This window comes from Asaia sp. W19 (assembly GCF_003994335.1).
Classification (GTDB): domain Bacteria; phylum Pseudomonadota; class Alphaproteobacteria; order Acetobacterales; family Acetobacteraceae; genus Asaia.
This window is the reverse complement of sequence record NZ_PNQZ01000043.1, coordinates 1-115,343: the sequence shown is the minus strand read 5'-3', so window position 1 is coordinate 115,343 and position 115,343 is coordinate 1. Positions and strand designations below refer to the sequence as shown.

96 protein-coding genes and 1 pseudogene (1 of these 97 running past the window's edge) are annotated in these 115,343 nt (G+C 60.8%); 59 read left to right on the top strand and 38 right to left on the bottom strand.

Going from position 1 to position 115,343, the window contains the following annotated elements; genetic code table 11:
* Positions 1–53, top strand: the end of a protein-coding gene (locus C0V97_RS08785; RefSeq protein WP_127102240.1) for a response regulator transcription factor. The gene continues 667 nt to the left of window position 1, outside the view; 53 of the gene's 720 nt are visible here — the last part of the coding sequence; the start codon falls outside the window, past its left edge; its stop codon occupies positions 51–53.
* A gap of 207 nt (positions 54–260) precedes the next feature.
* On the opposite strand, the gene C0V97_RS08780 is transcribed toward C0V97_RS08785, so the two are convergent.
* Positions 261–1,064: an exodeoxyribonuclease III gene (locus C0V97_RS08780; protein WP_127102239.1), complete on the bottom strand. Its 804-nt coding sequence runs from the start codon at positions 1,062–1,064 to the stop codon at positions 261–263.
* A 78-nt stretch (positions 1,065–1,142) separates the two neighbouring features.
* Between C0V97_RS08780 and C0V97_RS08775 the strand changes: the two genes are divergently transcribed.
* The 4 genes from C0V97_RS08775 (at position 1,143) to C0V97_RS08760 (ending at position 5,694) form a co-directional block, all read left to right on the top strand.
* Complete coding sequence (locus C0V97_RS08775; RefSeq protein ID WP_127102238.1) at positions 1,143–2,132, top strand: dipeptidase; 990 nt, start codon at positions 1,143–1,145, stop codon at positions 2,130–2,132.
* A 306-nt stretch (positions 2,133–2,438) separates the two neighbouring features.
* Positions 2,439–4,325 (top strand): excinuclease ABC subunit UvrC, encoded by a 1,887-nt coding sequence (uvrC, locus tag C0V97_RS08770; protein WP_199751749.1) that lies wholly within the window; start codon positions 2,439–2,441, stop codon positions 4,323–4,325.
* A gap of 99 nt (positions 4,326–4,424) precedes the next feature.
* A complete protein-coding gene (gene pgsA / locus C0V97_RS08765) occupies positions 4,425–5,030 on the top strand; it encodes a CDP-diacylglycerol--glycerol-3-phosphate 3-phosphatidyltransferase (RefSeq protein ID WP_127102236.1) in 606 nt (201 codons plus the stop codon).
* Between the two features lie 121 nt (positions 5,031–5,151).
* The gene (locus tag C0V97_RS08760; RefSeq protein ID WP_233582063.1) at positions 5,152–5,694 is read left to right on the top strand and encodes a hypothetical protein; all 543 of its coding nucleotides are present in this window, start codon (positions 5,152–5,154) and stop codon (positions 5,692–5,694) included.
* Positions 5,695–5,816: 122 nt separating this feature from the next.
* Here the strand turns inward: C0V97_RS08760 and C0V97_RS08755 are convergent, their stop codons facing one another.
* On the bottom strand, positions 5,817–6,674 hold the full coding sequence (locus C0V97_RS08755; RefSeq protein WP_127102234.1) for a DMT family transporter: 858 nt from the start codon (positions 6,672–6,674) through the stop codon (positions 5,817–5,819).
* A 147-nt stretch (positions 6,675–6,821) separates the two neighbouring features.
* Between C0V97_RS08755 and C0V97_RS08750 the strand changes: the two genes are divergently transcribed.
* Entirely contained in the window at positions 6,822–8,219 is a 1,398-nt protein-coding gene (locus C0V97_RS08750) for a PLP-dependent aminotransferase family protein (RefSeq protein WP_233582062.1), read from the top strand.
* A gap of 19 nt (positions 8,220–8,238) precedes the next feature.
* On the opposite strand, the gene lexA is transcribed toward C0V97_RS08750, so the two are convergent.
* On the bottom strand, positions 8,239–8,964 hold the full coding sequence (lexA, locus tag C0V97_RS08745) for a transcriptional repressor LexA (RefSeq protein WP_127102232.1): 726 nt from the start codon (positions 8,962–8,964) through the stop codon (positions 8,239–8,241).
* 234 nt (positions 8,965–9,198) lie between these two features.
* On the opposite strand from lexA, the gene rpmG reads away from it, so the two are divergent.
* Positions 9,199–9,366, top strand: coding sequence for a 50S ribosomal protein L33 (gene rpmG, locus C0V97_RS08740; RefSeq protein ID WP_023977387.1), 168 nt, complete (start codon positions 9,199–9,201; stop codon positions 9,364–9,366).
* Between the two features lie 329 nt (positions 9,367–9,695).
* Here the strand turns inward: rpmG and C0V97_RS08735 are convergent, their stop codons facing one another.
* Both C0V97_RS08735 and eno read right to left on the bottom strand, forming a co-directional pair.
* Positions 9,696–10,025: a septum formation initiator family protein gene (locus tag C0V97_RS08735; protein ID WP_127102231.1), complete on the bottom strand. Its 330-nt coding sequence runs from the start codon at positions 10,023–10,025 to the stop codon at positions 9,696–9,698.
* 112 nt (positions 10,026–10,137) lie between these two features.
* Positions 10,138–11,418: a phosphopyruvate hydratase gene (eno, locus tag C0V97_RS08730; RefSeq protein ID WP_127102230.1), complete on the bottom strand. Its 1,281-nt coding sequence runs from the start codon at positions 11,416–11,418 to the stop codon at positions 10,138–10,140.
* A gap of 99 nt (positions 11,419–11,517) precedes the next feature.
* Here eno and C0V97_RS08725 point away from each other — a divergent pair, with 99 nt between their 5' ends.
* Positions 11,518–12,006, top strand: coding sequence for a DUF3429 domain-containing protein (locus C0V97_RS08725; protein WP_127102229.1), 489 nt, complete (start codon positions 11,518–11,520; stop codon positions 12,004–12,006).
* Here the strand turns inward: C0V97_RS08725 and C0V97_RS08720 are convergent.
* The 5 genes from C0V97_RS08720 to tpiA all read right to left on the bottom strand — a co-directional run bounded on the left by C0V97_RS08720 (position 11,994) and on the right by tpiA (position 16,139).
* Positions 11,994–12,467, bottom strand: coding sequence for an OsmC family protein (locus C0V97_RS08720; RefSeq protein ID WP_127102228.1), 474 nt, complete (start codon positions 12,465–12,467; stop codon positions 11,994–11,996). The two genes, C0V97_RS08725 and C0V97_RS08720, sit on opposite strands and share 13 nt — an antisense overlap.
* Positions 12,457–13,284, bottom strand: a complete 828-nt coding sequence (gene kdsA / locus C0V97_RS08715) for a 3-deoxy-8-phosphooctulonate synthase (protein WP_127102227.1) — start codon at positions 13,282–13,284, stop codon at positions 12,457–12,459. Before kdsA ends, C0V97_RS08720 begins: the two co-directional genes overlap by 11 nt.
* Positions 13,281–14,912, bottom strand: a complete 1,632-nt coding sequence (locus C0V97_RS08710; protein WP_127102226.1) for a CTP synthase — start codon at positions 14,910–14,912, stop codon at positions 13,281–13,283. Before C0V97_RS08710 ends, kdsA begins: the two co-directional genes overlap by 4 nt.
* Positions 14,913–15,004: 92 nt before the next feature.
* The gene (gene secG, locus C0V97_RS08705; protein WP_127102225.1) at positions 15,005–15,355 is read right to left on the bottom strand and encodes a preprotein translocase subunit SecG; all 351 of its coding nucleotides are present in this window, start codon (positions 15,353–15,355) and stop codon (positions 15,005–15,007) included.
* Between the two features lie 34 nt (positions 15,356–15,389).
* Positions 15,390–16,139 carry a triose-phosphate isomerase gene (gene tpiA / locus C0V97_RS08700; RefSeq protein WP_127102224.1) on the bottom strand — a complete coding sequence of 250 codons (750 nt, stop codon included), beginning with the start codon at positions 16,137–16,139 and terminating at the stop codon, positions 15,390–15,392.
* A gap of 228 nt (positions 16,140–16,367) precedes the next feature.
* Between tpiA and C0V97_RS08695 the strand changes: the two genes are divergently transcribed.
* The 16 genes from C0V97_RS08695 to recQ all read left to right on the top strand — a co-directional run bounded on the left by C0V97_RS08695 (position 16,368) and on the right by recQ (position 35,760).
* Positions 16,368–18,287 (top strand): peptidylprolyl isomerase, encoded by a 1,920-nt coding sequence (locus C0V97_RS08695; protein WP_127102223.1) that lies wholly within the window; start codon positions 16,368–16,370, stop codon positions 18,285–18,287.
* Complete coding sequence (locus C0V97_RS08690) at positions 18,284–19,768, top strand: anthranilate synthase component I family protein (protein WP_127102222.1); 1,485 nt, start codon at positions 18,284–18,286, stop codon at positions 19,766–19,768. The genes C0V97_RS08695 and C0V97_RS08690 overlap by 4 nt, the downstream gene beginning before the upstream one ends.
* A gap of 58 nt (positions 19,769–19,826) precedes the next feature.
* On the top strand, positions 19,827–20,423 hold the full coding sequence (locus C0V97_RS08685) for an aminodeoxychorismate/anthranilate synthase component II (protein WP_127102221.1): 597 nt from the start codon (positions 19,827–19,829) through the stop codon (positions 20,421–20,423).
* Complete coding sequence (gene trpD, locus C0V97_RS08680) at positions 20,424–21,542, top strand: anthranilate phosphoribosyltransferase (RefSeq protein WP_233582061.1); 1,119 nt, start codon at positions 20,424–20,426, stop codon at positions 21,540–21,542.
* Positions 21,539–22,450, top strand: coding sequence for an indole-3-glycerol phosphate synthase TrpC (trpC, locus tag C0V97_RS08675; RefSeq protein WP_127102220.1), 912 nt, complete (start codon positions 21,539–21,541; stop codon positions 22,448–22,450). The genes trpD and trpC overlap by 4 nt, the downstream gene beginning before the upstream one ends.
* Before the next feature lie 104 nt (positions 22,451–22,554).
* The gene (pdhA, locus tag C0V97_RS08670; protein ID WP_127102219.1) at positions 22,555–23,577 is read left to right on the top strand and encodes a pyruvate dehydrogenase (acetyl-transferring) E1 component subunit alpha; all 1,023 of its coding nucleotides are present in this window, start codon (positions 22,555–22,557) and stop codon (positions 23,575–23,577) included.
* A gap of 3 nt (positions 23,578–23,580) precedes the next feature.
* Positions 23,581–24,927 carry a pyruvate dehydrogenase complex E1 component subunit beta gene (locus C0V97_RS08665; protein WP_127102218.1) on the top strand — a complete coding sequence of 449 codons (1,347 nt, stop codon included), beginning with the start codon at positions 23,581–23,583 and terminating at the stop codon, positions 24,925–24,927.
* 12 nt (positions 24,928–24,939) lie between these two features.
* A complete protein-coding gene (locus tag C0V97_RS08660) occupies positions 24,940–26,190 on the top strand; it encodes a pyruvate dehydrogenase complex dihydrolipoamide acetyltransferase (RefSeq protein WP_127102217.1) in 1,251 nt (416 codons plus the stop codon).
* A 3-nt stretch (positions 26,191–26,193) separates the two neighbouring features.
* On the top strand, positions 26,194–27,597 hold the full coding sequence (lpdA, locus tag C0V97_RS08655; protein ID WP_127102216.1) for a dihydrolipoyl dehydrogenase: 1,404 nt from the start codon (positions 26,194–26,196) through the stop codon (positions 27,595–27,597).
* An 8-nt stretch (positions 27,598–27,605) separates the two neighbouring features.
* The gene (lipA, locus tag C0V97_RS08650) at positions 27,606–28,589 is read left to right on the top strand and encodes a lipoyl synthase (RefSeq protein ID WP_370265262.1); all 984 of its coding nucleotides are present in this window, start codon (positions 27,606–27,608) and stop codon (positions 28,587–28,589) included.
* Positions 28,589–29,050 carry a type II toxin-antitoxin system RatA family toxin gene (locus C0V97_RS08645; RefSeq protein ID WP_127102214.1) on the top strand — a complete coding sequence of 154 codons (462 nt, stop codon included), beginning with the start codon at positions 28,589–28,591 and terminating at the stop codon, positions 29,048–29,050. Before lipA ends, C0V97_RS08645 begins: the two co-directional genes overlap by 1 nt.
* 130 nt (positions 29,051–29,180) lie before the next feature.
* Positions 29,181–29,495, top strand: coding sequence for a hypothetical protein (locus C0V97_RS08640; protein ID WP_127102213.1), 315 nt, complete (start codon positions 29,181–29,183; stop codon positions 29,493–29,495).
* Positions 29,496–29,901: 406 nt separating this feature from the next.
* Positions 29,902–31,638: a thiol reductant ABC exporter subunit CydD gene (gene cydD, locus C0V97_RS08635; protein WP_127102212.1), complete on the top strand. Its 1,737-nt coding sequence runs from the start codon at positions 29,902–29,904 to the stop codon at positions 31,636–31,638.
* On the top strand, positions 31,635–33,329 hold the full coding sequence (gene cydC, locus C0V97_RS08630; protein WP_233582060.1) for a thiol reductant ABC exporter subunit CydC: 1,695 nt from the start codon (positions 31,635–31,637) through the stop codon (positions 33,327–33,329). Before cydD ends, cydC begins: the two co-directional genes overlap by 4 nt.
* A 148-nt stretch (positions 33,330–33,477) precedes the next feature.
* Complete coding sequence (locus tag C0V97_RS08625) at positions 33,478–33,876, top strand: OmpA family protein (RefSeq protein ID WP_158625387.1); 399 nt, start codon at positions 33,478–33,480, stop codon at positions 33,874–33,876.
* Positions 33,877–33,933: 57 nt separating this feature from the next.
* Positions 33,934–35,760 (top strand): DNA helicase RecQ, encoded by a 1,827-nt coding sequence (recQ, locus tag C0V97_RS08620; protein ID WP_127102285.1) that lies wholly within the window; start codon positions 33,934–33,936, stop codon positions 35,758–35,760.
* Between the two features lie 101 nt (positions 35,761–35,861).
* Here recQ and C0V97_RS08615 read toward each other — a convergent pair whose 3' ends face one another.
* Complete coding sequence (locus tag C0V97_RS08615) at positions 35,862–36,344, bottom strand: copper chaperone PCu(A)C (protein ID WP_158625386.1); 483 nt, start codon at positions 36,342–36,344, stop codon at positions 35,862–35,864.
* 74 nt (positions 36,345–36,418) lie between these two features.
* Here C0V97_RS08615 and nrdR point away from each other — a divergent pair, with 74 nt between their 5' ends.
* The 3 genes from nrdR to thiL are packed head-to-tail and all read left to right on the top strand — an operon-like array spanning position 36,419 to position 38,371.
* Complete coding sequence (gene nrdR / locus C0V97_RS08610; protein ID WP_127102209.1) at positions 36,419–36,925, top strand: transcriptional regulator NrdR; 507 nt, start codon at positions 36,419–36,421, stop codon at positions 36,923–36,925.
* Complete coding sequence (gene nusB, locus C0V97_RS08605) at positions 36,922–37,425, top strand: transcription antitermination factor NusB (protein WP_127102208.1); 504 nt, start codon at positions 36,922–36,924, stop codon at positions 37,423–37,425. The genes nrdR and nusB overlap by 4 nt, the downstream gene beginning before the upstream one ends.
* 1 nt (position 37,426) lies before the next feature.
* Complete coding sequence (thiL, locus tag C0V97_RS08600; RefSeq protein WP_127102207.1) at positions 37,427–38,371, top strand: thiamine-phosphate kinase; 945 nt, start codon at positions 37,427–37,429, stop codon at positions 38,369–38,371.
* A gap of 162 nt (positions 38,372–38,533) precedes the next feature.
* Here thiL and C0V97_RS08595 read toward each other — a convergent pair whose 3' ends face one another.
* Positions 38,534–39,760 (bottom strand): GNAT family N-acetyltransferase, encoded by a 1,227-nt coding sequence (locus C0V97_RS08595; RefSeq protein WP_233582059.1) that lies wholly within the window; start codon positions 39,758–39,760, stop codon positions 38,534–38,536.
* Between the two features lie 142 nt (positions 39,761–39,902).
* Between C0V97_RS08595 and C0V97_RS08590 the strand changes: the two genes are divergently transcribed.
* The 4 genes from C0V97_RS08590 to C0V97_RS08575 all read left to right on the top strand — a co-directional run bounded on the left by C0V97_RS08590 (position 39,903) and on the right by C0V97_RS08575 (position 45,026).
* The gene (locus tag C0V97_RS08590) at positions 39,903–40,709 is read left to right on the top strand and encodes an SDR family oxidoreductase (RefSeq protein ID WP_127102206.1); all 807 of its coding nucleotides are present in this window, start codon (positions 39,903–39,905) and stop codon (positions 40,707–40,709) included.
* Between the two features lie 124 nt (positions 40,710–40,833).
* Positions 40,834–41,808: a glucokinase gene (glk, locus tag C0V97_RS08585; RefSeq protein WP_127102205.1), complete on the top strand. Its 975-nt coding sequence runs from the start codon at positions 40,834–40,836 to the stop codon at positions 41,806–41,808.
* A gap of 308 nt (positions 41,809–42,116) precedes the next feature.
* Positions 42,117–43,463, top strand: a complete 1,347-nt coding sequence (locus C0V97_RS08580) for a dicarboxylate/amino acid:cation symporter (RefSeq protein ID WP_127102204.1) — start codon at positions 42,117–42,119, stop codon at positions 43,461–43,463.
* A gap of 18 nt (positions 43,464–43,481) precedes the next feature.
* Positions 43,482–45,026: an alginate export family protein gene (locus C0V97_RS08575; protein ID WP_127102203.1), complete on the top strand. Its 1,545-nt coding sequence runs from the start codon at positions 43,482–43,484 to the stop codon at positions 45,024–45,026.
* Positions 45,027–45,200: 174 nt separating this feature from the next.
* On the opposite strand, the gene C0V97_RS08570 is transcribed toward C0V97_RS08575, so the two are convergent.
* Genes C0V97_RS08570 through C0V97_RS08560 form a run of 3 tightly spaced genes read right to left on the bottom strand, consistent with a single transcriptional unit; the run spans position 45,201 to position 47,573 of the window.
* Complete coding sequence (locus C0V97_RS08570) at positions 45,201–45,602, bottom strand: DUF934 domain-containing protein (RefSeq protein ID WP_127102202.1); 402 nt, start codon at positions 45,600–45,602, stop codon at positions 45,201–45,203.
* Positions 45,589–47,259 (bottom strand): nitrite/sulfite reductase, encoded by a 1,671-nt coding sequence (locus C0V97_RS08565; protein ID WP_127102201.1) that lies wholly within the window; start codon positions 47,257–47,259, stop codon positions 45,589–45,591. Before C0V97_RS08565 ends, C0V97_RS08570 begins: the two co-directional genes overlap by 14 nt.
* Entirely contained in the window at positions 47,256–47,573 is a 318-nt protein-coding gene (locus tag C0V97_RS08560; RefSeq protein ID WP_127102200.1) for a DUF2849 domain-containing protein, read from the bottom strand. The genes C0V97_RS08565 and C0V97_RS08560 overlap by 4 nt, the downstream gene beginning before the upstream one ends.
* 210 nt (positions 47,574–47,783) lie before the next feature.
* On the opposite strand from C0V97_RS08560, the gene C0V97_RS08555 reads away from it, so the two are divergent.
* Entirely contained in the window at positions 47,784–48,278 is a 495-nt protein-coding gene (locus tag C0V97_RS08555) for a flavin reductase (protein WP_127102199.1), read from the top strand.
* Between the two features lie 42 nt (positions 48,279–48,320).
* On the opposite strand, the gene mtnK is transcribed toward C0V97_RS08555, so the two are convergent.
* The 7 genes from mtnK to C0V97_RS08520 all read right to left on the bottom strand — a co-directional run bounded on the left by mtnK (position 48,321) and on the right by C0V97_RS08520 (position 56,178).
* Positions 48,321–49,514: an S-methyl-5-thioribose kinase gene (mtnK, locus tag C0V97_RS08550; protein WP_127102198.1), complete on the bottom strand. Its 1,194-nt coding sequence runs from the start codon at positions 49,512–49,514 to the stop codon at positions 48,321–48,323.
* Positions 49,511–50,215: a hypothetical protein gene (locus C0V97_RS08545; protein WP_127102197.1), complete on the bottom strand. Its 705-nt coding sequence runs from the start codon at positions 50,213–50,215 to the stop codon at positions 49,511–49,513. Before C0V97_RS08545 ends, mtnK begins: the two co-directional genes overlap by 4 nt.
* Complete coding sequence (locus tag C0V97_RS08540; protein WP_127102196.1) at positions 50,212–51,192, bottom strand: aldo/keto reductase; 981 nt, start codon at positions 51,190–51,192, stop codon at positions 50,212–50,214. The genes C0V97_RS08545 and C0V97_RS08540 overlap by 4 nt, the downstream gene beginning before the upstream one ends.
* Positions 51,193–51,271: 79 nt before the next feature.
* On the bottom strand, positions 51,272–52,138 hold the full coding sequence (locus C0V97_RS08535; protein WP_233582058.1) for an endonuclease/exonuclease/phosphatase family protein: 867 nt from the start codon (positions 52,136–52,138) through the stop codon (positions 51,272–51,274).
* On the bottom strand, positions 52,122–52,796 hold the full coding sequence (locus C0V97_RS08530; RefSeq protein WP_127102195.1) for a carbonic anhydrase: 675 nt from the start codon (positions 52,794–52,796) through the stop codon (positions 52,122–52,124). Before C0V97_RS08530 ends, C0V97_RS08535 begins: the two co-directional genes overlap by 17 nt.
* Positions 52,797–52,929: 133 nt before the next feature.
* Entirely contained in the window at positions 52,930–55,581 is a 2,652-nt protein-coding gene (alaS, locus tag C0V97_RS08525) for an alanine--tRNA ligase (RefSeq protein WP_127102194.1), read from the bottom strand.
* 90 nt (positions 55,582–55,671) lie between these two features.
* Complete coding sequence (locus tag C0V97_RS08520; protein WP_233582057.1) at positions 55,672–56,178, bottom strand: GtrA family protein; 507 nt, start codon at positions 56,176–56,178, stop codon at positions 55,672–55,674.
* Positions 56,179–56,385: 207 nt separating this feature from the next.
* On the opposite strand from C0V97_RS08520, the gene C0V97_RS18910 reads away from it, so the two are divergent.
* Together C0V97_RS18910 and C0V97_RS08515 are read left to right on the top strand one after the other, a co-directional pair.
* Complete coding sequence (locus tag C0V97_RS18910; protein ID WP_336984994.1) at positions 56,386–56,616, top strand: SDR family NAD(P)-dependent oxidoreductase; 231 nt, start codon at positions 56,386–56,388, stop codon at positions 56,614–56,616.
* Positions 56,579–57,055 carry an SDR family oxidoreductase gene (locus C0V97_RS08515; RefSeq protein ID WP_336984995.1) on the top strand — a complete coding sequence of 159 codons (477 nt, stop codon included), beginning with the start codon at positions 56,579–56,581 and terminating at the stop codon, positions 57,053–57,055. Before C0V97_RS18910 ends, C0V97_RS08515 begins: the two co-directional genes overlap by 38 nt.
* Here the strand turns inward: C0V97_RS08515 and pnuC are convergent.
* The 3 genes from pnuC to C0V97_RS08500 are packed head-to-tail and all read right to left on the bottom strand — an operon-like array spanning position 57,044 to position 61,223.
* Positions 57,044–57,607 carry a nicotinamide riboside transporter PnuC gene (gene pnuC, locus C0V97_RS08510; protein WP_127102193.1) on the bottom strand — a complete coding sequence of 188 codons (564 nt, stop codon included), beginning with the start codon at positions 57,605–57,607 and terminating at the stop codon, positions 57,044–57,046. The two genes, C0V97_RS08515 and pnuC, sit on opposite strands and share 12 nt — an antisense overlap.
* Complete coding sequence (locus C0V97_RS08505; protein WP_127102192.1) at positions 57,607–58,833, bottom strand: phosphotransferase enzyme family protein; 1,227 nt, start codon at positions 58,831–58,833, stop codon at positions 57,607–57,609. Before C0V97_RS08505 ends, pnuC begins: the two co-directional genes overlap by 1 nt.
* Positions 58,833–61,223 (bottom strand): TonB-dependent receptor, encoded by a 2,391-nt coding sequence (locus C0V97_RS08500; protein WP_127102191.1) that lies wholly within the window; start codon positions 61,221–61,223, stop codon positions 58,833–58,835. Before C0V97_RS08500 ends, C0V97_RS08505 begins: the two co-directional genes overlap by 1 nt.
* A gap of 379 nt (positions 61,224–61,602) precedes the next feature.
* On the opposite strand from C0V97_RS08500, the gene C0V97_RS08495 reads away from it, so the two are divergent.
* Positions 61,603–62,124: a hypothetical protein gene (locus tag C0V97_RS08495; protein ID WP_127102190.1), complete on the top strand. Its 522-nt coding sequence runs from the start codon at positions 61,603–61,605 to the stop codon at positions 62,122–62,124.
* 39 nt (positions 62,125–62,163) lie between these two features.
* Here C0V97_RS08495 and C0V97_RS08490 read toward each other — a convergent pair whose 3' ends face one another.
* From C0V97_RS08490 to C0V97_RS08480, 3 genes are all read right to left on the bottom strand, one after another.
* Complete coding sequence (locus tag C0V97_RS08490) at positions 62,164–63,333, bottom strand: arabinose transporter (RefSeq protein WP_127102189.1); 1,170 nt, start codon at positions 63,331–63,333, stop codon at positions 62,164–62,166.
* A 152-nt stretch (positions 63,334–63,485) separates the two neighbouring features.
* Entirely contained in the window at positions 63,486–64,868 is a 1,383-nt protein-coding gene (locus C0V97_RS08485) for an amidase (protein WP_127102188.1), read from the bottom strand.
* A 51-nt stretch (positions 64,869–64,919) separates the two neighbouring features.
* Entirely contained in the window at positions 64,920–65,723 is an 804-nt protein-coding gene (locus C0V97_RS08480; protein WP_127102187.1) for an NAD kinase, read from the bottom strand.
* A gap of 225 nt (positions 65,724–65,948) precedes the next feature.
* Here C0V97_RS08480 and moaB point away from each other — a divergent pair.
* A pseudogene (gene moaB / locus C0V97_RS08475) lies at positions 65,949–66,490 on the top strand (molybdenum cofactor biosynthesis protein B).
* Positions 66,491–66,514: 24 nt separating this feature from the next.
* Here the strand turns inward: moaB and C0V97_RS08470 are convergent.
* The gene (locus tag C0V97_RS08470; RefSeq protein ID WP_127102186.1) at positions 66,515–70,252 is read right to left on the bottom strand and encodes a glycoside hydrolase family 99-like domain-containing protein; all 3,738 of its coding nucleotides are present in this window, start codon (positions 70,250–70,252) and stop codon (positions 66,515–66,517) included.
* Positions 70,253–70,709: 457 nt separating this feature from the next.
* On the opposite strand from C0V97_RS08470, the gene C0V97_RS08465 reads away from it, so the two are divergent.
* The 8 genes from C0V97_RS08465 to C0V97_RS08430 all read left to right on the top strand — a co-directional run bounded on the left by C0V97_RS08465 (position 70,710) and on the right by C0V97_RS08430 (position 80,361).
* Positions 70,710–71,939, top strand: a complete 1,230-nt coding sequence (locus C0V97_RS08465; RefSeq protein WP_199751757.1) for a homoserine O-acetyltransferase — start codon at positions 70,710–70,712, stop codon at positions 71,937–71,939.
* Complete coding sequence (gene metW / locus C0V97_RS08460; RefSeq protein ID WP_127102185.1) at positions 71,929–72,528, top strand: methionine biosynthesis protein MetW; 600 nt, start codon at positions 71,929–71,931, stop codon at positions 72,526–72,528. The genes C0V97_RS08465 and metW overlap by 11 nt, the downstream gene beginning before the upstream one ends.
* Positions 72,529–72,675: 147 nt before the next feature.
* Entirely contained in the window at positions 72,676–73,284 is a 609-nt protein-coding gene (locus C0V97_RS08455) for a nitroreductase family protein (RefSeq protein ID WP_127102184.1), read from the top strand.
* 265 nt (positions 73,285–73,549) lie between these two features.
* Complete coding sequence (locus C0V97_RS08450; protein ID WP_127102183.1) at positions 73,550–74,887, top strand: DEAD/DEAH box helicase; 1,338 nt, start codon at positions 73,550–73,552, stop codon at positions 74,885–74,887.
* Between the two features lie 427 nt (positions 74,888–75,314).
* On the top strand, positions 75,315–76,517 hold the full coding sequence (locus C0V97_RS08445) for an acetate/propionate family kinase (RefSeq protein WP_127102182.1): 1,203 nt from the start codon (positions 75,315–75,317) through the stop codon (positions 76,515–76,517).
* Positions 76,514–78,886 carry a phosphoketolase gene (locus C0V97_RS08440; RefSeq protein ID WP_127102181.1) on the top strand — a complete coding sequence of 791 codons (2,373 nt, stop codon included), beginning with the start codon at positions 76,514–76,516 and terminating at the stop codon, positions 78,884–78,886. Before C0V97_RS08445 ends, C0V97_RS08440 begins: the two co-directional genes overlap by 4 nt.
* Positions 78,886–79,698, top strand: a complete 813-nt coding sequence (locus C0V97_RS08435; protein WP_127102180.1) for a Cof-type HAD-IIB family hydrolase — start codon at positions 78,886–78,888, stop codon at positions 79,696–79,698. The genes C0V97_RS08440 and C0V97_RS08435 overlap by 1 nt, the downstream gene beginning before the upstream one ends.
* 27 nt (positions 79,699–79,725) lie before the next feature.
* On the top strand, positions 79,726–80,361 hold the full coding sequence (locus C0V97_RS08430) for a glutathione binding-like protein (RefSeq protein ID WP_127102179.1): 636 nt from the start codon (positions 79,726–79,728) through the stop codon (positions 80,359–80,361).
* Positions 80,362–80,446: 85 nt separating this feature from the next.
* On the opposite strand, the gene C0V97_RS08425 is transcribed toward C0V97_RS08430, so the two are convergent.
* The 6 genes from C0V97_RS08425 to C0V97_RS08400 all read right to left on the bottom strand — a co-directional run bounded on the left by C0V97_RS08425 (position 80,447) and on the right by C0V97_RS08400 (position 88,989).
* Positions 80,447–81,220 (bottom strand): SDR family NAD(P)-dependent oxidoreductase, encoded by a 774-nt coding sequence (locus C0V97_RS08425; RefSeq protein WP_127102178.1) that lies wholly within the window; start codon positions 81,218–81,220, stop codon positions 80,447–80,449.
* A gap of 17 nt (positions 81,221–81,237) precedes the next feature.
* A complete protein-coding gene (locus C0V97_RS08420; protein WP_127102177.1) occupies positions 81,238–82,341 on the bottom strand; it encodes an ABC transporter ATP-binding protein in 1,104 nt (367 codons plus the stop codon).
* 39 nt (positions 82,342–82,380) lie between these two features.
* On the bottom strand, positions 82,381–83,211 hold the full coding sequence (locus tag C0V97_RS08415) for a carbohydrate ABC transporter permease (RefSeq protein ID WP_370265283.1): 831 nt from the start codon (positions 83,209–83,211) through the stop codon (positions 82,381–82,383).
* Position 83,212: 1 nt separating this feature from the next.
* Entirely contained in the window at positions 83,213–84,106 is an 894-nt protein-coding gene (locus tag C0V97_RS08410) for a carbohydrate ABC transporter permease (RefSeq protein ID WP_127102175.1), read from the bottom strand.
* Positions 84,107–84,239: 133 nt separating this feature from the next.
* On the bottom strand, positions 84,240–85,877 hold the full coding sequence (locus C0V97_RS08405; RefSeq protein ID WP_127102174.1) for an FGGY-family carbohydrate kinase: 1,638 nt from the start codon (positions 85,875–85,877) through the stop codon (positions 84,240–84,242).
* A 163-nt stretch (positions 85,878–86,040) separates the two neighbouring features.
* Entirely contained in the window at positions 86,041–88,989 is a 2,949-nt protein-coding gene (locus C0V97_RS08400; protein ID WP_127102173.1) for a TonB-dependent receptor domain-containing protein, read from the bottom strand.
* A gap of 300 nt (positions 88,990–89,289) precedes the next feature.
* Here C0V97_RS08400 and edd point away from each other — a divergent pair, with 300 nt between their 5' ends.
* The 8 genes from edd (at position 89,290) to C0V97_RS08360 (ending at position 99,499) form a co-directional block, all read left to right on the top strand.
* A complete protein-coding gene (gene edd, locus C0V97_RS08395; protein ID WP_233582056.1) occupies positions 89,290–91,278 on the top strand; it encodes a phosphogluconate dehydratase in 1,989 nt (662 codons plus the stop codon).
* Positions 91,178–91,774, top strand: coding sequence for a bifunctional 4-hydroxy-2-oxoglutarate aldolase/2-dehydro-3-deoxy-phosphogluconate aldolase (gene eda / locus C0V97_RS08390; protein WP_233582055.1), 597 nt, complete (start codon positions 91,178–91,180; stop codon positions 91,772–91,774). The genes edd and eda overlap by 101 nt, the downstream gene beginning before the upstream one ends.
* A gap of 156 nt (positions 91,775–91,930) precedes the next feature.
* Complete coding sequence (locus C0V97_RS08385) at positions 91,931–93,490, top strand: MFS transporter (protein WP_127102171.1); 1,560 nt, start codon at positions 91,931–91,933, stop codon at positions 93,488–93,490.
* A 3-nt stretch (positions 93,491–93,493) separates the two neighbouring features.
* Complete coding sequence (locus tag C0V97_RS08380) at positions 93,494–94,588, top strand: HlyD family secretion protein (RefSeq protein WP_127102170.1); 1,095 nt, start codon at positions 93,494–93,496, stop codon at positions 94,586–94,588.
* Positions 94,585–96,054 carry an efflux transporter outer membrane subunit gene (locus tag C0V97_RS08375; protein ID WP_127102169.1) on the top strand — a complete coding sequence of 490 codons (1,470 nt, stop codon included), beginning with the start codon at positions 94,585–94,587 and terminating at the stop codon, positions 96,052–96,054. Before C0V97_RS08380 ends, C0V97_RS08375 begins: the two co-directional genes overlap by 4 nt.
* Before the next feature lie 339 nt (positions 96,055–96,393).
* Positions 96,394–96,927 carry a metal-dependent hydrolase gene (locus C0V97_RS08370; protein WP_127102168.1) on the top strand — a complete coding sequence of 178 codons (534 nt, stop codon included), beginning with the start codon at positions 96,394–96,396 and terminating at the stop codon, positions 96,925–96,927.
* Between the two features lie 179 nt (positions 96,928–97,106).
* Positions 97,107–98,687, top strand: coding sequence for a bifunctional phosphoribosylaminoimidazolecarboxamide formyltransferase/IMP cyclohydrolase (gene purH / locus C0V97_RS08365; protein WP_127102167.1), 1,581 nt, complete (start codon positions 97,107–97,109; stop codon positions 98,685–98,687).
* 56 nt (positions 98,688–98,743) lie between these two features.
* Positions 98,744–99,499 carry a hypothetical protein gene (locus tag C0V97_RS08360; protein WP_127102166.1) on the top strand — a complete coding sequence of 252 codons (756 nt, stop codon included), beginning with the start codon at positions 98,744–98,746 and terminating at the stop codon, positions 99,497–99,499.
* An 81-nt stretch (positions 99,500–99,580) separates the two neighbouring features.
* Here the strand turns inward: C0V97_RS08360 and C0V97_RS08355 are convergent, their stop codons facing one another.
* Positions 99,581–100,837, bottom strand: coding sequence for an AGE family epimerase/isomerase (locus C0V97_RS08355; RefSeq protein WP_127102165.1), 1,257 nt, complete (start codon positions 100,835–100,837; stop codon positions 99,581–99,583).
* A gap of 217 nt (positions 100,838–101,054) precedes the next feature.
* On the opposite strand from C0V97_RS08355, the gene C0V97_RS08350 reads away from it, so the two are divergent.
* Positions 101,055–102,542, top strand: a complete 1,488-nt coding sequence (locus C0V97_RS08350; protein ID WP_158625385.1) for a glycosyltransferase family 2 protein — start codon at positions 101,055–101,057, stop codon at positions 102,540–102,542.
* A gap of 239 nt (positions 102,543–102,781) precedes the next feature.
* The gene (clpB, locus tag C0V97_RS08345) at positions 102,782–105,385 is read left to right on the top strand and encodes an ATP-dependent chaperone ClpB (RefSeq protein WP_127102163.1); all 2,604 of its coding nucleotides are present in this window, start codon (positions 102,782–102,784) and stop codon (positions 105,383–105,385) included.
* Positions 105,386–105,528: 143 nt separating this feature from the next.
* Here the strand turns inward: clpB and C0V97_RS08340 are convergent, their stop codons facing one another.
* Positions 105,529–106,512, bottom strand: coding sequence for an SDR family oxidoreductase (locus C0V97_RS08340; protein ID WP_199751755.1), 984 nt, complete (start codon positions 106,510–106,512; stop codon positions 105,529–105,531).
* A 376-nt stretch (positions 106,513–106,888) separates the two neighbouring features.
* Here C0V97_RS08340 and gyrB point away from each other — a divergent pair, with 376 nt between their 5' ends.
* Both gyrB and C0V97_RS08330 read left to right on the top strand, forming a co-directional pair.
* On the top strand, positions 106,889–109,342 hold the full coding sequence (gene gyrB / locus C0V97_RS08335) for a DNA topoisomerase (ATP-hydrolyzing) subunit B (RefSeq protein WP_127102162.1): 2,454 nt from the start codon (positions 106,889–106,891) through the stop codon (positions 109,340–109,342).
* A complete protein-coding gene (locus C0V97_RS08330; RefSeq protein WP_158625384.1) occupies positions 109,332–110,186 on the top strand; it encodes a DUF3108 domain-containing protein in 855 nt (284 codons plus the stop codon). The genes gyrB and C0V97_RS08330 overlap by 11 nt, the downstream gene beginning before the upstream one ends.
* Positions 110,187–110,238: 52 nt before the next feature.
* On the opposite strand, the gene C0V97_RS08325 is transcribed toward C0V97_RS08330, so the two are convergent.
* Positions 110,239–110,913: an HAD family hydrolase gene (locus C0V97_RS08325; protein WP_127102160.1), complete on the bottom strand. Its 675-nt coding sequence runs from the start codon at positions 110,911–110,913 to the stop codon at positions 110,239–110,241.
* Between the two features lie 105 nt (positions 110,914–111,018).
* Here C0V97_RS08325 and glmU point away from each other — a divergent pair, with 105 nt between their 5' ends.
* Genes glmU through thiO form a run of 3 tightly spaced genes read left to right on the top strand, consistent with a single transcriptional unit; the run spans position 111,019 to position 115,212 of the window.
* Positions 111,019–112,386, top strand: coding sequence for a bifunctional UDP-N-acetylglucosamine diphosphorylase/glucosamine-1-phosphate N-acetyltransferase GlmU (gene glmU / locus C0V97_RS08320; RefSeq protein WP_127102159.1), 1,368 nt, complete (start codon positions 111,019–111,021; stop codon positions 112,384–112,386).
* On the top strand, positions 112,386–114,209 hold the full coding sequence (glmS, locus tag C0V97_RS08315; RefSeq protein WP_127102158.1) for a glutamine--fructose-6-phosphate transaminase (isomerizing): 1,824 nt from the start codon (positions 112,386–112,388) through the stop codon (positions 114,207–114,209). The genes glmU and glmS overlap by 1 nt, the downstream gene beginning before the upstream one ends.
* 31 nt (positions 114,210–114,240) lie before the next feature.
* Positions 114,241–115,212 carry a glycine oxidase ThiO gene (gene thiO, locus C0V97_RS08310; RefSeq protein WP_127102157.1) on the top strand — a complete coding sequence of 324 codons (972 nt, stop codon included), beginning with the start codon at positions 114,241–114,243 and terminating at the stop codon, positions 115,210–115,212.
* Positions 115,213–115,343 lie beyond the last annotated feature (131 nt).

Genomic DNA, 115,343 nt, shown 5'->3' with positions numbered 1-115,343 from the left:
AAGGGGGCGGTTATCGCCTTAACCCGGAAGGTAGCGACGCCCTCATGGGCTAAAGACAGGTCATCGACCTCGCCGCCGCCGTCACGGAATGTGCGATGAGGCGGGGTCGTATGCGTTTTGCCCGAACTGGGGGGCGCACGGCTTTTTCGTGCCAGCCGAAGGCTCATGCCTTCGGTGCATTCTAGACGGCCCGAGGGCAGTGCGTTTTTCCCGGCATCGCGCCGTCTCCCTCTGACGGGGACAGGCGACATCCCGCGCTTTCAGTTGAGATCGAGATCGAGATCGACGACGACGGGAACATGGTCCGAAGGGCTGTCCCAGTCACGAACATCCCTGAGAACCTGGATGCCGCGCAGCGCAGGCTGAAGGTCCGCGGTCAGCCAGACATGATCGAGGCGGCGGCCGCGATTGGACAGCTTCCAGTCACGGTTGCGATAGGACCACCAAGTGTAGAGCTTCTCTTGGGGAGGGACAATCAGACGCATGGCGTCGATGAATCCTGTCTCCTGCCAGGCAATGAGCCGTTCGATTTCCGGTGGTGTGTGGCTGACCACCGTCGCAAGCTGCTTGTGGCTCCACACATCGTGTTCGAGCGGCGCAATATTCAGATCGCCCACCACGATCGAGCGCAACGGCGGCTCCTTGCGGAACCACGACGTTACCTCGTCGAGGAAGTCCAGCTTATGGGCGAACTTATCATTCACCGCCGGGTCCGCGATATCTCCGCCGGCAGGGACGTAGAAGTCATGGACAATGACGGGCCCCGTGCTGGTCTGCAACACGACGCCTGCATGACGTGTGTCGCTCTTACCGCACCAATCCGGCGTCGCCTCGAGGGGCCTGACTGGATGCTTCGAGAGAATGGCGACCCCGTTATAACCCTTCATGCCCAGAAAATGCTGATGGGCGTAGCCCAGCGCCCGCAGGGCATCGGCCGGGAACAGCGCGTCAGGCACCTTCGTCTCCTGCAGACAGATGACATCCGGGTGATGCGCCTCACTCAGGCGCGCCAGGAGAGGCAGCCTGAGGCGCAGAGAGTTGATATTCCACGTTATCAGCCGCATGGGCGCCACCCTTCAGACATTGCGCGAAAGGCAGGAATGCCTCTTGCCCCGGCGCTGCATTAAACCATTTAGAGCAGTATGACATCCGACATTCACACCGAGCTCCTCACTCTCGACTCCCATATCGATATCCCCTGGCCCGATCGGGGCGATTTCGCCACCGGCTCCCCCCTGCGCCAGGTGGATCTGCCCAAGCTGCGTGAAGGGGGGCTCAAGGCCGTTTGCCTAGCCGCATATATTCCCCAGACGCGCCGTGACAATGCCTCACGGGAGGCGGCCTGGGAGCGCGTCCAGGCGATGCTTGGCGTGATCAATGGGCTTCAGGATGACCGGGTCGCTGTCTGCCGCCGCGTTGAGGCTGTGCGTGGTGCCGTCGCCGAAGGGAAGGTGGCCGTCATACCGGCGGTCGAGAACGCTCACGCACTTGGCGGCGATCTCACCCGTGTCGACCGGCTTGCCGCTCTGGGCGTGCGTTACATGACGCTGACTCATAACGGTCACAACGACCTCGCTGATGCGGCCATTCCTCTCGCGGCTCTCGGTGACGAAACGACGCTCCATGGGGGCCTTTCGGCACTCGGGCGACAGGTAGTCGCCCGCATGAACGCGCACGGAATACTCGTTGATGTCTCTCACGCGGCGAAATCGACCATGATGCAGGCGGCGGAGCATTCGACGCATCCGATCGTGGCCAGCCACTCCTGCGCGCGGGCTCTCTGCGATCATCCCAGGAATCTCGACGACGAGCAGCTTCTGCGTCTGCGCGACAGCGGGGGGGTCATCCAGATCACCGCCATGTCTTCCTTTCTCAAGCCAAGCGCGGAAGGGCGGGCCTCAGTACGCGACCTCGCGCGACATGTGCGCTATGTGGCAGAGCGCATTGGCATCGTGCATGTCGGGGTTTCGTCCGATTTCGACGGAGGGGGCCAGATCGAGGGCTGGGCGAACGCGGCCGAGAGTATGCGTGTCACCGAGGCACTTCTGGCCGTAGGCTTTAGCGAGACCGAGCTGCGCGCCATCTGGGGAGGCAATTTTCTGCGCGTTTTGCAGCAGGCCGAGCCTGGGTGAAAGAAACTTCGAACAAAACAAGATCGTTCTCACCGCTGTGACATGAAATTTGTCCACTTTTCTGCCTGATCCGGGATTGACTCGCTGCAATTCCAAGGTCTTGGCGATGTTTCTTCCCAGTGGATTGGCAAAATTGTTTGAAATCAACATGTTATCTGTGAGTGCACAAAATTTAGGCAAAGCGTCGCAAAGCGCGCCAAACCGCGCCCGTCATCAATTTGTCACGCGATCCCCCACAGACTTATCCACATGTTCCGTGGATGAAGTTCGGGAGAGACACACGACCCGGGGGCGGATGTGAACACGGTGGTACAGCACGGAAAGGAGCAGTCAGGACCAGACGCTTCCCCCTCCATCAAGGAAGGGCCGGAGGCGATCCGCGAGGCGCTCAAGACCATCCCGTTTTCTCCCGGTGTCTATCGGATGCTGGGTGCCAAGGGGGAGGTGCTCTATGTCGGCAAGGCCCTGAGCCTGAAGAAGCGCGTCTCTTCCTATCTGCGTCTAAACCAGTTGCCCGAGCGGTTGCGGCGGATGGTAGGGCTGACCCACTCGATGGAGATCGTCACGACGCGAACGGAGGCGGAAGCGCTTCTGCTCGAGGCGAACTACATCAAGAAGATGAAGCCGCGCTTCAATATCCTGTTGCGTGATGACAAATCCTATCCCTGGATCATGCTCACAGAGGGTCATGATTTCCCTCAGATCACCAAACAGCGTGGTCGTCCGATCAAGGATGCCACCTATTGGGGCCCATTCGCCTCGGCCTGGGCGGTCAACCAGACGCTCAATCTGATTCAGCGCAGCTTCCTGCTGCGCTCATGCAGCGATTCCGTTCTGAACACGCGCACACGGCCCTGCCTGTTGTTCCAGATCCGGCGTTGCTCGGCGCCTTGCGTGGATCGCGTAACGCCCGCGCAATATGCCGAGCTCGTTGACGAGACCAAGCAATTCCTCTCGGGCAAGAGCCAGGATGTGTACAAGACCCTTGTCGAGGAGATGGAAAAAGCGTCTGAGGCGCTCGAATTCGAGCGTGCTGCGGCGATACGCGACCGTATACGCGGCTTTTCCAGTATGCAGGAATCAGGGATCATCAACCCGGCATCGATTGGGGACGCCGATATCATCGCGCTCTGGCAGCAAGCCGGGAAGACCTGCATCCAGGTCTTCTTCATTCGCAACAGCCGCAATAACGGCAATCGCGCCTTTTTCCCGGAGCATGCCGAGGATGACGGTGCAGGCGATATCCTCGCGGCTTTCCTGCTACAATTTTACGACGACAAGCCGCCGCCGCCCCAGATCCTGCTCAATAGCGATCCGGCCGAGCTCGATCTCGTCTCTGAGGCCTTGAGCCTCAAGCGTGGCAGGAAAGTGGAGCTGCTCCAGCCGCAGAGAGGTGAACGCAAGGATGTGGTGCGCCATGCCGAGACGAACGCGCGCGAGGCTCTGGAGCGGCGTCTGGCGGAGAGCGCCGGGGTGAGTAAGTTGCTGGATGGCGTCTGCTCGGTCTTTGGACTTGATACGCCGCCGCAGCGCATCGAGACCTACGACAACTCGCACATCATGGGACAACACGCCTATGGCGTAATGGTGGTGGCCGGGCCGGAGGGCTTTACCAAGCGGGCCTATCGCAAATTCGCCATCAAGGGGCCGGTCACACCGGGCGATGATTTCGGCATGATGCGTGAGGTCATGGAGCGTCGCTTCGGCAAACGTGATCCGGAGGCACCGGATGAACGCCCGCAGGATTGGCCCGACCTGTTGCTGATCGATGGCGGGTTGGGGCAGTTCAACGCTGTGCGTGCGGTCCTTGAAGAGCTCAACGTGCGGGATATTCCGATCGTCGCGATCGCGAAGGGGCCGGACCGTGACGCGGGGCGCGAGTGGTTCTTCCAGGAGGGCAAGACGCCCTTCCAGCTTCCGCCCAATGACCCTGTCCTCTATTACCTGCAGAGATTGCGGGACGAGGCGCATCGCTTTGCGATCACGACCCATCGTGCGGGGCGCAGCAAGGCGATCAAGACGTCTGAGCTCGACAGCGTCCCGGGTATCGGGGCAGTGCGTAAGCGTGCGTTGCTGACTCGTTTCGGTTCGGTCAGGGGCGTTCGCGGGGCCAGTATCGAGGAGCTCGCTTCTGTGTCGGGGATCAATTCCGAAATCGCCCGCACGATTCATGCATTTTTTCATCCGCAATGAGGTCACAGAAGCTATGAAGGAGGGGCGACACCGTCCTATCATGACGCACGCCTCCTTTCCGTGCATCGGCGCCTCCACCGGCGGCTTCAGGAACGATTCATGCTGACAGATCTGCCCAATATCCTGACCCTGCTCCGCATTGCGTCGATTCCTGTGCTGATCGCGCTGATCGCCTTTGCAAGCCCGCTGACGGATGGCATCGCCTGTCTGCTCTATATCGCGGCCTGCATCACCGACTATCTGGATGGCATGCTGGCGCGGCGCTGGAAGCAGGGATCCGAGCTCGGACGCATGATGGACCCGATCGCCGACAAGCTGCTAGTCGGGGCGTTGCTGCTCGCGCTGGCCGGTTATGGACGTCTGGTCGACGGAGCACTCTTCGCTGCCATCGTCATTCTCGTGCGCGAGATCATGGTCAGCGGTCTACGTGAATTCATGGCGAGCCAGCGGGCTACGCTGCCATCCACGCGTCTTGCGAAGTGGAAGACCGGTATTCAGATGGTGGCAATCGGTTTCCTGCTTGCCGGAGATTCCATGCCCCGCCTGATCGGACTTGGAGATTTTTCCTGCACGACGCTTGGCGCGTTCCTTCTCTGGTTCTCGGTCATTCCAACGGTGCTGAGCGGTTGGGGCTATCTGGTAACCGGGCTGTCGCGCATGATGAGCGCGCATAGAAATGGGTCATCTGCAAAGGTGAGCCACTAGTATTACGCGCGATACATGTTCTGTATCTGGCGCTGAGTGCGGCTAGCGACTAAGAGAGTCCATCAGACATCCCTTGGAGTAGATGATGAGAAAGGCCGCTCTTTTAGCGATTCCGGTTTTCTTGAGCGGTTGTTCAGGCCTTGGCAAGTCGATCTCGGACACGGCTACCCTTCCTGGGGCCAATCCGAACCTGCCCGAAGGGTCTTCCGAAAACATGGAAAAGGTAAAGGGGCATGCCTATCTGGCAATGCCGCTCCTGCCTGAATCCGGCAATATCTGGCCCGGTGCCCCTCAGCCTCTGCCCACATTGCGCGATGTCGAGGCATCTCCGAACGGGCTGCGCGACGCACTTTCAGATACCCACAGCTATTTCGGCTCGATGGTCAAGGATCACGGGGTGGATGCAACGCTGAGCCCTCAGCTCGATGACGGCAAGTCGCTTGCGATCGGCGAACATGACGCCGTGCTTCATGGCGTGCACACCGGCGAGCGTCCGTCTCTCTCGTCGTCTGTTGAAGATAATGCCCATAAATATATCTCGCCGTCGCGCAGCGGAACGATCGTCATTCCAAATGGTGACGGTACCAGCACCTTGATCGCGCCGGATGGTACGGTGCGTGTGACCAAGGACAAACCTGCCGGGGACAAACCTGCCGGACACTGAGCGGTCGGGAGAGCAGGTTCCCCCCTGGTGGTTGAAGCCGTCTTCGGGGGGCGGCTCCTTCAACGACCCCGCTCTTGTTCCTGCCGCGTGGGCAGGGCGATGAGCGTGGCACCGCAATATCCTCACGCTGTGCGTCGAGCGCCAAAGACACATCCCAGAACGATCAGACTGACCCCAACGAGGAGGGGAGGAATACGCTCCCCAAGAATGAGCGCCGAGAGGGCCAGCCCACCGAAAGGCTGCAGTAATTGCAACTGGCCGATCCGGGCAATCCCGCCTTGTGCCAGTCCATGATACCAGAACACGAAGCCCAGCATCATGCTGAACAGGGCAACATAGGCCAGCGCCCCCCACGCGGAATGAGGAATCTCTCCCCAGGCACGGGGATGGGTACAGAGTGCGAGAATGCCCATGGGCACGAGGGCCAGGAGGAGCGCCCAGGAAATGACCTGCCAGCCCCCAAGGCTGCGTGAGAGCGCCGCTCCCTCCGCATAGCCCAGCCCGCAGACGAGGATCGCGGCGAGCATCAGGCCATCGCCGAGTAGAGAGCCGCCATGGGTCTGTGTCAGCGCATAGCCTGTCACAGCCCCGGCCCCGGCAAGCGAGAGGAGCCAGAACGCCAGTGAAGGCCGCTCCCCTTTGCGCAGCACGGCAAACAAGGCCGTACTCAAGGGAAGAAGACCGGTCCACATTGCGGAACGCACGGCATCGATATGCTGAAGGGCGCAGGCCGAAAGCAGCGGATAGCCGACGACGACCCCGAGAGCGACGCTGAGTAGTGGTATGACCGCATCCCTACCGGGGCGAGGCTGCCTCAGGGCGAGTAAAAGCGCGAGCCCGAGCAGAGCGGCAATGACCGCACGCGCTGCTGTCAGGAACAGGGGAGGGAAGCCAGCCTCCGCGAGCCTCGTAGCGGGCAGAGAGCCGCTGAATATCGCGATACCGATCAACCCACTCACCGTGCCGCTACCCTGTTTCATGAAACCTCCAGATCATTGCGAAGATCATGGAGAGGTGGCCGCATGCAGACCATGGACAGTTCCGTACGGTTTGACCAAACTGCTTGGCAGACAGAGCCATACAGTTGCGAAATCGATATGAGAAAATCAGGGGTTACGGCGCACATCGTGGATACCCTGCGCCGCCGCATTACAACGGGCACTCTGACGCGTGGAGAGAAACTTCCGTCGATCCGAGGTCTTGCCGCGCGGAACAGCGTTTCACCGTCCACCATCGTCGAGGTTTATGAGCGTTTGGGCGCTGAGGGGCTGATCACCGCCCGCCCGGGTTCCGGCTATTATGTACGGGAAACGGCATTGCAGGACAGGCCGTGCAGCCCTCGCCGTTATCATGCCATGGACCCGTTCTGGGTGTCGCGCCAGGCTTTGGAGGCCGATCCGGCGATCATGCAACCAGGCTGCGGCTGGTTGCCCGAAGCCTGGATGCCCAATGCAGCCTTGAGTCAGGCGCTGAGAAGCATTGCGAAGGAAGTTGGTCCTGTAATGACCGGTTACGGACCCGCCATGGGGGACCAGGCTCTGCGCGAGGTATTATCGCGGCGCTGGGCCGAGATGCAGTTCTTCGTGCCATCAGAACAGATCCTGCTGACAGGCTCCGGCACACAGGCGGTCGATCTCGTATGCAGGGTGATGCTCAAGCCCGGCGATTGCGTGATCGTCGATGATCCCTGCTACTTCAATTTCCGGGCTCTTCTGGATGTCCATCGTGTCAGGGTCGTTGGTGTGCCCTATGGGGCGGAGGGGCCGGATATCGTTGTCCTCGGTCAAATCCTGGAGCAGCATAGCCCGAGGCTCTATCTGACCAACTCGGCCATACAGAACCCTACCGGGGGGAGCCTGAGCCTGAACGCCGCACACCGGATCCTGACGCTGGCTCAAAATCATCCTCTGACCATCGTGGAAGACGATATCTTCAGCGACTTCGCGCCTCAGGGGACGGCCAGTCTAGGCTCACTTGATGGCCTGTCCCGGGTGATCCGTGTCGGGTCGTTTTCAAAGACACTTTCTGCCTCATTGCGCTGCGGCTATATCGCCGCAAAGCCGGAAATCATTGAGGCGCTCGGAGATTTGCAGATTGCGACCGGTTTTTCCGGGGTAAGTCCCGTCGCTGCCAGTGTGGTGCGCCACGTTCTGACCGGGGGGGCCTATCGCCGCCATCTAGACACCCTTTTCGGCCGCTTGGCCAGGGCGAGGCGAGAATGTGCCAATCGCCTGGCAGCGATCGGTATTGTGCCCGAAATCTTGCCACGCGGGGGCTTCACACTCTGGTGTCGTTTGCCAGAAGGGAGAGATGCGTCTGCTCTGGCCCGGCTTGCGCTGGAGGAGGGCATCGTTCTCGCCCCAGGAGCCGTATTCAGTGTCTCCGGTTCAGCGACGACGTATATGCGTTTCAATGTCACGCAGATGGCTGATCCCGAGATATTCCTGAGGCTGGGAGCCCTTATGGCCTGTCTGTCACCGGGCTCTTCCGGAGCCTCCGTGGCGGAGAGAGGGAGCCCGGAGTGATGGCAGGCGCGACGAGACGTCAGGTATACTGACGGTAGAGTCCGATCAGGACACCCTGAATGCTGACCCGGTTTTGCGGAAAGATCTGCGTTTCATAAGCCGGGTTGGCCGGTTCAAGCGCAATCGACTTGCCCTTCTGGCGCAAGCGTTTGAGCGTTACCTCCTGCCCATCAACGAGGGCCACGACGATCTGACCGTTCTCTGCCGTTTCAGCCTGTCGGATGATCACCGTATCCCCGTCGAGAATACCTGCCTCGATCATCGAATCACCGGAAACGTGAAGCGCATAATGGCGGCCATTACCAAGCTGGGCTGCCGGGATGTCGATCTGTTCCCCCTGGTCCCTGAAAGCTTCGATGGGCAGGCCCGCAGCGATGCGACCGAAAAGCGGCACGCCTACGACGGAAGTGGCCGTGGTCTCGACTGAGGCGGGAAAGGCGCGGTCGCGACTATGGGCGAGGCGCGGAAAGCTACCCGTGGCTCCGGATTGGGGCTCAGTCAGCGCCTGGGGTGGGGGGACAACAGTATCCATGACCGGAAGGCGCACGATTTCGAGCGCCCGCGCACGATGATGGTGCCGCCGCAGAAAACCGCGCTCTTCGAGAGCAGAGATGAGGCGATGGATGCCGGATTTGGAGCGGAGTTCAAGCGCTTCCTTCATTTCGTCGAAAGAGGGGGAAAAACCAGTCCGCTTGAGATAGCCATCTATATAAAGCAGGAGTTGGTGTTGCTTGCGTGTGAGCATGGGTCCCTCTCTCCTGAGCGTATGCCATAGGGTACGTCACCCGCCCGGAATTTATATGTTCTTCTTAAGTTCTTGCTTCGATCCCTTCAAGATTTTTTCCCCGGAACATCAAAATTAATCCACTGTTCTGGCGGAAACACTTGACCTGCGCGCGTAATCCACGCATTTAGGCCCCAGCTTGAAAACGCTGCCGTTCATGTCGCGCGCAGCGACAGATCAGTTTGCGAGGACCCCATGGCCAAGACCAACGTCATCCAGATCCGTCTCGTTTCGACCGCGGATACCGGATATTTCTACGTCACCAAGAAGAACGCCCGCTCTGCGACCGGCAAGATGGAAGTGCGCAAGTACGACCCCGTCGTTCGCAAGCATGTCGCGTTCCGCGAAGCCAAGATCAAGTAAGATCCGCTTTCGCTGACGGTGCATTTGAGGCGGCTCTTCGGAGCCGCCTTTTTTGTGCCTGGACGGCTCGGAAGGACGCTCCCAGCGCTCGGTGGAAAATCGTTCAGCTCAGGCTAGAGCCCGAGTGTGCGGTGAACTTGGTGTAAGTGCCGAGCTGGTATTCGCCTCAGGCCTCATGCGCGTGTTGTGACGGATGATCAGGCGATCTGGACCATTCGCGGGGGGAAGGGGCGGAGGAGGGGGGGCCACCTAACCTTGCGGCACCCGGTGAGCCGAAGCGCTCAGTTTCGGATGGCTCGGGGGCGGTCTCGGTAACGGTGAACCGCAGCTCAGTAAAGCTTCTCGTGCGGGCCGTAAGGGATGACCGTATCGCCATTTCGCGCGAGGTTAAGCATGGCGCGCGAGCGTTCGTCCAGCATATCAGCGTCGAGCGCACGCTCATTCAGGCTGCCGATGCGACGCTTCCAGACCGCTTGCTCGTCATTAGCGTCTTTCTGAGCCTGAAGGGCCTGATCCATAAACTTCAGCTGCTGGTGATACGCCTTGAGTCCGTGATCACCCTGAAGGGCATTCCACCCGAAATAGGCCGTCAGCCCGAGAAACAGGGCAGGGGGAACGACGGCACGCACGACGCGTCGGATAGCACGAACGATCTGCACGGGAACTCCAGGATGGCAAGCGGGCCGGTGGAACTGATCCTAGCCCCAGCCAGGCACCGCTTACAATCGCGCATTTGAGAAAGGGAGCGAAAAACGCCCCCCTTGCGTCAAATCAGGCGCGCGGCAGGATGGAGCGGCCTGCGTAACGTGCTGCGGTAGCCAGCTCGTTTTCGATCCGGATGAGCTGGTTGTACTTCGCTGTACGATCGGAGCGCGAGAGCGAGCCGGTCTTGATCTGACCGCAATTCGTGGCCACTGCCAGATCGGCAATGATCGAATCTTCGGTCTCACCCGAGCGGTGGCTCATAACGCATTTATAGCCGGCGCGATGCGCGGTTTCCATGGCGCGGAGCGTTTCGGTTAGCGTGCCGATCTGGTTGACCTTCACCAGAAGTGCGTTCGCGGTGTTGCTCTCGATGCCACGCACCAGACGCTCGGTATTGGTCACGAACAGATCGTCACCGACGAGCTGCAGCTTGTGGCCAAGCTTGGCGGTCAGTTCGGCCCAGCCTTCCCAGTCATCTTCTGCCAGACCGTCTTCGATCGACACGATCGGATAACGGGCGGCGAGATCGGCCAGATAGTCGATCATGCCCGAGGAATCGAGATCGCGGCCTTCGCCATCCATCTTGTAGCGGCCATCGCGGTAGAATTCGGTGGCGGCGCAATCGAGCGCGAAGGTCACGTCCTCGCCCAGACGATAACCGGCGCCCTCGACCGACTTCGAGATGAAGCCGAGAGCCTCGTCAGCCGATTTCAGGCCGGGAGCGAAACCGCCTTCGTCACCGACATTGGTGTTGTGACCGGCGGCGTGGAGATTCTTCTTCAGATGGGCGAAGATTTCCGAACCCATGCGCACGGCGTCCATGATCGTCGGTGCACCGACCGGCTGGATCATGAATTCCTGGATGTCGATGGGGTTGTCAGCATGCTGACCGCCATTGACGATGTTCATCATCGGCACGGGCAGGGTGTGGGCAAATACGCCACCGACATAGCGGTAAAGCGGAACATCGAGCTCGAGCGCGGTGGCCTTGGCAGTTGCAAGCGACACGGCAAGGATGGAATTGGCGCCCAGACGCGCCTTGTTCGGCGTGCCGTCCAGCTCAATCATGGCTTCGTCGATGGCAATCTGATCGGACGATTCGGCGCCCTGCAGCGCATCGAGGATTTCGCCTTCTGCGAAGGCAGCAGCCTTCAGAACGCCCTTGCCACCATAGCGCGACTTGTCGCCATCGCGCAGCTCGACAGCTTCATGTGCGCCCGTCGAGGCGCCCGACGGAACCGCTGCGCGACCTTTGGCGCCCGAGGACAGTTCAACCTCGACTTCGACGGTCGGATTGCCACGGCTATCCAGAATCTCGCGAGCAATGATATCAATAATGGCGCTCATTGGGGGCTCCCTGTTTGAACGTTCGAACTTCGGGCATCACAAGGCGTCGAGACACCGGCGCTGTCAACTGGCGTTATGTGAAATGAGGATGGATATTCCGTGAGACCCCTGTCACCGCTCGTGATTTTCCTCGGTATCGGCGGATTGGTGCCGTTCGTGACCCTTGCCATGGCGGCCCTGTTCTGGGGAAGTCTTGGCCCGATCACCCATATCGGCGTGGCGATGCTGGCCTATGGCGGCTGCATCCTGTCCTTTCTCGGGGCGGTCCATTGGGGGCTGGCACTCGAACAACCCGCCATCATGCCTGCACAGGGTCTTGGCGCCATCAATCGCCGCCGCCTGTTTTTCGGTGTGCTGCCCTCGCTCTGGGCATGGGTCGCCATCTATGCAGGTGTGATCTGGGCGCCCCGGGGCGGCATCCTGATGGAGATGATCGGTTTCCTGCTGGTCCTGGCGACCGAACGTGCCGCCTATCGCAAGGGGGCGCTTCCTGCGGGGTATTTTCCGTTCCGCGCCTTGCTGACGGCCGTCGTCGTGCTGTGCCTTGCGGCATGCCTGAGCGCGCCGCTGCAGCCTTACACGATCTGAAAGACGGGCTCGCAGATCACCGGGAAATTGACCGAACGTGCGATGAAGCAGTGCGCGTGGGCCTGATCGTGGAGGGCCTGCGCCCGGGTGATCGAACTGCCACTCGCCAGCGTGATCACAGGCCTCAGGAGCGCACTTTCGAACGCCCCATCGCCCTGCGGGGTCTCCATCATCACGGCTTCGGCAGAGTCCCGATAGGCGGTGACGACGATCCCCGCTCCGGCACAGAGCCCGAGATACCAGAGTTTGTGACATGCGCTGAGCGACGCAAGAAGCAGCTCGCCAGGATTCCAGCCCGTCGGGTCACCATGGAAGCTGGGATCGGCAGAGCCATGGATGACCGGCTTGCCCTCGGCCGTAATATCGTGATTACGGCCATAGACATGCCAGGACTGCGTGCCATGGCCATGATTGCCCTTCCATTCGGTTTCGACCGAATAGAGATGACGCTTAGAACCCATTGGACTTCGCAAGGCTGTCGAAGGCCTGAAGGGTCTTGAGCAAGCCACGCATCTCAGTCAGCGGAACCATGTTCGGACCATCGCTCGGGGCCTGATCCGGGTTCTCATGCGTTTCGATAAACACTGCGGCAACCCCGATAGCCACAGCCGCGCGCGCCAGTGTCGGTACGAACTCGCGCTGGCCGCCCGACGCACCGCCGAGCCCTCCGGGCTGCTGAACGGAATGGGTAGCATCGAATACCACCGGATACCCGGTAGAGGCCATGATGGGCAGGCCGCGCATATCGCTCACGAGCGTGTTATAGCCAAAGCTCGTACCACGATCGCAAAGCATGATCTGTTCGTTGCCTGTCGAGGCGATCTTGGCCGCCACATTGGCCATGTCCCAGGGGGCAAGAAACTGACCCTTCTTGACGTTGATTGCGCGTCCCGTCTCACCGGCGGCGAGGAGCAGATCGGTCTGGCGGCACAGAAAGGCCGGGATCTGCAGGACATCGACGGCCTCTGCGGCAGGCGCACATTGTTCGGCGCTGTGGACGTCTGTCAGCACAGGACAACCGAACTCCTCGCGTATCCCTGCAAGGATATCGAGGCCCTCCGCAAGGCCGATCCCGCGCTGCGCCTTTAGCGAGGTACGGTTCGCCTTGTCGAAAGAACTCTTGTAGATCCAGCCGATACCCATATCGGCGCAGATCTCGGCAAGCCCCGATGCCATTTCGCGTGCGTGGGCGCGTGATTCGATCTGGCAGGGTCCCGCAATGAGCGTGAAGCTCTGCTGGTTACCGATCGTCAGATTGCCGAGAGAGATTGTGGTCATGCGAGGCGAGCCTTCTTGACGGCAGCCTCGATGAAGCCAGCGAAAAGGGGATGGGGTGCGAAAGGCTTGGACATGTATTCCGGATGATACTGCACACCGACGAACCAGGGATGATCCGGATATTCCACGATCTCCGGGAGCACGTCGTCAGGAGACATGCCGGAGAAGACGAGGCCTGTCGCTTCGAGTTGCTGGCGATAATGCACATTCACTTCGTAACGATGGCGATGGCGCTCGCGCACCTCGGTCGTTCCATAGATTTCGGCTGCACGCGATCCCGGCTTCAGCTTGGCGGGGTAGGCACCCAGGCGCATCGTGCCGCCCAGCTCACCATGTTCGCGGCGACGGAGCATCTCGTTGCCGCGCGCCCATTCGGTCATGAGACCCACGAGCGGCTCTTCAGTGGGGCCGAATTCGGTCGATGACGCCTTTTCAAGCCCGGCGAGAGAGCGGGCGCATTCGATCACCGCCATCTGCATACCAAAACAGATGCCTAGGAACGGCACGCCGTTTTCGCGCGCATAGCGCACGGCCTCGATCTTGCCTTCCGAGCCACGTTCCCCGAAGCCGCCCGGCACAAGAATGCCGTCCACACGACCAAGTGCGGAGATCGATTCAGGGTTTTTCTCGAAGGTTTCGGATTCGACCCATTCGAGGCGAACCTTGACCTTGTTGGCGATACCGCCATGGAGCAGGGCTTCGATGAGCGATTTGTAGCTGTCGAGCAGCGCTGTGTATTTTCCGACCACCGCGATACGGACTTCGCCGTCAGGATGACGCAGCGTGTCGACAATCTTCGTCCAGCGGCTCAGGTCGGGCTCGCCCTCAACCGGGAGGCCGAAATAGCGCAGGACCTCATTATCCATGCCTTCCTTGTGATAGGAAATCGGGCAGGCATAGATCGTATCGACGTCGAGCGCGGCAATGACCGCCTCGGGACGCACATTGCAGAAGCTGGCAATCTTGCGGCGCTCATTGGTCGGGATTGCGCGATCCGAGCGGCAGATCAGCATCTGGGGCTGGATGCCGACATTCTGCAGTTCCTTCACGGAATGCTGTGTCGGCTTTGTCTTCAGCTCACCGGCTGCCGGAATATAGGGCAGCAGTGTGAGATGGACGCACATCGTATGCGCCGGACCCAGATCGTTGCGCAGCTGGCGGATCGATTCGAGGAAGGGCAGGCTTTCGATATCGCCCACCGTGCCGCCGATCTCGACCAGAACGAAGTCATAGCCATCCGTTCCGGCAACCACCGCTTCCTTGATGGCGTCGGTGATATGGGGAATGACCTGAACGGTCGCGCCCAGATAATCGCCGCGTCTTTCACGCGCGATCACCTCGGAATAGATGCGGCCAGTCGTTGCGTTATCGGCCTTGCGGGCGTGAACCCCGGTGAAGCGCTCGTAATGGCCGAGGTCGAGATCGGTCTCGGCCCCGTCATCTGTCACGAACACTTCGCCATGCTGATAGGGGCTCATCGTCCCCGGATCGACATTGAGATAGGGGTCGAGTTTGCGCATGCGGACCTTGTAGCCGCGCGCCTGGAGGAGAGCCGCAAGAGCTGCTGATGCAATGCCCTTGCCGAGAGAGGAAACCACGCCACCGGTGATGAATACGAACCGAGTCATGGAAGGCTCTCCTACACCGGATCGTGTCCCTAGGGAACGAGAAGAATGCCGCCACAGACACTCCGGCGGCAGAAATTTTACGCTCTGTTGCTTTACTGCTTCGCCGGAGCGGTCGCGGGGGCCGCTGGCGAGGCCGGAGCAACATTCTGGGTCGTTGTCGCTGCGGCGGGGGCCGGGGCGGGCTGCGCCAGAATATCACTGCCGCCATTGGTCGAGGCGCCCCGGTTCAGAACAGCCAGCAGTAGGCAGAGCACCATGAAAACGCCCGCCAGAACGGCGGTGGTGCGGGTCAGAAGGTTGGCGGTGCCGCGGCCGGTCATGAACGAACCCATGCCCTGGCTGCTGCCGATACCAAGCCCGCCACCTTCGCTGCGCTGGATGAGGATGACGCCAATCAGGGCAATGGTCACGAAGAAATTGAGAACGAGCAGCAGCGTGGTCATGTCCGGCTTTCAGGTAAACACAATAGATATGCCGTCAGGACGTCGACGAAAGACCCGCCTGGGCGATGCCGAGAAAAGACCCGGCAGAAAGGCTGGCTCCGCCGACGAGCACGCCTCCCACGCCGGAAACAGCGAGGATGGACGCGGCATCTTCGGGCTTGACTGAGCCGCCATACAGGACGCGTGTCGCTTTGTCATCCGTTTCGAGGTGATCTGCCAGTACCCGATGCAAGAACACCATGCGGGATTCGATATCTTCCTGCGTTGCTGCCCTGCCGGTACCAATTGCCCAGATCGGCTCATAGGCAACGATGCCCTCGAAGTCGGATGGGAGGCTTTGCGTGATCTGCTCCGTCAGCCAGGGTTCCGCCTGACCGTCCTCCTTTTGCCGGGCACTCTCTCCCACACAGATGACCGGGCACAGGCCAAATTCCCGTGCGCGCTGAGCCTTGTGGCGAATGCGGGCATTGGTTTCATGATGATGCTCGCGTCGCTCGGAATGCCCTAGTATCACGTGACTCACCCCGAGATCGGCAAGCATTGCGGCTGAGATGTCTCCGGTATATGCCCCTTCTGCCTCAGCGTGGCAGTCCTGTGCACCCAAGCCGATCCCATGTTCGCGCAGCAGGGGGGCAAGGTAATGCGTCAGGGTGAAGGGCGGCGCCAGAACCACATCGCGCTGCGCGCAGGCAGGCCCGATGGCAGCGGCAATTTCATGGGCCAGTGTCATTCCATCGCCACGCAGGCCATGCATCTTCCAGTTGCCGATGATCATCTGGCGCATCAAGCTTTCTCCACTCTCCCGGATGCTTCCTGCTTAGCGGATGTTTTCACGCCCGATACAGGGGGGTAGGACGCTTTACGCATCATCTTCTCGTCAGTTGGATGACAGGCGCTTCCTGGCACATGGGACGGCTCCCCCGACAGCTTGGTGCTCTGACTGGTCAAGAGCGCCTTCTGGCACTATGGTCCAGCGCTTCAAACTTTGGCAAATTGCGGATCTGAAGCGCGTATGATTTCGACTTTGCGGCATTTCGTTGTCGATTCCTGGCTCGGGCGTATCATCGCGCTCCTCATTTTTCTTGCCTTTGTAGGCTGGGGCGTCGGAGATGTGATCGGCTCCTATAACGGCAGCCAGATCGACACGGCGGCCAAGATCGGCTCGCGCCAGATCGGCGGCCAGGAGCTAGCGCAGGCCATACGCAGCGAGATGCCGCGTGTCGCTCAGCAGATGGGGCTCAGCGATCCCTCCCAGATCCCGCCGGATGTAAAGCAGCAGGTCGCGCAAGGTGTGTTGCAGCGTATGCTCGCTCAAAACGAAGCGCTGGCGCTCGCTGACCGTAATGGCATGAAGGTGCCGGATGCGCTGGTTCGTAACGAGATTTTCGGCATGAGCGTGTTTCATGGCACGAATGGTCAATTTGATCGCGCCCTATTCGATCGCAAGCTGGCGCAGATACATATGACGGAGCGCGATTTACTGGCGAGGGTGCGCGACGACATTGGTGCGCGCAATCTGATCGAGGGGCTCGGCAACGGCATGATTGTACCTGCCTCGATGCTCGATCAGCTCGTCGCCTACAATACCCGTGAGCATCATATCGATCTATTGCGCATTGATAGCGGGGCGCTGTCCTTGCCCGCCGGGCCGGAAGAGGCGCAACTCCGCCGCTTCTATGATAACCATACTGCGCTTTATCGGTCGTCGGAATACCGCCACGCGAAGATCATTGTCCTCACTGCGGAGAGCGTGGCACATACGCTCACAATCCCCGACGCTGATCTCAAGCGATTCTACGACTTTGAGCTGCAGAAATACGACGTGCCGGAAACGCGAAGCCTCGAGGTGCTTACGGTTCAGGATCGCAAGGCGGCCTATGATCTGCTCTCGGCGTGGAAAGGTCAGGAAGGCTGGGAAGCGATCCAGAAACGCGATCCCTCAGCTGCAGCAGTTGCCTTCCCGAATGCTCGTGAGGCCGACATTCCAAGCCCTGAACTGGCCAAGGCTGCCTTCGCCGCGCCCTTGAATGCGGTTCAAGGGCCTATCGAAAGCCCGTCAGGCTGGATCGTATTCCGTGTGACGAGCATCACCCCACCCCACAAGACGGATTTCGACCGCGCGAAGGACGCCATTCGTGACGAGGTGGCTCGTGCTCAAGCGCCGCAAATTCTCGGCACTCGCATAGCGAGCCTGCAGGATGCGATCGCTGGTAGTGCGGATCTCGAGCAGATTCCCACCAATCTCGGCGCCATGCCGGCACAGGGCTCGCTTGATGCCCAGGGCCTGACCAAGGATGGCGAGCTGGCACCTCTGCCCGGGAGTGACGCCGTACGCAAGGCGATCATTGCGCGCATCTTCTCCCAGAAGAAGGGCGAGAAGCCATCTCTCGTAAATGGTCCCGAGAACAGCGCTTTTGCTGTGCTCGTCGATGAAATCGAGCCGGGCCACGTCAAGCCATATGAAGCGGTGCGCGAGCAGGTTGGCCATGACTGGCTGAAGGCTCAGCAACTCCATCTGGCGGATGAGCGTGCGACAACGTTGATGCTGGCGGCGCGCAAATCCGGTGGTCTTTCGCAGGCAGTTGTCGGTACGAGCGACGCCGCCGCCATGCAGAAGGACCTCGTGATTTCCCGGATGCAGAATGCAGGCCTGCCCTCTGCTCTTCTCGCACAGATTTTCGCGACGTCGAAAGGCCAGACAGGAATGATCGCGGTGGGGGATGCGCTTTATGTCTTCACGCTGAACGACGTGGTTTCGGCGAGTTCCGAGAGCACGAAGGCGCTGCGTGAGTCCCTGCGCAGCCAGTTGCAGGAGACCTTGCGCGCCGATGTGCCGGTCGTGTTTGTTCATGCGCTCGAGAGCCAGATCAAGCCTGTACCGAATATGGCGGTGCTGCAGCAGGCCCTCAAGAGCGGGACAGGGCAGGAATGACGACCGATTTCCTCACCAGTGTCGAGGCAGCCGATCTTCTGACGCCTGTCTCGGCATTCATGAAGCTCTCCTCTCTCGTGCCATCCCTGACGGGTGACGACGGAGAGACGCGACGCCCTTACAGGCTGCTTTTCGAAAGCGTTGAGGGCGGCGCTGCCAGAGGGCGCTATTCCGTTATTGCCCTGCTGCCCGATCTGGTGTGGCGCTGTACCCATGGGATCGCATCGATCAACGCGGCACCTTACGACGCGGGTTCCACCTTTGTCGACGTCGATGAGAAGCCGCTCATCTCCCTGCGTCGTCTGGTGAACGAAAACCGAGCCACATTGCCGGATAATCTGCCCACCATGATTGGCGGGATTTTCGGCTATCTCGGTTACGACATGGTCCGACAAATGGAGGTGCTGCCGGATGCCCCGGCGGATGATCTCCATCTTCCGGACGGCGTCATGATGCGTCCTGGACTTTTTGCGGTATTCGACTCGGTACGCGACGAACTTCACCTTGCGGTACCTCTGCATGAGGGGGGGCTGTCGCGCGACGGAGCAAAGGCTTTGCTCGACCGTGCTCGCCAGGCTCTGGTCACGGCCCCGCTGGAGGAAGCGCCCGTTCTTCCTCCAGGTTCTGCGCTCGATACTCCCTGCTCGACGATGTCGAGCGATGCCTTCATGGACAAGGTGCGCCTTGCTCAGGACTACATTGCGGCGGGGGATGCCTTTCAGATCGTCCCCAGTCAGCGTTTCGAGACAGCTTTTCCCCTTCCCGCATTGGCGCTCTACCGTTCCCTCAGACGGGTCAACCCCGCGCCATTCCTGTTCCTTGTCGAAATGGACAGCTTTTCGCTCGTAGGATCATCACCGGAGATCCTTGTAAGGTTACGTGAGGGCGTCGTGACTGTGCGCCCGCTTGCTGGAACACGCCCGCGCGGGACGGATCGTGAAGCCGATGAACGACTCGAAGCCGAACTCCTGGCGGACCAGAAGGAGCGCGCCGAACATCTGATGCTGATCGATCTGGGGCGTAACGACGTGGGTCGCGTCGCCCTCATGGGGTCGGTCACCGTGCCTTCGTCTTTCGTGGTCGAGCGTTACAGCCATGTCATGCACATCTCATCGACCGTGCAGGGACAGATCCGCCCGGAATGCGACGCCCTGGATGCACTCAGTGCAGCTTTTCCGGCAGGAACCCTCACCGGCGCGCCCAAGATCCGTGCGATGGAAATCATCGACGAACTCGAGGTGACGCGTCGGGGCCCCTATTCGGGGTGCATCGGCTATATTGGGGTCGATGGCGATATGGATACCTGCATCGGGCTGCGTATGGCGATCCTGAACAAGGGCCGCATGTATGTTCAGGCCGGCTGCGGTGTGGTGGCCGATAGTGATCCTGCGAGCGAGGAAATGGAAACGCGACATAAATCGCGCGCTATTTTCCGAGCAGCGGAACTGGCCGTACAGCAAGCTGCGGAGATCGGGGCCTGATGCCCCGGTCCATGTAACGGAATTTGACCTTCTCACGAGACAACGCCATCTTAGCGCCATGATATTGCTGATCGACAATTACGACAGTTTCACCTTCAATCTCGTGCACCATTTCGGTGCACTGGGCGAGGCCTGCGATGTGCGGCGCAATGATGCGCTTAGCGTCGAGGAGGCGCTGGCGCTCAAGCCTGAGGCCATCGTCATTTCGCCCGGCCCATGCTCTCCCAACGAGGCGGGTATCTGCTGCGCCCTGATCGAGGCCGCGGCGCCGCTTCTTCCTGTACTCGGTGTCTGTCTTGGTCATCAGGCAATTGGCCAGGTCTTCGGTGCGAGCGTCGTTCGCGCGCCCAAGCCGATGCATGGCAAGGTCGATGCCATCAGCCATGACGGCACGGGTCTTTTCCATGGCCTTGCGAGCCCGACCCAGGCCACGCGCTATCACAGCCTGACCCTGGCGCCCGAGACGATCCCCGATACGCTGGTCGTGAATGCCCGTGCTCAGGACGGAGTTGTCATGGGGGTGCGTCACCGTACGCTTCCGGTCCATGGTGTGCAGTTCCATCCCGAGAGCATCGCTTCGGAAGACGGGCAGATGATGCTGGCGAACTTCCTGAACATCGCCCGGAATGCGCGCCAGAAAAGACAAGCCGCCTGAATGGATATGCAGTCAGGTCGCCTCAAACAGGTCATGACGCGTCTTGCCGAGGGGCGCCGCCTGACAGGGGAGGAGACCGAGAAACTCTTTACCCTCATCATGCGGGGCGAAGTTCCTCCCGAGCAACTGGCCGCCATTCTCATGGCGCTTCGTTTGAGAGGCGAGACCGTTGATGAGCTGAGCGGCGCCGTGCGCGCCGTGCGCGCTTGCATGACGATACTGCCCGATCCGCCTGAAGATGCGATGGATGTCTGCGGGACTGGCGGGGATGGGCTGGGCACGCTGAACGTTTCCACTGCGGTCGCCTTCGTTCTCGCGGGGCTCGGCGTCCCCGTTGCCAAACATGGCAACCGGGCGCTTTCCTCGCGTGCGGGTGCGACCGACACCTTGATGGCGCTCGGTATCGAGCCTTGCCACGACCTCGAGGAGCAGGCGCGTCGCCTGCGCGACGGGCGCCTGGCGTTTCTGGCAGCTCCGCTCCATCACCCTGCCATGCGCCATGCCGCCCCGGTACGTGGCGCACTTGGTTTTCGCACCATTTTCAATCTGATTGGCCCGCTTTGCAATCCGGCTCAGGTCCGTCGGCAGATGATCGGGATCTACGATGCACGCTGGTTGCGTCCGGTCGTCGAAACACTTGCGACTCTCGGCGCCGAATGTGTCTGGGCTGTTCATGGTGAGACTGACCTGGGTGGGAGTGACGAGATTACTCTGGCCGGACTGTCCCATATCCAGGCCTGGGATGAGGGGCGCTTTCTTGAGCTGATTCTCACGCCTGACATGGCCGGGTTGCCCCATCGCCCGATTGCCGCGATTGCCGGGGGCGACCCTGCGCATAATGCCAGCAAATTGCTCGACATGCTCTCGGGTCAGGCGGGTGCCTATCGTGATACGGTGCTCCTCAACGCTGCGGTCGCGCTGCATGTCTCCGGGCGATCCTCCATTCTTGAAAATGCGATGATCGTCCCCACTCTTCTGCGCAGGAATGTCGAGCTGGCCGCTCATGCCATCGATACGGGCCTGGCGCTTTCCGCCCTCGTTCATGCCCAGCAAGGGCCTCATCACCCTGCCGAAACGGCGCATTCTCCTCACATGATCCAGACGTCAGGCTTATCATGACTGAATCCTCTGCCGCTCCTTCACACGACACGCCAGCCGGTTATCCCGATGTGCAGGTGCCGGGAACCATCGTGCAGGATGAACCCTCCCTGCCTGCGTCCGGTCTGGATATGCCGGATGTTCTGGCCCGAATCTGCGCGCGTACGCGGATCGATGTCGAGCAGCGTTCCCTGATCATGCCGCTCAAGGAAATCACGGCGCGCGCGAGAGAGGTGAACGTCCCGACACGCGGATTTGGGCAAGCGCTCAAGCAGATGGCGGCCGATCGACGCGTCGGGCTTATTGCCGAAATCAAAAAGGCTTCGCCTTCCGCTGGTATTCTTCGCCCTGATTACGACCCGGTCGGCATTGCGAAATCCTATGAGGCGGCGGGTGCGATCTGCCTCTCGATCCTGACCGAGGGCCCTTGCTTTCATGGCTCGATTGAGGACCTCAAGGCTGTCAAGGAAATCACTCCGCTGCCGATCCTGCGCAAGGATTTCATTCTTGAGCCGTGGCAGGTTCACGAGAGCCGACTGATCGGGGCAGATTGCATCCTGATCATCCTTTCGGCCCTGACGGACCCCGAGGCGGCAGAGCTGATTGCACTCGCGCGCGGACTCGACATGGATGTGCTTTGCGAAGTGCATGATGAGGCAGAGCTCAACCGTGCTCTCGCACTCGATACCTCGCTGATCGGCATCAATAACCGCAATCTGCGAACGCTCGTGACTGATCTCGACACCACGGCGAAGCTTGCCCCGCTGGTGCCGCCCGATCGCATCCTCGTTTCCGAGAGCGGTATTCGTACTCTCGAAGATGTGCAGCGCGTTGGCAAAGTCGGCGCAAGTGGTGTGCTCGTGGGCGAAAGTCTGCTGCGAGAAGAGGACCCGGGCCTGGCTGCCCGTCGCCTTCTCGGGACTCTCTAACGCACATATTAACAGCCTAGGTTGTGGACTTGCGCAACGGGACTGGTAAATACCGGTCCCAGAATTGCGCTTGGCGCAACAGTCTGGCTCAGGAGAACCTCAGCATGTCCGGCAAAGCCCATAAGGGAGCGGCTCAGCCGCTCGCTGATCATAACGGACCGATCCTGCCTTTGGAGACAGTGCGCACGGCATATCGCGATATGCTCCTGCTGCGTCGCTTTGAGGAAAAGGCAGGGCAGCTTTACGGCATGGGACTGATCGGCGGATTCTGCCATCTCTATATCGGCCAGGAAGCTGTGATCGTTGGTATGTCGCTGGCTATGAAGCCAGGCGACAAGATCGTGACCTCCTATCGCGATCACGCCCATATGCTGATGATGGGCATGAGCCCTGGCGGCGTCATGGCCGAGTTGACCGGACGCAAGGATGGTTATTCGCATGGCAAGGGCGGCTCCATGCACATGTTTTCCCGTGAGAAGAATTTCTACGGCGGTCATGGCATCGTGGGCGCGCAGGTCGCTATCGGTACGGGCCTCGCTTTCGCGAACAAATATCGCGGCACCGATGAGGTGGGCGTTGCCTATTTCGGGGAAGGCGCGGCCCAGCAGGGTCAGGTCTATGAAAGTTTCAATCTCGCTGCCCTGCACAAGCTGCCCTGCATCTATGTGATCGAGAATAACCGCTACGGCATGGGCACCAGCGTCGAGCGTTCCAGCGCCGCCGCGCATGACCTCTCCCAGATCGGCGCTCCATGGAAGATTCCGGGACGCAAGGTAGACGGCATGGATCTGTTTGCTGTGCATGAGGCGGCCCAGGAGGCCGTTGCCCATTGCCGTGCGGGTAAGGGGCCATTCCTGCTCGAGATGGAAACCTACCGTTATCGCGGCCATTCGATGTCTGATCCGGCGCGCTATCGCGACCGCTCAGAAGTTGAGGAAATGCGCCGCACACGTGATCCCATCGAGGCGCTGCACAAGCTCCTGTCCGAAAAGGGCACAACGGACGAGGCGTTCAAGGAGATCGACGCCGAGGTGAAGCAGATCGTCAATGACGCTGCGGAGTTCGCCCAGAACAGCCCCGAGCCCGATCTTTCTGAACTTTGGACCGATATTCTGGTGGAGGCGTAAGTTATGGCCGCTCCTGTTCTCATGCCGGCACTTTCGCCTACCATGACCGAAGGCACGCTTTCCAAATGGACGGTAAAGCAGGGTGACAAGATCAACTCAGGCGATGTGATCGCCGAGATCGAGACCGACAAGGCCACCATGGAAGTCGAGGCTGTGGATAGCGGCATCCTCGCGAAGATCCTGGTGCCGGAAGGCTCGGAAAACGTTGCCGTCAATACTCAGATCGCCATCATTGCCGAAGAAGGCGAAGATATCTCGGCTCTCGAAAACGGCCCTGCAGCAGCCCAGGCCCCGGCCGCACAAACCGCGGTTGAAGAGAAGGCGCCCGAGAAGCCGAAAGACCTGGTAGCGACACCGGACCGCGAATGGGGCGAGACTTCGGTCATCACGGTCCGTGAAGCCCTGCGCGACGCGATGGCCGCCGAGCTGCGCCGTGATGAAGACGTGTTCCTGCTCGGTGAGGAAGTGGCGCAGTATCAGGGCGCCTACAAGGTCAGTCAGGGGCTGCTCGACGAGTTCGGCGAGAAGCGTATCATTGACACTCCGATCACCGAGCATGGCTTTACCGGCATGGCCGTTGGTGCAGCGTTGACCGGCCTCAAGCCCATTGTCGAATTCATGACCATGAACTTCGCGATGCAAGCCGTCGACCACATCATCAACTCCGCAGCCAAGACGCTCTACATGTCGGGTGGCCAGATGGGCTGTCCTATCGTGTTCCGCGGCCCCAATGGCGCGGCTGCGCGCGTCGGTGCACAGCACTCGCAGTGCTACGCCAGTTGGTATGCCCACGTGCCGGGCCTGAAGGTAGTTGCCCCCTGGTCGTCTGAAGACGCGAAGGGTCTGCTTCGTGCCGCCATTCGTGACCCGAACCCGGTGATCGTGCTCGAAAACGAGATCCTCTACGGGCAGAAATTCCCTTGCCCGGTCGATGAGGATTTCATCCTGCCCATCGGCAAGGCGAAGATCGAGCGTGAAGGCAAGGATGTGACGCTGGTCGCGTTCTCGATCATGGTTGGCGTGGCGCTTGAGGCTGCTGCGAAGCTGGCCGAGCAGGGGATCGAGGCGGAGGTGATCAACCTGCGCACCATCCGTCCGCTCGATACCGAGACGATCATCAACAGCGTGAAGAAGACGAGCCGTATCGTCTCCGTTGAGGAAGGCTGGCCCGTGGCCGGTATCGGCGCCGAGATCTGTACGATCGCCTGCGAACAGGCCTTCGATTATCTCGATGCCCCGCCTGCGCGCGTTTGCGGTCTCGATATCCCGCTGCCCTACGCCGCCAATCTCGAAAAACATGCGCTTCCGCAGCCTGACTGGGTGGTGGACGCGGTTCGCAAACTGTTCTGAGGGGCTGCGACCATGGCTACCAATATCCTGATGCCCGCTCTTTCTCCGACCATGACCGAGGGAACCCTCTCGCGCTGGCTGAAGAAGGAGGGCGACACGGTCAAATCGGGCGATCTGATTGCCGAGATCGAGACGGACAAGGCCACGATGGAAGTCGAGGCCGTCGATGAGGGCATTCTCGGGCGTATCGTCGTTCCCGAAGGCAGTGAGGGGGTGAAGGTCAATTCTCCCATCGCTATTCTGGTCGATGAGGGCGAAGCCGTGCCGGACGCCGTCGAGGCGCCTGCTGCAAAGAAAGCCGAACCCGCACCGCAGACCGTTGCCCAGCCTGCTTCGACCCCGGCCGCTTCAGCCCAGCCCTCTCCGGCGCAGTCCGCGCCTGTCGCTGGGCCCGCAGGCAAGCGCGTTTTTGCATCGCCTCTCGCGCGCCGCATCGCGTCGCAAAAAGGGATCGACCTCGCGGCGCTCAAGGGAACAGGGCCGAACGGGCGTATTCTTCGTCGCGACGTCGAGAATGCGAAGCCCGTTACCACGGCTGCCGCGGCCGCTCCGGTGATGGTGCCCGCCGAAGCGAAGCGCGTGCCCAACTCGTCCATGCGCAAGGTCATTGCGCGTCGCCTGAGCGAGTCCAAGCAGACCGTCCCGCATTTCTATGTGTCGGTGGATATCGAACTCGACGCGCTGCTGGCGCTGCGTTCAAAGCTCAATGCGGCCTCGCCGAGCGAGGGAGAAGGCCAGTTCAAGATCTCGGTCAATGATATGATGATCAAGGCCGTGGCTCTCGCTTTGCGCGACTGCCCGGGTTTGAATGTCCAGTACACCGAAGCAGAGACGCTGCATTTTCCCGAGATCGATATCTCGATGGCAGTCTCCATTCCCGATGGCCTGATCACCCCGATCATTCGTCAGGCTGACCGCAAATCCCTGCGCGCAATCAGCGCCGAGGCGCGTGATCTGGCCAAGCGTGCGCGTGACGGCAAGCTGAAGCCCGAGGAATTCCAGGGCGGCACCTTCTCGATCTCGAATATGGGCATGTTTGGCGTGCGTGAGTTTGCTGCCATCATCAACCCACCCCAGGCCGGTATTCTGGCGATCGCCGCAGGTGAGAAACGCGCCGTTGTGCGTGGTGACCAGCTTGCCGTCGCGACGGTCATGACAGCCACGCTCTCGGTCGATCATCGCGCCGTCGATGGTGCGTTGGGCGCCCAATGGTTGAACGCGCTGCGCGATATCGTTCAAAACCCTTATTCACTGGTGATCTGAGCCATGGACAAATTCGATCTGATCGTCGTCGGTGGCGGTCCGGGCGGGTATGTCGCTGCCCTGCGCGCCGCCCAGCTTGGCAAGAATGTCGCGGTTGTGGAAAGCACGCATCTGGGCGGTATCTGCCTCAACTGGGGCTGCATCCCGACCAAGGCGTTGCTGCGTGCCTCCGAGCTGAACCATCAACTGCATAACCTGGACGAGTTCGGGTTCAGTGCGGAGAAGGTGAGCTTCGATATCGAGAAGGTGGTGGCCCGCTCACGCTCTGTCTCGCGCCAGCTTTCCCGGGGCGTGGCAGGCTTGCTGAAAAAGGCCAAGGTCAAGGTGTATGACGGCCATGCCAAGCTCGCTGGACGCGATGGCAAGGCGCATGTCGTCGCCATCACCAAGGATGGCAGTGAGACCGGCCGTATTGCAGCGCCGGATGTGATTCTAGCCACAGGGGCCCGTGCCCGCCACTTCCCGGGGCTGGAGCCCGATGGCGAACTGGTCTGGACCTATCGCGAGGCGATGGTGCCCAAGGAACTGCCGAAGCGCCTCCTGGTGATCGGGTCCGGCGCGATTGGCGTCGAGTTCGCCTCCTTCTATCGCAACATGGGCGCGGAAGTGACCATCGCGGAGGTGGCGGACCGTATCATGATTGCCGAGGACGCCGAAATCAGCGCCATGGCGCAGAAGGCCTTCGAGAAGCAGGGCATCAAGGTGCTGACCGGCGCCAAGGTCGGCCCGCTCGACAAGAAGGAGGGGACGGTCTCCACCCGGATCACAACAGCCTCGGGCACGACCGATCTTGTTGTGGACAAGGTAATCCTGGCTGTCGGGATCGTCGGGAATGTCGAGGATCTCGGTCTCGAGCAGACCAAGGTCAAGATCGACAAGACCCACATCATCGTCGATGAGTTCTGCCGCACCGGCGAGCCGGGCCTTTGGGCTATCGGCGACGTGGCCGGCGCGCCTTGGTTGGCGCACAAGGCGAGCCATGAGGGTGTGATCTGCGTCGAAAAGATTGCCGGGCACGATCCCGAGCCGCTCCATCCGCTCAACATCCCGGGGTGCACCTATAGCCGCCCTCAGGTCGCTTCCGTGGGACTGACCGAAGAAAAGGCGAAGGCGACGGGACGCAAGCTCAAGATCGGACGCTTTCCTTTCCTGGCCAACGGCAAGGCGCTGGCCATGGGTGAGCCAGATGGTCTGACAAAGACCATTTTCGACGCCGAAACCGGTGAACTCTTGGGCGCGCACATGATCGGGGCCGAGGTGACGGAAATGATCCAGGGCTATGTGATCGCGCGTACCTCCGAGTTGACCGAGGCCGAACTCAAGGAAACCGTTTTCCCGCATCCGACCATCTCGGAAACGATGCATGAATCGGTTCTTGCAGCCTGGGGTGGGGCACTCCACTTCTAGTCATGACCATGCAGCGCATCACCATCGATCACCGGAAGTCGGGCTCGCTCCGCCATCCTGAAAAGGCCAATCGGCCCGATAACCCGATCCAGCGCAAGCCAGACTGGATACGGGTGAGGGCGCCGAACAGCCCGGTCTATCAGGAGACGCGCAAGCTCATGCGCGACAACAGGCTGGTGACGGTCTGTGAGGAAGCGGCCTGCCCGAATATCGGTGAGTGCTGGTCGCAGCGTCATGCCACCATGATGATCATGGGGGAGATCTGTACCCGGGCCTGCTCGTTCTGCAACGTTACGACGGGTATGCCCAAGGCACTGGATATGGACGAGCCGCAGCGCGTGGCCGAGGCCGTGGCCAAGCTCGGGTTGCGTCATGTAGTCATCACCTCGGTCGATCGCGACGATCTGGCCGATGGCGGTGCGCTCCACTTTGCGCAGACGATTGCACGGGTGCGCGAGGCCTCACCAGAAACCACCATCGAGATCCTGACTCCTGATTTTCTGCGCAAGCCGGGGGCACTCGAGGTGGTCGTGAAGGCGCGCCCCGATGTTTTCAATCACAACATCGAAACTGTCCCCCGACTTTATCCGTCTATCCGGCCAGGCGCTCGCTATTTTCAGTCCGTGCGCCTTCTGGATGATGTGAAGGCGCTGGATGCGTCCATCTTCACCAAATCCGGTCTGATGCTGGGACTGGGTGAGGAGAAAATGGAGGTGGCGCAGGTGATGGACGATTTCCGCATTGCCGATGTCGATTTCATCACCATGGGGCAATACCTACAGCCCACGCCCAAACATGCGGCCGTAGCCAAGTTCGTGCCGCCTGACGAGTTTGAGGAATTCGCCCGCATGGCGCGTGCCAAGGGTTTTCTTCAGGTCAGTTCGAGCCCGCTGACGCGCTCGTCCTACCATGCTGATTCAGATTTCGCTGCGCTGCGTGAGGCGCGACAGAACAGGCTAAAGCAGGATGCGCTTTCGCCGGAGAGACAATAATGCCCACCCATGCCGAGCAACGGTTGATCGCTTACAGTCCTGAACAGCTTTTCGATCTCGTAGCCGATGTGGGTGCCTATCCCCAATTTCTGCCCTGGTGCGTCAAGGCCACCATCAAGTCCCGCACCGACGAGGAACTCGTTGCGGATCTTACAGTAGGTTTCGGCCCGTTCCGCGAAACCTTTACGAGCCGCGTGTCCCTCGATCGTCCCCATCGTATCCGCGTGCGTTACGAGAAAGGGCCGTTCCGTTATCTGAACAATGTCTGGACGTTCACCCCCGAGCCGCGCGGGTGCCTGGTGGATTTTTTCGTCGATTTCGAGTTCCGCTCGCGTCTGCTTCAGAATGCGATCGGGGTCGTGTTCAATGAGGGTGTGCGCCTCATGGTATCGGCGTTCATCAAGCGCGCGCGCGACACTTATGGCGTGTCGTCTCAGCCCGGCGCTGTCATCCGCGACTGATCACGCTGTCGTTTTCGATGGCAGAAGAAACTGCAACGGCTTCGTTACGTTTCGTGCTTATCGACGGGTATGAGCGTGGCCCAAATCCACGTTCACACCCCGGGATCCGCGAATTCTGGAAGGAAGTACCATGAAGTTTTCCGCTATGGGCGCCACGCTGATGGCCGCTGCTTTTGCCATCGCCACCCCCGCTTTCGCCAAGCACGCTCCGCACAAGGCGCATGAGGGCAAGTCGGCCATGCACCACAAGAAGGCGGATAAGGGTTCGGCTTCCACCGAAGACCTGAATGCCCGCAGCCTGCAGCAGGCCCAGACCCCGGTTCCGGCAACGGCCCCAGCCTCTGCTCCGACGGCCAGTGCGACTGCTCCGGCGCCCGCTCCAATGCCGATGGACGGCTCGATGAAGATGCCTGCCTCGTCCATGCCGGCTTCTTCGGGCCAGTAAGACTGCTCTCGCGTGACCTCTTGGTCACGCAGAGGAAGGCCCGGGGGCGCGGCTCGATGGTCTGACTGCCCCCTTGCTTTACCCCGTCGCGCCGCGGCGGGGTTTTGCTTTATGTGATGCGCGCCTGTTTGCCTCCGTTCCTATCGGGTCAGCAGCGGGAGTCGACGCGTTCGATTGCCGGGCGAATGGTCAGTTCTGCTGCGGTTTCGCATGACTGAATCAGCGGTCCCCGCGCCTGCTGTTTTGCGTGGAGAGAGACCCAATGGTCATTATTCCCGCTCTTTTGGTCAGCAGTTTCAAAAGCGTTGGATGACATGGTCCGGTCAGGGAAAGACGGCTTAATGTTCTGCAATCTGGGGCCGGGGTCACTACCGTTTCGCGGCGTGATTGCCTATATCCCAGCGTCATGAGCGGCGTAGACAAGAAACTGGTTCGGGCCTGGGTCCGGCAGCAAGCGGGTCCAGCCAGGCGAGCAGCCCTGCCCGTAGTGATCTCCGGATCTTTCGGTACCCTTATTGGGATCGGTCAGGCCTGGTGTCTCGCGGCCATTATTGGCAGTGTGCTTGTCGCACGTGTGCTCCCCGGCCTCGAACCTCAGGCCAGCCTTCATACGGCTACCGGACTGATTGCCGGTTTCGCTGCGCTTTCTGTGGCGCGCGCACTGTGTCTATGTGTCCAGGAGCTTTTCGCGGCACGGGCCGGGATCGTGGCGCGCGCCCGTTTGCGTCGCTCTGTTCTGGATTCCGTCATCGATATCGGGCCAGCCCTGCTGCGTCGCCAGCATTCCGCCGAGATCGCGGCGCTGCTCGTAGACCGTATCGAAGTGCTCGACGGATATTTCGCGCGCTGGCTTCCCGCCTCCATGACATGGATGCTTTTTCCGGCTCTCGTGCTGATTGCCGTACTTGCCGTCGACCCGAGGGCGGCCCTGATCCTTGCGGTTTGCGGCGGACTTGTTCCGGTAGCCCAGGCCGTGTTTGGCATCGGGGCCGCTTTGGCATCACGCAACCAGTTTCTTGCCATGGTACGCCTGCAGGCGCGCTTTCTGGATCGCATTCGCGGCGTTGCGACCATCGTGCTCGCCAATGCGACGGATCGGGAGGCCGAAGCCCTGTCGCATTCGGCTGATGATCTGCGCCGACGCACCATGAAGATTCTGCGCGTTGCGTTTCTCTCTTCCGCAGCGATCGACATCGCCATGGTCGCAGCGATAATTCTGATCGTCCTGACACAGGGACATTTCGTCCATCTCAACGGTCTGGCGGCGCCCAGTATCCAGCCCGCGCCGCATCTGACCGAGACCTTGTTCGCACTGTTTCTCGTGCCGGAATTCTTTGCGCCGTTCAGAGGGCTCGCTCTGGCCTATCAGGATCGGGCCCATGCGGCCGGGGCGGCTGAGGCGATGGAAGGGCTCGGCAGCGGATTGGCCGCTCCTGAAGACGAGATCGCGCAGGAGCGTGAATCGCCCATTCTGGTTGTGACTGTTCGCGCCGAAGGTCTCTGCTATCGCTGGAAGGAGCAAGGACCGCTCATTCTGGATCGGGTCGACTTCACCGTAACCCCTGGGGACGTCTTGCTGCTTGATGGTCCCTCCGGCGCGGGCAAATCGACCCTGATTGAATTGCTGTTGGGTTTCATCAAGCCCGATGCTGGGCGCATCCTGTTCAATGATCAGGATATCGCGACCATGAGGGGCCGTGATATTGCGCGACACCTTGCCTGGATCGGCCAGAAGCCGGTGCTTTTTGCCGGCACACTGCGCGACAATCTGCTCTTTGCGCGGCCAGACGCCAATGAAAACGAACTGGAGCGCGCCATCAAGGCAGCCTCCATTGACAGTTTCCTCGGCCATCTTCCCAAAGGGCTGGATACAGAGATTGGTGAGGGTGGATTTGGCCTGTCAGGCGGCCAAGCCCAGCGCGTCGCGATCGCGCGCGCCTATCTCAAGGATGCTCCGCTCTTGCTACTCGATGAGCCGACGGCGCATCTCGATCCCCAGACGGAGCAGGAAATCATGGAAGCCCTGCGTCGTCTTTCAGAGGGGAGAACAGTCATTCTGAGTTCCCACTCCGAAGCCATGAAAGCCTTCGCCACGGCGACGCTTCGTCTAAGCTCAGACCGCAACAGGGAGTCCCTATCATGAGCCCGATGATAGTGACGCCGGCAAGTTCCAAGGGGCAAGACAGGATCCGCGTTTCGCAGGCACTGATACGCATTCTCGTCGTCTGGAGACCTTACTATGCGCGCCTCGGTTTTGGCCTGATCCTCTCAGCCCTTGCTGCCATGAGCGGGTTTGCGCTCATGTGGAACGCAGGGATCACTGTGACGACTCTTGCGCTCGGCACGGGCATCGCTTTTGGTCTGCTGAGGCTCTTTGGCGGTGCGCGTATCGGGCTGCGCTATGCCGAGCGGCTTTTTGCCCATGACGCGATGTTCCGGGCGCTTGCCGCGCTGCGCGTCTGGTTTTTCCGTCACCTCGCAGGGGGCGCCGCAGCCGGGTTGGGGTTCCGGCGCGCAGGGGACCTTCTCAACCGGTTGGTCGGCGACATCGAGTTGCTCGATAACATCTATCTGCGTATCGCCATGCCGGCTCTGGGTATTCTGATTGCCCTGCCTGTACTCGTGGTGGTGGCGGGGCGAGAGTCCCTGAGGCTCGGCCTGTCGCTCGGGTTCCTGTTCGTTCTGGCAGGGTGTGTGATCCCGCTTCTGGCCGCACGGCGCAGCGCGCATCGAAGTCAGACGATCCTGCATGCGGAGTCCTCTCTGCGTGTGGCGGCGCTCGATCTCGCGACCGGGCTGCGCGAGGCGCGGGCCTTTTCGGGAGAGGCGCTGCTCGCCGAGCGTATCGTTGGTGAGGAAGCGCGTCTGCATGAGGCTCAACTGGTTCAGGCGCAGGCCATGGCGCAGGCGGGGGCCGTGTCCTATCTCCTTGGACAGGCAGCCCTTGTCCTGATCCTGCTCAGTCTCGTCGGTTTCCCCGGCATGACCCTCAGCCTCGTCTCGGGGGTGGCGCTCGTTTTTCTGACCGGTACGATCTTCGAATCCGTAGGGACTTTGGCGCGCACCAGCGTTCTTGCCGGGCGCGTCGGACAGGCTGCCGAACGCGTGGTGGCGATTGCCCGTGAGGACCATACGGCTGACCGAACAGGGTGTCCCGCGCCGGAGGCGGGGGATCTCGTGCTGCGCGAGGTAACCTATCGTTGGGACATGGCGCGTGCGCCGGTGCTCCAGGGGGTGACCCTGACCATACGCGCTGGCGAACATGTCGCGCTGATTGGGCCGTCGGGTGCCGGAAAATCCAGCTTTGCGGCGCTCCTGCTCAAGGTCGCTCACCCCGAGGCAGGCGAGATCCTGTTCGGCGGCCACGACATCTTGACACTGGATACCGCGTCGTTGCGCGGCAAGATCGGATGGCTTTCACAGGCGACGCATCTGTTTGCCGACACTATTCGCAACAACCTTCTGCTCGGGCGTGACGATGTGCCCGACGACCGGCTTTGGGATGCGCTCGAAAAAGCGGAGATGGCTGAGACCGTACAGGCCTTGCCCGAGGGGCTGGATAGCTGGGTGGGTGAGGGCGGTGCGCTGCTCTCCGGTGGTCAGGGACGCCGTATTGCCCTGGCGCGCACCCTGCTCCAGGACGCACCGATCATGGTGCTCGACGAGCCTGCCACCGGGCTCGATTCAGCAACCGAGCGCGCCTTTCTCAAGACCCTCGGACGGTCCATGCAAGGGCGTACAGTCATCCTGATCGCGCATCGCCTGACCGGGGTCGAGAGACTGGACAGGGCCTGGCGACTTGATGAGGGCCGAGCATTGCCTTTGCCGCTTTGAGATAGGGCCTGATCGCACTGTGCAGGCACGTAGACATTGCGCGCTTGTGTCCGGCAGGGCGAGGTGGGTCTGCTTGACGGAAAGAGTGTCACACGGCAGTGACAGAACCACGGAACCGTGGCTGTCACGGCGATTCGAAAAGGAAATAATGATGCGTCGTCTGCCAGTGATGTTGTCGGTTTGCGCTTTCGCCGGGCTTACTGCCTGCACCGGCACGGGCGATCGCGATCGCTATCCGGTATTCTTCGAACCCGCCTCCACGACCATTTCTCCGACAGCCCAGAGCATCATCGACAAGGCGGCTTCTGACGCGCGCGCGAGCCACGCCAAGGTGGTTGAGGTGATTGGCCATGCGGGTGCCCGTGGCAATCTCTCTACCGACGAGATGCTGTCAGTCGAGCGCGCCAAGGTCGTTGCCGCCGCGCTGACGAAGTCCGGTGTGGATGGCGCCCAGATCACCCAGATCGCTCGCCCGCCTAAGAACAACGAAGATGCACGCGTCGCTTCGCGCGTCGTGACCATCGAAATCGACCCGTCGACCCCCTGATCTAGACCGGATATCGCCTGACTTTTGACTGTTCCTGATGCCCCTGAAACCGGTCCCATTGCAGAGGCCGGTTTCCCTCATGACGAGACGCCCGATGCGGTTCTGCACCGAGTCTTTGGCTTCTCGTCCTTTCGAGGTCAGCAGCAGGATGTGATTGAGGCGGTGATGGCGGGGGAAGATGTCCTCGTCATCATGCCCACGGGGGGCGGCAAGAGCCTGTGCTATCAGGTGCCCGCCCTCTGCAGGTCTGGAATGGGCATTGTCATCTCGCCCCTGATTGCCCTGATGGACGATCAGGTTGCGGCGCTTCGCCAGCTCGGTGTCAACGCAGCAGCCCTCCATTCGGAGCTCGACCCGTCCCGCCTGGAGCAGATCCGCAACGATTTGCGCGACGGACGGCTGGATATTCTCTACATATCTCCCGAGCGTCTCGTCTCGCCGGGCACGGCCCGCTGGCTCGCGCGCAATCCGGTCTCGGTGCTCGCGATCGACGAGGCTCACTGCGTGTCAGCATGGGGGCACGAGTTTCGGCCGGAATACCGTGCCCTCGCAGATCTTCCGAGCATTTTTCCCGGCGTTCCGCGTATTGCCCTGACTGCAACGGCTGATTCACGTACTCAGGATGATATCCTTCAGGCCTTGGGCATGCCCGAGGCGCATCGGCTGACCTCCAGCTTCCATCGCCCCAATCTGTTCCTCGCGGCCTCGCCCAAGGGATCGGAAACGAAGCAGGTTCAGGACGCGCTGGAGCGGCACAAGGAAGATGCCAGCATTGTCTATTGCGGCAGCCGCAACCGCACGGAGCGCATGGCCAAAAGCCTGAGGGAGCGCGGCTTCAATGCGCTTCCGTTCCACGCCGGGCTTTCCTCGCAGGAGAAACACGCGACGCTCATGCGCTTTCGCAGCGGCGAGCCCATGGTGATCGTGGCGACGGTCGCCTTTGGTATGGGAATTGATCGCCCTGATGTGCGGTGCGTCGTCCATCTCGACATGCCTGCTTCTCCGGAGGCCTATTATCAGCAGATCGGTCGTGCCGGGCGCGATGGCGCCCCGGCGGACACGCTGCTGCTCTATGGCGGTGAGGATATGGCCCGAGCCCGATACTGGCTGGAGCAATCAAACGCCCCGGAGACGGAGAAACGCGTCATGCAGGCGCGTCTCGAGAGCATGATCGCGCTTACCGAGACGGTCGGCTGTCGTACTCAGGCCCTGCTCGCCTGCTTTGGCGAACCACTGGACGGTCCCTGCGGTCATTGCGATAATTGCCGCAGCCCTGCGGAGACATTCGATGGGACGGAGGCTGCTCAGAAGGTTCTGTCGGCCATATACAGGACCGGTCAGCGTTTTGGCGCGGTCCATCTGACCACCGTATTGCGTGGCAAGCTCACTGAAGCCATCGAGCGTCACGCACATCAGCATCTGACGGTATTCGGGGTTGGCAGGGAGCACTCCGAGCAGTGGTGGCGCGGTGTTATCCGCCAGCTTATCGCACGCGGCGCCATTCGCATGAGCGGCGAGCACGGCACGCTTGGGCTTGATGTCGAAGCTGCCCGGCCGATCCTGCGTGGCGAGGAAAAATTGCGTCTCCGCGTGGACCCGATCAAGGCTGCTGCGAGCGCGGGGCGTTCCCTGCCAGCGTCTACGGTGATTGATTCTCTGGATGAGGATGAGCGCAAACGTTTCGAAGCCCTGCGTCGCTGGCGCCGCGACGAGGCGCGTGAGCAGGAGATTCCACCCTATGTGATCTTCCACGATGCCGTTCTGAGTGAGATTGCGCGCGAGAATCCCGACAGCGTCGAGGCGCTGTCGGATATCAAGGGCGTAGGTGCCTCGAAACTCAAACGGTACGGCGATGCAGTGATCGCCGTGCTGGAAGAGGGCTGAGATAACGCCTTCAGCCTGGGCAGTTGGCTCAGAATGACACCCCGGCCTCAATCGCAGCCTCTCGGGTTTTCGGGCGGGGGGCTGCGAGACCGTCCGGGGAGTTATTCTTTCAGCAGGAAGGTCACTGTCGCGGATGTGCCGCCCAGGAAGTTGAAGGTCAGCGGAATTGACTGCCCCGGCTTCGGCCCGTCCGGGAAATCACGACAGATCAGGTGATAGCCTCCCTCGGGGAACACCATCGTCATCTCGGCAGGGATCGTGAAATGTGAAAACAGATTGGCTGTGTGGCTGGTCACTTCCTGCTCGCTGTGAAAGGCCTCGATGGCGCTGCAATCGGGAGAACTGACCCCCGAGATCAGATGCGCCTCGTGTCCCTTGTTGACGATGGTGAAATAGGCAGCGGCCAGACCGGGGAAATGCGGCGCGCGTCGCATCCAGCCTTCGATCGTGATGTCGCGATTGGCGTTTTTCTGGCCCGGAAGGTTGTTATCATCCGTCTGGGCCAGCGCCACGGATGGGAATGACGCGGCACCTGCCATGCAAACTGTCACGAGAGATGCCAGAATAGCTTGCACTCTTGTCACTGATACGCTCCTTTCTGCGCCCCCGGCCACGGGTCGGGGTCGTGCCATCATCTGCCCATCAGGGGGAAACTCACATGAATTGTCCGTTCTGCGGCCATGAAGATACGCAGGTCAAGGATAGTCGTTCGACAGATGATGGCGCCGCAATCAGGCGTCGACGTGTCTGTGCGGCATGTGCGCAACGCTTCACGACGATCGAACGGGTCCAGCTGCGTGAACTAGTCGTGACGAAGATGGATGGCCGCCGTGTTCCATTCGACCGCGACAAGCTCGCGCGCTCCATTCGTATTGCCCTGCGCAAACGCCCGGTGGAGGAAGAGCGCCAGGAGCGCATCGTCAACGGGTTGGTCCGTCAGCTCGAAGCCTCCGGCGAAGCCGAAATTTCTTCCTCGCGTATCGGCGAATTGGCGATGGATGCATTGCACAGTATCGACGGTGTCGCTTATGTGCGCTTTGCAAGTGTATATCGCGATTTTCGCGAGGTAGAGGCTTTCTCGAAGCTCCTCACGGATATGCGGCCAGGCGAGGAGGGTAGCCCTCTTTCGCCGTCGGGTGAGCACGGGAAAGACAAGGAAGTATGACGATGACAGACCAGCCCAAGAACCAGAATGCGCCCAAGCGCTCGCGCACCGTTGCCCGGGTGGCGGCCGTACAGGCGCTGTTCCAGTGCGAGCAGGGAGGGGAGAATGCCGAGACGGTCATCAGTCAGTTCCAGCGTCACCGTCTTGCTGGCAGCAATGAGGAGGGCTTCGAGGAGGGCTACGTACCTGATGCGGATTTCCGTCTGTTCGGTCTGGTCGTCAAGGGCGCAACCCTCGCCCAGGATCACATTGATGAAGTGCTGAGCGGCGCTCTACCCTCGACCTGGCCTCTGATGCGTCTCGACCCTGTCCTGCGTGCCCTGCTGCGCGCAGCGGTATGGGAATTGGGCGAGGACATTCCCAGCCGCGTCGTCATCAACGAATATCTCGACGTCGCTCATGGCTTTTTCTCCGGCGACGAAGCCCGCCTTGTGAATGGTGTGCTCGACACGTTGGTTAAAAAGCGCAAGGCGATCGGGGACGCGGCTGACGTCTCCTGACATGAGTGGCGGCGAGTTCGACTTCATCGAGCGCTTCTTTCGGCCGTTGGCCGGTGAGGGAGCGCTCGGGCTCAGGGATGACGCGGCCCTTCTGGATGTGCCGGAGGGGAGGCAGCTCATTCTCTCTACCGATACGCTGGTGGAAGCCGTTCACTTTCTCCCTGACGATCCGGCAGAAACGGTGAGCCGCAAATTGCTGCGTGTGAGCCTGTCGGATTGCGCGGCTATGGGCGCTGTACCGCGCGCCTATCTGCTGAATATCAGCCGCCCTTCCGGCTTCGATGATCTTTGGTTTGCCAGTTTCAGCGCCGGTCTTGCGCATGATCAGGCGCTTTATGACGTGCGCCTTCTTGGCGGCGACACTACCGGGACACGAGGTCCGCTCGTGCTCAGCCTTACGATCATCGGAGAAGTGGCGCGCGGGCGTGCCGTCAGTCGGTGCGGCGCCAAGCCGGGCGATCGGCTCTGGGTGACAGGAACGATCGGCGACGGTGCCATGGGGCTCATGGCGCGCCTCGGAGAGGTGCCCGATGCGGATGGCTATCTGACCGCACGCTATCGCCTGCCGCAGCCCCGTCTCGGGTTCCCTGTCCAGAACTTCGCCTCGGCCGGGATGGATGTCTCTGACGGCCTCGTGCAGGATGCAGGGCATCTTGCCCATGAAAGCGGGGTAGGGATCGATATCGAGGCGGAGGCGGTGCCGCTTTCACCGCAGGTAAGAGCGCTTGGCGGGGCCTGGCTCGAAACTTGCCTGACCGGCGGGGATGACTACGAGCTTCTCTTCACAGCGCCTGAAGAGGCCTCCGATGCGATCCGTCAGGCATCCCGACAGTCGGGGCTTGAAGCGACCCCTATCGGACATGTGCGTGAGGGAAGCGGTGTGCGGGTGCTGAACGGCGCTGGACGTGACGTAAATCTGACACGCAAGGGCTGGCAGCATTTCTGACCGTTGAAGGGAGGGACGGTTCAGGCGTCCTTTCCGCCGGTTGCTGGAACAGCCCTGCGAGCGCGCAGGGTCAATGCAGGCGCCCGGTTCGGATCGCAGGCTCGAAGAGCGCGCCCGAGCGGAAGGCACTGCGCCTTCGGGCTCGTGCGCATCGACGCTCGATCAGTTTAAGGCGATATCTTTCTCGTATACGCGATGCACCTTATTTGGCTCAGGCACGAGGCGTTTGACGAGGTTGAGCATCGGCGTGTTCGTATCGAGGATCCAGCCGAGCTCGACTGACTTATAGGGCAGGGTGGCGCGACGTCGGATGAGTTCGTCGATTGCCAGTGACGGCATCAACGCGCCAAGCAACGTGCCGCGCACCGTGTGCGAGACCCCAAGCAGAATGACACGAGCGGACTCGAACCGATGAGCCAGCAAGCGGGTTCCAAGTTTCGCCCAGCCCAGAGGTGAAGGGGCACCGTCGATATCCCGGGTGATGTCGAAGATGTTCGGCACCACCAGAGCCATGGCTGCAGGCTCACCGGCGCGGTCGATCTGGACGTAATGCTCCGGGCGCAGGACCAGTTTGAGCTGGTTGATCAGATCCGCCATCTCGTAATCCTGGAGGGGCACGAAGTTGTAGGTGCCTGCCCAGGCATCGTTATAAAGCGACCGAAGGACTTCCCCCTGCGCCGTGATCTGCTTCTTGGAAAGATGCGACACGGTGACATCGCCCAGCTTGCCTTCGCCCGGCTTCAGCGCGCCAGGCACGACATGACGATCATCCAGATCATCGGTCAGGTCGAGCTTGAACGTCAGGAGATCACGCGTTCCCTCGAATCCGAGTTCTTCCAGAAACGTGCGGGAGGTTTCAGGATGCCATGGTGTTCCGATCATCGGCGCTTCACGCTGCCCCGCGATCATCAGACCTGACTCGCCGTGATAGCCCAGCGTCACAGGCCCGCGCATACGGTGCATGCCCTGTTCACGCAGCCAGTCTTCAGCAGTATCCAGCAGCGCACGGAAGATTTTCAGATCGGGCAGGGCATCGAGTGCGCCGAACCAGCCGATCTTCTCATCCCAGGCTTCGAGAGCCTTGCCATCCACAACCGCCGAAATACGCCCAACGGGTTTGCCGTCGCGCCACGCCATGAAATAGCGCACGGAGGCATGGCGAAAAATGCCGTTTCGCTTGGGGTTGAGCAGATCGTTCTGCTCCATATCGAGCGGCGCCCGATAGCCCGGCAACCCCTTATAGAGATGACGTGGCAGGCGTATAAACAGGTCCAGCTCTTTACGAGAGATCACCGGTCGGACAATCAGGGTGTCGCTGGATGGCGTATCCTCAACCTGCCGACGGGCTGGCAAGTCGATCACGGGCGGGTCGATAACGATCTGCTCCATGACGGTCCGCTCCCTGACTGATTGGTCAGCGACAATCTGGCGGGGATCTTCTGCGTCCGGCAAGGTTCACTCTCTATCGCGGTAGGCCGGTTTGACCCCATGGTCCAACCCGGCTTCCGTTTCATTGACGAAAGCGCGTTGAATGTCACGTCCCGATCCATTTGCAAAGAAAGAGTTTGCACCCGGTCATGTTCTCATCACCGGGGCATCGGGCGGTCTGGGGCGCGCTTTGGCCAGATATTACGCCGGGCCGGGCACGCGCCTGACGCTCTGGGGCCGTGATCAGACCAGGCTCGACGCTGTTGCTGCCTTGTGTCGTGAGCAGGGAAGCGCGGTAACGTGTCATACGCTGTCCCTGTCCGATCTGGATGCAGGATTGGCGCTTTATCGAGTTTGCTCTGCCGAGCGCGCAGTCGATCTGCTCATTCTGAATGCTGGTGTTTCCGACATACGTCCCGATGGCGCCCTGACTGAAACGGTCGAGGCGGTGAGGGAGGCGGCTCTTGTGAATTATGCGGCGCCCGTCACGCTTGCCACCGAGGCGGCCCAGATGATGGCGGCGCGTGGCGAGGGACGTATCGTTCTTATCGGATCAGTGGCAGCGCATCACGACCTGCCCTTTGCTTCCGCTTATAGCAGTTCCAAAGCGGGTCTTGCGCGTTTTGCCACCTGCCTTCATGCCGCCATGGTGCCTCAAGGCGTGGGTGTCACCCTGATCGAGCCCGGCTATATCGATACCGCGATGAGCCAAAGGCTGGACGGCGCGCGCCCGCTACTGGTTTCAGCCGAAGATGCAGCGGCCAGAATTGCGCGGGCGGCCCAACGCAATCAGGCGGTTCTGGTCTTTCCGCGCCTCTTTCTGGGGCTCAAGTTTCTTTCCGCCATCGTGCCGCGTCCGATCGCGCATTTCCTTCTGCGTCGAGCAAAAGTCAAACAGACACCGCGCTGAGCGCGATTTGTCACCGGGGGTGTTGACGCAGGCCGTGTAGCCTGCGAGTGCTTTGTCACGAAACTCGGAAAAACCGTGCGGAGCGGCCCCGCCAGAGGCTGCTCCCGGCACCCTGGAGCAAGCGATGCAGGATATTGTCACTATCGATATTGGCGGAACGAACGCACGTTTTGCGATCGCCAAGGTCGATCAGGGCCGTGTTGTCGAGCTGGGCGAGGCAACAACCCTCCGTACGGCAGATCATGCAAGTCTGGCTCTTGCCTGGGAGGCTTTCGGGCGCACACTGGATCATCCTCTGCCCCGTTATGCGGGCATGGCCATTGCCTGTCCGATCCAGGGCGAAACGCTCAAGATGACCAATAACCCCTGGATCATTCAGCCGGCCATGCTGGCAGAGCGTCTGCATCTGGAGGACTTTACTCTCGTCAATGATTTTGGCGCCGTGGGTCATGCTGTGGCCCAGATCGACGACAAGTATCTTGAGCATCTGTGCGGGCCGGACCGGCCGCTCCCCACCGAAGGCACGACGACGATCGTTGGTCCGGGCACCGGCCTCGGTGCTGCCTGCCTGCTTCGCCGCAAGGGCCAGTATTTCGTCATCGAAACCGAAGGGGGGCATATCGATTTCGCGCCGCTGGACGAGTTCGAGGACAAGATCCTGCGTGCCCTGCGTCGCCGTTTCCGTCGTGTCTCGGCGGAGCGTATCGTGTCTGGACCCGGCCTGACCAATATCTATGAAACCATCACCGAAATGCAGGGCCTGCCGATCACCATGCGTGACAACAAGGCGCTTTGGGAAATGGCGATGGAGGGGCGTGATTCGATGGCGGCTGCGGCGCTCGAGCGCTTCTTCCTCTCTCTTGGTGCCGTCGCGGGGGATCTGGCCCTTGCGCATCGCGCCCAAGGTGTCGTGATTGCGGGCGGGCTCGGGCTGCGCGTGGCCGATCGCCTCCCGCATTCCGGATTTGCCGAGCGTTTTGTGGCCAAAGGCCGCTTCGAGAGCATGATGGGCGACATGCCGGTCAAGATCATCACCCATCCCCAGCCTGGTCTCTTTGGCGCCGCCGCAGCCTTTGCTTCAGACCATCCCGAGCTGTAAGGCCGGAGCCCCGTCACGCGCTCGGCCAATCACCGGTAGGCAGGGCCTGGCGGCCGTCGTGTCTGACGTGGCTCAGGCCGTGCCTGCACGGTAACCATGCGAAGCATCTGCAAGAAATACCCGGCTTAAGGCCGGGTATTTCTTTTTGTGTCGCCTCCTTTTGTGTCTTTAGTCGAACTGGACCATTCGGCGATTTATCTCGTCAACAAAATGTGCTTTTGCCTTCTGCAAGACTTTGTTTAGTGCATTCGTGATTACAGTTTTGTAATCTTGATTTATCTGGAAGCGATCGGAAAGCAGGGGCCCATATGAAACTAGATCCGACCTTTCCGGAACCCAGCGAGGCCGCACCAGCGGAGCATCGCAAGCCCTTCTGGCGCCACACCTATTTTCAGGTTCTGGCAGCGATCGTGGCGGGGTCGCTTATCGGTCACTTCGCTCCCGAGACAGGGCAGGCGCTCCGGCCATTCGGAGACGGCTTCATTCGTCTCGTGAAGATGATCATTCCGCCTGTCATTTTCCTTACTATCGTCACCGGTATTGCAGGCATGCGTGATCTGCGTGCCGTTGCGCGTGTAGCGGGGAAGACATTCGGTTACTTCCTGTTCTTCTCGACCTTCGCTCTCGTTGTCGGTCTGATCACGGCCAATGTGATCAGGCCAGGGGCGGGCATCCACGCCAAAATCGGGGGTGCCGGTGAGAACGCAGCAAGCGTCGCAGGCTATATCGGCAAGGCTCATGAGAGCAGCATCACTGAGTTCGTTCTCAATATCATACCTGATACCTTCGTCTCTGCGCTCACGACCGGAAACATTCTCCAGGCCCTCTTCGTCGCAATCCTGACCGGTATCGGTCTGGCGCTGATGGGCGAGCGCGGCGCGCGCGTCTATGATGTGCTGGAGGAGATTTCGGCGGTCGCGTTCCGTATTGTCGCCATTCTGATGAAGGCGGCTCCGATCGGTGCGTTCGGTGCCATGGCCTTCACAGTGGGCAAATACGGGGCTTCGAGCCTAGCCGATCTCGCCACGCTCGTTGTCACCTTCTATCTGACCGCCTTCCTGTTCGTCTTCGTCGTTCTCGGCATTGTCGGTCGCCTTGCCGGATTCTCGATCCTTCGTCTGATCGCCTATCTCCGCGCCGAGTTGCTTCTGGTTCTCGGCACGTCTTCCTCTGAGAGCGCGCTGCCCAGCCTGATGGCAAAAATGGAATCCGCTGGATGCCCGAAAAGCATCGTCGGGCTCGTGGTGCCCATGGGCTATTCGTTCAATCTTGACGGAACGAATATCTACATGACGCTTGCTGCGCTGTTCATTGCGCAGGCCTATGACATTCATCTCAGCTTCGGGCAGCAGATCCTGCTGCTGGGCATGGCCATGCTGTCTTCGAAGGGCGCGGCCGGAGTCACGGGGGCGGGCTTCATCACCCTTGCTGCGACATTGTCCATCCTGCCGACGATCCCTGTCGCAGGGATCGCGCTTATTCTTGGTGTCGATCGATTCATGAGCGAATGCCGCAGCCTCACCAACTTCATCGGCAATGCCGTCGCGACAATTGTCGTCGCACGGTGGGAGGGCGTTCTGGACCGTAGCAAGCTCGCTCTGGCGTTGCGTGGCGAGCAATCGGGTCTGGCAGCGCCGCCCGTCATTCCTGAGTGATCACCTGGGACACGTGTCATGCCAGATTGGTTCTCTTTCCCCCAGTCTTTCCGGACGCGGCGCGTCATATATTGCGGCACGGCGCTTGGTGTGCTGGCGCTTGGTATGCTGACACCGGGCTGCCAGGCCCTGGCCCAGGGGCATAACCCGGCTCCCGATCCGACATCACAGACACGCGCGCCTGCCGAACCGGCGGTCAGTGCCTATCCTGCTCCCGCAGCGGGGGACGGGCTTACGACGTCGGGCTACAACCTCTCGCGCTGGGCCGAGGACTGGACGAAGATGCGCGATGCGAAAAACCGTCGCGACTTTCTCGATCGACTCAAATTCCTGCCGCTCAATCGCTCCCAGAACATCTATCTGACGTTTTCGGGTGAAATGCGACTGCGGCTCAACCAGACGGGCAACCCCAATCTGCGTAAGGGGCCACGCCAGAGGCAGGACATCATGCGGCTTGTGGGAGGGGCGGATCTACATATCACACGCTATTTCCGTGCCTTCGGCGAACTCGCTCACGGTGGCATTTCCGGCCCCAATATCGGAACTCCCGCAGCCTCGATGCGCAACAAGCTCGTGCTTCAGCAATATTTTGCCGAGGCTGACGCGCCCTTGAAAGCCGTGAACATCGGCGCGCGCTATGGCCGCCAGGAATTCACGGACGGCGCCAATCTCATGACGTCGCAGCGGGACAACAACACGCTTCGCTTCGTGCTCAACGGAACGCGTTTCTGGGTGCGCGGCCGTATGATCCGGGGAGATTTCTTCGATTTCCGCTATACGCGCCTCGGTCGCGGAGGTGTACGCGATGATGTGGTTGATCGCGGGATCCGCTTCTCCGGCGGCACCGGCGGGTTGGTAATCCCCAAGGATTTCCTCGGTAAATCCAAGCTTTACCTCGATCCCTTCGTATGGCGTTTGCGCAACAGGCGTGCGGTCTGGGGCACAGGCCCGGCGCGTGAGGACCGGATGTATTACGGGGTCAGGCTCTGGGGGGATGTACAGCGGCTGACGATCGACTGGGTCGGCAATTATCAGGGCGGCCATTACGACGGGCGCACGATCGCGGCCTGGCAGTTTTTTCTTGCGCAGACTTATCGGCTGGGCAAGGCGCCCACATCGCCGCGTATCGGTTTCCATGCCGATTATGCCAGTGGTGGCGGCGCGTTCGGAAAGGGCACAATGCGCAATGCGCTCGCCCCGTTCGGCAATAACATCTATTATAGCTACCAGCTTTTTCTGACCCCGACGAACCTTGTTGCCCTGGCGCCGAATATCACTGTTTCTCCGTTGGAAAGTCTGCGTCTGACGATCGAGCATCAATTTGCTTGGCGTGCGACCGTGCTCGATGCGGTGTATCGTGCCAACGGGACAGCCTTTGCGGGAACACAGAACACGCGCGCGCGCCGTGTGGCCCAGTCGACGCGCGCTCAGGCGGTCTTCACCTGGACGCCACGCCTGACGTTCACTGGACGCTACGAGCATTTACAGGCTGGACCTGCGCTCACGCGCGCCGGTTATACAAGCTCGGATTTTTTTGCCGGCTGGGCAAATTACCGCTTTTGAAACGCGCTATTCCTGCCCTCTGGGTCGGGGAAGACGCGACGTGATACGTGCATCTGCGCGTCCCCGGATACGATCATCTGTATGGCTCTGATCGATGGGCGGTCCGCGCAGCAGAGGGGGCAGGTGAGAAGCCGGGGACAGGAGCGACCCCGGCACTTATATCGGGCAACGGCCTTAGCGCAGGCCCAATCGAGCCTGATAAGTAACAGGAAAGAGCGAAAGGGCGCGTAACCACGGCGTCTCATCCACGTCATCCCCGAGCAGGACGCAATCGACGCCGCAACTCCGCAGGAACTGGGCCTGATCCGGAATCAGATGACCCTCGGCACGTATCTCACCGGCAAAGCCGTAATATTCGCGCAGGGCCCGTGCCTGCGTGAAACCGCGCCCGTCACGAAAGATCGGGAAGGTCACGATGATCAGATCGAGATGATCAAGCGCTGTTTCCAGGGTCTCGACATCAAAATCAGGCGTGAGGCGTATCGCGCGGGTCGCCTCGGTCATTTCGGCAACAGGGACGATCTCCAGCGTCGGCGGGGCGGGATGACGCGCCGGTCCGAGCTCAAACTGTTTCATAAGCGGCTTCCTTGAACGGGGTATCGCCAAGACGTGTCAGGGTGTCCAGAAAGGCCTCTCCTTTGACCCGCACACTCAGATAACGATCGACGATGCGGGCAATGGCATCGACCATGTCATCTTCCGGCAGGGCGGCCCCGAGGATATCGCCCGTGCGCGACAGATCATCATCGCGACCGCCAAGCGTGATCTGGAAGAATTCCTCGCCACGCTTGTCGACACCGAGCAGGCCGATATGACCGACATGATGATGGCCACAGGCGTTGATGCAGCCCGAGATATTGATTCGGAGCCTGCCGATTTCTTCCTGCAGAGCATTATCGGCAAAGCGCGCGCTCAACTTCTGTGCGATCGGAATGGAGCGCGCGTTGGCAAGAGCGCAGTAATCGAGCCCGGGGCAGGCGACGATATCGCCGATCAGTTCGTGATTGGCATCACCGAGACCGATGGCGACCAAGGCCTGCCAGAGCGCATGCAGACGATCCTGTGCCACATGGGCAAGTACAACATTCTGCAAATGGGTGATGCGCAGCTCCCCGAAGGAATACTGGTCCGCCAGATCGGCCAGTCGGTCCATCTGGTCCGAGGTGGCGTCGCCCGGAATGCCGCCAGCCGGCTTGATCGATACCGTCACGGCAATACGACCGGGGGCGAAATGCGGGTGAGTATTGCTGCGTACCCAGCGGTCAAAGTCAGGATCGGCGGCGCGATCGCGCCTGAGCACGGCTTCTGCCTGCGGTTCGGCGCTCAGGTCGGGCGCGGCGAAACGCGCGCGAATGGCGTCGACCGTTTCCGGCGCAAGTCGGTAATGGGCGGGGTCCATACGCGAGAGTTCGTGCTCTACCGCCTTGCGGTAACCGTCGATCCCGAGCGCCTGCACCAGAATCTTGATACGCGCCTTGTAGATGTTATCGCGTCGTCCATACGCGTTATAGACGCGCAGGATCGCCTCAAGGGTCATGAGCAGGTCCGGCTCGGCTACTGAATCGAAGAGTTCATGCCCGACCAGCGGCGTACGTCCCAGTCCACCGCCTACAAAGATGCGGAAGAGCGGTCCGTTCTCTCCGGGGCGGGCAAGAATGCCGATATCGTGGAAGCGCGCCGCGACGCGATCCTGCGGGCTGCCGGAGATGGCGATCTTGAATTTGCGCGGGAGGAACGTGAATTCGGGATGCAGGGTAGACCACTGACGCAGGATCTCGGCGTGGACACGGGGATCCATCAATTCGTCAGCCGCAGCCCCGGCAAACTGGTCACAGGTAACGTTACGAATGCAGTTACCGCTGGTCTGGATTGCATGCATATCCACGTCGGCCAGCTGTCTCAGGATCTCCGGTGTGTCTTCCAGACGGATCCAGTTGAACTGGATGTTCTGGCGCGTGGTGAAATGGCCGTAATCGCGGTCGTAACGACGCCCGATATGGGCAAGCTTGCGCATCTGACGCGAGTCCAGAACGCCATAGGGAATGGCCACGCGCAGCATATAGGCGTGAAGCTGCAAATAGAGGCCATTCATCAGGCGCAGGGGTTTGAACTCATCCTCGCTCAATTCACCGCTCAGGCGTCGCTGCACCTGACCTTCGAATTCCGAGATGCGTGAGGCGAGAAACTCACGGTCCGCCGTCTGATACTGGTAGTGACCGACAGGCGCGTTCATGCGTCCAACTCCGTAGCAAATTGCGGATGAACCGTAGGCCCGAACGCTCTGATCCGCTCCCTCACGCTCACCGGCTGGGCGACTGGCCCTGGTCGGACCACCACCTCATATACCCCGACCACACCATCATCCTGTGCCGATTTCGTGGCAGTTTCGAGTGTCGACTCGTAAAGCTCCGGCGGGAGGATTGCCGCATGCGTGATCGATCGCTGCCAGGCGCCATTGGCGTCGCGCCAGACGATAAGTCCGTCGAGCAATCTGTTGGCCGTCAGCACGAGTGCCTCGCCAGCGCCTATGCGTATCGCCCTTTTCATGGTCGCTCCCGCCCCGATTAAGCTTTTCACAGTGTGGAATATAATCTATCCACGATGATCGTGTGTTTATATCTCAGGAAACCGTGTCCTGGGCAAGGCGCTAAACTGCGCCCGCAATGAACAAGTTGCGTCCATCCTCTTGCAGCAATAGCCCATTGCCGCATACCGGATGTCCAATCGCCGCTGGCCAATCTGTCTGGAGCCTCTGCCATGCCTGACCGCCCCCCCTTGTCGAAGGAACTCTTTCGTGACGCGATGGCGCGCCTTGCCAGCGCCGTAACCATCATCACGACTGATGGTGAAGAGGGGCGCTGTGGCTTCACGGCTTCGGCGGTGTGCAGTGTTTCCGATGATCCTGCCACCTTGCTCGTCTGCGTGAATCGCGCAGCGACAACCCATGCTCATCTGGTGCGCAACAACCTGCTCGCCATCAATGTTCTTGCCCATGAGCAGGAGGCCCTCTCGGGGCTGTTCGGGTCGTCCCGCTCCTCCATGGAGCAACGCTTCGCCTCAGGCATCTGGCGAAAGGGCGAGATCGGGATGCCCGTTCTGCAGGGCGCGCTCGTAACGCTGGAGTGCCGTGTCAGCCTGACGCAGGAGATCGGTACCCATACTGTGTTCTTCGTCGAGCCGCTCTGCGCCGAATTCAATCGCGATGAGGCGAACGGTCTCGTCTGGTTCGATCGGGCCTATCGACGGGCCTGACCAGTTGGGGATGCGGCGCGGTGCCGCGCCGCATCAGGAACGTCAGATCATGCCCAGTAGGGCCTCAGGGCTGTCGATCTGAAAGGCTCGCTGAATAAGCGCACGCCCTGTGATCAGGGCACGGCGCCTTGCCTCGACTTCCTGCTCCCGGTCCTGACTTGCCTCGTAATCGGCAATCTGCGCGAAGCCGATGGTGCGGCGAACCAGTTCCAGACCGGCAAATCCCGCGCAATCATGCATGACCTGCTGGAAGAATCTCGTGCGCTCGGCGGACGAGACTGTTGGGCGCGACAGTGACCCCACATCGCCGCGCGCGCCGCTCTGTTCCCAACGTTCCAGATAGGCGTGGCGAAATCCGGACCAGAGCAGCGCAATCTCGTCACGCATCCACGCGTCGTGCTCGGGCTGTGCGTACGCATTCATGATCAGATTGGCCGTGAACATACCCAGATCGAAGCCGATTGGTCCGTAAAGGGCGAATTCCCCATCGATCACGCGCACATCATCGCCGCAGATCATGACAGAGCCCGTGTGCAGGTCGCCATGAAGCAGGGCCTGACCGCAGGAAAGAAAGCGCTCCTGCAGGCGTTCCACCGCAGCGTGAAGCGCGCTGTCTTCCTGAATCGCGGTCACGAGATCGTCGAGGGCCGGGCTGATCCAGTGGTTGCGCGCGCAGTCGCGACGATAGGGATCCGTCAGGACCAGATCCACGCTTATCCGGGTCAGGGCCAGATTGCGCGAGAAGATATCGCGCATGGCGTGTACATCCTCGAACGGCATGGCACGCCATGAAGTCGCAAAGCTCGCGTGACCGACAAATTCGCCGATGCGCGCCGCAAAGCCGGCCGGTGCCAATCCTGCGATCAGCGCTCCGCGCAAGACGTGATGCGTCGCGAGATTTTCCATCACGATCAGAAACAACCCCTCATCGAGATGATAGAGGGTCGGAATCTGATGCCCGACGGCCGGACTTACATGCTGCATCCAGCGTGCCTCGAACAGGGTCCGTTCCAGAGGCATGGCCCAGGAAGGATCAACCCGGACATAGGGCAGGGATTGCTTGCAGCACACGCTACCGAGCGGCCCCGAGACGATGAACACCGTATTGAGATTTCCGTCGCTGACTTCGCGCGCGCCCCAATCCGCCGTGTTGCCGCCCAGTATGGCCGACACCGAAGGGAGAGCCGCAAGCGTGTCGATCAGCCCGGAGGCCGTGAGGGGACGATAGGCACTCATCGGTCAAGACGCTCCAGCATGGCTCTCGTGGTCGGCAGGACATGGCCCGAAAGTGAGGCAACCAGATGCCTCTCGTGACAGGCAATCTGATCGTATTCGTCATTGGCGCGCGCCTGCCAAGCCGCTCTGATGGCGGCGAAAGACAGATCGGTGCGGATCATGAAGCCAAGATCGACGATATGCGTGTGATCATGCTCGCAGGCGAGCAGGGGGCCGCTCAGGGTAACCGCGCCTGACAGACCGACTTCCTCGTCGAGCTCGGCCAGAAGCTGGGCGCCGAGGTCCACGGTGTCGGCGTCCTTCCGCGCTTCGACACTGCCAGCGGGAACGCCCTGCCAATACCCGGGCAGATACAGGGAGTTCGGATTGCGTCGCCCCAGAACGACGCCGTCCGGGCAGAGAAGCAGTCCCGTAACGGCCAGGGAGCGCAGATTGAGACGTGCCGCGAGTTCGGGCGCCCGCATCTGGGCGAGAACCCAGCGATATTCGCACCAGAAACCGGAGAGAGCATCTGGGGAAAGAGAGGAGAGGCAGAAGACGCGGCCATTATAGAGCCCCGGATGCGCCTTGAGTGCGTCGTGCCATTGCGCTTCGATCGCGGCCTCGAGATCGGGATCATCCAGAACCGGGGCGGGATGGCAGGTGATGCTCAGGGCTGTTGCGAGGCTCGTGACTGGCCAGGGGGCGCTTATCGGGTTCATGCGGGCTTCCTTTCCGAGGCAAGCAGCGCATCCAGTTCAGCCTTCATCGCATCGTCCAGGGTCAGTGCGCAGGATCGCGCATTCTGCAGCAATTGCTCCTCGCTTGTGGCCCCGGCGATCACGCTTCCCACTACGTCATGGCGCAGCAGCCATTGGAAGGCGAGATCGGAGAGGCTGTGGTCGTGGCGGGTTGCGAGCGCCTGCGCACCCTCGATGAATGACCAGACAGCGTCCGACCGGTAGCGCTCCTGGAGATAAGTCCAGGCGGCCAGGCGTGATCCTTCCGGCGGGGCGGTGTCGCGTTGATACTTACCCGTCAACATACCGGAGGCGAGGGGGAAATAGGGCAGGAGTCCGAGCCCAAACTGCTTCAACGCCGGGATGAGAGCGGTCTCGGCGCCGCGCTCCAGCAGGGAGAACTCATCCTGGCAGGCGATGATTCCCGAGAGTCGTTCCCGTCGGGCAATATGGCAGGCATTGGCGATCTGCCAGGCGGGGAGATTGGACACGCCTGCATAGCGTATCTTGCCGCTGCGGATGAGGTCGTCGAGCGCACGCAGGGTTTCCTCCAGCGGGGTGCGCGGGTCAGGACAATGAAGCTGATAGAGGTCGATCCAGTCTGTTTTCAGTCGGCGCAGACTGGCTTCGACCGCCGTCACGATATAGCGGCGCGACGCCCCGGATGCGCGTCCCGCAGGATCGTCGCCCTCGCACATTTTCATCCCGAATTTGGTGGCTACCACCACCTCCGCGCGATGACCCTCGAGCGCCGCGCCGAGTGCCTCTTCCGACGCACCTGCATGCGCGTCGCGCCGTCCGTAGACATCAGCCACATCGAAGAGCGTGATCCCGAGATCCCGCGCGCATGAGACGAGACGGGCGGAGCGCGAAGCGTCCACACGCCCCCCCAGATTATTGCAGCCAAGCCCGAGTTCCGAGACAATCAGCCCCGACTGTCCCAGAGAACGATAGCGCATGACCAGATCCCCCCTCCCGATGATGACGCAGATCATAGGCCAGCGCCGCGCCGATGCACAATCGAGCCAGCGCCCCGGATCAGCGTGGCGAGAGACGCACCGATACCGGGCAATGATCGGATAAAACGAAGGCCGGCGTGGACTCTGGCGGGAGCATCACGCGCAGGCTGCCGGGAATGAGCCAGTTCCGGGCCTGCCCTCCGAGCAGAATGTGATCGATGAAATAGCTGCCCCCTTCGCAGGGGCTGGCCAGCCCGGAAGTGACCAGAAGAGGCTGCGCCGCATCGACCAGGGCGCGGTAATACGGATCCTGCAGGGTGAGTCGGCGGTTGAAATCACCGATAATCGCATAGGCCTCGCCCTCGTCTTCGCGCTCGGCGATCCAGTCCGACAGGATGGCGATCTGCTCGCGCAGCACAGGACAGGCATGATGGTTCTCGGTCCAGCTGCGCTCCCAGCAGCCGGATTTGAGATGGATCACCAGGAGGCGGAGCCGATAGCTCCCATCACTGAGGACGACATCAAGACCCGGTCTCAGGGCGTGACCTCCACGCAGGGGAGAGCGGTCAAGCGCGCGGAGTTCGTGCTGGTCCACCACGTGCCATGGCGCGCGGAGAGCGAGGCCGAGATTCTGCGCAATGGGCGCATGGCTCAGGACGAGATGATAGAGCAGGGGCGGGAAGAGTTGCGCGAGCGCAGCCTCATTGGCGACTTCCTGGACTGCGATGATATCCGCATCGAGACGCGCCGCCTCCGCGGTGAGGGCGGCCCAGTCCCTGCCTGAACGAGAGGGAATATTGGGAGGCAGGTCCGCTCGCGCTGAGGCAGGCAGGATCAGCCAGTCAAGATTCCATGTGGCAATCTTGAGGGGAGACGCTTCGGCTGACGGGGCCAAGACCCAGACAGCCAGAAGCAGCCCCAGAAGCCAATCAGGCCTGGACGCCAAGACCGCTCAGAACATCGCGCACCGTGCGCTCCTGACGGGTCTGCTCGTCGATCACGACGACCTGACCCGAGCCGATATCGTAGAACCAGCCCTGAAGGGCGATTTCGCCCGCGGCCAAGGCCCCGACCACGGCTGGATGGGTGCGCAGATGGGCGAGCTGAAGCAGTACGTTCTGCTGGGCCAGTTCCTTGACAGTTTCCGGCCCCGCGTCTTCGGCCTTCAGCGGGCCGAGAGCGGCGCGAGCTGCTTCGGCATTACGCAGCCAACGCGCTACTGTGGGCATCGCATCGAATTTCGGGTTGTTCAGATCGCACAAGGCGCCCATCGCGCCACAATTCGAGTGACCACAAACAACGATATGCTTAACCTTGAGCACGAGCACGGCGTATTCAATGGCGGAGGAAACCGCACCGAGCATTTCGCCATGCGGCGGGACGATATTGCCGACATTGCGCACAATGAACAGGTCACCCGGCGCAGTCTGGGTGATCATGCTCGGGTTGATACGGCTATCGGAGCAGGTGATGAACAGGGTGGAAGGCGACTGGCCATCGGCAAGACTTTCGAAAAGCTCGCGATGCTCTTCGTAGACTTCGTCGTCGAAATGCTGCACGCCCTTGAGCAGGGCAATCAGGCTGTTTTCGATTTCACTCTTCATCGAGACCTCATCTGAAGGATTGCTGTTGCACTGCTGTATTAGTGCAACAGCTTGAACTCAGATGCCTTCGATGCCGCGCTTTTGATTAGGTGTCCATGCCATAACGACATGGTTCACCCTTTGTCATGATCGCTCAGGCAGAGAGCGTTTTTCTGAGTGAATCGAACACGGCGTCGCTATTCGGCTGCGGCCCGCCGGCCTGGGCCATATCGGGGCGGCCACCACCGCCCTTGCCGCCCATTTCAGCCGAAGCAAGGCGCACCAGGTCAACGGCATTGAAGCGATCATTCAGGTCCTTTGTGACCGCCACGACCACGCTGCCCTTGCCCTCAGCCGTCGAGATCAGCGCCACGACGCCGCTTCCGATCTGCTTTGTAATGGCTTCAGCCATGTTCTTGAGTTCGCGCGGCGCCACATCGCCCAGATCACGCGGAACGAAGGTCACGCCATTGATGGTCTCGCTGGCGGAATCTGCCTGACCGGTGGCGAGGCGCTTTTGAAGTTCCGAAACCTGTCGCTCGAGCGCGCGACGCTCTTCCACGAGCGCGGCGAGGCGGTCAGGCGCTTCGGCCACGGTGGCCTTCAGCAGATCGGCTATGCGACGCAGGCGTTCATCGGCTTCGATCGCGAGGCGGTCGGCCGCAACGCCGCAAACGGCTTCAATACGACGCACACCGGCCGAGACGCCGCTTTCCGACACGATACGGAATGGCCCGATCTCGCCTGTGCGGCCCACATGCGTACCGCCGCAAAGTTCGATCGAGTAGGCGCCGCGCGTGTCATCGCCCAGCCCCATGGAGACCACACGGACCTCGTCGCCGTATTTCTCGCCGAACAACGCCATTGCGCCCTCGGCTACGGCGGTCTCGGGCGTCATGATGCGCGTTTCGACGGCGCTGTTCTCGCGAATGCGGGCATTCACCTCGCGCTCGACCAGAGCCAGTTCCTCGGCCGTAATGGGGCGCGGCTGCGACACGTCGAAGCGCAGGCGCTCCGGCGCGTTCAGACTGCCCTTCTGGGCGACATGATCACCCAGCTGGCGACGCAGGGCCTCATGAAGCAGGTGGGTTGCGGAGTGATGCCCGCGCACGGCCTGGCGCCTTGTATGGTCGATCTCGGCTGTGACCGAAGTGCCGGGGCATACGGTGCCTTCGAGTACGCGGCCATAATGCACCAGCAGATCGCCATTGCGCTTCTGGGTGTCAGTGATCTCGATCCGCAGATTCTCACCGACCAGCACGCCATGATCGCCCACCTGTCCACCGCTTTCGCCATAGAAGGGGGTCTGGTTCAGCAGGATGGCGATCTCGTCGCCCGCTGTGGCGCTCTCGCTCTCGACACCGGCCTTCGCAATCAGAACGATCTCGGCATCGGCCTTTTCCGAGTTATAGCCCAGGAACTCCGAGGCGCCGAAGCGCTCCCGCGCGTCGAACCAGATGGTCTCCGCCGCAGCATCGCCTGAACCGACCCATGCCGCGCGCGCACGGGCGCGCTGCTCGGCCATGGCGGCTTCGAACCCGGTCACGTCGACCGTGCGGCCCTGTTCGCGCAGCGCATCCTGGGTCAGGTCAAGCGGGAAGCCAAACGTATCATACAGCTTGAAGGCAACGTCGCCCGGCAGGGCACCGCCCTCAGCCACACGGGCGGTCTCGTCTTCGAGCAGCGACATGCCGCGCTCAAGCAGGGCGGTGAAGCGTTCTTCCTCACCCTTCATGGTTTCGGCGATGAGCGCCTGATGCTGGACCAGTTCGGGATAGGCCGAACCCATCTGGCGGATCAGTGCGGGGAGCAGGCGATAGAATACCGGCTCGGTCGCGCCCAGGCGCTGCAAATGGCGCATGGCACGGCGCATGATACGACGCAGCACATAGCCACGCCCATCCTTGGACGGCATGACGCCATCGGCAATCAGGAAGGCGGTCGAGCGCAGATGATCGGCCACAACGCGATGGCTCGCCCGCAGCGCGCCATCGGGGTCGGTGCTGAGTGCATTAGCGGTCGCTTCGACCAAGCTGCGCAGCACGTCGGTGTCATAGACATCGCGCTTGCCCTGCATGACGGCGGCAAAGCGTTCGAGCCCCATACCCGTATCGATCGAGGGGCGCGGCAGCGGCGCGCGCGTGCCCGGAGGCCCTTCAAGGTACTGCATGAAGACGAGATTCCAGATCTCGACGAAGCGATCCCCGTCTTCCTCGGGCGAGCCCGGCGGGCCACCCCAGACATCGGGTCCGTGATCAAAGAAGATTTCCGAGCAGGGGCCACAAGGGCCGGTATCGCCCATGCGCCAGAAATTGTCGGAAGTCGGGATTCGAATGATCTTCTCTTCGGGCAGGCCAGCGATCTTGCGCCACAGACCGGCTGCTTCCTCATCCTCGGCATAGACCGTGGCGAGGAGCTTCTCTTTCGGCAGGCCATAGCCCTTGGTCAGGAGATTCCAGGCAAACTCGATCGCATCGGCCTTGAAATAATCGCCGAAGGAGAAATTGCCGAGCATTTCGAAAAAGGTCAGATGGCGAGCCGTGTAGCCGACATTGTCCAGATCATTATGCTTGCCACCCGCGCGCACGACCTTCTGAGCCGTGGTCGCTCGGGTATAGGGGCGGGTTTCCTGCCCTGTGAACACGTTCTTGAACGGCACCATGCCAGCATTGGTGAAGAGCAGGGTCGGGTCGTTCTGAGGCACCAGCGGTGCTGAAGGAACGATCTTGTGGCCCTGGTCTCCGAAATACTTCAGAAACGCGCTGCGCAGCTCATTTGTGGTGGTGTTGTGGATCGGTGTGGTCATGGCGCGAGCAGAAAATCCCGATTGCGGCGTGAAGATGGCATCTCCACTAGAGCAAAGAGACCGCAAAGGAAATGTTTTGCGCGTGGGCTCTCAGGATTCCAGATCGCGATCGACCGGATCGACATTCAGATCCACGGCCATCTGGGCCAGTTCCATGGGCGTTTCAGGTACTTTGGCGCGGAAGACAAGCTTGCGTGACAGATTGAAATTGGCCATCAGCCCCATCAATGACCCGGCGGCCAGCGGCAAGGCCACATGGCGTGAGCAGAATGGAATGGTGAAGCATAGCGCATAGACCGTGCCGCGATTGAGCAGGAACCCGAAGCTGTTGGCCGCAAGGAAGCGCAGCCATTGCAGGATGGGATGATCGCGATGGGCGACACTGCGAAAGGTCCAGATCTGGTTGAGCAGCCAGTTGAGGCTGGCGACCAGGAAATAGGACAGCAATGTTGCAGCCGTCAGGCCGAGTTCGGGGCGCAGCAGCGTGACGATCAGGATGTCCCAGACCAGCCCCAAGGCCCCGATGATCCCGAAACGCAGGAACTGCGTGATGAGCTGTCTTGGCGCCCGGGGGTAGAAGAGGCGTTTCTTCAGCAAGGGGCAGGGCCTTTCGCAATCACCGGTAGATGGCGACAAGCTGGTAAGACGATCGCGTAACGGATGCAAGGCTCGGTAGAACGCGATCCCGGTCAGATCGTGCCAATGAGGGGAGCGCCTAGGTTCGATTGCCCGGGGGATATCCCGGGGTGGCGCCGCCAGCGGTATCCTGCACACTCAGCTCTCCCTCGGAAAAGGAGAGCCGATATGAATGCTGCATCTGCCCTGGTTACAGGGGGGGACCGCGGTATGGGCGCGGCCATCTGCAAGCGTCTGGCGCAGGATGGGTTCGATGTCGCTTTGACCCATGCGCATAATGAAGCCCGTGCCCTCATGACGAAGGCGGCCAACGAAGCACTGGGGCGACGTGCGCTTGTGATACGGACGGATCGACACTTTGGTGTGCAATGCAGGGGGCTATCCCTATGGTCTGATTGACAGCATGAGCGATGGTGAGGTCGAGTCCACGCTCTCTCAACCTGCGCGGGGCCATGATCGAGACAGCTGCCGCGCTGCCCCATATGCGCAAGGGGGGAGCCTTATTTATATGGGATGGCTTTCGGTGAGCGCATGCCGCTGCCAGGTGTGTCGGTCTACGCCGCGACCAAGGCGGCGCTGGTCGGGTTCTTGCGAGGCGTTGTGCGTGATGTCGGTCCGCGCGGCATTACGGCCAACGAACGCGGTCCAGCCCGGCCCGATCGATACCGAATGGAACCAGGCGGACGGGGCCCATGCTGAAACGCTTGCAAGCTTTGTCGCCAGTGGTGCCTTTGGCGAGACAGGGCATATCGCTGCGGCTGTGTCCTACCTTGCGGGCCCGGCAGCCAGCTATGTGAACGGAACGACGCTCACCGTCGGTGGCGGGTTATGCGCGTGACAGCCGGGCCCTGCGCCAGCTGAACCAGCCCCAGATTGCAAGCCCTGTGAGTCCTGCATAGAGCCCCGCACTGAGCCAGAGACTACGCTCGATGAACAGGGCCACATAGGCGCAGTCGACGGCGATCCAGAGGGGCCAGCAGGCAATGAAGCGGCGTGCTGTCCAGATCTGGCCAATCACACTGAACACGCTCAGCGCTGCATCGGTCATCGGAGCAGCGTCGCTCGTCCAATGCCGGAGCGCGACGCCCAGGACCGTGCTGGCCGCGACACCCAGAGCAAGATCTCGTGCCAGGATGGCGCGACCGATAGGCCTGACGGCAATGCCCGCCTCCCTGCGCGCCACGCGATACCAGTCGTACCAGCCTTTCAGGAGAAACAGGCAAAAGACGATCTGCAGCGCGGAATCCGCGTAGAGCCGGGCTCTTGCGAAGACGACCAGATAGAGAAGTGAGGCGAGCAGGGAGCAGGGCCAGCCGAGCACGCGTCGCTGCGCTGTAAGGGCAATGCCCATCATGGTCACGATAACGGCCAGAGCTTCGATCGGGGACATCACCGTGCGTTGCCCAGACTGTCCGGGGACGCGACGAGATCCAGCAATTTCTGCCCATTCTTTGTGCTGAACCAGCGCGCATGGGCCACGAGATAAGTGTCATGGGTGACGCGCGCGAGTGCAGGTTGCTCGACAAGACAGGTGTAATACCAGATCTCCGAACAAGCGAAGGAAACGTGGGCGAGGGGAAGAAATGCGGCGATGCCCGCCCTATCCTGCGCAGTGAGCGGCCATTCTTCATGATAGCCGCGCAGGAAAGCGCGCACTTGTTTCCAGCCGACCGAATAATCCGGCGCGGTGTCTGGTGTTGCGTGCGGCGTGAGCCATCCGATCATGCTGCGCTCCAGGGCAACGGCGAGGTCGAAACCCCGCGTCGTCAGATCGGCCATGCTGAAATCGAACGGTACGCCTGCGGAGTAAGACGCTTCATCGCTCTGCGCAGCGCTGCTTTGCGGCGCAGGGCGCTCATGCCAGATGAGGTTGGAGCCGTGCCAGTCGCCATGACCCCACCGTAGGACCGGCGCCACAAGAAGGGGGGCTGCACGTTCGAAATGGGGCGTCAACGCAGCAATCAAGGCGTGATCTCCCCCCAGATCCGTCAAAGCCTGTTCTAGGTCAGGCATCGATGCGATCCATGCCTGCAGCCCTGACGCCGGGCCTTGCGGGCCACAGAGCGGGGTGAGTGCAGAGACGAGGGAGCGCTGGGCACGAGACGGCGCGGAGTATCCCTCTGCTGCACGATGAAAACGCGCCAGTGCATTTCCGGCCTCGAATGCCTGATCAGCAGTGAGATATGACTCCCATGACATGCGATCGCGATAAAGATCCTGTCCGTCCAGCGCCGGGAAACACTCATAGCACCAGATCGCACCATCTCTGCCTTGCGATGAGTACGTGGTGTCGCCCGAGGACGTGGCACGAGGCAGGGCCACCGCCAGACCATGCCGGGCCAGATGGGCGATGAAGTCGTGTTCCTGACGCAAGGCGGCCGCATCACGCAGGGCGCGATGATGACGCTTGAGAAACCAGATGGCGCCAGACCCGTCCCGCAGGCGCGAAACGGCGGAAAACGGGCGCGCGCTGTGCCACTCAATGGCCTCTTCGCAGGTGAGGCCGAAGGCGCCCAGAGCCTCCTGTGCCTCGTTTTTCGTAATCAGGGGCCAGTCACGCTTGGCCTCCTTGCCCCAGAGGCCGAACTGACCGGGGGCCTCGGGCGTGCCGGTCATCAAAAGCCGGCTGTTGCTGTCGCGAGGGCAGAAAAGCCACCGCCGATATAGTAATCCGGTGCGCTTCCCGCGATGGTTGTTCCATAACGCCCGAGAGTATCCCGTGCGTTGAGCGTGGGGTCGGCAACGCCCGAAAGATAGTGCTCATTGGTGATGTTGATGAAGTTCAGACGGATCGACGGGGCCTTCAGGCGCTTTGCATCAGCAAAACGATAACCGAGCGTCAGATTACCTGTCGTATGATCGCTGATACGCTCGTCATTGGTGAAGGTGGCGTATTGCCTGCCGGTGTACTGAATGGCGGCAAACCCGAAAACATGTCCGTCATCATAGGTGAGACCCGCCGAGGCCTGTAGCCGGGGGCTGCGCACCGCGGTTTTGCCAGCAGTGGGCAACAGATCTCCGTTGCTCGCGATGTTGTTGTCGATCGTGGCGTGCAGATACTCGCCGGAAACATAGGGCGCCCAGTGATGCCAGGGCCGAAGACCAATCTCGACATCCAGACCACGGGAGGTCTGGCCCCCCGCATTCATGGTCGAGGATACCGGGGTGTTGTTGATCAAGACCTGCGTCTGGATCTGCCTATTGGTAAAGTTATAGTTGAAGAAGGTCAGGCTCCCTGTCACGAGCGGCCCGCTATATCGATATCCCAGCTCTTCGGAGATGGAATATTCGTTGCGCAGATCTCCCGAGCCAGTAGTGCCAGTCGCGCCACTCGTCGGATCGTAGTTATTGTAGAGCGCCGTGAAGGCGGGAGCTCTGAAATTGGTTGTCGTATTCACGAAGATCTGGTGGCGTGCGGTGATCTGGTAGCGCAGGCCAAACCGGGGGAGCGGTACGGCGCTATTGCTGCCCACGTGATATTGCGGGCCCGGTACAGCATTCGTTCCAACGCGGCTGACCATCACCTCCTTGAAACCGGCCTCGATCAGGAGCCGGTCTGAAAGCAGGTGCATCCGGTCGCCAATATACAGGGCATTGGTCATGCTGATCGTGTGATTATCGCCAGCAACATAGATGCCGCCATCCGACAGCCTGACGAAATTGCGGGTACCACTCCCCCAGATATTCGGAGACCCGCCATTTGCAGAGACGGGCGAGAAAGACTGGACTTCGTGATCGTCGCCGTAATCGAACCAGTATCCGAGCACGGTCTCGTTCCAGCCCTGCTTCCACGCGATTTCGGAAGTGAATCCTGAGCGGTAGCTGCGCTGGGTGTAATTGGCGCGTACGATTGCCTGATCGTCTTGGGCGCTCGGTAACGACAGGACATCGCCCAGGGCCTGTGTGCCCGTGTAGAGCCCACTCAGGGGAAGGGTGGAACCGCCAGGGACGTTTCCATAGGCGCCCTGGGCATAGGGCGTGGCATTGAAGGTCAGGTGATCCGTCAGTGCGAGCGAGACGGGAGCACCCATATACAGGGTCCGCTCCGGCGCGCGCCACAGGCGCTGATAATACTGGGCCTCCTCCGGGTTTGACGGATCATACTTGCCCGAAAGCGCATTGGCCGAAGACACGCCGTACAATTTGAAGGCGTCCTTCGAAACCTGCGGGTAGTAGCTCGTGATCGTGCTGTTGAAACTGCCGAGCAGAGATGCGTGGGAGCGTTCACCGATATCGCGTACCAGCTTGAAATCGATATGATGGCGCATGTCATGGCCCGGCCCACGCCAGTTTTCAGCGCTCGTGTGGGAGTAGGACACAAAGCCGCGCAGCCCGGTATGCCCGATCAATCCGGTATCGAGACGCAGGAATTCGCGGTTCGTATTGTATGAGCCATAGGAAACCGAGGCTGTGCCTCCCGCCTTGCGAGCCGGATCACGGAAACTCAGGCTCATGAGGCCGCCAGCCGCATTGAGCACCGGGCTATCAAGATCGGCGGCACCCTGGCTGAGGGCGACCTGCCGATAATTCTCGCCGTCTGCAAACTGACTGGGATAGCCCGAGTAAAAGGCCAGATCGTTCAGCGGCATGCCCTCCAGCACGTAACCGATCGAATCCGTATTGAGCCCACGCACGGAAATTGTGGTCTGGGGGGAGAGCCCCATGGCATCGGACGCAGCGACATTGGCACCGGGCAACATCGAGACCAGTTGGTAGGCGGTCGAGATGGGGGCCTGCTTGGCGATGAACGCGCTATCCACTGCGCTGATCGAACGCACCGCGTGCTGGGCTTCGATCAGCCCACCACCGCGCTCGGCCTCGCGTTTTTCCGGCTCCGTCGCCTTGACCGTAATCTGTTCGGTTTTCGCTTTTTTTACCGGAATACTGGCCCCGCGTGCATTCTGGGCGGCGATGACAATGCTCGCGCCACATCCGGCAACGCCGCAAAGAAGCCAGAACCTGCGTGCGGATCGGCGCGAGGGGGCCAGGTGAAATGCCACTATCATAATCCAGCTGTCAGGGCGCGTCGGCTTTGCGGGGGCGGGGCTGCCGGGCAGGCCAGGCTACAGGGAAGGGTCGATATGAGAGCAATTCTCATAGAAGACCCATCGCGGCAAGACCAATCGCCCTTCTGGCTCAAAGCCTCGCCTCATGGGCGTCGGCCTATCCCGGCTCGCTGGACATACCGCGCTTCATGCCGAGCTAACGCGTCGCCAGGGTTCTGCCGCCATTGATCGCAATCACGGCGCCACTACTTCATCAGTGGGCTTTCGGCGCCGTGGTCTCCGCCCCATACATGTTTCGGCACAGGGCGAGAGCGGTCGTCATCTGGGCGCGCACCCTGATTTCTGCTATTCGGCCATGCAGCAAGGGGAGGAAGCGTGCGTGGCAGACCGGATCGTGGAACCGCAGATCATCGAGCAGCATGTTGGTGGCTGGGTCATCAAACGCGATACGGATCATGCGCCTCATCGCGCCGGTCCTGAGGATATCACGTTTCTGATCCGGTTGCTGTCCGAACAGGGTGCGCGTTCGGAAGCCGAAGCGCTCGAGGCGGTGGCCTCTGCCCTTGCCGGTTGGCTCGTGCAGAAAGCGCGCGGGGAGCGCCCATCATCGCTCGCAGAGGACGATCACCTTGCGTTGATCAGACTTCTCCCGCCGGTAGGGATGGTAGAGGACGGGACGGCGGATGCGGATCTCGAAACGGCAGCTTTGCACCCGGAGGCAGATATCGGCAGCGGTGCTGCTGTGGAGATACCGGACGAACCGGAAATCCAGAGCGCTGCCGTGCACACGGCGCCTGACGCGTCCGCTTCACGCCCGAGTTTGACGCCCGTTCCTCTGCCTCGATACGACCTGCTGGAAGGTCACGACATGGTGCGCTTTCATCTCGACTACGGGATCTGAGCGTTCCTGTCTGATGCCGGGACGGCGTCGTCTTTCGGCTCAACTCGCGCGCTGGGGGCGTCTGAGGCGGAGCACCAGCACGAGCCCGATCAGCGCACAGACCATGCCCATGATGAAAATCGCCCGATAGCCGAGATGGTCCGAAACCAGACCGGCGACAGGCCCGCTGACCGCATAAGACAGGTCCTGAAACGCGGCGAAGCCCCCTAGTGCCGTTGCGCGCATGGGGCCACTGACCCGGCGGACCACCTCGACGCCCATTGATGGATAGATCAGCGAGCACCCGGCTCCGGTTGCGACCGCGCCGATCAGCGCCAGAGCCGGTGAGGGCGCCAAGGCAATACAGGCCTGACCGATGGCCTCGATCGACAGAGAGGCCAGAGCGACGCGAATGCCGCCGAAACGGTCTGGCATATGGCCGCAGAATATTCGTCCCGCGACGAATGCGCCGCCAAAGCATGTCAGCCCCAGTGCGCCGTAGGACCAGTGGCGATTGATGAAATAGACCGAGAGGAAAGCCCCGAGCACGGCAAACCCGACACCCTGGAGTGCCACGACCGTTCCGAAAGGACGTATCGTGCCCAGAACGGGCCAGAAGGAGCCGCGCTCGCCGGTCAGGACGGGTGCCGCCGAAACAGGCTGGATGATGACCAGACCGATGCAGGGCAGGAGCGTGCACAGGATCATCAGCGTTGAAAATCCGGCATGATGGAAAAGCGATAACCCGACAGGGCCACCAAAAGCGAAAGCGCCGTACATGGCGGCCCCGGTCCAGGTCAGCACCTTTCCCGCTCCTTTTGCCCCCATCAATCCGATGCCCCAGCCATGCATGCCGACAAGCGTGTAGCTCTCTCCAACGCCCAGAAGCAGGCGCCCCAGAATCAGCAGACAAAACGAGGGCAGTCGCGGCAGAATCCCGAGGCCAGGAACGAGGCATATCAGACTTGCCAGCGCGTAGAGCATCAGGCCGAAACGCATTGCCGAACGGCCGCCGCGTGAATCGGTAAAGCCGCCTGCGAGGGTGCGGGTCAGAATTGTCGACACGAACGCGATGCCCACAGCGACACCGGCCAGAGCGTTGCCATAGCCGGGCCATGAGGTGACGAAGGGGGGGATGACTGCCAGCGGCATTGCTACGGCGAGGTAAGAAAGGAAGAGGGCGGTAGTCAGGAAGACGAGTTGACCCGGAGCGGGGGCGCTTTCTGCCATGGCTGGTGACTCGTTCTGGGCTGGAGCGGATTGCGAAATGGACGGGGAACGCTAGACTTCCTGACCGAACGGTTCAAATAACGCTGTAGTGACGTGATCCCATCCCATGAACCTTCGCCGATTCTCCGAGGCTGCTTCACGCCTCGCGATGGTCAGGAAGATTTCAGGCGGTTTTCGCAACGCTGCGCGATGCGCGCGAGGGATGCATCCTGACCGTGACAAGCGGTCAGCATCATTCCCGCAGGCAGGCCCTTCCAGTGCAGGGGCAGGCTGTAGGAGCAGCCATCCAGCAGGTTGGCAAGGGAAGGGTTGCGCAGCATCAACCGATTGTACCGCGCATAGGCCTGAGGGTCGTCGCATGCCGAGATCATTGGAGGCAGGACCGGCACGGTCGGGCTGATGAGCGCATCGAAACCCAGCATATCCTGATTGAAGCGCGCACAAAGCTTCTGCCGTTCGATGTAGAGTTGGCGCAACGCGGCGACGCTTGTGTTGGCGCCCAGGATCATGCGTTCCCGAACCCGAGGGTCGAATTCCTCAGGGTGGTGCAACAGATCATCATGGAAGTAATGATAGGATTCTGCTGCGACAATCTGCGCCTGCAGGTTCAGATCGGCGATGTCCTGCAGAAGTGGCATGGGCTGGCGGATGATCTCTATCCCGGCATTTTCGAGATGCCTCATGACGGCTTCGAAAACCGAGAGCACCTGGCCATCTGCCTCATCACGGACGAATGAGGTGGGCAGGAGCAGGCGTATCGGGGCGCTCTGGGGCTCGGGCGCGACCCAGTCCGTGGTTTGGCCGGTCATCAGATGATCGAGGAGATGACAATCCGAAACGGTCAGCGCTACACTGCCCACGCTGTCGAATGTCGGCGATAAAGGGATCATGCCCTTGCGGCTGATCTTGCCGGCTGTCGGCTTGAAGCCGGTAAGGGCATTCAGCGCGGCAGGAATGCGACAGGACCCCCCGGTGTCGGATCCGATACTCGCCAGAGCGGCCCCCGTCGCGACTGATACCGCGCCGCCCGATGTGGAGCCTCCCGGAATGGCGCGTCCGTCGTCCACCAGCGTGTTCCAGGGCTGCGCCCCATGCGGATTAAGGCCGAGACCCGAATAGGCGAATTCGGTCATCTGTGTTCGGCCGATCAGAATGAAGCCTGCCGCCCGGAGGGGGGCAATCGCTTCGGCGTCGCCCGGAGCCACCGGACGGTCTGCCAGAAGAGTCGAGCCTGCACGCGTGATCTGGCCTTTCAGATCGAACAGATCCTTGACAGAGATCGGCAGCCCAGCCCAGGGCGAGGCCTGGTAGCCCTTGGCGCGTATCCGGTCAGCAGCATCGGCATATTGCCGCGCGCGATCGGCGGAGAAGTCCGACGTATAGGCCGCGCGTGCATTTTCGCAGCTTTCGATCTTTTCCAAGCATTGCTCGACCAGGGCCCTGCTGCTTGTCTCGCCCTTTGCCAGGCGTTGCGCTGTCATCACCAGCCCCTCGGGAATGGGGGAGAAGCTTGAACCTCTTGCTGAACCGCTCATTGGCTGGGCTTTCTTGTTATTATGCCGGTTGAAGATGGCTGATCTGGATGTCTACTCGGCGAATTGCTCCGCGATGATGCGCTCAGACAGCCCGTGATCAGGGTCGAACAAAATTGTCGCCGTGATCGAGCGATCCTCGCGCACGGTGGCCTCGACGACATCGCGGACCTCAAGGAAATCCGCGACCGCCGCGCAGGGCCTCTTATCCTGTTCTAGCAATGTGAAGCGCACGACCGCGCTCGACGGCAACAGCGCGCCACGCCACCGACGCGGACGGAAGGCTGAGATGGGCGTCAGGGGCAGCAGATTGGCCGTCAAAGGGACAATTGGGCCGTGAGCCGAAAGGTTATAGGCGGTCGAGCCTGCAGGGGTTGCAACGATCACTCCGTCACAGACCAGTTCTGGCAGGCGGACGCGCTGGTCGACCTCGATACGGATCTTGACGGCCTGTCGCGTCTGGCGAAACAGGAACACGTCATTGAAGGCGATCCCTTCATGGAGTGTGCCGTCACGCCCTGTGGCTTTCATGCGCAAGGGATGAAGTTCCGAGGCCTGGGCGCGGGTGAGCCTCGCGATCAGATCTTCATCTGAAACCGTATTGAGGAGAAAGCCGACCGAGCCGCAATTGAGCCCATAAGCCGGTATGCCGTGTTCGGTCACCTTATGGAGCACTTCCAGCAGGAAGCCATCTCCCCCAAGGCAAACAACGACCTCTGCATCGCATAGCGGCGTATCGCCATAGGTGGCGACAAATTTGGCCCGGGTTTTCTGGGCGATTTCGGTTGGTGAAGCCAGAAAGGCGATCCGCTCCGGCGGGGCGTCGAAACGGGCTTTTGGCGCGGGAGGAAGGCTCATTACCGTTCGGGGCTTTCAGTGGAAGACGCCCGGTCGTGTAAAGGGGAGAACGCCAGCAAGATCACCTGTCCAAACACCTGGGAGCTACTAGGGAGACGTACCCTAACCACGCCAGACAATCCTCGCAACACTCCATCGTCACTGGAGCGTGATCGCTACGATCATGGCTGCGCATTGCGCCGTGTCTTCCCGTCCCGAGGAAATCGCGTGATACTCTCGTGCCAAATGCAGCATGAAAGGGACGGGTCGGTGACAGAGAAGGACGAGGGAGGTTTCAGGCCCTGCGCGATAGCCATTCTGACAATCTCCGATACCCGAACACCGGAGACTGATCGTTCCGGGCAGATCCTCGCTGATCGCGTCATCCAGGCGGGTCACATGCTGACGGCGCGCGATCTTGTGCCTGACATACTGGGCGAGATCGTCGAGCGATTGAGGCTGTGGATTGCCCGAGAGGATATCGAGGTGATCATCACGACAGGTGGGACGGGGATCACGGCCCCGATGTGACGCCCGAAGCCTTTCAGAGGGTGATCGACAAGGAGATACCCGGCTTTGGAGAATTGTTTCGGATGCTCTCCTACGCCAAGATTGGCACGGCCACCATCCAGTCCCGCGCCCTGGCCGGAATTGCATCGCGCACTCTCCTCTTTGCGCTTCCCGGCTCGACCGGGGCGGTTGCGGATGGATGGGACGACATCCTGATTCATCAGCTCGATAATCGGCACCGCCCCTGCAATTTCGTTGATCTCCTCCCGCGGCTCTAAAGCTACGCGACGGCTTGGGCCCTCTCACTGAGCGAGGCGCGCACGCGGGGGGGCTTCGAGGCCGAATTGCCTGCGTAATCCGTCTCTATAAAGCTTTTGGGCCTGCATGAGATCCTCGGCCCGTCCAAAGCGGGTGGCGATCTCATCGTGTAGACGCTCTATCTCAGCCAGATGAGCGCTCTCGTCGAGAGCTCCTGTCACCGAACGCTGATGGCGCCGATGGATGTTGAGGGGGCGGGCAAGATACGCGATTTGCGCGCCAGGCTGCATCAATATCTCCAGATAGACGCGCCAGTCACCGGCCAGCCGATAGGTGCCAAGTTCTGCCATGCAGGCGGATAGGGCTGCGTTGAATGCTTCGCGTCTGAACAAAACGGCGCTCACATTCAGGATCAGATTGGCGTGGCCCAGAAAATTCCTGACGAAATCCTGCCCTGGCATCACCATGTCGCGCCCAAGTTGGGCCCCGACATGACTCCTGTAGTAATCCTGGTAATCGGGGCCGAGGCTTATTCCCTCACCATCGATCGGGCGACTGTCGCAGAAGGCCATGACCGCCCCTTTCACTTGCCCGGCGAGACTCCCAAGCGAGGAAAGAAATTCAGGCTCACTCAGATCATCTGCTTCCGCAATCCAGATCCAGTTTCCCTGTGCGATTTCAGCGGCGCGTTGCCATTGTGCGAAAACCGAACCGCTTTGACGGGTCTGACGAATGATCCTCACGCCACGAGCGAAGGCCTCGGCCGTCTGCTCGGCCAGATCGGCCGACCCGTCCTGCGAGCAGTCATCCAGCACGATAATCTCGAGAACCGGACAGTCCTGTGCAAAGATGGTTGCAAGACGTGCCACAAGATAGCGTGCGTAGTTGTAGGAAAGCACAACGACTGAAATCCAGGGTAAATCGGGCATCGCTCGCCCGAGCACCTTCGCCGCATAGGCATCGAAGGAAAATCGCGCGCGCAGAGCGGTCCCGAGCGTGGAACGCTGCCCCCTCGCGGTAGGTGGAAGCCGGGCGCCCTTGAGAATGAGTGACCCAAGCGCCGGAAGATCGCCCGGCTGGAGGATCGCATGGCGCGTGTCTCCCTCGCTTGCCAAGGTTTCGAGGAGATCGGGGATCATGCCGCAGCGCGCGAAGGCCGCGCAGGGCAAGCCGCTGGCGAGTGCCTCGAGCGCGGCAGATGGATATGGGTCCTCGCGTGACGTCAGAACGAACTGATCCGCTGCGGAGAGGAACGGACTGACATTGTCGACCCGTCCCGGCAGATGGAAATTGCCGCTGTCGAGAGCCGGTTTCAAATCTGATTCCAGCGCAGTCTCGATGGCAGGAGAAAGGGCGCCCACCCAGAGAAAATGGATAGGGCGGACAGTTTCCTGCCCATTGATCGGGGCGGTGAAACTCGGGCTGCGGAGCATGCTCCATAATTGCAGGAAGAGGTCGAACCCCTTGCGCGTATCGCCGTAGCCCACGCCGATCACCACATGGGCGAGGGCAGGGATGCCGTAAGCCTGACGTACGCGCAGTCTGTCCTCGGGGGTGAAAGTCACCGGGTTGTACAAGCCTTGGGGCAGGATGTGCGCATTCGGGCAGATACGGGTCAGCATGGCGCCGGGAACGATCAGCCCAAATGCGCGCTTCATGGCCTCGGCCAGCGGGCGTTCGAGGTCGTGGTGGCGGATCATCCCGGGAAGTTCGTGGATCAGTAGGGTGAAGGGGATGCCGGCTTCAACCAGATCAGGCGTCAGAACGGTGGTGACAGCGCTGTTCATGAGGGCTGCACCGAAGCCCTCGATGCGCAGGGAGGCCAGTCGCTCACGGCATGCTGGCTCGCCGGGCCGAAGAATTTCCACGGTTGCGACCTGCCGGTACTGGGGAAGCATTTCGCCCCCGCCCAGAAGCAGAAACGCGATGTCGAGCCCGTGATTTCTTTGCAACGCCTTGCCGAGCGAGAGCAAAAGCATCTGGGCGCCAGCCGGGAAAGCATCATGGCCGATCAGCAACAGACGTGTCTTGCCCAATCCGCCGCGCAAGCGTGTGACAGCGCGTGCCGTTGCATTGAGGTAGGCGGCGCCATAATGCACGTCGGGTTCGAGATAGGCGCCCTCTGCCCATTCATTCCAGGCGTTGATACAGACCAGCGTTTCTCCGAAGACCGGATTATCTCGCGCCTTCTCGATCGTCTCACTCAGCCACCGCTCGTAAAGGGCAGGGGTCGAACCATGCAGGACCAGTCCCGCCCCCTGTCTTCGGGCGTCATTGTCCCATGAGGGGCTGACCGTGCGTATGAGTGGAAAAGCGGGGGCGGGGTCGGCCAGCGCCTTGTCGACCAATTCGGCATAATCATAGACCCGGGCCGTCATGTCCTGATCGAGAATGTCGAGGCGGTCTTCGATGGGGGTGCAGGTGCAGGTCAGCTTGTGTGGCGGGAACTCGATCGCCGCATCCATGCCGAAATGGCGCGGATCATGGTCGTCGAATGCCTGGGCCATGACGAAGACCGGCATGATCCCCTCTTGCTCCCTAAACAGCGCGCGCCATCTGCGCAGGCGCTGTTGCGCTTTGGGAATGGCACCCGGACGGTAGATCATGAGTACAGGGCGTTCACCAAAACGAATATATCGGGGGTCACGCATGTGTCGTGCGAAATCCGCGATCAGGGCTTCGTCATCTTCGCAACGGTAGTCCTGCGAGATCAGGATGTCCTGATCTCCGCCATCCCAGCGACGGCTCCAGTTTTCATTGGCCCACATGAGGCAGAACGGAAGCGAGATTTCGGGCGAGCGAAGCAGGATCTCCATGGGCTGTTCGAGCAGTCGTGTGCCGTTGAACCAGTAATGATAGAAGATAAAGCCTTCGACCCCGCTCTCATGCGCCATTTTCGCCTGACGGCGCAGTGTCTCGGCACTGTCGAGCCGGTAATGGCCCAGATCTCGCGGGGTTCTTGGCTGATAGTGATCGGCAAAGCGGGGAACACCGCGGCTCAGATTTGTCCATTCCGTGAAGCCCTTGCCCCACCAGCGGTCATTGGCCTCGACGGGATGAAATTGCGGCAGGTAATAAGCGAGCACGCGTGCCCGACGCAGTGAGGCATCAGGCAGCGGTTGATGCTCTTCGAACTCCGCAGCAGGCTGGGTGCGTCGGCGGATTTCGCGGGCAATGGTCGTCTCGTGGGCGGGAAGGGCTGGAAAGATGCCCGGCTCATGGCGATGGTCGAGCCAGTGCAGGAACGCATTGACTTCGGGTTGGTGACGCAGATAGCGCTGCCGGTAGAAAGCCGGATCGAACCCCGCGAAAGGGCGTCGCGCCTCACGGAACCCTTGCACCATATAGTGCTCGACGGGGTCCATGCCCGAGGCGGCCACATCCGGATTATTCTGAAGATAAAATACAGGGTCGAATTCCGGCATGGGATGGATGTCAGGGAGACGCCTGTTGGCGAGGTAATGCGCCAGGGCATTCATGTTGACCGGCACCTGATTGGCCTGACGATACCAGATCGGATCGAACCAGGGGACCGGGCGGCGTCCCTCGTACTCGCCTCGGGTGAGGTAATGATGCAGGGGGTCCTCTGTCACATCCCGGTAGCGGGCGAGATACCAGCCAGGGTCGAAAAACGGGTTGGGTTTGCGTCCTTCGCGCCAGCCTGTGCTGTGATAATGCGCGAGTGCGCCACTCCCCAGATCCTGGAGATCCGGATTGCGTGACAGGTAGAACGCCGTGTCGAACAGGCCTGAATGCCCGATGCAGCGTAGAACTGTGGGCATGATCGGTCTCCCTTCGTCGATTCGTTAAAAAAACATTAATCGCCTCAAGTCGCGCTGCCTAACATTCATTTGAGCGAAGATGCAATTATTCTGCAATGCGCTGTTTAGACGGGAGAAATGCTGACCTCAGGGTCAGCTCGGAACCGTGTCCCCTGGATTGTGTGAGGGAATTGCGGGAACGCTCGAGCAATGGCATATCTCTCCCCCCAAAACCGCTGGCTTATTATTCTGCCATGGCATTCTGGTCGCGTTGCTGCGGTTGGCGTGACCGGATGGTACGGGCGGTTTGGTCGTCATGTTCAGCCTGCGGCGAGACGCGCGCAGCATTTCCTTGGGAGCACACGGCCTGTGTCGCGAGATCATTGTGCATGACGGGGCGGCCCTTGGGGCCAGCATGTCGGACGGTTCGGACGTGCAGCCGGGGGGGCAGCGAATGCGCGCGCCCGAAGCGCGTGTCATGACGCACGCCGGATCTCCCACAGCGTTTGCGGTGAGGCTTGACGGGGGGCTGACGCTCGAATGCGGGGCGCATATCGCCCCACTCGACGTGGCCTATTGCGCCTATGGCACGCTCTCGCCGCGTAAGGATAATGTCATCCTAGTCTGTCATGCCCTGACAGGTGACCAGTATGTCGCTGAAACCCATCCGGTCACGGGCAAACCCGGCTGGTGGGGCCGGGCCGTCGGGCCAGGCTGCGCTATTGATACCGACCGTTTTTACGTGATCTGTGTCAATGTTCTGGGCGGATGTATGGGGTCCTCGGGACCGAAAACGCTGAGGGAGACCGGCGAGCCCTGGGGCACGGATTTTCCACCGATCACCATACGGGACATGGTGTTCGCGCAGGCCAGGCTGCTGGACCATCTCGGTATCAAGCGCCTGTTCGCCGCCATAGGCGGCTCGATGGGCGGTATGCAGGTGTTGCAATGGGTCGCGAGCTTCCCCGAACGCGTGGGGGCTGCCATGCCTATCGCTACCGCACCGTTCCATTCCGCGCAGAATATCGCGTTCAACGAAGTCAGCCGTCAGGCGATCTGTGGTGATCCCGACTGGCATGGTGGGCGCTACTGGGCGATGGACACCATACCTGCCAAGGGGCTGGCTGTGGCGCGCATGATGGCGCACATCACCTATCTTTCCGAGGAAGCGCTCACCCAGAAATTCGGCAGGCGTACCCGGCGCGATGCCGTACCCTCCCATGAGGCGGTGGCCTCGGGGAACTCGCTCTTCGGCGAGATTTTCGAGGTGGAGAGTTACCTGCGCCATCAGGGTTCAAGCTTCGTGCGCCGGTTCGATGCAAACTCCTATCTTACCATCACGCGCGCGCTCGATTACTTCGATCTGAGCGCCGATTACGATGGCGATCTCTCGGCGCCTTTCCGCCATTGTGAGACGCGGTTCTGCATCATTTCCTTCACCTCTGACTGGCTTTTCCCCACGTCGCAGTCCCGTCTTCTGGCGCGGGCCCTCAACCGGGCTGGTGTGAACGTCTCGTTTGTCGAGATCGAGAGTGATCGTGGGCACGATGCCTTCCTGCTTGAGGAGCCCGATCTGGACCGGACGATGCGTGGCTTCATCAATGGTGCTGCCGAACAGGCCGGGCTGAGCCAGCGCTCTGCGCCGGATAAGGACGTGCCTGTCGAAAGCGGAACCGTTGTAACGGAAGGGGCTTCGCATGCGTCTTGATCAGCAACTCATCGCTGAGATGATCGCTCCGGGGACACGGGTGCTCGATGTAGGCAGCGGCGACGGCGCGCTGATCGATCACCTCTTCAAAACGCGACAATGCGATGCGCGCGGGATCGAGATCGACATGCGGGAGGTTACACGTTCCGTCGCTCATGGCCTGCCGGTCATGCATGGCGATGCGGATCAGGACCTGGTGCATTATTCAGACGATGCCTTCGATTACGTGGTGCTGCAGCGCACCTTGCAGGCTGTAGAGAAGCCCCGCGAGGTGCTGCGCCAGATGCTGCGCATCGGGCGTCACGCAATCGTATCCTTTCCGAATTTCGGTCATTGGCGTTTGCGGCTTCAGATCCTGCTGAGCGGGCGTATGCCGATGAACAAGGTGTGGCACACGCCATGGTATGAGACGCCCAATATCCATCCATGCACCATTCAGGACTTTCTCGAGCTCTGCGAGTCAGAGGGCTATGTGATCGATCGCTGGCTCGCCATCGACGAGGCGGGAGAGCGAGCCCCCTGGCGACGATCGATCAGGCTGGCCAATCTTTTCGGCGAGCAGGCACTCTTCCTGCTGAGGCGTCGCTGACGCGAGACTGCGCCCCCTCCTGAGGATAACGTTTCGACTTTGATCGAAATAAGGCTTTACAGCGTGGTGAACCCCGTGTTTGCATCCGGCGTTCCGGTACAACACCCACGCCCCCAGGACCCTGCGGGGCAGGAAAGCGGAGTTCTCATGACTGATATCCTGACCGCCATTGCCGAGCGTCGCGCGACCAAGCGCTTCGATCCTTCCGTCACCATTCCCGAGCACGAGTTGCGTGATATCCTGGATGCCGGACGACACGCACCGACGGCGTTCAATATCCAGCATACGCGCTTCGTCGTCGTGACCGATCCGACACTGCGGCAGAAGATCCGCGCCGTCTCCTGGAATCAGCCACAGGTGGAAGAGGCGAGCGCGCTGATCGTGCTCTGCGCTGACTTCAAGGCCTGGGAAAAGAACCCCGCGCGTTACTGGGCGGCTGCGCCTGAAAAAATGCAGACCACCTATGAAGGCATGATCCATCAGTTCTATAGCGGTAACGAGCAGATGCAGCGTGATGAAGGCATCCGCTCCGCCGGGATGGCGGCCTATGCGCTGATGCTTGCAGCTGCTGCTCACGGCTATCAGTCCTGCCCGATGGACGGGTTCGATTTCAAGGCTGTGGGCGAGCTGATCAATCTCCCGTCTGACCATGAAGTCGTCATGTTCGTCGCGATCGGCAAGAAATCCGGCGAATACCCTCCCCATGGCGGTCATCTCCCGCTTGAGGAGACGATCATCGAAAACCGTTTTGCCTGATGGGGACTGATTGCCCACGGCAACGCTGCGCTGCTGTTTTATAAGCGTAATCGCTTGCGTCCGGGGAGGGCTCTGCCTATATGGGGTCCTCCCCGGTCCAGATTTGGCACAGCAGGTCCCGGCGTCAGGTGTCTGACGCAGTCGCGTGACCCGCTTCGCCAGTCCCGGATCTCCCTTTTACCCTTGTGACGTCCGGGCCAAGAGGCGTCATCCTGCGAGCCAGCATCAGTGAATGCGGCTCGTCGCCAGAGGAGGCGCTTCCTTCATGACCAGTTTTGCCGATCTTCAGCTTGCCACGCCAATCCAGCGCGCCCTTGCTGAGGAAGGGTACACCACACCGACCCCGATCCAGGCCGGCGCCATCCCGTATCTTCTGGAAGGGCGCGATCTGCTCGGTCTTGCCCAGACGGGAACCGGCAAGACCGCGGCGTTTGCCCTGCCTGCCCTGCATCGTCTGCTGACCCATCCGCGCCCGCTGACACCCAAGAGCGCGCGCGTGCTCGTTCTGGCGCCGACCCGCGAGCTGGCTGCCCAGATCGATGACAGTTTCAAGGCCTATGCCCGTCACATGAAGCTTCGCCACGCCGTGATCTTCGGCGGCGTGGGGCAGGGGCGTCAGGTCGAGGCGATGCGCCGCGGCGTGGACGTGTTGACTGCGGCGCCGGGACGTCTGCTCGATCTCATCGGTCAGGGCCATATCGATCTCCACGATCTTGAGGTGCTGGTGCTCGATGAGGCAGATCGCATGCTGGATATGGGTTTCGTGCGCGATATCCGGCGCATTGTGGCTCTGCTGCCGAAGAACCGTCAGACCGTGCTCTTTTCGGCCACCATGCCCAAGGCGATCGAGGAGCTGGCGCATTCGCTGCTCCATGATCCTGCCAAGGTCGAGGTAACGCCGCCTTCTTCGACGGTCGACCGCATCCGTCAAGGTGTGATGTTCGTGAAGTCGGAAGACAAGCGCGCGGCGACGCTTCTGCTGGTAAAAAATCCCAAGGTCCAACGCGCCGTTGTCTTTACGCTTATGAAGCATGAAGCCAACAAGGTGGCCGATTTCCTCAATGCCGAGGGCATCCGCTCTGAAGCCATTCACGGCAACAAGTCCCAGGGGGCGCGCGAGCGTGCCATGGCCGGGTTCCGGGACGGATCGGTCAAGGTACTGGTCGCGACCGATATCGCTGCACGCGGGATCGATGTGGATGATGTGAGCCACGTCTTCAATTATGACTTGCCGAACATCGCCGAAAGCTATGTCCACCGTATCGGTCGTACCGCACGTGCCGGCCGGGATGGGTGGGCCGTATCACTCTGTGACGCCGAACAGCGCGCCTGGCTCAAGGATATCGAAAAGCTGATCGGCAAGGCCATTCCGGTCGTAACCGATCATCCTTTCCATTCCGAAGACGCCCAGAACTCGACCATGCGCCCGCCTGTCCTGGGCGGCGGTGGACGTGGCCGCAACCAGCCGCGTGGTGGCGGACAGCGCTCGGGCGGTGGTCGCCCCGGCGCCGCGCCGCGCAACGGCGAGGGCAAGCGTCCTGAAGGGCGTCCTGCAGGTAACCGGCCCGCAGGCGGTCGCCCCTCGCGTCCTCGCGCACGCTGACTCCCGCGCGCCCCAATAAAGGCGCGCTGAATTTCTGTCCGACGGGGTTAACGCGCCCTGTCGGACACGACATCACCAGATCATTCAGGCGTTTATCACCCCCGTTTATCGTGGACGGTGCCGCCGCTTGGTGGTCTGACCGTTCCCTTCGTGTATTTCTGCCTTTCGAGCAATCGTACCCCTCGCGTGGCACGATTTGTTCCCGCCCGTTTGGGGGCGTTCCGTGCGGCTATGCAGAGTGATCGTTTCACAAAGCCGTGTAATTAGCACTGTTACTGACGCGTTAAACGTCGGATAAACCTGACAAATATAGAAATCGGGTGGCTATAGTCCCCTATTACCTCGATGTTATGTTTGAACCCGCAAGACGAGGCGGGGTTTAAGCCCTGGATGTTGGCAATGCCGCCATGCATTTCGAGGTCGTTACGTGTCTCAAAGCAGAATCATTCTCACGCTTAATTCCGGCTCGTCGAGCATCAAGTTTGCCCTGTTCGATGAACAGGGCGAGGCGGAGCGATTGCTCTCAGGTCTGGTCGAGTATCAGTCCGGCGGGGCTGTGCTGACGACGCGCACGCCTGACGGTGTCAGCAAGCGCATGGTGATCGAAACCGGCGCCAAGACCGGTAATGCCCATGGCGAGATGATCCGGCACGTTTTGAACTTCGTCGAATCCCATGAGACAGGGCGCGATATCGGGGCTGTAGGGCACCGGGTGGTTCATGGCGGCGCCCATTTCGAGGGACCGGCCCGGATCAACGAGAAGACACTGGCTCAACTCGACTCCCTGGTTCCGCTGGCTCCGCTGCATCAGCCGCCCAGTATTGCCCCGATGCGCCTGTTGATGCAGGAGAAGCCAGAGTTGCTCCAGATCGCCTGTTTCGATACCTCGTTCCACCATACCATTCCGACTGTGCGCACGCGGCTTCCGCTGCCCGCCGAGCTCCTCGAGGGCGGCGCGCGGGTGTATGGGTTCCATGGCCTTTCATACGATTATATCGCCAATGAGCTGGAGGCGCGGTTTCCCGCCATTGCTCATAAGCGAGTGCTCGTAGCCCATATCGGTAACGGTGCGAGCCTGTGCGCGCTGATGCACGGGCGCAGCGTGGCCACAACCATGGGTCTCACCGTACTGGACGGGCTCATGATGGGAACACGATGCGGTGCCATTGACCCCGGAGCCGTGCTCTACCTCCTGCAACAGAAGGGGCTTTCGCCCAAGGAAGTGCAGGATGTTCTCTATTACCGTTCGGGACTGCTCGGCGTATCCGGCGTTTCGAGCGACATGCGTACCCTGCGGGAAAATGACGCCGACGAGAATGTGCAGCTTGCGCTGGACATGTTCGTCGAGCGCTTCGTACAGCAGGCTGGAGGGTTGATCGCACAGATGGGCGGGCTCGATGCGCTCGTCTTTACGGGAGGGATCGGGCAGAACGATGCCACCTTCCGTCAGGCTGTCTGCCAGCGACTCAGATTCCTCGACATCCAGATTTGCGAAGATGCAAATCTTGCAAGCCGACCTGTGATCAGCAGGCGTTCAGGAGGGCCAACAGTGCTGGTTGTCCCTGCGGATGAAGAAAAAACGATCTTCCGACACACAAGAAGAATAATGGAAGGATGTCACACATCATGAGCGAAAAAAATCCGCTAAGCGCCAAGCAAATAGCCCTGTTCGACCAGTGGTGGCAGGCTGCGAACTATCTCTCGGTTGCCCAGATCTATCTGCTCGACAATGCCCTGCTGCGCGAGCCGCTGAAGATCGAGCACGTCAAGCCCCGCCTGCTCGGCCATTTTGGTACCACGCCGGGTCTGACCCTGCTTTATCTGCACCTGAACCGTATTATCAAGGAACGTCAGAAGAGCGTGCTCTTCATCGCGGGGCCTGGCCATGGCGCTCCGGGCGTCGTGGCAGCGACCTATCTGGAAGGCACCTATAGCGAGTACTTCCCCGAGATTTCGCAGGATGTCGAGGGCGTAGGCCGCCTGGTCAAGCAGTTCTCGTTCCCCGGCGGCATCCCCAGCCACGTGGCGGCGACCACCCCTGGCTCCATCCATGAAGGCGGCGAACTCGGCTATTCGATCTCTCACGCCTATGGTGCGGCACTCGATAACCCCGATCTGATCGTCGCCTGCGTGGTTGGCGATGGTGAGGCGGAAACCGGCCCGCTCGCGACGTCGTGGCACAGCAACAAGTTCCTCGACCCGCGTAACGACGGTGCCGTCCTCCCGATCCTGCACCTGAATGGATACAAGATCGCCAACCCGACCGTTCTGGCCCGTATCCCTGAATCCGAGCTGCTCGATCTGTTCCGCGGTTACGGCTACGAACCCATCATCGTGGCTGGGGATGATCGCGACACGGTGCATCAACTCATGGCCCATGCCATGGATGTCTGTTTCGACAAGATCGCGGAAATCCAGAAGCGCGCCCGTACAGAGAACAACGCCGAGCGTCCCACCTGGCCCATGATCATCATGCGCACACCCAAGGGCTGGACCGGCCCCAAGGAAGTGGACGGCCAGCGTTGTGAGGGCTATTGGCGCGCCCATCAGGTGCCGCTGACCGATATCGAGAAGCCGGGTCACCTGAAGATTCTCGAAGACTGGATGCGTAGCTACAAGCCCGAGACGCTCTTCGACGAAAACGGTCGCCTCCACGCCGAGATCGCCGCGCTGGCGCCGGAGGGTACTCTGCGTATGAGCGACAACCCGCATGCCAATGGTGGGCAGCTGCGTCGCCCCCTGCGTATGCCGGATATCGAGACCCACGCACTCGACGTTCCGTCTCCGGGTGCAGTGCAGGGCGAAAGCACCCGTATCCTCGGAGCGTGGCTGCGTGACGTCATGAAAATGAACCTGGAGAGCCGCAATTTCCGCGTGCTGTCACCGGATGAAAACAACTCGAACCGTCTCAACGATGTGCTCGAGGTGACCAATCGCGCCTGGGTCGCAGACAAGTTTTCTTACGACGACCATCTGGCGGCAGACGGGCTGGTCATGGAGATCCTGAGCGAACACACGATCCAGGGTTGGCTCGAAGGGTATCTGCTCACTGGTCGTCACGGTTTCTTCTCGTGCTACGAGGCGTTCGTCCATCTCGTGGATTCGATGGTCAACCAGCACGCCAAATGGATCAAATCGGCCAAGGAAGTCCAGTGGCGCCGTCCGATCGCCTCGCTGAACTATCTGCTGACCTCGCATGTCTGGCGTCAGGACCATAACGGCTTCAGCCATCAGGATCCGGGGTTTATGGATCACGTGGTGAACAAAAAGGCCGATATCGCCCGCGTGTATCTGCCGCCCGATGCCAACACCCTGCTCTACGTGGCCAAGCACTGCCTTGAGAGCTGGGACCGCATCAACGTGATCGTGGCAGGCAAGCAGCCTGAGCATCAGTGGCTTGATATCGATGCCGCCATCGCGCATTGCAGCCAGGGTATTGGCATCTGGCAATGGGCCAGCAACGACAAGGGGTATGACCCTGACCTCGTGATCGCGTCTGCGGGCGACGTACCGACGGTCGAGGCGCTGGCCGCCGTGCAATTGCTGCGCGAACACGCCCCCGACATCAAGGTGCGCTTTGTGAATGTGGTTGATCTGATGACGCTTCAGTCACCGAGCGAGCATCCGCATGGTCTGGACGACGTGACGTTCGACAACCTGTTTACGAAGGACAAGCCGGTTCTCTTTGCTTTCCACGGCTACCCGCAGCTTGTGCATCGCTTGATCTATCGTCGGAGCAACCGGGCGAACTTCCATGTCCATGGTTTCCGCGAGGAAGGCACGACGACCACACCGTTCGACATGACGGTGCGGAATAATCTGGATCGCTTCCACATCATTCTCAATGCTGTGCGTCGTGTTCCCGCCCTCTCAGGTCATGCGGCCTATGTCACGCAGATGATCAACGACAAGCTCGTCGAGCATAAGCGGTACATCGCGCAATACGGTGAAGACATGCCTGAAATCCGCAACTGGCAGTGGAAAGGTGAAAAGGCCTGATGAAACCGCAGGTTCAACTCGTCCTCGCCGATGTGGATGGAACATTGGTGACGAGGGACAAGATCCTCACACCACGGGCTATCCGTGCCGTTCAGGCCCTGCGTGAGCGGGGTATACGGTTCGCCATTACGAGCGGTCGTCCGCCACGTGGCATGGCGATGCTGATTGAACCTCTGGCGATCGATCTGCCGATCGCCGGTTTCAATGGTGGCGTTCTGGTCCATCCGGACTGGAGCGTCATCGAAACCAAACGTCTGACTCATGATCAGGCAGAGACGGTTCTGAAGCTCATACGCGATCACGGGGCAGACCCCTGGGTTTACACGAGCCATGAATGGATCGTGAGCGATCTGGATGCGCCCCATGTCTCGCGTGAGGAATGGACAGTCAAATTCGCGCCCCGTGCAGATGACGTGACCCGTCATCTGCATGACGTCGTGAAGATCACGGGTGTCAGCGATGATGCCGTTCTGATGCAGAAGCTTGAACGGGACCTTCAGGAGGCCCTTGGCAACACCGCCTCGGCTGCCTGCTCACAGCCCTATTACGTCGATGTTACCAATCGCGAGGCGAACAAGGGTGGCGTTGTGACGACTCTCGAAACGCTGTTCGACATTCCGGCCTCCGCGATGGTGACCATGGGTGATCAACCGAACGACATGCTGATGTTCGCCAAAAGCGGCATGTCGATTGCGATGGGGCAGGCGAATGACACCGTCAAGGCGGCAGCGACCCATGTTTCGACCTCATGCGAGGAAGAGGGTTTCGCCATCGGTCTTGAACGCTATGTATTGGGGGGCGTTACCGACTGATCCGCCTCAGGATCAGGAAGGACGCCCATGATCGATCTGTATTACTGGCCCACCCCAAACGGCCACAAGATTACTCTCTTCCTCGAGGAAGCGGGGCTGGAGTATCGGATCATTCCGGTGAACATCAGCAAAGGCGACCAGTTCGCGCCGGATTTCCTGAAGATCTCCCCCAACAACAAGATGCCAGCCATCGTCGATCACGAACCGGCAGATGGCGGTTCGCCGCTGAGTGTTTTTGAATCGGGAGAAATCCTGCTCTATCTCGCAGAGAAGACGGGACGCTTCCTGCCCGCTGACCCGCGTGGCAAGATTGCAGCATTGGAATGGCTTTTCTGGCAGATGGGCGGTTTTGGTCCGATGCTCGGCCAGAACCACCATTTTGCTCTCTATGCGCCAGAGAAAATTCCCTATGCCATCAAACGGTATCAGGATGAGACCAAACGCCTCTATGGCGTGTTGGAAACGCGGCTCCGGGCGAGCCCGTTTGTAACAGGGGCCGAATACGGCATTGCCGATATGGCGACTTATCCCTGGACTCGTACCTGGAAAGAGCAGGGAATCACGCTCGATGACTTCCCGGCGATCAAGGCCTGGCGTGAAACCATCGAGGCGAGGCCAGCGACGCAGCGCGCACTCGCCAGGGCAGACGCAGTCAGATCCTGACCTGGGAAAGCGATGGGCGGGATTCCGCCCATCGCCAATCCAAAGTTTCCCGCCCCTGGATCATCGTTCCAGACGGGGAGCGATATTACCAGACGGTGAAGCCACCATCGACGCTGACAATCGAGCCAGTCATGAGGCTGGCGGCATCTGAAGCCAGGAACTGGACCACCGAAGCCACTTCTTCCGGCTGCCCTACACGACCCATAGGTGTTCCATCCACCCAGCGGTCGTAGAGCGCGGGCTTTTGCATGCCAAAACGCGTCAGGGTTGTCTCGATATAAGTCGGAGCAACCGCATTCGCACGAATGCCATGGGGCGCCCATTCCGCTGCGAGCGAGCGGATATACTGGTGCACACCGGCCTTCGAGGCGTTATACGCGGCCTGCTCCTGCGGACGGTTCACGATCAGGCCGGACATCGAGCCGATCGCCACGATCGCGCCGGATTTCTGCTGGATCATGATCTTGCCGGCGGCCTGACAGCAGCGGAAAACACCGTTCAGATTGACATTGATCTGTTTGAGCCACTGATCTTCCGTCATGTCTTCGGCCTTGACCTCGGAAATGCACAGACCCGCATTCGCGACCAGAATGTCGAGCTTGCCATGACGCTTCATGATGGTGTCGACAGCCGAGGTCACGCTCGCTTCCGAGGTCACGTCCATGGCGACGCTGCAGGATTTGAACCCCTGGGCAACCAGCCCCTTCGCCGATTCAGCAGCTTTTTCGCCGTCGAGATCGGCGATCACCACATGGGCACCCGCTTCGGCCAGAGCCGAGGCGCAGCAGAGGCCGATATTCTGGGCGCCGCCGGTGATGACGGCCACGCGCCCGTCGAGGCGCAGTTTTTCCATATACATGGTCGAGAACTCTCTAGTTAACCGGCAAGACGGTGACGCACGAGCTTGGTAAGCGCCATCCCTCTTGCATCGAAAAGGTGACAATTTTCAGCGAGCACGCGCAGCCCAACGGGAGCGTCGACCTCGCCGCCATGATCGCCATCGGTCTGCACGATAATGAGCGCCCCATCAGGAAGCGCGACGTGCAGCAGCGTGAGCGCGCCGAGACGTTCAACCATGCGGATCGTGCCGGTAATCTCACCCTGCGGATCGAGGACGATGTGCTCCGGCCGAACCCCGAGCGTCATGGCCTCGGCCGAGGCGGTCTCGCCCGGGAGAACCGGCACCGTAACCGGTGCGCCATGGTCGATCGCCACCATAATTCCGCTCTCGGTTACGCTGCGTACGGTCACAGGCAGGAAGTTCATGGGGGGCGAGCCTATGAACCGCGCAACGAACAGGTTGCGCGGATGGTGATAGAGTTCGAGCGGGGAGCCCACCTGCTCGACGACGCCTTTCTGCAGCACCACAATCTTGTCCGCCATGGTCATGGCCTCGACCTGGTCATGGGTGACATAGATTGTTGTTGCCTTCAGGCGACGATGCAGCGTTGCGAGTTCGACGCGCATCTGCCCACGCAGAGCCGCGTCAAGATTGGAGAGCGGCTCGTCGAAAAGGAAGACCTTCGGGTTGCGCACAATGGCGCGTCCGATGGCCACACGCTGTCTCTGCCCACCTGAAAGCTGTCCCGGTTTGTGCTTGAGATAGGAATCGAGCTGCAGCGTCTTCGCGACGTCGTTGATCTTCTGACGACGCTCGGGCTCGGGCATGCCTGCCAGCTTCAGGCCGAATTCCATATTCTGATAGACATTCATATGCGGGTAGAGCGCATAGGACTGAAAGACCATGGCGAGGCCGCGCTTTGCGGGCTCGATATCATTGACCCGTTTGCCATCGATCAGGAGATCGCCCGCCGAGATTTCCTCCAGCCCGGCGATCATCCGCAGCAGTGTGGACTTACCGCAGCCCGAGGGACCGACGAAGACGACGAATTCCTCGTCGTTGATGTCGAGAGAAACACCCTTGATGATTTCTTCGGCGTGATAGGTCTTGCGGATATCGCGCAGTTCAACTTTAGCCATGGGTCACTCCGAAAGAGCGTGTGAATCCGAAAGAAAGGGTCATTTGACGGCGCCGAAAGTGAGGCCGCGCACGAGCTGTTTCTGGCTAAACCAGCCGAATACCAAGATCGGTGCCACTGCTAGGGTGGAGGCCGCCGAAAGCTTGGCGAAGAAGAGCCCCTCGGGGGAGGAAAAGGACGCAATGAAGCTCGCCAGGGGGGCTGCATTGGAAGACGTCAGGTTCAGCGACCAGAAGGCCTCGTTCCAGCACAGGATGAGAGACAAAAGCGCGGTCGAGGCGATGCCGGGCAGGGCCAGGGGGAGCAGCACCACGCTGATTTCCTGCCAGCGATTGGCCCCGTCCATGCGTCCGGCCTCGAGAATGGGCACCGGAACTTCCTTGAAAAAGGTGTAGAGCATCCAGACGATGATCGGCAGATTGGTCAGCAGATTGATGATGCCGAGCCCGACGATGGTATCGAGCAGGTGGGTTGAGCGCGCGATCAGGTACACAGGCACAAGCACACCCACGGGCGGCAGCATACGGGTCGAGAGCATCCAGAGCAGGGTGCCGCGTGTCCGCTTGCCGGGGAAGAACGCCATGGAATAGGCGGCGGGCACGCCCAGAAGCAGCGCGCCGCCGGTCGCGAAGACCGACATCAGCACCGTATTGAAAGTGAAGTGCCAGTAGTTCTCCTGCGCGAACACGTCGTGATAGCTCTGCAGGGTCGGGTGGAAAATGAGATGCGGCGGGGTCGAGATGGCATCCATCTCGGTCTTGAACCCCGTCAGGACCATCCAGAAGATAGGAAAGAAGATCCAGAGTGCGACGGCCCAGCCGACCACTCCGAGCGCGATTTTTGGGAGAAGCTGCGTTTTCCGGGCCATGATCTCATGCCTCCAGATTGCGGGCGACCGCACGAACGAGGAATGCCGCGATGATGTTGGCGATGATGATTGCGATCACGCCGCCCGCCGAGGCGCCACCAATATCGAACTGAAGCAAGGCGCGCGAATAGATCAGGAAGGCGAGATTGGTGGAAGCAACACCCGGTCCGCCAGAGGTGGTGACCGAAATCTCGGCAAACACCGTGAGCAGGTAGATTGTCTCGATCATGATCACGACGGTGATCGCCCGGCTGAGATGCGGCAGGATGATATAGCGAAACCGGGCGATCGGACCCGCACCGTCCATACGCGCCGCTTCCTTCTGCTCATGATCGAGCGACTGAACCGCAGTCAGCAGGATCAGCACAGCGAAAGGGAGCCATTCCCAGGCCACAATCATCATCACGGTCTGCATGGGATAATGGGCCAGCCAATCTATGGGCTGCAGCCCGATAGCTCGCATGAACGCGCTGTACACCCCGTAGATGGGATGGAGCATCAGGTTCTTCCACAGCAATGCCGAGACGGTGGGCATCACGAAGAAGGGTGAAATGACGAGCACGCGGGCGATCCCGCGCCCGAAGAAGTCCTGATCGTAGAGCACCGCGAGCAAGACGCCGCCGCCAACGCTGATCACGAGCACGCCCAGAACGAGCAACACCGTGTTGAGCAGCGCGTAGAGGAAGTCAGGATCAGTCAGCAGATAGACGTAGTTGCTGAATCCGGCGAAGCCCTTCAGCGTGGGGTCGACCAGATTGTAATTCTGGAACGAATACCAGAGTGTCAGGACGAGGGGGATCAGAGACCAGATAAGCAGGATGATTACGGCGGGGGAGAGAAAGATTCCCGCACCTGATTTGCGTTTCACCCGTTCCGGCGTGGCAATGACAGCTTCCATAGTCAAGCTCCACGAGCGAAACATCGCCCGTCCTGGCTGTGAAGGAAAACATTAGTAAGACAAGGTCGGAATTCCGAGGCGCAGCCCCTTCAGTTGCGGTTCGGGACGGCAGTGCCCGAACCGCGATACTTGCTCAATCAGCAAGGGCCTCACGCATGATCGCCCGATGATGAAGCTGTTCCTTGAGCATGGCCTGGAATACCGAGAATTTGGCCGCGTGATAGCGCGCCGTGCGTGGATCGGGCGCAACCTCGGAGCCGACGCGGGTCATCTGAGACATGGCGGCGCGCATATCGTCATAGGCGCCCCCCGCAACCGCACCGAGAATGGCTGAGCCAAGCAGCACGGCGTCCGGTTCCTGAGGCAGCATGATACGGCACCCTGTGGCGTTGGCGTGTTCGCGCAGGAAGACCGGGTTCTTGGTGCCACCGCCTGTGGCGAAGATGGTGTCGATGGCATAGCCCTTGGCGTTGAGTGCGCGGATGATATCGCGTGTGCCATAGGCAAGCGCCTGGATAGTGCCGAGATAGAGCTTGGCCAGATCATCAAAGGTGGCGGAGAGGCTCAGCCCGCTCACCATGCCGCGCAGTGTCGGGTCGGCGTGGGGCGAGCGGTTGCCGTGGAAATCGGGCTGAACATGGAACTCGGCGGTCAGTGAGCCGGGCAGGGAACCCTGCTCGAGTTCCGCCAGACGCTCGTTCAGCAATTCATAGACGGTGCGTCCCTCTTCGTCGGCCTTCTTTGCCAAAACAGGACCATAGGCGTGAGTTGAAATCACGAAATCAACCAGAGAACCAACGGCGGATTGTCCGGCCTCATTCAGCCAGGTTCCGGGGATCATGGCTTCGGAATAGGGGCCCCAGATCCCGTCCACATAGCGGGCATCGCGCGATACGGCCATGTGGCAGCTCGAGGTGCCACCAATCAAGGCAAGGCTGCGATCGAGGGCCGCGTCGTCGACGGTCTTGCCGGAGGCGGAGCCAATCACGCCGATTCCGCCAGCATGGGCGTCGATCGCGGAAACGCCGACCGGAATACCCGCGGCTAGACCCAGTTCCTGCGCGGCGGTCTCGCTCAAACCATTGCCGACGGTTTGGCCGAGCGGCAAAACGGTCTGGCCGATACGTTTGTAGTTTTCGGCAACGAGATCGCCCAGGCCGATGGCCTCGAAATAGGCTGGGTCCCACCCCTTGTCGTGTGCGAGATAGGTCCATTTGCAGACGGTCGAGCAGCAGCTACGGGAATCCGATCCTGTAGCGCGCCACGTCAGATAGTCGGGCAGGTCGAAGAAGTACCCCGCCTTCGAGAAAGTATCGGGCATGTTCCGCTTAAGCCAAAGCAGCTTGGGCGTTTCCATTTCGGGGGAGATCGTTCCGCCTACGTAGCGCAGTACCTCATACTGCCCGGCATTGATCTCATCGGCCTCTTTCATCGCGCGATGATCGGCCCAGAGAATGATGTCCTGCTCGGCCTCTCCATTGGGATCGACCGAGAGGGGCCTGCCTTCACGGTCGAGTACGACGAGTGAGCAGGTGGCGTCAAAGCCAATCCCGCGAACCGTAACGTCGCCCTGCCTCAGTTCTGCCATGGCGGTACGAACGCTCTTGCAGATTGCGGCCCAGATATCGGTCGATGATTGCTGGATGAAATCGGCCTGGGGGCGCCAGGTCTTGGTGGCGGTCACGCAGGAAGCGAGCTTTTGCCCGTTAAGGGTAAACACGCCGGCGCGTGCGCTGCCTGTACCGACATCGACGCCAATCACAACTTCCATGGGGACCCATCCAAACTCTTACGAATTCGTCATATTCCCACTCAGCTTCTGGGATGCAATTCACCAATGCGTGTGATCTGTCTCAATCTGTATGAGATTTCCAACAAAAAACCCGGCATCTTGTGATGCCGGGTTTTGCTTGTTTTTGGTCAGGGGCGGAGGGTCAGAAATTGACCCCGGCCTGGACGAACACGTTACGGCCCATGAAGAGGTTGCCGTACTGATAAACATTGCTGTTCGTGGCACCATCAACGACGTAGGGGGGCTTCTTGTCGAACAGGTTGCGCACGCCTGTCTGGAAGTTCCAGCGGTTCAGCTGATAAGCCAGCGTGATGTCATGCGTGAAGATGCCCGGCGTCTTGTAACGGCCCACGGTGCCTTTCACGAGGTCCTGAGACTGGTTATTCCAGACCATGCCGCCCGTGTAGCTCATCATGTAGATGAAGCTGAAATCGTCATGACGCCATGTTGCCGTCGCGTAGTCACGCACGCGGGGCTGGCCCGTGCTGTTATTGTACAGCAGGCGGCCATCATAATTGTACCACTGACCACCCGGCACATATTGCTGCTGGAAGCTGACCAGCTGCTGGAAATTGTTGCTAAGGTTCAGGCGATCATGACGTGTGATACGGAAGGTATAGTCCAGATCGAAGTCGATACCGCTCGTGTGCAGGCCGCCAAGGTTTTCATACATGGCGGTGGCAGTCTGGATCTGCTGGGTCTGGGCGTTACGCACGATTGCCGAGCAATAGCCGGTGTTTGCGCCGGTATAGCACTGATCAAGCAGATACTGCGTCCCGATGACGCTGATCATGTTTTTGAGCGTGTAATGCCAGTACTCTACCGAGAGCGAGAGGCCCGGCACCCAGTGCGGCGTCAGCACCGTACCGAATGTGTAGGTGCGACCCGTCTCGGGCTTGACTTGGGCATTGCCGCCCTGAAGGGTCGGCACCTGCGCTGAATTGCGCATCTCAAACCCTGGGCCGATGCCCTGGCGAGCGCATGTGGCGACAACCGTCGCGGAAGACGCACCATAGCTGCCCATCTGCGAGCAGGGATCATAGGCGGTTTCATAGCTCAGCTGCTGACCACCGAAGAGCTCGAAGATGTTGGGCTGGCGATAGGACGTGCCCAGGGTTCCGCGGAAGCGGATATCGCGGTTTGGCGCCCAGTTGATCGCGACCTTCCAGTTCTTTGCTGAACCGAAGGTGTTGTAGGACGAATAACGGCCCTGAGCGTCGATCGTCAGATCCTTGGCAAGGAAGGCATTCTTCAGCAGGTTCAGCTTGCCTTCAAGATAGCCTTCGGAAACATTGAAGCCACCACCGGTATAGGCCTGGGTATTCGTCAGCGTGAGACCCTGTGCCACCAGCGGGTCGGGGCTGTCGCTCATCTGCTCGCTGCGATGTTCCATGCCGAGGGCGATACCGAGCTCGCCACCGTTCTTCCAGGGCATCGAAACGACGTGGTTGTTATGCACACGGAAGTTGGTATCGCGGAACTGATACTGGATATTTTCGGCTGTTGTGTAGTTGGTGTAGGCAGCGCCCTGCGGCGTCAGCTTGCCAAACGGTGAGGAGAGCTCACAGCCTGCCGATGCCTGACATACACCCGGATCATAGACGAGGCTGGTGTCCGGGTTGCCTGGATCGGTTGCGCGCAGACCCCAGGTGTTGAGCAGGTTCGCATAGTTGCCGATGTTCAGGCTGCGGACGTTCTCACGGTTTACACCATAGGTGTAGGATGCATCATACATCCATCCATGAGTGATCTCGCCCTTTGCACCGAACATGCCGGTCACCGTGTCTGAGGCGCGCTCATAACGGCGGGGGCCCCATTCACCCATGCGGCGATAGACGGTTGTGTCCTCACCGAACGGGTTGCCGGGATAATCGCCGGGAACGACGACCGCGCCGGGAAGGGTGCTCGGCGGGATCGAGCCGGACATGGGCTCGGGCGCCATGAAGCTGTTTGTCGTGCGGTGGCTGTAAAGCACGTTCGCATAAACTGTCAGATGCTTGTTCACATCGTAATGTGCATCACCCGACAGCGATGAGTCCTGATAGTTGTTGGTCAGGCTGGAATCGCGATTGAAGGGGTAGCGATCTGCCTTGGTAAACGGCACGACCGTCTGGCCATTGTCATGGGTCGTGTAGCCCTTGCCATTGCCGCTATCGGGATAGAATACGCCGTTCGTGCTATAGGAGGAGCCGTAGGTCGGCTGGCCTGAAACCGGGTTTGTCAGCGCTACGGGGTTTGCCCAGGCGCGGTTGCGCTGCATCACGCCGGTCGAGGTCAGGTACTGACCGAACAGGGTGATGTTGCCCTTGCCGTGGTCGAAGTTCCAGCCCTTGAACGCTGAGAGCATACCCTCGGGCGCGTCGCCATATTGCGAGATGCTGCCGCGCATCGTGATGTTGCCGGTGTTCACGTCGTGACGCATCTTGATGTTGATGACGCCCGACACGGCATCGGCGCCGTAAAGTTCGGAACCGCCATCCTTCAGGATTTCCACGCCAGCCACCTGCTGAAGCGGAATGGCGTTGAGATCAACGCAGTTCGAGTTGCCATTGATGGTCGTGCGCTTGCCGTCGATCAGCACGAGAACGCGGTTGGTGCCGAGGTTGCGCAGATCGGTACAGGACACACCGCCGCCGCCATTGGTGACAGCGTTCGTCGTGGCACTGGAGCCGACGGAAGGCAGGCGGGCAAAGAAGTCTCCAAGATTGTTCACACCCGTCTGGGCGATCTGCTTGGAGGTGATGATCTGCACCGGGTTTGCATTGGTGTTGTTCGACGTGCTCAGGGCGGAGCCTACGACCGTAATGCTCTCATTCCCGGCGGGAACGGGGCCTGACAGGCTCACGAGTGTGTTGCGTCGCGCGTTGGTGGAAACCGGTGCGGATGCTGAAGCGACGGCCGGCGAAGTCGTGCTTGCGGTGCTGGCCATGCGCTTGCCGGCGCTCTTATGCGCTGCCTTGTGATGGGCGGAGCTGGATGCCTTGACAGGTTTGCTCGTTGTTTCGGCGACAGCTGGCAAACTGGCGCCGGCAAGGATTGTCGCGCCGAGGAGCAGCGAGGTGCGGCAAAGACGCGTGCGTGTAATGGCCATCGGACACTTTCGCGAAAGGAAATGGAGGCGGAAGGATCTCCGCAATTGCCGCCGAGATGGCACAACGTGATCGAGGGTTTCAATCTCGTAATGTGACGTCACCCGATGTAATTGTGACAATTTGATTGCGATGTGTTCCCGATGCAACAGCCAGTTTCTTGCGCGGCGATATAAAAATTTAAAAAAAAGCCATTGAGGAAAATTTTATTACTCTTGCGCTCTTGACCCATAGATCACGGAAACTTTACAAGGGCGCAGCTCGCGAAAACGCGAGCACCAAACATCCGTCAGTGAGCTGCCATGTCCGTTCATCCCGTCGTTGCTTCCGTCACAGAGCGCATCATCGAGCGTTCCGCCGTGTCGCGGCGCCGTTATCTCGCATTGATGGAGCTCAACCGGCAGAAAGGTATCTCGCGTCCGCGCATGGCCTGCGGCAATCTGGCTCATGCGATGGCCGCCTCGGGCGAGGACAAGGCGCAGCTCATGCGCGGGGGCGGCGTCAACCTGGGCGTGATCACAAGCTATAACGACATGCTCTCGGCGCATCAGCCTTATGCGCGATACCCCGATCAGATGAAGCTGTTCGCGCGTGAGATGGGGGCAACCCTGCAGGTGGCTGGCGGCGTGCCCGCCATGTGCGATGGCGTGACCCAGGGGCAGGAGGGTATGGAGCTCTCGCTGCTCTCGCGGGATAATATCGCGATGGGAACGGCTATCGGGCTGAGCCACGGCATGTTCGAGGGCGTGGCTCTGCTGGGTATCTGCGACAAGATCGTGCCCGGGCTGCTCATGGGTGCGCTGCGTTTTGGCCATTTGCCAGCGCTTCTGGTTCCAGCGGGTCCCATGACATCGGGTCTGCCGAACAAGGAAAAGCAGCGCGTCCGACAGCTTTATGCAGAGGGCAAGGTCGATTCCAGCGCATTGATGGAAGCCGAGGCCGCATCCTATCACAGCGCGGGAACCTGCACGTTCTATGGCACGGCCAACACAAACCAGATGATGGTCGAGCTTATGGGGCTGATGCTTCCGGACTCCGCGTTCTGGAACCCGAATAGCCGTATCCGCCAGGCACTCAACCGCCGAGCGGTGCATCGCCTGATCGAGATTTCCAGGCCGGGTGAGGACCACCGCCCGCTCGCGCGCCTGGTCGACGAAAAAGCCATTGTGAATGCCGCGGTCGGTCTGCTTGCTACGGGTGGTTCGACCAATCACGCGATTCACCTGCCAGCCATTGCACGCGCTGCAGGCATCTGTATCGACTGGAGCGATCTCGATACGCTGTCATCGGCAGTGCCGCTGCTGACACGCGCCTACCCTAATGGCTCCGCTGATGTGAATGCCATGCAGGAGGCGGGAGGGCTGCCCACGCTCATTGCCGCGCTCTGCGAGGCCGGTATGCTGCATCAGGATATCCTGACCGTGTCCAGGGGCGGTTTCAGTGATTACGCCTGTCGCGCGCGGCTCGAGGGGGAGGCACTGCTCTACAGCGCTGCGCGCGCCTCGGCGGATCGCAGCGTGTTGCGTGACACGAAGGAGCCGTTCCGCAAGGATGGCGGCATGCGTCTTGTCCAGGGCTCGCTGGGCCGTGGCATCTACAAGACGAGTGCGGTCGATGAGGACCGTCAGACCATCGAAGCGCCCGCTGCCGTGTTCCAGACCCAGGAGGACGTCATCACGGCCTTCAAGGCGGGGAAGCTCAATCGCGATGTGATCGTGGTCGTGCGCTTCCAGGGCCCCGATGCCAATGGCATGCCCGAGCTGCATCGTCTCACTCCGACACTGGCGGTGCTCCAGGACAAAGGCTATCGCGTGGCCCTTCTGACCGACGGGCGCATGTCAGGCGCAAGCGGCAAGGTGCCTGCGGCCATCCATATCTGCCCGGAAGCACATTCGGGCGGCCCGATCGCGCGCATTCAGGATGGCGACATGCTGCGCATCTGCGCGCGTCGTGGTGAGATTGAAGCGCTTGTCGATCCTGCGATATGGGAGCGTCGCCAGCCTGCAATGCAGCCCTTGCCCGGCATGGGCACGGGGCGTGAGATGTTCGCGCTCATGCGGAGCCGGTCGGATAGTGCGGAAAAGGGCGGATCGGCCATGCTCGCCGCCATGGAAGACGTGATGGATCGTCACGGCGTGGAACTCGATAAGGATTTTGGTGATGCTCGACACGACAATGCTGGACGCCGTGATGACGAAATGTCCGGTCATTCCGGTTCTGGTCATTCCCGACCTGTCTCTGGCGCGTCCGATCGCGCAGGCGCTGGTCGCGGGCGGGTTGACCACGCTTGAAGTAACGCTCCGTACGGAATGCGCGCTCGACGCTATTCGCGAAATGGCGAAGGTCGAAGGAGCGCATGTCGGCGCCGGAACCGTCCTCAATGGTGATGACCTGGCGCGGGCCGTCGATGCAGGGTCGCAGTTTATCGTTAGCCCCGGCCTTACGCCGGAAGTGGCGGCTGCGGCGCAGCGACATGACGTGCCCTTGCTGCCCGGCGTTGCGAATGCGGGGGATATCATGCGTGGGCTCGATCTCGGTCTGAGTCGCTTCAAGTTCTTCCCGGCCATGGCCAATGGCGGTCTTCCGGCCCTGAAGGCGCTTGCTTCGGTTTTCGGGAAAGTCAGGTTTTGCCCGACGGGGGGGATCAGCGAGGCCAATGCCCCCGAGTGGCTGGCAGAATCCGCCGTTTCCTGTGTTGGCGGGTCCTGGCTGACTGCCGGGACGTTTGATGCGGCGGCCGTCGAGCAGCGCGCGCGTGCAGCGTCCAGAATGGGCAAGCGCGACTGACAACAGGGCAGGGGCCGATCGCGATTGGTTCCTGCCCTATTTTTTATTTTAGATTTTATGTTCGCATCGATTGCCAAGGGTAATGGTTTCGCCCGATAGACGATCAATGCTGTGCAGTATCCCCCTGTTTCGTTTCTGTGGTCTGATGCTGCGTCCATGACGAAGCAGGGGCGCTCCTATTTCGGGTTGGCGGGCGTGATCGTGCTCGCGATGACGACCGAATTGAACGAGCAGGTCTCCTCACAGTCGCTCCCCGATATTCTGGGCGGACTCGGCCTGAGCCACGATCCCGGAACCTGGTTCAACAGCCTTTATCTTTCCGCCGAAGTCATGGGCATGGCGCTCGCACCATGGATGGCTCTGACGTTCGGCGTCCGGCGGTTTTCCATCATTGTCGCGATTGTTGCCAGCCTCTCGGCGGCCTGTATCCCGTTCAACCATCATCTCTCCCTTCTCTATGGTCTGCGGATCATCGAGGGGCTGGCAGGCGGGTTTGCGGTGCCGCTCCTTCTGCTCGTCGCGCTGCGCGTGCTGGCTCCGCCTGTGCGCCTTTACGGGCTCGCCGCCTATTCGCTCACCGCCACGTTTTTTCCGAATTTGAGCACGGCTCTGGCCGGGCTCTGGACCGATCTGGTCGATTGGCGCTTTGTTTTCTGGCAGGCGATACCCTTTGGCAGTCTCGCCATATCGCTGCTGTGGTACGGTGTACCGCCAGAAGATATGAAACTCGCCCGCATCCGTCACTTTGACTGGAAAGGCGCGCTGCTGATCCTGTTCGGCTTCGGCGCGCTTTCCACGATGCTTCAGCAGGGTGACCGGTTCGACTGGTTCAATTCCCCGGCCATCTGCGTGATGGCGCTGATAGCGGGTATCTGCCTGCCGCTTCTCGTCATCAATGAGTGGGACCAGCACACGCCTCTGTTCCGGTTCCAATTGCTGGGCAGACGCAATTTCGCCTATGGGGCCTCGACACTCCTGATTTTTCTGGTTGTATCATTGGCGTCATCCACCCTGCCTGCCACCTTCCTTCAGGAGGTGGCGGGATACCGCCCGGAGCAGATCTATCCGGTCACGCTCGAGATCGCCTGTATCCAGCTCATCATGCTTCCACTCATGGCTGTTGTGCTCAACAGCCGCAGTGTCGATAGTCGCGTGGTCAGCCTGCTTGGCATGTGCCTGATCTGTATGGCCTGCATCGGCGACAGCTTCCTGACCGTAGGCTGGAACCGCAACGAGTTCTACCTCTGGCAGATCTTCATGGGAGCGGGGGAGGCGATGATCGTCATGCCCCTACTGATGATGTCGACCAACACGCTGGTTCCCGCCGAAGGGCCATTCGCTGCGGCGATGGTCAATACCCCCCGCGCGGTTTCGCAGGCGATCGGGGTCTGGATGCTTCAATTGATCCACCGCTGGCGGGGCGGACTTCACTCGGACCGTATAACGGATCGTATCGGAATAGACCGGTTTCGCACATTTCAGGCCAATGCGATCCCCCTGCAGCGTCCGGCTCCCTTGCTGCCTGATGGGGCCCCGCGCAGTCCAGACGCTCTCGCAACGTTCAAATATCAGGTTGCGCATCAGACAACTGTGCTGGAACTATCGGACGCCTATCTGATCATAGCCGGAATCACCGTGTTTCTCATGGCCTGGGTTACCCTGCTTCCCCAGCGCACCTATCCGCCCCGCCTCATGTTCCTGAAGAAAAAAACCTGACCCATGGCCTCAGACGATCAGAAAAGCAGCCCGGCCAAATGGCCCTTTGTTGTCACAGGCCTCATCATTCTGGGCTTTTGTGCCATCATCCTCGCGATCATCTTCGTCCCGAACCGAAAGGTCTGGACGAATGATGCCTATGTGACGGCGCATTATGCCACGATTGCGCCACGTGTGCCGGGTCAGGTGATCGATGTCCTGGTCGATGACAATCAGAGCGTCCGGGCGGGGCAAGTGCTCGTGCGGCTCGATCCACGCGATTACGAGACGACACTCGAGAAAAGTCGGGCCCAGCTTGGGCATGATGAGGCGCTCGTGCTGGACACCGAGGCCGCTGTTGACCGTCAGCCGAGCATGATTGAGGAGAGCAAGGCCGAAGCTGCGCGCATCGAGGCGCAGCTTGTCTACGCGCGGCAGAATGCGCGGCGTTATCAGAACCTCGCCCAGACAGGGGCGGGCTCTACGCAGGAGCATCAGCTGACCGATGCGTCAATGCGCGAAATGGAGGCGAACCTGCGTAGCATGAAGGCGCGCGTCGCCGCAGCGGAAGCGGATATTCCTATCCTGAAGGCGCGCCACGAAGCCTCGATGCGCAAGCTGATCATCGATCGGGCGATTGTGCATCAGGACGAACTTAATCTCTCCTATACCGAGATCCGCGCGCCTTTCGATGGAATGGTGGGTGAAAAGACGGTCCAGGCGGGAAATTACGTCGCCCCAGGCGCGGCCATGATGGCCCTCGTGCCGATGAACCAGCTCTGGGTCATGGCCAATTACCGGGAGCTTGCGTTGCGTCACATGCGCCCGGGCCAGCATGCCCGCATCCATGTGGACGCTTACGACATGGATCTCGACGGTATCGTGGACAGCATCCCACCGGCATCAGGTGCGGCCTTTGCGCCGATTGCCCCCGAGAATGCGACCGGTAATTTTACGAAGATCGTGCAGCGTCTGCCTGTGAAGATCATCGTGACGCCCAATCAACCCTTGGCGAAATTGTTGCGCATGGGATTTTCGGTCGAAACGACGGTCGATACCGGCCTTGAGAACGTGGTGGACGAACAGCGCCACAGCCAGACCGGGATCACGGCGCGATGAGTTCTTCTGCGCGCCTGCTTATGCTGCTCGGGGCGAGTACGCTCCTGTCGGCGTGTACGTTGGGGCCTGATTTCAAACGCCCTGAGGTCATCTCTGCGGCGCGCTACGGCGAGGAACCTCAGGATCTGGCGGGCCGGACCTATGGCGGGCCGGTGGATATTGCCTGGTGGAAGCGATTCAACGATCCTGAGCTGAACCGGCTTATCGATCGTCTGGCGGTTCAGAACATCGATCTGCAACGCGGTATGCAGCGTATCGCGGAAGCCCGCTCGCAGACTCGTATCGCAGCTGCCCAGGGTTTGCCGAGCCTCAATTGGGCAGGCTCCTATACGCGGACGCATCAGAGTGAGACCGGATTTATCTCATTGGTGCAACCGCGAAACGGCGCGCCCAACGAGTATAATTTTTTCCAGAACACACTCGGGGCCTCCTGGGATCTCGATCTGTTCGGGCAGATCAGGCGGTCGGTTGAGGCGCAGCACGCGTCGCAGGAGGCCGCTATCGAGGCACGCCATGGCTTGGCCCTGAGCACGCTGGCAACCCTGGTAGACAGCTACATGCAGCTGAGAGGCGTACAGGACCAGATCGCCATCACGCAGCGGCATATGGCCGTTGCCGAACACGATGTAGCACTGGTTGAGTCGCGTTTTGGCAACGGCGCGGCGACGACGCTCGATCTGGCGCAGGCGCGTACGGAACAGGCGGGTACGGCGGCGGCATTGCCCGTTCTGCGCAATTCTGAGTCTGCCCTCATCAACGCCATCGGGATGCTGCTGGATGAGCCGCCCCGGAGCCTTGCCGTCGAGCTGGCTGCGCATGATGGCACCATGCCGGGGGTAATTCCGTCCGCTCCGGTGGGATTACCCTCCGCGCTGGCGCGCCGTCGCCCCGATATCCGGGAGGCTGAAGCCAAGCTCCATATGGCGACCGCCGGAGTAGGCGTTGCGATCGCAGCGTTCTATCCCGATATCACCCTGACAGGGCAGATGGGCACGCAGACCCTGTCAGCGGCGAATTTCTTTTCTCTTCCTTCGCGTCAGTTTGCGACGGGTCCGACATTATCGGTTCCTCTTTTCGAAGGGGGACGTCTGCGCGGTACGCTGGCCTTGCGCAAGGCTGAACAGAAGGATGCGGCGCTCGCTTTTCACCAGACCGTCACCACGGCCTGGAACGAAGTCGATAATGCGCTCACTGCTTACGCCCAGTCCCAGAAGCGCCTCGAGCAGACGCGGGTCGCCTGGGAAGAAAGTCGCAAGGCAGTCGGTATTGCACGGGAACAGTACCGCGAGGGTGCCGTGGACTTCCTCCAGGTTGATAACGCTGAGAGCGCCGCATTGGCGGCAGAGGCAACCTATTCGGCTAATCGTATCCAGATTGCGACGGCGTTCGTCTCTCTCTACCGCGCCTTGGGTGGAGGCTGGGAGTATCCTGCACTGATGGAACATAATTCCTCAAAATCAGGATGATGCGGCAGATATCTTATCTTGATGTCAAGATACACTGGAGCGACTGACCTCGGGCGTTTGCTCACAGATTTTATGAGATCTTTCGCGTAGTATACTGTTTTTGCAGTATTTTATATACCCTATGAGCGAATGCACCGTTCCGGTATCGAAGACCGTGCCCTGCCCGGAGATGAGGCAAGCGGCGAAGCCAATCGGTAGCCGAACGAGGCTTCGCCTGAGGATTTTCCGCTCCACCTCCTGGTGCATCGAATATCGCGCTCGGACTGGTTGCGGAGATGAAGACTATCGAATAGAATCATAGAGATGGACGAGAGAGTTCATGTGGTGTCATAAGGCAGCATGATTGGACGTTCCCATCTTGTTCTTGGTATCGCTTGCGGGCTGACCGCGGCAGCCGCAGGCTGGCTTCCGCTCTCATGGCCGGTAATGATTGCGACCGGTCTCGGCAGTCTGGCCCCCGATCTGGACACAGAGAGATCGATGCTCGGCTGCCGTATGGTGTGGCTGTCGCGGCCGCTGTCCCGCATGGTGGGGCACCGTACGGTCACCCATAGTCTCGCAGTACCCCTGGCGGCGGGCTGGGCACTCGAACACTCTCTTGGACCGGCGGGGCTTCAATCCGCCTGGGGTGGGTTCCTGATCGGCTATCTCAGCCATATTCTTGCGGACATGATGACAGGGGGATGCTGGGCGCTTTATCCGCTCTCTCGCAACAGACTGTCCCTCTGGCCTCACGCCAAGACCGGCAGTTTCAGGGAGTATGTGCTGCTCGTTGCCTGCCTCTTCTGCCTTGGCTGGATAAGTTATCGTTGCCTGCTTCATCACTGGCCGCCTGGAATGTTAAAATTCAGCCACATGCCTTTGATTGCCTAATCGGATGCAGGGGAATAAGAGCAGCAGCAAAATTCCGCTGTTGTGCGTTCGTGGCTGGCATCCCGGGCTACGATATCCGGGATCTCAGGTGCGGTCTCGGGTGCCGGTCCATGACGGGCAATGGCGGAGCCTCCGTCGCTGAATACCAGCGCTGAATGCCGGTTACTCTGGAGCCTGACATGACCTCTGCCGACCGCCTGCCCATTCGCAGGGCGCTTCTCTCTGTTTCCGACAAGACCGGGCTGATCGACCTCGGTCGCGCCCTGACGGCGCAGAATGTGCAGCTGCTCTCGACGGGCGGCTCTGCCAGGGCGCTCCGCGATGCGGGGCTGGCGGTTACGGATGTTTCGGATCATACGGGTTTTCCGGAAATTCTCGACGGACGCGTGAAGACCCTCGTCCCTCAGATCCATGGGGGGATTCTCGGGCGTCGCGATCTGGCCTCCCATCGTGAGCAGATGGAAGCCCATCAGATCGCCCCGATCGACCTGGTTTGCGTCAATCTCTACCCGTTTGCCGCGACGGTGGCCTCGGGAGCGGGTCCTGAGGACTGTATCGAGAACATTGATATCGGTGGGCCGGCCATGATCCGCGCTGCCGCCAAGAATCATGATCACGTCGTGATCCTGACCGAACCCGCGCAGTATCCCGCATTGATGGAGGCGCTCGAAAAGGGGGGCTCGACGCTGCAGGAGCGCACGGTATGGGCCGGCGCTGCCTACGCGCATACGGCATCCTATGACTCGATGATTGCGACCTGGTTCGCGAAGCAGCGCGGAGACATGCTGCCTGAGACCATGACGCTCACGGGTTCGCGTCGCGAGTTGCTGCGCTACGGCGAGAATCCTCATCAGGACGCTGCATTCTACGCCACGTCCGACAAGCGTTATGGACTGGCCACCGCAACCCAGATTCAGGGCAAGGCGCTCAGCTATAACAACCTGAACGACACGGACGCCGCCTTCGAGGCAGTTGCCGAATTCGACAAGCCGAGCGTCGTGATCGTCAAGCATGCCAACCCTTGCGGGGTTGCCAGCGCCGAAACTCTCGAGGCCGCCTGGAAAGCTGCGCTCAGATGCGATCCGGTTTCCGCATTTGGCGGGATCGTTGCGCTCAATCGCCCCCTTGATGAAGCCACTGCCGAACTCATCTCCACCATCTTCACCGAAGTGATCGTTGCGCCGGACGCCACGGACGGCGCAAAGGCAGTTCTCAGCCGCAAGAAGAACCTGCGTCTGTTGCTCACAGGCGGTCTGCCTTCGGCCACTGAAGCAGGCATGACGTTCAAATCGGTTGCAGGCGGTTTCCTGGCCCAGAGCCGGGATGCGGGGCAGGTGCAGGAGGCGGATCTCCGCGTCGTGACCAAGCGCGCGCCGAGCGAAGCCGAAATGGTCGATTTGCTCTTCGCGTTCCGTGTCGCCAAGCACGTGAAGTCCAATGCTGTGATCTATGCCAAGGACCGCGCGACCGTCGGAATCGGTGCTGGTCAGATGTCTCGCGTTGATTCTGCCCGTATCGCGGCTCGCAAGAGCCTCGATGCCGCTGAGGCGGCTGGTGAGAGCGTGGCGCTCACCCAAGGTTCTGTGGCGGCTTCAGACGCATTCTTTCCGTTTGCCGATGGGCTCGAGAGTGTCATCGCCGCTGGCGCCGTTGCGGTTATCCAGCCGGGTGGCTCCATCCGTGATCAGGAAGTGATCGACGCCGCCGATGCCGCCGGTATCGCGATGGTGTTCACTGGGATGCGGCATTTCCGCCATTAAGTGCCGTGCCCGGTAACCGCCGGGCTGATATCGAATCTGATGAGGGAGTTTACGCCATGCGCATGATGTCCAGAGGCTCGGGTCAGTCCTCTCGCCGTATGGCGACAGCGCTTTTCGCCCTGTGTATCTGGCATTCCGGCGCGGCCCTCGCCGCAGGTCCTATTAAGGCGACTCAGGTCGTGACGAGCGCCTCACCTGGGCAAGGCGCCTCGCAATGCGTGTTCGACCTTCGGGGGATGCAGCGATACTCCGGGAAGGTCGAACGTCTGCTCCCTGGCACACAGGGTGACGCGGTCGGGGCGATCCTGACCGATGGGACCGAGATTGAAATGCCTCCGGGCCTCGCCGCGCAGGATCATCATCTGCGCGCCGGTTCCAGCCTGACCGTGAGGGGGCTGATCGCTCCTGCCCTGCACCTGATCCGGGCTTTTGCTTTGAGCGACAAGCAGGATCTTTGTGCAGCCCCCATGCCGGAGCTGGTTACCTCGGCCCCTCCCGCGAGCGCGCAAGGGCGAATTGCGCGTCTGCTCCATGATGGTGACGGGGCGCTGAACGGGGCACTGCTCGATAGTGGAACGGTGCTGCGTGTACCCGCCTCGGGTGCACGGACACGATACCTGCAACCGGGAGCGCCAATCTACGCCGAGGGCTATGGGTACCAGACCGCTTACGGAAAGCTGGTTGTGGCCCGACGCCTTGGTCCGGATCGGCTTCAGGCCATCCATGTCTCTGACGAGCCGCTCATCCCGCGCGGCGCACCGCCCGGGTCTGTGGGCTATGATCAGATCCAGGGTCCGGGTGGCACGGAATAGGGAACGTGATTTTTGCGGCGTGACGTGACCGGCGCAGCCGTGGGAGCAGTGGCCTCGTCCGGGAAACGAGAGCCTTTACTGTCAGACGATATCTGATTCCCGCAGGGCGAGGGTCAGGCAGGGCGATAATGGCAGGATCGGTGCCACGGTGGCCTGAAATGCATGGTATAGATCCGCCTTGTCCGCGTATACGGCGCCGGAAACATGCCCGTCTGCATCGACCTCGTTACGCCAGCCGCCCTGGTCATGGTCGATCAACGTGTCGGCGATATAGTCCCAGACCTTGCGGTACCACATTTCGTAAGCCGGGCTGCCGGTGCGCTTGAGCAGGTTGACCGCAGCTGTGACGGTTTCCGCCTGCACCCAATGCGCGCGGTTGGTGACGTGAGGGCGGTGGTCCCAGTCGATCGTATAGATCATCCCCGGCTTTCCGTCCGGTCCCCAGCCGAGGCGCAACGCCGAATCGAGCAGTGCCCGCGCGTCATGAAGCATCCACCCGGGTGCGGTGCCGGTGCGGCGAAGAAGCGCTGCTTCGACTTTGAGTGTCAGATGCGCCCATTCCGAGAAATGGCCAGGCGTCATGCCATACGGGCGCAAAGGGTCCATCGGCTTGTCCTTGTTGTACTCGCGAAGAAGGGTCCACTGGCGGTCGAAATGCTCGGGCATGCAAAAATCGTTATTGCCCGCGATTTCATGCACGAAACGGTGGACGATGAGATGCGCGCGATCGAGCCATTTATCATCTCCCGTGATATCGGCGAGGGCCAGGCAGGCTTCGGTGGAATGCATGTTTGCGTTGGCGCCGCGATAATCTTCCTCATCGCTCCAGTCAGCAGCGAAACTCTCGCGCATGACCCCTTCTTCTTCCGACCAGTAGCGCCCCTCGAGTACGTCGGTCGCCAGAGAGAGGAGTCTTTCACCGCCCTCCACGCCGAGAAGCGTGGCCGAGGAGCCGGCAAGAGCTACGAAGGCATGCAGATAGGCCTGCTTGCGCGCTTCAGGATTGGCCGGGCTGGCATACCAGCCGCCATGCTCCTTGTCATGCAGCGGGCCGAGAAGGGCCCCTACGCCATGGCGGACCATGGGCAGGCATCCCGGGATACCCTGTAGCGCGGCCATGGCGAACGCGTGCACCATACGCGCCGTGAGAATACCATCCGGAACGCTGTCCGCAGGAAGCTTGCCGTCGCGACCCAGGGCTCCGAACCCTCCTTCCATGCGTGAGGCTGAGGCAAAACGCAGCAGCCGGCGCCCCTCGGCGGCGAGCCAGTGACGATGCGCGGCTCGGCGCACCCAACTCGTTTCTGGAAGCAGCATGGGAGAAAGCAGATCGGTCATCGAGGCAATCCTGTACCGTGAGCGTTTTGATGAACACGCGACCGGGGAGGGATGGTTGCCGTTTGACAAAGCACATATCGTGATCGGCCCGTGAAAACGGTTATTTGCCGTGACATGTCACAAGAATTCACTGTTGTCGTGGCGGGAGGGGATTTATTATCGCGTTCTGTCTGATAGACGCGCTGAACTCGTTCCGAGCAGGATGAACATAAGAGCCATGCCCCCGTTTTCGCCCAAGAAAAAACAATCCCAGGACCTCGCGAGTTTTGGCAAGCTTCCTCTTGCCGTCGCCCATAACAAGGGAATTTGGCCTCAGGCGCGCTATCAGCACGTGCTGGTGGCATGCGCGCGCTGGGAATCCGATTCCATCGCCGAATGGCTGAGCTATCATCGGTCGATCGGGTTCGATCACGTCTACCTCTACTGTAATGACGATGATCCCTCGGCGCTTTACGAGGCCGTGCTGCCGTTCATGATGGAGGGGCAGCCTTTCGTCACCTTCCATCATTATCGTTACACGGGCGAACAACTGCAGATGTATCGTCATTTCCTGCGTCATCACGTGCATGAGACGAAATGGCTCATGTTCCTCGACGTGGACGAATATGTCTGTCTGCCGGGCAGCAATGACATTCGTCAGGTCAGCGCACGCTTCGGCGGCGATCACGACGCGATCTATCTGAACTGGTGTGGCTACGGGCATTCCGGCCACGCTACCCGTCCGACCGACGGTGTGCTGCGCAATTACACGATGCGCGAGAGCGGAGCTTCTCCTTTCACCAAGATCCTGGCCAAGGCGGGGGCTGTTTCATATCGGCTCTCCTATGAGAACCAGCACGTCGCGATTCATCACGATCTGTTCGGACTGGGCGCTCCCTTGCGGGCCTGCAACATGCTCGGTGAGTCGATGGAGGGCTATTACGAGAATTTCCCCGAGAAAGCCTGGTCCTTCTTGAACGCTGAAAACCGCCGTGCCCGACTGGTAGAGGCCGGTTACATCGCGCATTTCAACATTCGCTCGGAAGAGGATTTCGATCGTCGGAACAGGCGTGGCTGTCTGGGCGATTTCGGAGCGCAAAAGCATTGGGGTGACAAGACCGCAGAGGAACGTGCGGCGTATCACGCCCATACCAACGAGGTTTCCGACAGCTATCTCAAGGACTATTGGGAATCCCTGATCGGCAAGGCACGCGCGGGCATCATCATCCCGTTGGCCGACTGGCCGTTACTGTCTCGCGGGAAGCGCGCGACGCAGAGTTCCACGCTTCACGAGGGCTCGCGTGACGAGGATGCTTGCCGCGCTGTCTCGGGGCGTCTCATGGGACGGCCTCAACATCACACGGCCCTCGAGGACAATCCCTGGTGGATGGTCGATCTGGGAGAGCTCTGCCATATCCATGAGATCATGATCTTCAATCGCCTCGATGGCGTGCTGGAGCGCTTGTCTTCCTTCCGGGTTGAGGTTTCTCACGATCGTTTCTTCTGGAGCACGATCATCGATCGTCAGGGCGGCCCGGTATTTGGCGGTCTCGATGGTACGCCTTTCATCTGGCGTGATGAGGCGGGTGTGCTCGGTCGCTTCGTCAGGGTGACGATCCCCGGTACCGGAGTCTATCTGCAGACCGATCAGATCGAGATCTTCGGGCGGCCATTCTCGATCGAGGAGTTCGAGGCACAGATCAAGGCGCTGCGGGAAGCTGTCTGAATTTGAGTCGCACAGCCTCCCGTCTTTTCGGATTGCAGAGAAATTGACTGCATGAGGGTGAGGCGGGAGACGCTCTGTTCTTCGCAGGCGTGGTCGCGCGTGCGAATTCGCAGTAAGCCGCTCTTGGCAATCAAAAAAAATCTCCCATCTTGAAGTTATGACACTGCTAGGATCGCCTAGATGGGGTTCTCGCTGTCGCAACTGGCCGCCTTCACGGGGCATAGGAGCATTGCCAAGACATGAATATTGAGAAATTCACCGAACGTAGCCGCGGTTTTCTTCAGGCCGCATCGACCATCGCCCTGCGCGACTACCATCAGCAATTGACGCCCGAGCATCTTCTCAAGGCGCTTCTGGACGACCCGGAAGGGGCCGCGTCTGCACTCATCCGCGCCGCCGGTGGAAATCCCGATAGTGTCCGCATGGCCAATGACGCCGCGCTGGCGCGTTTGCCCAAAGTCCAGGGCGGCGGCGCAGGCCAGCCTCAGGCGACGCCTGATCTTGTCCGCACCCTTGATACAGCCGAACAGGATGCCCAGCGCGCGGGCGACAGTTTCGTGGCGCAGGATCGCCTGCTCGTGGCGCTTGCCGCGAGCAAATCAGGTGCCGGACAGGCTCTGTCCGAGGGCAAGGCCGATGCCAAGGCCCTTGAGCGTGCAGTGGCCGAATTGCGCAAGGGCCGGGTCGTCGATAGTGCGAACGCCGAGGCAGGGTTCGACGCGCTCAAGAAATATGCGCGCGATGTCACTGCCGTTGCCCTGTCGGGTAAGCTCGATCCAGTGATCGGTCGCGATGAGGAGATTCGTCGCGCTATCCAGGTTCTGGCGCGCCGTACCAAGAACAATCCGGTCCTGATAGGCGAGCCCGGTGTGGGCAAGACGGCCATCGTGGAAGGCCTGGCGCTGCGTATCGTCAATGGCGACGTACCCGAAGCGTTGCGCAACAAGAAGCTGCTCTCGCTCGATATGGGTGCGCTGGTGGCCGGTGCGAAATATCGCGGCGAATTCGAGGAGCGGCTCAAGGCCGTTCTCAAGGAGATCGACAGTGCCGAGGGGCAGGTCATTCTGTTCATCGATGAGATGCATACGCTGGTAGGAGCCGGCCGCTCCGATGGCGCAATGGATGCCTCGAACCTGATCAAGCCGGAACTCGCTCGAGGCGTTCTGCACTGCATTGGTGCCACCACGCTGGACGAGTATCGCAAGTACATCGAAAAAGACGCGGCACTGGCCCGGCGCTTCCAGCCGGTTTTCGTCGGTGAACCCTCGGTTGCGGATACTATTTCCATCCTGCGTGGCATCAAGGAGAAATACGAACTCCATCACGGTGTCCGCATCACCGATGGTGCCCTCGTCGCTGCGGCGACGCTGTCCAATCGTTACATCACCGACCGCTTCCTGCCGGATAAGGCCATCGATCTGATGGATGAGGCCGCGAGCCGTCTGCGCATGCAGATTGACAGTAAGCCAGAGGCTCTGGACGAACTCGACCGACGCATCATTCAGCTCAAGATCGAGCGCGAGGCCATACGTAAGGAAGATGACAGCGCGAGCCGCGAGCGTCTGGTCAAGCTCGAGGTTGAGCTGGCCGACCTGCAGGAGCAGTCCGACACGCTGGGTGCGGCCTGGCATGCGGAGAAGGACCGTGTGAATGCGATCCAGAAGCTCAAGGAGCAGCTCGATCAGGCGCGCTCCGAAGTCGAAATCGCCCAGCGTAAGGGGGATCTCGGCAAGGCCTCCGAGCTGATGTATGCGACCATCCCGGGTCTCGAGCGTCAGATCGAAGAGGCCCAGCAGGAAGAGCAGAAGGACGCCGCTCAGGCGGGTCTGTTCAGCGAGGCGGTGACGGATCAGGGCATCGCCTCTGTCGTGTCGCGCTGGACTGGTGTTCCGGTGGACAGGATGCTTGAGGGCGAACGTGCCAAGCTTGTGCGCATGGAAGACGAACTGCGCGAGCGCGTAGTGGGTCAGGAACCTGCGCTCAAGGCCGTGTCCAACGCCGTGCGCCGTGCGCGCGCGGGTCTGCAGGACCCCAACCGTCCGATCGGCTCATTCCTCTTCCTCGGCCCTACCGGCGTGGGCAAGACAGAGCTGGCCAAGGCGCTGGCACAGTTCCTGTTCGATGACGATCGGGCCATGCTGCGTGTCGATATGAGCGAGTTCATGGAGAAGCATGCAGTCTCCCGTCTGGTCGGCGCGCCTCCGGGCTATGTCGGCTATGAAGAGGGCGGTGTGCTGACCGAGGCCGTGCGTCGCAGGCCCTATCAGGTCATCCTGTTCGACGAGGTCGAGAAGGCGCATGAAGATGTGTTTAATATCCTGCTGCAGGTGCTGGATGACGGGCGTCTGACGGACGGGCAGGGACGTGTTGTCGATTTCCGCAACACGATCATCATCCTGACCTCCAATCTTGGTTCGGATATTCTCGCCCAGCAGCCCGATGGAGAGAGCACGGCTCTGGTTCAGGCGCAGGTCATGGCGGTGGTGCGCAGCCATTTCAGACCGGAATTCCTGAACCGTCTCGACGAGATCGTGCTGTTCTCGCGTCTGCAACGGGCCGATATGAACCGTATCGTGTCGATCCAGCTCAAGAGGCTGCGTGAGCTGCTGGCCGATCGCAAGATCACGCTGGATCTCGACCAGGCGGCCGATGACTGGCTGGCTGAATCCGGCTACGATCCAGTCTATGGGGCGCGTCCGCTCAAGCGTGTGATCCAGCGCAGCCTGCAGAACACATTGGCCGGGCTCCTTCTGGACGGGACGATCTTCGATGGCCAGACCGTCCATGTCTCTGCCAATGACAAGGGACTGGTCATCAATGGTCAGCAGGCGGAGATCGACTGACCGGTCTGTTTCCACGCGGTGTCCCTCGAAACCGATAGGACATCATGCGTAACGAGGGGGTGCATCGCCTGGACGCGATGCACCCCTTTTTGAAACTCCTTCACGCGCAAACAGGCATGTCAGAGCTACCGCGGGACCCGCTGTCACCCCGGCATACCGGTGCCGCCGGTAATGCCGTAGATCTGCCCCGTGATGTAGCTGGCTTCGGTCGAAGCAAGGGTGACGTAGAGCGGCGCGATCTCCGCCGGTTGTCCCGGCCGTCCCATCGGCACGGTGGTGCCGTATTTCTCGACAGCTGACATGGGTTGGCCACCACAGACCTGAAGCGGTGTCCAGAAAGGACCCGGGGCGACGGCATTGATGCGAATCCCTTTGGGGAGAAGCTGCTTGGCGAGCGATTTCGTCAGATTGGCAATGCCTGCTTTCGTCAGGCTGTAATCGATGATGATCTCGGACGGGTTATAGGCATTGGAGGACGCCGTGTTCACGATGGCGCTTCCGGGCGGCATATGCGGAATGGCCGCCTTGATGATCCAGAACAACGCATAGAGATTGGTCTTGAGCGTCCAGTCGAATTCCTGGGTGCTGAGTTCGATAATACTGTCATGGTGATGCTGGCGTCCGGCACAATTGACCAGTGTATCCAGACCGCCCAGCGCCGTTGCGGCATCGTTGACCAGCTTCTGGCAGAATGCCTCCGAGCGAATATCACCCGGCAGGGCAACGGCCTTGCATCCTGCCTTGCGGATCAGGGCGATAACTTCCCTGGCATCCTCTTCTTCCTGCGGGAGGTAGTTGATGGCAACGTCCGCGCCTTCGCGGGCGAAGGCGATGGCAGCGGATCGGCCGAGCCCGGAATCCCCGCCCGTGATGAGCGCGCGCCGTCCTGCCATGCGACCACTGCCCTTGTAGCTGCTCTCGCCGCAATCGGGCTTGGGATGCATGCGCGATTGCAGCCCTGGCCATTCCTGAGGTTGAGAGGCAAACGGGGCGTGGGGATAGAGCTTTTGCGGATCGGCCAGAGGCGCCGCCCCCGCCTGTACCGATGCCCCCTGAGCAGATGCTGCCTGCGCGCGACTGGTCGCGGCCACGAGCCCGGCGAGCCCAAGCGTCGCGCCTTGCATCATGCCGCGTCTGCTGGGTGAGGTCGCTCGGGCATTGGCCCGGTCGGACGTTGGCGACGCATTCTCGGGGGGTAGAGCCGCAGAACGGGGGATAGAGGGATCGGACGGGTTGCTCATGGCGTCGGAACTCGCTTTTGACAAGAAGGAACCGTGCCGGTCGGCCGACACATTATGAGAAGCCGTCACGAGGCTTTGGGTTGCTATGCAAGGAGCGCTCGATGAAGACTCGGCCTCGTCACGTCGAAAGCTCGGTCCCTCGATTGCGACATTTCCGACAGGTGGGTTTCTTGGGTCCCCGGCCCGTATCCCAACGCCCTAGCCGTGGCTCGTCAGAGGGGCTATATTGATCGCTTGTTGCGAGTAGGAGCGTCACGCCAGCATGTCCGAACAGATCCGTCCGACCGAGTTGCCTGAGAACCTCGATGACGAAGCCGATTATGGCGCCTCATCCATCTCGGTTCTCAAGGGGCTCGATGCGGTACGCAAACGCCCCGGCATGTATATTGGCGACACGGACGATGGCTCGGGACTGCACCATATGGTCTTCGAGATCATCGACAACGCCGTGGACGAGGCGCAGGCAGGTCATGCAACACGCTGCATCCTGACGCTCAATGGCGACGGGTCGGTGAGCGTACGCGATAACGGCCGTGGCATCCCGACCGATATGCATGAGGAGGAGGGCGTAAGCGCGGCTGAAGTCGTGCTGACCAAGCTCCATGCCGGCGGCAAGTTTAACCAGAATTCCTACAAGGTTTCCGGTGGTCTGCATGGCGTTGGCGCGGCTGTGGTCAACGCGCTCTCGGAGTGGATGGAAGTCCGCATCTGGCGTAACAACACCGAGCATTTCATTCGCTTCCAGCATGGCGAGCGCGACGAGGCGCTGGCTGTTATCGGCGCGAGTGAAGAGCCGCGTGGCACGCTGGTCACATTCAAACCCAGCAAGCAGACGTTCACGAAAGTCGATTTCGATTTTGCCATTCTCGAACGCCGCATGCGCGAACTGGCGTTTCTGAATTCCGGCCTCGAGATCGTGCTTCGGGACGAGCGTCACGCCGAGAACAAGGAAGTGGTATTCTGCTATGAGGGGGGGCTCAGTGCCTTTGTGGAATATCTTGACGCGAGCAAGACCTCGATCGTCACCCCGCCCATCGTCGGTGCGATCGATCATGCCGAGAGTGGCATCCGCGTCGAGTTCGCGCTGACCTGGAATGACAGCTTCCATGAAACGATGCTGTGCTTCACCAATAACATCCCCCAGCGCGATGGCGGTACGCATCTGGCCGGGTTCCGCCAGGCCCTGACACGCGTTGTGGGCAAATACGCCGATACCGGATCGTCCAAGAACGCTGCTTCCCTCACGGGTGAAGACATGCGCGAAGGCATGACGGCGGTGCTGTCGGTGAAGGTGCCTGACCCCAAATTTTCGTCCCAGACCAAGGACAAGCTTGTTTCCTCCGAGGTGCAGCCTGTTGTGCATGTGACCGCAGCAGATGCCATCGGGCATTGGTTCGAAACCCATCCGCGTGAAGCCAAGGCCGTGATTGCCAAGGTGAATGAGGCGGCTGCGGCGCGTGACGCTGCCCGGCGCGCCCGCGAGCTTACCCGGCGCAAGGGCGTGCTCGATGTGTCCTCGCTGCCAGGCAAGCTGGCGGATTGTCAGGAGCGGGACGCGAGCAAGGCCGAATTGTTCATCGTCGAGGGTGACTCGGCAGGCGGTACGGCCAAGCAGGGGCGCGACCGTCGTTTCCAGGCTATCCTTCCCCTCAAGGGCAAGATCCTCAATGTCGAGCGTGCGCGTTTCGATCGTATGCTCGGCTCTGCTGAAGTCGGTACCCTGATCACGGCGCTCGGCACCGGCATCGGTCGTGGCGATGTGGAGCAGGGTGGTTTCTCGATCGAGAAACTGCGCTACCACAAGATCGTCATCATGACGGACGCCGATGTTGACGGATCCCATATCCGCACGCTGCTGCTCACCTTCTTCTTCCGTCAGATGCCGGAGCTGATCGAGAAGGGATATCTCTATATCGCCCAGCCGCCGCTTTACCGCGCCAAGCGCGGTAACGAGGAACGCTATCTGAAGGACGATGCGGCTCTGGAGCAGTATCTGCTCGACAAGGCGCTCACCAATGCCACGCTGACCTTGTCGAGTGGCGAGGTGATCGCGGGCGAGGCGTTGATGGAGCGTGTCAAGGCCATGGGGCAGGTGGCGAAGACCCTGACGGCGATGGCGAGCAAGATTCCGGTCTGGGTGCTGGAGCAGGCCTATGTGGCGCGCGCCCTGTCCCTCGGGCATGAGATTGCCCAGGAACGCGCGCCCATCCTGCAGGCGCGTCTCGATGCCGCCTCGCCGGTCAATGAGCGCGGCTGGATGGTAGGCCCGACTGAAGACGGAGGCCTGCGGCTGGCGCGCAGCGTACGCGGCGTAGGTGAAGTCTATACGCTCGATGCCGTGCTGCTGCGTTCGGCAGAGGCGCGCTGGCTAGCGGGAGAAGGCGGCCGCATCGCCGGAGATTTCGAGGGTGCGGCGAAATTGGCGCTCGACAGCCAGGCCGTGGAACTTGCGGGTCCGGCCATGGTTTTCGACCGGGTGGTGCAGCAGGGGCGCAAAGGCCTTGCCATCAACCGGTTCAAAGGCCTTGGCGAGATGAATAATGAGCAGCTCTGGGATACGACCCTCGACCCGGCAACCCGCATCCTGCTTCAGGTCAAGGTGGGCGATGTGGAAGATGCCGGGCAAGTCTTCTCGACCCTCATGGGCGATGTGGTGGAGCCGCGTCGCGACTTTATCGTCGGCAATGCCCAGAAGGTCGCCAATCTTGACGTTTGAGTGTCTGACGTCGCGCGGGGCGCTTTCGCTGGGTGCGGCGCTGTTAGCGCTTGGCGGGCAGGCTTGCGCTGCCGATCTGGGCAATGGGGCGGCGGCACACTCAGCTGCTTCTCCCGCAACCAATGTGGGTCAGACAACCGCCATTTATCGGGTCTATAATCATGGCCTGCATGTGGTTGATGCCACGGCGGATTATACCCTGACGGAATTGGGGTACGGTATCAGGACCACGCTTCATGCCGGTGGGTTCATGAGCCTGTTCCTGCGCATGGATATTCAGAGTACGGCGCAGGGTCATTTCGACCATGACTGGGTTCACCCGGTGGGTTACGAAAGCGCTGGCTATTCGCGCGGGCGCCACCGCAGTGTCGTGCTGCAATACGCTGATGATGCGCCGCACATCGTGACTCTCGACCCTAAGGAGAGCGATCGTGAGGATGTGCCACAGGCCGAGCTGTCCCATTCAATGGACACGCTGAGCGCCATGGCGCTTCTGCTCGAGAATGTGCGCCATACCGGCAGATGTGACGGCAATGCCCATGTGTTCGATGGGCTTCGCTTGAGCGCCATGACATCGCATGGCCCCTTCAAGGGGGAGGTCCCCGAGACCTTTGGGCAGAAATTCAAGGGCATCGCGCTCCGATGCGATTTTGTCGGGCAGCAGGAAGCGGGGTTCATCAAGGACTCATCGCATCTCGACGTGATGAAGGCTCCGCATCCCGGATCCGCCTGGTTTCAGGACATTCCGGGTGTCGGTCTGACGGCAGTCCGTATCGAGTTCGAGCATCCCAAGCTCGGCCAGATGACGGCGGTGCTGGATCATACCCCCGTCATCCAGCCCTGATGGCGGGACGTTTCAGACGGTGGGACGCGTTGTCCCGCCGTCGAACGTACCCCTATATCGGTCGTGAGAGATCGTAGATCAGACGGGGAAGTTCGGCCACACAACCTGCGATGGCGGTGGCATGGGCGCTCATGCTGCGATCGCCGTAGCCCCAGCTGGCGAAAAGGGCTGGCATCGGCACTGCCAGAGCGGCCGCGATATCGTTTTGGTGATCCCCGATCATGATGCCATGTGTGGGCTCGGCATTGATCATGCGCATGGTCTTGCGAATATGATCCGGATCGGGCTTGCGGACGGAGAAACTGTCTCCGCCCCCAATGGCGTCGATCAGCGCGGCGATGCCAAGCTTCTCCACAATCGCCTGAGCTGCCTTGAGCGGTTTGTTGGTGCAGATCACACAGGCAATGCCGCGCTCATGCAGCGTGGTCAGCATAGACACTGTGTCCGGAAAAAGCCGGGTCTTCTCGGCGGCGCGTGGCTCGTAGAGTTCCAGGAAACGTTTTGTTGCTTCGTCGCGGTCGATCTTGTCAGTATCGCCCCCATAGATCAGGAGCCGGTCAACCAGTTTGCGTGCCCCGTCACCGATCATCCCCCTCACTGTCTCAGCATTGGGCTGATGCAGATCATAGGCTTTGAGAAGCGCCGCACCGCTCTCGGCCAGGTCGGGCAGGCTGTCGATCAATGTTCCATCCAGATCGAAAACGGCGGTCTTGATTTCGGTGCTCACGGGCGAATGTCCTCACAAAGCGGGCGAATGCAATAATCAGCAATCCGAAGTGACAGAGCTGCGGTTTGACAGCTCTCTGTCGGGTTGGCTACGCCACGTAACGATATGACATCACTTTCCATTTCCGACGGCCAGCCCGTTCGCCATCACAAACCGACGACCGCCGTGATCCTTGCGGCGGGGCTCGGGACACGCATGCGCTCTAGCCTGCCTAAAGCTCTGCACCCGCTGGGTGGACGCCCCATGATCACGCATCTGATCGAGACGGCGAAATCCGTGTTCGACAGAATCGTGGTTGTGGTCGGGCCGGATATGGCAGCGCTCGAAAAGGCCGCGGCGCCCTGGCCCTGCATCGTGCAGAGCGAACGCCTCGGTACAGGTCATGCTGCCCGTATGGCGGAGGAGCTGTTTGGTGAGGGGGATGTCGCTATACTCTACGCCGATAATCCCCTGATCACCGAAGAAACCATGCGTGCCCTGCTGGCGACGCGACAGGAGAGCGGGGTTTCGCTCGCGTTGCTGGCGATGCGTCCACAGGATCCTGGCCGTTATGGCCGCATCATCGTTCGGAATGGATGCGTTCAGGAAATCATTGAGTGGAAAGATGCGAGCGAGGCGCAGCGCGCGATCGATCTGTGCAATGCCGGGGTGCTATGCGCAGGTGCGCAGGATCTGCGTCGGTGGCTCGCCGCATTGGGCAATGCAAACGCCCAGGGTGAGTATTACCTTACCGATGTCGTGGCCCAGGCCGCGCGTGAGGGCATCGTGCGCCACGCCGAAGCGCCTGCGGACGAGCTGGCCGGTATCAATTCGCGTGCCGAACTGGCCGCTGCAGAGGCGAGCCTGCAAAAGCGTCTTCGCGTGGCGGCACTCGAGGGTGGTGTGACTCTCGTTGCGCCCGATACGGTCTTCTTCTCTACTGATACGATCATCGAGCCTGATGTGGTGGTCGAGCCCAATGTTGTGTTTGGGCCCGGAGTGATTGTCCGACGAGAAGCGCGTATCCGGGCATTCAGCCATCTGGAGGGATGTGTCGTCGAGCGCGAGGCGATCATTGGCCCGTATGCGCGGCTGCGTCCTGAAACTGTCTGTGGCGTTGCCTCCCATGTCGGGAACTTCGTCGAACTCAAGGCAACGCTACTCGGCGACGGGGCCAAGGCCAATCATCTGACTTATCTCGGTGATTCGACCATCGGCGCCCGTACGAATGTCGGGGCAGGGACGATTACCTGCAATTATGATGGCGTTTTCAAGCACCGTACCGTCATTGGTGACGACGTCTTTGTGGGATCCGACTCGATCCTTGTTGCGCCTGTGACGATAGGCAGCGGGGCGCTTCTGGCGGCTGGCGGCGTCATTACCGAGGATGTGGAGCCCGGCGCTCTGGCTCTGGGTCGTTCGCGACAGATCAACAAGGCAGAGAGAGGGCGTAGCATTCGTGACGCCCTGCGTGCGAGGAAGGAACAAGGCTGATGTGCGGAATCTGCGGCGTCGTCGGACACAAGAATGCCACTCCGCTCATCGTCGAGGCGCTCAGGCGCCTCGAATATCGCGGATATGATTCTGCCGGGATTGCCAGCCTGGAGGACGGGCGCATCGCCCGTCGTCGTGCGGCGGGCAAGCTCGATAATCTGCAGGCTGTGCTGGATGTCCAGCCGCTGACCGGTATCACCGGGATTGGGCATACGCGCTGGGCGACACATGGCCTTCCCAATGAGACCAATGCTCACCCTCATGCGACCGATCGTGTGGCGATCGTGCATAACGGCATCATCGAGAATTACGAGGAACTGAAAGCGGAGATGGTGGCGATCGGTCGCCATTTCACCTCGGAAACCGACACTGAATGCGTTGCCCAGCTGGTCGATTTCTATCTCGATCAGGGGATGGCGCCGCGCGAGGCCGCCAGCAAGACCCTGGGCCGCCTTCAGGGCGCGTACGCGCTTGCAATGATTTTCACCGGCCATGAGGGGCTCCTGATCGGGGCGCGCCACGGCGCACCGCTCGCGGTGGGCTTTGGCGAAGGTGAGATGTTTCTCGGGTCAGATAGTCTCGCCCTTGCGCCACTGGCGCGACGCATTGCCTATCTGGATGACGGGGATTGGTGCGTTCTCCAGCCCGATAGTGTCGAGTTCTATGACGCATCCGGGCAGCGTGTGCAGCGTGCTGTCCAGACGATCGCACTGATCGCGGGAACGGTCGGCAAGGATGGCTATCGCCACTACATGGAAAAGGAGCTCCATGAACATCCGGTGGTAATCGGCCAGACATTGCAGCGCATCATCGACCCCGTGACGCGTGACATCGCCCTGCCTGAATTCCCGTTCGATATGGCGGAATTGCCGCGCGCCATCATCACGGCCTGTGGTTCTGCGTTCTACGCTGGCCTGGTTGCCCGCTACTGGCTCGAGGCGGAGGCGCGTCTGCCGGTCGATATCGATGTCGCTTCCGAGCTGCGTTATCGCAATCCGCCGCTCACGCCCAGAGGCATGGCGCTGATGATCTCGCAATCGGGGGAAACAGCCGATACGCTTGCTGCGTTGCGCAGCCTGCGTGAGCGCGAGCAGCACATCGTCTCCATCCTCAATGTCGAGGGAAGCACGATGGGCCGCGAGAGCGATGTTGTGCTCGGAATGGTCGCCGGCCCCGAGATTTCGGTTGCCAGTACCAAGGCCTTCACCGCTCAGCTCTCGGTTCTGGCCGTGCTGACCATCGCCATAGCCCGTGCGCGTGGCGTGATGTCAACCAAGCGCGAGGGCGACCTCCTGGCGCATCTGCTGGATCTGCCGTCGCGAGCGGCTGAGGTCTTCTCGAGGGTGAGCGATATCCAGGCCATGGCGGCAGCCGTGTCGGAAGCGCGCGACGTGCTCTATCTGGGCCGGGGTATCTGCTTCCCGGTTGCTCTGGAAGGCGCCCTCAAGCTCAAGGAGATCTCCTATATCCACGCCGAGGCTTATGCGGCGGGCGAGATGAAGCACGGACCGATCTCGCTGATCGACAAGGATGTGCCCATTGTCGTCATCGCGCCTTCGACCATTCTGTTCGACAAGACGCTGTCGAATATCCAGGAGGCAAAGGCGCGCGGCGGACGCATCATGGCCTTTACCGACCAGAAGGGGGCGGAAAGGCTGAGTGGTCTGGCCGAACATATGGTGATCCTGCCCGATGTCGATCCGTTCGTGGCCCCCATCCTCTACACGATTCCGGTCCAGATCCTGGCCTATGAAGTGGCCCTGCGTCGGGGCACCGATGTCGATCAGCCGCGCAATCTCGCCAAATCTGTGACCGTGGAGTAACCTGCCCCGAAACAGTCAGGGGGCCGTAAAAATGCCAGGATCGGGACCAGCGATACTCATCCAGGGGGCGGGCGTAGCTGGCCTCGTGACTGCCGTCACCCTTGCGGAAAAAGGGGCTCAGGTCACTTTGCATGAGGCCGGTCCGCGCATCGGAAGTGGGGCCTCGTGGTATGCTGGCGGCATGCTCGCGCCGTGGTGTGAGGCAGAATCTGCACCGGAAGAAGTCACACGTGACTCACTGGACTCTCTGCAATGGTGGGCTGATCACGTTCCGGGCGTGTTGCGCAATGGCAGCCTTGTCGTGGCGCCGCCACGCGATCAGGTCGAGCTTGCCCGTTTCGGGCGCAGGACAAGCCATTTCGAGACGATTGACGCGCCCAGGATTGCAGCGCTCGAACCCGATCTTGAGGGACGTTTTGATAAGGCGTTGTATTTTGCAGAAGAGGGGCATGTTGATCCACGTCTCGCTCTGGCGCGTCTGAAGGAGCGCCTCCTGACCCTTGGGGGGCATATCCGGCTCGATACCACCCGGATCGACGAGGATTTCGATTGGGTCATCGATTGCACCGGTATCGAGGCGCGTGAAGCGGAACCGAAATTACGCGGTGTTCGCGGTGAGATGATTCTGGTCCGCTGTCTCGAGATGCGTTTGCACCGTCCGGTGAGGATGCTGCATCCGCGCATCCCGATCTATATCGTGCCGCGCGAGCAGGGCATCTTCATGGCGGGGGCCACCATGGTCGAGAGCGATGACGACCGAGCCATCACCGTCAGGGCCATGAGCGAATTGCTGAACGCGCTCTACACGCTGCACCCGGCTTTCGCCGAAGCGGAGATCATCGAGGCGAATGCAGGCATACGACCGTCTTATCCTGATAATGTACCCCGTGTGCATTGTGACGGGCGTCGCATTACCGTCAATGGTATGTATCGCCATGGCTTTCTGCTGTCGCCTGCACGCGCAGCGGAGGTGGGTCGCATCATTTTCCCGGGAACGTCCTGATCCCGCTGCGGGACCGGTCGTCCTGATGTCATGAAACAGGCAGCGTACACCTGCCTTCCCGCCGCGCGTTGCGCACAGACGAATTTGGAGGAAACGCCTTGCAGATAATCGTGAATGACGAGACAAAGCGC

Coding starts and splice junctions, on each gene's coding strand:
- C0V97_RS08780 (WP_127102239.1), bottom strand. CDS start 1,064: ATGCGGCTGATAACGTGGAATATCAACTCTCTGCGCCTCAGGCTGCCT.
- C0V97_RS08775 (WP_127102238.1), top strand. CDS start 1,143: ATGACATCCGACATTCACACCGAGCTCCTCACTCTCGACTCCCATATC.
- pgsA (WP_127102236.1), top strand. CDS start 4,425: ATGCTGACAGATCTGCCCAATATCCTGACCCTGCTCCGCATTGCGTCG.
- C0V97_RS08755 (WP_127102234.1), bottom strand. CDS start 6,674: ATGAAACAGGGTAGCGGCACGGTGAGTGGGTTGATCGGTATCGCGATA.
- lexA (WP_127102232.1), bottom strand. CDS start 8,964: ATGCTCACACGCAAGCAACACCAACTCCTGCTTTATATAGATGGCTAT.
- rpmG (WP_023977387.1), top strand. CDS start 9,199: ATGGCCAAGACCAACGTCATCCAGATCCGTCTCGTTTCGACCGCGGAT.
- eno (WP_127102230.1), bottom strand. CDS start 11,418: ATGAGCGCCATTATTGATATCATTGCTCGCGAGATTCTGGATAGCCGT.
- C0V97_RS08720 (WP_127102228.1), bottom strand. CDS start 12,467: ATGGGTTCTAAGCGTCATCTCTATTCGGTCGAAACCGAATGGAAGGGC.
- kdsA (WP_127102227.1), bottom strand. CDS start 13,284: ATGACCACAATCTCTCTCGGCAATCTGACGATCGGTAACCAGCAGAGC.
- C0V97_RS08710 (WP_127102226.1), bottom strand. CDS start 14,912: ATGACTCGGTTCGTATTCATCACCGGTGGCGTGGTTTCCTCTCTCGGC.
- secG (WP_127102225.1), bottom strand. CDS start 15,355: ATGACCACGCTGCTGCTCGTTCTCAATTTCTTCGTGACCATTGCCCTG.
- tpiA (WP_127102224.1), bottom strand. CDS start 16,139: ATGCGCCAGATGATCATCGGCAACTGGAAGATGCATGGCCTGCGTGGC.
- C0V97_RS08695 (WP_127102223.1), top strand. CDS start 16,368: ATGATTTCGACTTTGCGGCATTTCGTTGTCGATTCCTGGCTCGGGCGT.
- C0V97_RS08690 (WP_127102222.1), top strand. CDS start 18,284: ATGACGACCGATTTCCTCACCAGTGTCGAGGCAGCCGATCTTCTGACG.
- C0V97_RS08685 (WP_127102221.1), top strand. CDS start 19,827: ATGATATTGCTGATCGACAATTACGACAGTTTCACCTTCAATCTCGTG.
- trpD (WP_233582061.1), top strand. CDS start 20,424: ATGGATATGCAGTCAGGTCGCCTCAAACAGGTCATGACGCGTCTTGCC.
- trpC (WP_127102220.1), top strand. CDS start 21,539: ATGACTGAATCCTCTGCCGCTCCTTCACACGACACGCCAGCCGGTTAT.
- pdhA (WP_127102219.1), top strand. CDS start 22,555: ATGTCCGGCAAAGCCCATAAGGGAGCGGCTCAGCCGCTCGCTGATCAT.
- C0V97_RS08665 (WP_127102218.1), top strand. CDS start 23,581: ATGGCCGCTCCTGTTCTCATGCCGGCACTTTCGCCTACCATGACCGAA.
- C0V97_RS08660 (WP_127102217.1), top strand. CDS start 24,940: ATGGCTACCAATATCCTGATGCCCGCTCTTTCTCCGACCATGACCGAG.
- lpdA (WP_127102216.1), top strand. CDS start 26,194: ATGGACAAATTCGATCTGATCGTCGTCGGTGGCGGTCCGGGCGGGTAT.
- lipA (WP_370265262.1), top strand. CDS start 27,606: ATGCAGCGCATCACCATCGATCACCGGAAGTCGGGCTCGCTCCGCCAT.
- C0V97_RS08645 (WP_127102214.1), top strand. CDS start 28,589: ATGCCCACCCATGCCGAGCAACGGTTGATCGCTTACAGTCCTGAACAG.
- C0V97_RS08640 (WP_127102213.1), top strand. CDS start 29,181: ATGAAGTTTTCCGCTATGGGCGCCACGCTGATGGCCGCTGCTTTTGCC.
- cydD (WP_127102212.1), top strand. CDS start 29,902: ATGAGCGGCGTAGACAAGAAACTGGTTCGGGCCTGGGTCCGGCAGCAA.
- cydC (WP_233582060.1), top strand. CDS start 31,635: ATGAGCCCGATGATAGTGACGCCGGCAAGTTCCAAGGGGCAAGACAGG.
- C0V97_RS08625 (WP_158625387.1), top strand. CDS start 33,478: ATGATGCGTCGTCTGCCAGTGATGTTGTCGGTTTGCGCTTTCGCCGGG.
- nrdR (WP_127102209.1), top strand. CDS start 36,419: ATGAATTGTCCGTTCTGCGGCCATGAAGATACGCAGGTCAAGGATAGT.
- nusB (WP_127102208.1), top strand. CDS start 36,922: ATGACGATGACAGACCAGCCCAAGAACCAGAATGCGCCCAAGCGCTCG.
- thiL (WP_127102207.1), top strand. CDS start 37,427: ATGAGTGGCGGCGAGTTCGACTTCATCGAGCGCTTCTTTCGGCCGTTG.
- C0V97_RS08595 (WP_233582059.1), bottom strand. CDS start 39,760: ATGGAGCAGATCGTTATCGACCCGCCCGTGATCGACTTGCCAGCCCGT.
- C0V97_RS08590 (WP_127102206.1), top strand. CDS start 39,903: ATGTCACGTCCCGATCCATTTGCAAAGAAAGAGTTTGCACCCGGTCAT.
- glk (WP_127102205.1), top strand. CDS start 40,834: ATGCAGGATATTGTCACTATCGATATTGGCGGAACGAACGCACGTTTT.
- C0V97_RS08580 (WP_127102204.1), top strand. CDS start 42,117: ATGAAACTAGATCCGACCTTTCCGGAACCCAGCGAGGCCGCACCAGCG.
- C0V97_RS08575 (WP_127102203.1), top strand. CDS start 43,482: ATGCCAGATTGGTTCTCTTTCCCCCAGTCTTTCCGGACGCGGCGCGTC.
- C0V97_RS08570 (WP_127102202.1), bottom strand. CDS start 45,602: ATGAAACAGTTTGAGCTCGGACCGGCGCGTCATCCCGCCCCGCCGACG.
- C0V97_RS08565 (WP_127102201.1), bottom strand. CDS start 47,259: ATGAACGCGCCTGTCGGTCACTACCAGTATCAGACGGCGGACCGTGAG.
- C0V97_RS08560 (WP_127102200.1), bottom strand. CDS start 47,573: ATGAAAAGGGCGATACGCATAGGCGCTGGCGAGGCACTCGTGCTGACG.
- C0V97_RS08555 (WP_127102199.1), top strand. CDS start 47,784: ATGCCTGACCGCCCCCCCTTGTCGAAGGAACTCTTTCGTGACGCGATG.
- mtnK (WP_127102198.1), bottom strand. CDS start 49,514: ATGAGTGCCTATCGTCCCCTCACGGCCTCCGGGCTGATCGACACGCTT.
- C0V97_RS08545 (WP_127102197.1), bottom strand. CDS start 50,215: ATGAACCCGATAAGCGCCCCCTGGCCAGTCACGAGCCTCGCAACAGCC.
- C0V97_RS08540 (WP_127102196.1), bottom strand. CDS start 51,192: ATGCGCTATCGTTCTCTGGGACAGTCGGGGCTGATTGTCTCGGAACTC.
- C0V97_RS08530 (WP_127102195.1), bottom strand. CDS start 52,796: ATGAAGAGTGAAATCGAAAACAGCCTGATTGCCCTGCTCAAGGGCGTG.
- alaS (WP_127102194.1), bottom strand. CDS start 55,581: ATGACCACACCGATCCACAACACCACCACAAATGAGCTGCGCAGCGCG.
- C0V97_RS18910 (WP_336984994.1), top strand. CDS start 56,386: ATGAATGCTGCATCTGCCCTGGTTACAGGGGGGGACCGCGGTATGGGC.
- pnuC (WP_127102193.1), bottom strand. CDS start 57,607: ATGTCCCCGATCGAAGCTCTGGCCGTTATCGTGACCATGATGGGCATT.
- C0V97_RS08505 (WP_127102192.1), bottom strand. CDS start 58,833: ATGACCGGCACGCCCGAGGCCCCCGGTCAGTTCGGCCTCTGGGGCAAG.
- C0V97_RS08500 (WP_127102191.1), bottom strand. CDS start 61,223: ATGATAGTGGCATTTCACCTGGCCCCCTCGCGCCGATCCGCACGCAGG.
- C0V97_RS08490 (WP_127102189.1), bottom strand. CDS start 63,333: ATGGCAGAAAGCGCCCCCGCTCCGGGTCAACTCGTCTTCCTGACTACC.
- C0V97_RS08485 (WP_127102188.1), bottom strand. CDS start 64,868: ATGAGCGGTTCAGCAAGAGGTTCAAGCTTCTCCCCCATTCCCGAGGGG.
- C0V97_RS08480 (WP_127102187.1), bottom strand. CDS start 65,723: ATGAGCCTTCCTCCCGCGCCAAAAGCCCGTTTCGACGCCCCGCCGGAG.
- C0V97_RS08470 (WP_127102186.1), bottom strand. CDS start 70,252: ATGCCCACAGTTCTACGCTGCATCGGGCATTCAGGCCTGTTCGACACG.
- C0V97_RS08465 (WP_199751757.1), top strand. CDS start 70,710: ATGACGCACGCCGGATCTCCCACAGCGTTTGCGGTGAGGCTTGACGGG.
- metW (WP_127102185.1), top strand. CDS start 71,929: ATGCGTCTTGATCAGCAACTCATCGCTGAGATGATCGCTCCGGGGACA.
- C0V97_RS08455 (WP_127102184.1), top strand. CDS start 72,676: ATGACTGATATCCTGACCGCCATTGCCGAGCGTCGCGCGACCAAGCGC.
- C0V97_RS08450 (WP_127102183.1), top strand. CDS start 73,550: ATGACCAGTTTTGCCGATCTTCAGCTTGCCACGCCAATCCAGCGCGCC.
- C0V97_RS08440 (WP_127102181.1), top strand. CDS start 76,514: ATGAGCGAAAAAAATCCGCTAAGCGCCAAGCAAATAGCCCTGTTCGAC.
- C0V97_RS08435 (WP_127102180.1), top strand. CDS start 78,886: ATGAAACCGCAGGTTCAACTCGTCCTCGCCGATGTGGATGGAACATTG.
- C0V97_RS08430 (WP_127102179.1), top strand. CDS start 79,726: ATGATCGATCTGTATTACTGGCCCACCCCAAACGGCCACAAGATTACT.
- C0V97_RS08425 (WP_127102178.1), bottom strand. CDS start 81,220: ATGTATATGGAAAAACTGCGCCTCGACGGGCGCGTGGCCGTCATCACC.
- C0V97_RS08420 (WP_127102177.1), bottom strand. CDS start 82,341: ATGGCTAAAGTTGAACTGCGCGATATCCGCAAGACCTATCACGCCGAA.
- C0V97_RS08410 (WP_127102175.1), bottom strand. CDS start 84,106: ATGGAAGCTGTCATTGCCACGCCGGAACGGGTGAAACGCAAATCAGGT.
- C0V97_RS08405 (WP_127102174.1), bottom strand. CDS start 85,877: ATGGAAGTTGTGATTGGCGTCGATGTCGGTACAGGCAGCGCACGCGCC.
- C0V97_RS08400 (WP_127102173.1), bottom strand. CDS start 88,989: ATGGCCATTACACGCACGCGTCTTTGCCGCACCTCGCTGCTCCTCGGC.
- edd (WP_233582056.1), top strand. CDS start 89,290: ATGTCCGTTCATCCCGTCGTTGCTTCCGTCACAGAGCGCATCATCGAG.
- eda (WP_233582055.1), top strand. CDS start 91,178: ATGACGAAATGTCCGGTCATTCCGGTTCTGGTCATTCCCGACCTGTCT.
- C0V97_RS08385 (WP_127102171.1), top strand. CDS start 91,931: ATGACGAAGCAGGGGCGCTCCTATTTCGGGTTGGCGGGCGTGATCGTG.
- C0V97_RS08380 (WP_127102170.1), top strand. CDS start 93,494: ATGGCCTCAGACGATCAGAAAAGCAGCCCGGCCAAATGGCCCTTTGTT.
- C0V97_RS08375 (WP_127102169.1), top strand. CDS start 94,585: ATGAGTTCTTCTGCGCGCCTGCTTATGCTGCTCGGGGCGAGTACGCTC.
- C0V97_RS08370 (WP_127102168.1), top strand. CDS start 96,394: ATGATTGGACGTTCCCATCTTGTTCTTGGTATCGCTTGCGGGCTGACC.
- purH (WP_127102167.1), top strand. CDS start 97,107: ATGACCTCTGCCGACCGCCTGCCCATTCGCAGGGCGCTTCTCTCTGTT.
- C0V97_RS08360 (WP_127102166.1), top strand. CDS start 98,744: ATGCGCATGATGTCCAGAGGCTCGGGTCAGTCCTCTCGCCGTATGGCG.
- C0V97_RS08355 (WP_127102165.1), bottom strand. CDS start 100,837: ATGACCGATCTGCTTTCTCCCATGCTGCTTCCAGAAACGAGTTGGGTG.
- C0V97_RS08350 (WP_158625385.1), top strand. CDS start 101,055: ATGCCCCCGTTTTCGCCCAAGAAAAAACAATCCCAGGACCTCGCGAGT.
- clpB (WP_127102163.1), top strand. CDS start 102,782: ATGAATATTGAGAAATTCACCGAACGTAGCCGCGGTTTTCTTCAGGCC.
- C0V97_RS08340 (WP_199751755.1), bottom strand. CDS start 106,512: ATGATGCAAGGCGCGACGCTTGGGCTCGCCGGGCTCGTGGCCGCGACC.
- gyrB (WP_127102162.1), top strand. CDS start 106,889: ATGTCCGAACAGATCCGTCCGACCGAGTTGCCTGAGAACCTCGATGAC.
- glmU (WP_127102159.1), top strand. CDS start 111,019: ATGACATCACTTTCCATTTCCGACGGCCAGCCCGTTCGCCATCACAAA.
- glmS (WP_127102158.1), top strand. CDS start 112,386: ATGTGCGGAATCTGCGGCGTCGTCGGACACAAGAATGCCACTCCGCTC.
- thiO (WP_127102157.1), top strand. CDS start 114,241: ATGCCAGGATCGGGACCAGCGATACTCATCCAGGGGGCGGGCGTAGCT.